This window comes from Streptomyces sp. NPDC028910 (genome assembly GCF_055564955.1).
On record NZ_JBVHVF010000004.1, the window covers coordinates 217,476 to 327,739 of the forward strand.

Consider the following 110,264-nt stretch of genomic DNA (forward strand, 5'->3'; position numbering starts at 1 on the left):
CCCAGCGTCCCCAGTTGTTGACGCGCTTGGCGATGTCGTGGAATTCGGCGGGCAGGGTCATGGGCGTCGACAGCTCCTTGCGTGGATACGGCAACGAGGGCTTGTGCAGGTCCATCCGACTACCCATAGAATCTAACGGTCCGTCAGAAAACGCGGGAAGGGGCCGGACGTGGGGAACTTCTTGGCAGGCAAGGTCGTCGCCGTCACCGGCGCCGGCCGGGGCATCGGGCGGGCCGTGGCACTCGCCGCGGCCGCCGAGGGTGCCAAGGTCGTCGTCAACGACTACGGCGTCGGGATCGAGGGCGGGGAGCCGACGAGCGAGATCGCCGAGGGCGTGGTGAAGGAGATCCTCGCCGCCGGCGGGGAGGCCGTCGCCGTCGCCGACGACATCTCCACCATGGCGGGCGGACAGCGCGTCGTCGACACCGCGCTCGCCCGGTACGGCCGCATCGACGGCGTCGTCTGCGTGGCCGGCATCCTGCGCGAACGGATGCTCTTCAACATGTCCGAGGAGGAGTGGGACCCGGTGGTCGCCACCCACCTCAAGGGGACCTTCACCGTCTTCCGCGCCGCCTCCGCCGTCATGCGCAGGCAGGGCTCCGGCACCCTGATCGGCTTCACCAGTGGCAACCACCAGGGGTCCGTCGCCCAGGCCAACTACAGCGCCGCCAAGGGCGGGATCATCTCGCTCGTACGGTCCGCCGCGCTCGGCCTCGCCAAGTACGGGGTGACGGCCAACGCCGTCGCACCCGTCGCCCGCACCCGCATGTCGGCGGGCGTCCCCATGGAGCTCAAGGAGATCGGCGAGCCCGAGGACGTGGCGGCGCTGGTCACCTACCTGCTCAGCGACAAGGCCGTGGCCGTCGCCGGCGAGCGGATCACCGGGCAGGTCTACACGATCGCCGGCCCGAAGATCGCCGTCTGGGCGCAGCCGCGGGAGCTGCGCGCCGGATACGCCGAGGGCTCCTGGACACCGGAGAAGATCGCCGACTTCCTGCCCGGGACGGTGGGCACCGACCCGATGCCGATGCTGGCGCAGCTGGAGGCCATGGCCAAGGCGGCGGCCGCCAAGGACCGCCCCAACGCCTAGGCGGCCCGGATGGACTTCAGCTTCGGGGCCGAGGACGAGGAGCTGCGCGGGCACGCCCGGGCGTGGCTGACGGAGCACCTCGTGGGCCCGTACGAGCAGGTCATCGGCCTCGGCGGGCCCGGCAGCGAACACGAGGGGATCGAGGCGCGGCGGGCATGGGAGCGCGAGCTGGGCCGCGGCGGCTGGATCGGGCAGGGCTGGGAGGCCCCGGCCGGGGAGTACGGGCAGCGGCGGCTCTCGCTGACCGGGCAGGTGGTGTGGGCCGAGGAGTACGCGGCGCTGCGCGCGCCCGGCCGGGTCGGCCACATCGGGGAGAACCTCCTCGCGCCCACGCTGCTCGCGTACGGCAGCCAGGACCAGCGGGACCGCTTCCTGCCCGGCATCGCGCGGGGCGAGGAGCTGTGGTGCCAGGGCTACAGCGAGCCGGGCGCCGGCTCCGACCTCGCGGGGATCCGTACGGCCGCGGTACGGGACCGTGCCGACGGGCTCTTCCGGGTCACCGGGCAGAAGATCTGGACCTCGCTGGCCCGGGACGCCGACTGGTGCTTCGTCCTGGGCCGCACCGAGCCCGGCTCGCGGCGCCACCGCGGGCTGTCGTTCCTGCTCGTACGGATGGACCAGCCGGGCCGCGTCGAGGTCCGCCCGATCCGGCAGATGACGGGGACCTCGGAGTTCAACGAGGTGTTCCTCGACGGGGCGGTGGCGGCCGAGGTCGTCGGCGGCGAGGGCGACGGCTGGACCGTGGCCATGGGCCTGCTCGCCCTGGAGCGGGGGGTCTCGACGCTGGTCCAGCAGATCGGGTTCGCGGCGGAACTGGAGCGCGTACTGGCCGCGTACGCGGCGCGGGCGGCTTCGGGCGCGCCGGATCCGGCCCTGAGGGAGCGCCTCGTACGCCAGTGGGCCGAGCTGCGCACGATGCGGTGGAACGCGCTGCGGACCCTCGGCGCCAGCGCCACGGACGATCCGGGCGCGCCGAGCGTGGCGAAGCTGCTGTGGGGCGGGTGGCACCGGCGGCTCGGCGAGCTGGCGGTGGAGGTCCGCGGTGCGGCGGCCACCGCCGGACCGGCGGCCTGGGCGCCCGGGGTCCCGTACGAACGCGGACTCGACGAGGAACAGCGCCTGTTCCTGTTCACCCGCGCCGACACGATCTACGGCGGCTCGGACGAGATCCAGCGCAACATCATCGCCGAGCGCGTGCTCGGCCTGCCTAAGGAGCCCAGGTGAGAGGCGTCGTGTTCGACGGCAAGCAGGCCCAGGTGGTCGACGACCTGGAGATCCGCGAACCCGGCCCGGGGGAGGTGCTCGTCGCGATAGGGGCCGCGGGACTCTGCCACAGCGACCTGTCGGTGATCGACGGGACGATTCCGTTCCCGCCGCCGGTGGTGCTGGGGCACGAGGGCGCGGGGGTGGTGGAAGCGGTGGGCCCGGGCGTCACCCACGTGGCGCCGGGCGATCACGTGTCGCTGTCCACCCTCGCCAACTGCGGAGCCTGCGCCGACTGCGACCGGGGCCGGCCGACGATGTGCCGCAAGGCCATCGGGATGCCCGGGCAGCCGTTCTCGCGGGGCGGGAAGCCACTGTTCCAGTTCGCCTCCAACTCCGCCTTCGCGGAGCGCACGCTCGTCAAGGCCGTGCAGGCCGTGAAGATCCCCGAGGACATCCCGTTGACGTCGGCCGCGCTCATCGGCTGCGGGGTGCTCACGGGAGTGGGGGCGGTGCTGAACCGGGCGAAGGTCGACCGCGGCGAGTCGGTGGTCGTGATCGGTACCGGGGGGATCGGGCTGAACGTGCTCCAGGGGGCCAGGATCGCGGGGGCCACGACGATCGTGGCGGTGGACGCGAACCCGGCGAAGGAGGCGGTGGCCCGGCAGTTCGGGGCCACGCACTTCGTCGACGCGTCGGCCGGGGCCGACTCTTCGGCGGCGGTGCGCGAGATCCTGCCGGCGGGCGCCGACCACGCCTTCGAGTGCGTGGGCAACGTCAAGCTGATCCGCCAGGCCGTCGACCTCCTGGACCGGCACGGTCAGGCCGTCCTGCTCGGCGTGCCCGGATTCACGGAGGAGGCGTCCTTCCTCGTCTCGTCCCTGTACCTGGACAAGACGATCATGGGCTGCCGGTACGGGTCCTCGCGCCCGCAGCGCGACATCGCGCTGTACGCGGAGCTCTACCGGCAGGGCAAGCTCCTGCTGGACGAGCTCGTGACGGAGGTCTACCCGGTCGAGGACTTCGCCAAGGCCGTCGACGACGCCCACCACGGGCGGGTGGCGCGCGGGGTGCTCACCTTCTGACCTCGGCCGCGCGGGCGCGCCCGGGCCGTGCGCACGCGCGCACGTCCGGGCGCCGCTTGCCGGGTTCCGCTGCCCGGTTCCACTGCCCGGTTCCGCTGCCCGGCTCCGATTCAGTCGCTGAAGCGGCCGAAGCGGCCCTTGTGGAAGAGGAGCGGTTCGCCCTCGCCGGCCGCGCCCATGGCCACCACCCGGCCCACGACGATGAGGTGGTCGCCGCCGGTGTGCACGGCGTGGATCCGGCAGTCGATCCAGGCGGGCACGGCGTCGAGCCGGGGTGACCCGGTGACGGGGGCGGGGGCGTGGGTCACGCCCGCGAACTTGTCCGCGCCGCTGACGGCGAAGGACCGGCACAGTTCGCCCTGTTGGGCGCCGAGGATGTTGACGCAGAACACCCCGGCGCGGGCGATCCGCGGCCAGGTGGTCGACGTACGGGCCACCATGAAGGTGACCAGGGGCGGGTCGAGGGACAGCGAGGCGAAGGACTGGCAGGCGAAGCCGGCCGGGCCGTCCTCGTCCTCGCCGGGCGGTGCGGTGATGACGGTGACCCCGCTGGCGAAGTTCCCGAGCACGGCACGGAACTCGGCGGGACCGACCGGCGCGCGCTCGTCCTCGCCGACGGCCCGCAGATCGGGGCGCGGCAGGGCGTCGACGGGCTCGGACCCCGGCTCCGCCGCGGCGGAGGTGGGGGAGCCGACTGACCTGAGGTATCGGACGACGGTGGCCGCCATCCCTGCATGTCCCATCACACCCACGATTGAAGCTGACGGTTCGTCAGATAGGAAGGGGTGGGTGAGGGCGGGCGAGGGTGCCCCTCGTTGAACGTGTTCAAGGGTCGGGTGTAGGGTCCGGTTCCGAGAGTGCTGAACGCGTTCAAACAAGGGCGGGTGGGCGTAATGGCGCAGGTGACGCAGGGGCCGGCGGTCCGGGAGCGGGGCTGGTGGGGGTCGGCGCCGGGAGCGGAGGTGGCCGCCACCGGGGAGCTGCTGATCGGGCTGTCCCTCTGGATGGTCACCGCGGCTCCGAGTGAGGACTACGGCCAAGGCTGGGGCATCGGAGCCGTCCTCTTCCTCCCGATCGCGTTCGTGATCACCCCGCTCCTGCTGCTGCCCTTCGGCTTCGCCCACGCCCTGGTCTTCACCCGGCCCGCGCTCGCGCTGGCCCGCCGGACCGGCCGCGAAGCGGCCGCGGTGGCCTGGCTGCTCGCCTCGTCGGCGGCCTGTGCGCTGCTCCTCTGCCCGTCGGGAAGTTCGTACCTCGCCGTCTGGGCCGTGATCGCGGGGAGCGGCGTCGTCCCGCTGCTGATCGCGCGTCACGCGATCCGCAGGAACAGCTCGGACACGGCGGTCGTCAGGACGACGGGCCTCGTCGCCGGCGCGCTCGCGCTGGTCACCCTGGTCGGAGGGTTCGCCGTGTTCGGCGAGGGCGTCTTCGGCGCGTACCAGCCGCCCCGCCTGGAGCGTGCGCAGTACGTCGGCGAGTGGCGCGGCATGGAAGGCGGGGTGGTCCGGCTCCACGAGGGCGGCGAGGTCTCGGTCGAGGCGATGCCGGTGTATCACTTCCGCGGCGCCGTGACGCACTGCACCGGGACCGGCACCTGGGCGGAGCGGCCGGCCGACCCCCGGTTCAACCAGCGGGCCGGGGTCGACCTGATGGTCGACGGCTGCGACGGCTGGAGCGAGGAGTGGGAGGTCGCCGGGACCGTGGCGCACCCGGAGCTGTTCCAGATCGTCGGCGACCCGGATCAAGGGGGGATGTGGATCCTGCGGCGAAAGCACGCGTGACGTACCGGCCTGAAGAGGACGCGCGAGCGGACACCGGCATGATCAACTCGCCTGTGACGCAGCAGACATGACGCCGCATCACACGCACCGCAGGGCGTGTGTAAGGTCGTGGCCAACGACAACGACGTCGGTGGCTGGAGTGGTCATGGGCAACGGCTTTCGCAACCGGGCCGAGCGGATCTCACTGTGCGCGGTGGCGGCGGCGGGCATCCTGGTCGTGCTCGCCGACCTCCTCGGATGGCTCGACAAGATGGCCCCCGGGGGCACGCTCCCGAAGATCACGCTGCTCATTCTGAGCACGGTCACGCTGTTCCTCCTGATGGAGGTCGACCGCCTGAAGGTGCTCGACACCATCAACACGCAGATCTCCGGCCTCACCCTCGACGGCCTGACGGGCGAGCTCCGGCGCCAGCACTACCGCGGCGTGACGAAGGTGCACCCGAGCTTCTCCGACGAGGAGTTCAAACGGCTCGTGGGAGACGCGCGGCGCGAGGTGGCCATCCTGCAGACCTGGATCCCCAACCTCGGCGCTCTTGACGAAGAGCTGGAGAAGGCCATCACGGAGCGGAACGTCGAGGTGCGCATCCTGCTGCTGCACCCGAAGTCCGCCGTGGCGGACCTGCGGGACCAGGCGTTGCGCGACACGAGCAGGAGGGTGGACGTGAACGCGAGCCTGGACATCCTCAGTACGGTCCATGACCGCCTTCCGCAGCGGCTCCGGAGCAAGCTCAAGGTGCAGATCTACAACTCCCTGCCGTCGATCGCCGTCTACAAGGCCGACGAGCGCTATCTGGTCAGCTCGTTCCTGCACGGGCAGCTCGCCATCCATTCCCCTCAGATCGAGATAGAGGGGTGCGACACCGTGATGGGCCGGCAGGTGCAGAAAGAGCTGGACACCTTATGGGGCATCGGTCGCGCGGTGGACCTGCGCGACCCGGCGCGGTCGATCGACTCCAGCTATTGATCCGGAAGAAGGGCTACGGCCGTGCGGGAACTGGACACGTTCGAGGACGAACTGATCGAGCAGTACAAGCAGCACCCGGTGCTCGCGAACATCACGCGGCTCCCGGAGGAGGAATTCGCCGAGATCCTGCTCCAGCGGCGCTTCGTGTCCCTCGCCTTCACCCCGGCCTACGACCTGGCGATCGACCTCCTGCAGGACGAGACGGGGCTGCGGATCGCCCGGGCCATCCTGCGCGAGGAGTACCCGGACGACCGCGGGCACAAGAAGTCGCACCGCGAGGACATGACGGACGACATGCTCCAGCTCGGGGTCTCCAGGGCGGCCCTCGTCCAGTCGAGGCCGACGGCGGCGACGAAGCGGGTCATCGAGGACACCTTCGGCCTGATCGCCGAAGCGGGCGGCCGTGACCGCCCCGACCTGCGACTGTTGACGATCCTGCGGTTCTGGGGCGAGATCCTGGTCTCCGTGGAGTACGGGCGGCTGTGGGAGCGCATGGAGCCCCTGCTGACGCGCGACGGCGAGAACCGCTCGCGCTTCTACTATCCGCACCACTGGCACGACGCCAAGAAGTACTCGCTGGAGAACGTGTCCCTGCTGGCCACCAACCACTCCGACCGGCTGGGCAACCGGCTGCGGGAGTTGTTCGACCGGGAGGGCGAAGGGGCCGCCGACTGCTTCAAGGAGGCGGAGCAGCGCTCGCTGGGGCTCAAGGTGAGCTTCTACGACCAGTTCCTGCCGGCGCTGGAACGCGTCGGAAGCTGAAGCGGGCGGGGGCGCCCCGCCGGGAGGGAGGGCCGCCGCCTTGCGGCCCCCGATACGCCCGCACGGGTGAAACGCCCCGCCTCCGTGCGTCCGTACGCCCGGGCGCGGGGGGGAGGCTCGGCATCGTGGCAGCGACCTCGTACCGTCGCCGTACCCCCGGGAGGACCCCCATGCTCGGCACCGACTTCCGTACCGGCTCACCCAACTGGCTCGACCTCGGCAGTCCCGACACGGGCGCGGCCGCCGCGTTCTACGGCGCCGTCCTCGGCTGGGACTTCGCCTCCGCCGGGCCCGAGGCGGGCGGGTACGGCTTCTTCCAGCGGAACGGGAAGACCGTCGCCGCGCTCGGGCCGCTCACCGAGGAAGGGGCGACGTCCGCCTGGACGGTGTACTTCAAGAGCCCCGACATCCAGGCCACGACCGAGGCCGTCAGGGCCGGTGGCGGGCGGGTCCGGACGGAGCCCATGGACGTCATGGGCGAGGGCTGGCTGGCGCAGTTCACCGACCCGCAGGGCGCCGACTTCGCGTGCTGGCAGCCCGGGAAGACCGCCGGCTTGCAGCTCGCCTCCGAGGAGAACTCGCTGGTGTGGGTGGAGCTCCACGTACCCCGTCCCGAGGCCGCCATCGCGTTCTACTCCGGGCTCTTCGAGTGGCGGTACGCCGAGATGGAAGCGCCCGGCATGACGTACCGGGTGCTGAGCACCGCCGAGGGCGACATGCAGGACACCTCCTTCGGCGGGGTCGCCGAACAGGGGGAGGGCGCGGGCGCCGGGTCGAGCATGGTGCCGCGCTGGGTGCCGTACTTCCACGTGACGGACGTGGACGCGACCGTCTCGACGATCGAGGGGAACGGCGGCGCGGTCCTGATGCCGGCGGAGGACGTGCCGGACGTCGGCCGGATCGCGTGGGCCTCGGACCCGGCCGGGGCCGTGTTCGCGCTGCTGAAGCCGAACCCGCAGACCTAGGGGGTGTCCGGCGTGTCGCTCAGCGGCCGAGGTACTTGGGCGTGCGGCGCTCCACGAAGCCGGCCACGCCCTCGTTCGCGTCGGCCGTGGTCATGTTGATCTCCTGAGCGGTGGCCTCGGCGGCCAGTGCGGCCGCCCGGTCACCGTCCAGGGAGGCGTTGACCAGCTGCTTCGTCAGGGCCAGGGCCCGGGTGGGGCCCTGGGCGAGCCGCTCGGCCCACGCGCGGGCGGCCGCCTCCAGCTCCTCGGCGGGGACCACCTTGTTGACCAGGCCGAGGCGCTCGGCGTCGGCCGCGGGGACGGCGTCACCGAAGAACATCAGCTCCTTGGCCTTCTGCGGGCCGACGAGGCGGGGGAGCAGGTACGCGCCGGCGCCGTCGGGGACCAGGCCGCGGCGGACGAACACCTCGATGAAACGTGCCGGTTCGGCGGCGATGACGAGGTCGCAGGCGAGGGCGAGGTGCGCGCCGAGGCCGGCGGCCGTGCCGTTGACGGCGGCGACGACCGGCTTCTCGCAGTCGAGCACGGCGGTGATCAGGCGCTGCGCGCCGAGGCGGATCATGCGGGCCACGTCGCCGGCGATCCGGTCGCCGGCCCCGCCGGGCGCTCCGCGCAGGTCGGCGCCCGCGCAGAAGCCCTTGCCGGTGGCGGTGATGACGACGGCGCGGACGGCGGGGTCGGCGGAGGCGTCGGCGAGCAGGGTGATGATCCGCTCGCGCTGGTCGTGGGTGAGGGCGTTCATGGCCTCCGGGCGGTTGAGGGTGATCCAGGAGACGTTGTTCTCGGTGCGGTGCAGGACGTGGTCCTCGGGGGCGCGGGTCATGGGTGCACTCCTGTTCCATCTCAGCCCCGCCAGGGGGTCCCCCCCGACGGAGTCTGGGGGAGTTTGAGGCGCGGGGTCCGGGGCGGAGCCCCGATCTTTCAGCCTCGCCGGGGGTCAGCGGCAGATGGCGAGGGCGTCCAACGCCACCGCCCCCTGGCCGCGGGGCAGGACCATCAGGGGGTTGATGTCCAGTTCGGAGAGTGCGTCGCCGAGTTCCAGTGCCATTCGCTGGATCCGGAGGATGACCTCCACCAGGGCGTCCACGTCGGCCGGGGGCGCTCCCCGTACGCCTTCCAGGAGCGCATGGCCGCGCAGTTCCGTGAGCATCGCGCGGGCCTGGTCCTCGCCGAACGGCGGGACGCGGACCGCCGCATCGTGCAGCACCTCCACCAGGACCCCGCCGAGGCCCACCGTCACCGTCGGGCCGAAGAGGTCGTCCTGGGTGACGCCGACGACCATCTCCACCCCCCGCTCCACCATCTGGCAGACCAGGATGCCGTCCAGGGGGACGTTCTCGTAGCGGGCTATGTCGGTGAGTTCGCGGTACGCGTCGCGGATCTGGCTGGCCGAGGTCAGGCCGATCTTCACGAGGCCGAGTTCGGTCTTGTGGCCGAGCTGCGGGCCCGAGGCCTTCATCACCACCGGGTAGCCGACCAGTCCGGCCGCGCGCACCGCCGCGGCCGCGCTGGTCACCAGCTGCTCGCGGGGGACCCGTATCCCGTAGGCCCGCAGGAGCTGCTTCGCCGCGTGCTCGCTGAGCTGCTGTCCCGGCCGCATGAGGGCCTGCGCCTTGCGGTACGAGGGCGAGGGCGTGCGCGGCGCGTCCTCGAAGGGCGAGCGGTATCCGGCGGTGAAGCGGTGGTGGCCGAGGTAGGCCCGTACGGCGGTGATGCAGTTGCCGAAGGTACGGAAGGTGGCCACGCGGGAGGAGCCGAGGAGGGTGGTGCGGTAGGCGTCCTCGGTGCCGACGGGGGAGCCCCAGATCACGCAGATCAGTTTGTCGCTCCGCTCCGCCGCGTCCACCAGGTCCTGCGCGAGCTTGTCGCTCATCGGGGGGAAGGGGCCGGTGATGGGGCAGATGAGGACGCCGACGGACGGGTCGGCGAGGATCGCGTCGATGATCTTCCGGCCGCGCCAGTCGCCGACCGGGTGGCCGCCGTTGTCGACGGGGTTGGCGACGTTCAGGTACTTCGGGATCCACTGGTGGAGCTCGTCCTGCTTGGCCCGGGAGAGGGTGGGCAGGCTCAGGCCCGCCTCGGTGGCCAGGTCGGAGAAGTGGGCGCCGGTGCCGCCGGAGATGGAGTAGACGACGACCCCGTCGGCCTTCGGCTTGCGGGCCCGGGCGAGCAGTGCGGCCGTGTCCTGGAGCTCGTCCAGCCCGTCGACGCGGATGACACCGAACTGGCGCATGGCGGCGTCCACGACGGTGTCGGCGCCGGTCAGCTTCCCGGTGTGGGAGGCGGCCATGCGGGCGCCGGTCTCGGTGCGGCCGACCTTGACGGCGACGACGGGGACCCCGTTGCGTGCGGCCCGGTCGGCGGCGAGCAGGAAGGACCGGCCGTCCTTGAGGCCTTCCACGTAGCAGGCGATGGCCCCGACCTCGGGCTGCTCGGCGAAGTAGGAGATGAAGTCGGAGGTCTCCAGGTCGGCCTCGTTGCCGGTCGGCGCCCAGTGGGAGAGCCGTATCCCCAGCTCCTGGAGGGTGTAGATGGGCCTGCCCTGGTGCCCGGACTGGGTGATCAGGGCGATCGCCGGGCCGTCGAGGTCGTCGCGGAACTCCTCGAAGGCGTTGAGGTTGGTGTTGGGGCCGAGGAGGCGCAGGCCGGAGCGCCGGACGGCGGCGCCGAGCCGGTCCTGGGCGGCGGCGCCCGCGTCGCCGGTCTCGGCGAAGCCGGAGGCGAAGGCGACGGCGAACCTCACCTTGGTCTCGGCCAGTTCCTCGATGACCGGAAGCGGGTCGGCGACGAGGAGGACGGCGAGGTCCACCTGTTCGGGCAGCTCGGCCACGGTGGGGTGGCAGGTCAGCCCGAAGACGGTGGGGCGGGTGGGGTGCACGGGGTGGATCCGGGCGCCGACGCGCTCCGCCCAGGCGATGAGCTGGCGGGTGATGCCGGTGTTCGGTCTGCCCTCGGCGTCGGAGGCGCCGATGACGGCCACGGACTCGGGCCGGAAGAACCGGTCCAGGTCGGGCACGTCGGCGTGCAGCGGCCGTCCGCTGACGTCGACGGCGACCGCGTCGTCGGCGGAGGGTGCGGCCGACGAGTGGACGGCCGTCCTGGGGGACTCCCCGCAGGCCTCGACACGTGCGCGGAAGTCGGTGGTGAGGGTGCCGTGAGTAGATCCAAGCATCGTTCCGCCCGCTCCTGCTCGATGAACCTCGATGGAACTCGATAACTGACGTGTAGTCAGATTACTGAACTGACGTGTCGTCAGGAACAGGGCTGCAGCAGGAAAGCTGGTGGAGGTGATGTGTCGAACGGTGGCAGATCCGCAGGGGCGGGTCCAGAGTGCCTTTCCGGCCGGGGGAGGCGGGCGGCGCGGCCCTCTTGCCCGGCCTGTCCCGGGCAGGCCTCCGGGCTCCGGGCTACGGGCCCTCTGCCCGGCCGTCCGCCGGGCGGGCTTCCGGGGCCGGGCCCTCTATCCGGCCGGCCGCCGGGCCAGGGCCTTGGCGATTCTCTCCGCGTCCAGGGCCATCTCCCGCAGCATCCCGCTGATCGGGTTGGTGAAGCCGGTGAAGTACAGGCCGCGGGCCTGCTCGGGGCTGCGGGCGCCGTGCGTACGGGGCCGGCCCCGCTCGTCCAGCACTCCGAGGTGGCCGACCAGCCCCTCCAGCGCGCGGCGGTACCCGGTGGCCGCGATCACCGCGTCCGGGGTGATCCGCGAGCCGTCCGCCAGCACCACCTCGCCGCCGTCGAAGGACTCGACGGCGGCCACCGGCTCCACCGTGCCGCTGCGCACCGCGTCGATCAGGCCGACGTCCTGCACCGGGATCGCCCCCTCCGTGACCCTGCTGTAGAGGCCGGTGGCGGGGCGCGGAAGCCCGTACGCCGACAGGTCCGGGACGGACGCCCTGGCGACGAGCGCGCCCAGCCGGTCCACGAGCCGCACCGGCAGCCGTCGTACGAGGATCCCGCTGCGCTGGGCCGGCCAGCCGGCGGTGGAGCGGCGCATGATGTGCGGGGGCGTGCGCACGGCGAGCCGCACCCGCGCCGCGCCGCCCTCGCCGAGGTCGACGGCTATCTCGGCGCCGGTGTTGCCGACGCCGACGACGAGGACGTCCTGGCCCGTGTACGGCTGCGGGGCGCGGTAGTCGGCCGCGTGCAGCAGCCGGCCGCCGTACGTGTCCAGGCCCGGCCAGTCGGGGAGCGCGGGCGTGTGGTTGTACCCGGTGGCGACGACGACGGCCGCGGCGGCCAGCACCCGCCCGCCGGTGGCGTGCAGGATCCAGCCGTCCTCACCCTCCGGGGCGGGCTCGATCCGGGTCACCTCGACGCCCGTGACGAGTTCCAGCTCGTGGAACTCGGCGTACTTCTCCAGGTAGCGCACGACGTCGTCGCGCGAGACCCAGCGCCCGAAGCGGCGCGGCATGGCCAGGCCGGGGAGGGCGGACAGCCGGCGCGTGGTGTGCAGGTGGAGCCGGTCGTAGTGGCGCCGCCAGGACGCGCCGACCGAGTCGGACTTTTCGACGACGACCGCGCGGACCCCGCGGGCGCGCAGGGCGGCGGCCGCGGCGAGGCCGCCGGGGCCGGCCCCGATGACGTACACGGGGCGGGGCTGGGTGGTCAGGTCGGGTGCTGAGGGGAGTCCGGACATGAGGTGTGATCGTATCGCCACGCTGGGTTGATGGGTCTCGGACAAGGAGGGAATCGATTGCGGATCGGTCACGGCGGGTTTGCGGCGCGGCTTGTCGCCGGAGCGCCCGCCCGCTGACAGGGTGGGCGGTCCGCGGGGGTCCGGGTCCACGGGGGGAGGAAAGGAGCTGGTACCGATGTGGCGACCCGACGGCTGGGACGTACGCGTCCGCCTGGGTGTCCTTACCCCGCACGCCGATGTCGGACCCGAGTCGGAACTGCGCGCCATGGCCCCGGCCGATGTGGGCCTGCACGCCGCCCGCGTGCCGTTCAGCGCGATGGGGCCGGGCGGCTCGATGGCCCCCACCGTTCCGCTCGCCCCGCTACGGGCCTTCGCCGAGCCGCCGGGCGTGGACGAGGCCGCCGAACTGCTGGCGGCCGCGCCGGTGGCGGCGATCGCCTTCGCCTTCACCAGCTCCGCGTACGTGATCGGGGTGCGCGGCGAGGCGCAGATGCTGGCCCGCCTCTCGGCCCGCGCCCACGGCCTGCCGGTGGTCGCCACCTGCGCCGCGACGGTCGAGGCGCTGCGCGGCCTGGGCGTCACGCGGCTCGGCCTCGTCGATCCGCCGTGGTTCGGCGCCGAGCTGAGCGAGCTGGGCCGGGACTACTACGGGGAGGCCGGATTCGAGGTCCCGTACGCCGCCCCGTGCGGCCTGCCCAGCGGTCAGCCGCTCATCCGGCCGCGTGCCCTGCACGACTGGGTGGCCTCGTACGTTCCGGACGAGGTCGAAGCGGTCGTCATCGGAGGCAACGGCTTCCGGGCGGTCGGCGTGATCGAGGCACTGGAGACCACCCTCGGCCGCCCGGTCCTCACCGCCAACCAGGTCCTCCTCTGGGCCGCTCTGCGCGCGGCCGGCGCCTCCGCCGAGGGCGTCAGCGGCTACGGCGGGCTCTTCGCGAACCCGTAGGGCCCGGCCGAGGTCTTGCGCGCTCGCCCCGCATCCGCTGAACTGACGTTCCGTCAGGTAAGAGGACCGAGGGGTGGGGCTGCCGATGCAGACCGTCTGGCTCAGTGGCGCCGAGTGGCTCGCCGTGCTCCGGATAGGCCTCGGCCTGTGGTGGCTGGAGAGCTGGCGGCACAAGGACAAGAAGGGCTGGTTCGAGCGCGGCACCGGCATCGCATGGGCCGCCGACGTCGCGAACAAGCACCGCTGGACCTTCGTCAAGGGCGGCTTCCAACGGGTCGTCGCGCCGCGGCCGAAGACGATGGCGTACGTCGTCGTCTACGCGGAACTCGCGCTCGGATTGGGTCTGGTGCTCGGCCTCCTGACCCCGATCGCACTGGTCGGCGGGCTGCTGCTGAACCTGCTGTACCTGGTGCTGATGATCCACGACTGGGCCGAGCAGGGCCAGAACGCGATGATGGCGCTCATCTCGCTCGTCGCGCTCCTTGCCATGTCCTGGCAGACATGGTCGCTCGACGCGGCGATCGGACTGTTCCTGTGAGCGGCACGGCGCGGTACGACCTCCCGGAGGCGGACGACTTCACCCGCCCCTACTGGGACGCGGCGGCGCAGGGCCGGCTCCTGCTGCGGCGCTGCGCGGACTGCGGGCGGGCGCACCACTACCCGCGCGAGTTCTGCCCGTTCTGCTGGGCCGGGGAGGACCGGGTGACGTGGGAGCCGGCGAGCGGCCGGGCGACCCTCTACACCTGGTCGGTGATCCACCGCAACGACCTCCCGCCGTTCGGCACGCGCGTCCCGTACACGGCGGCGGTGGTCGACCTGGCGGAGGGCCCGCGGATGATGACCGAGGTGGTGGCCTGCGAGCCGGCCGACCTCCGCATCGGCATGCCCCTGACGGTCACCTTCCGCGAACCGGCGGACGGGGTGCGGGTGGCGGTCTTCCGGCCGGCGCCGGACTGACCTCCGGCGGGCCGCGTACGGCGCCTCCTCCCGGTTCAGGGCCAGAGCAGCTCGCGGACCCAGGAGCCGTCGGCGGCGCGGCGGTAGCGCAGCCGGGTGTGGCGGCGGGCGGCGTCGCCCTGGAAGAACTCGACCTCGGCGGGGTCCAGTACGTACCGCGTCCAGGTCGGAGCCGGGGCGTCCGGCTCGGCTCCGGCCCGCTCCCAGGCGGCCGCCGAGGCCCGCGCCAGCTCCTCCGTGGAGCCGAGCACCTCGCTCTGCCGCCCCGTGAGCGCGGCGGCGAGCGCGCCCTGCGAGCGGACCGCCAGGTCCGCCCGGCTCTCCTCGGGCCCGCAGGCGGTGACCGGGCCCCGGAGCCGGACCTGCCGGGCCACGGTCGGCCAGTAGAACCCGAGCGCCGCCTGCGGCTGCGCGGCCAGCTGCATGCCCTTGGCACTGGTGGCGTGCGAGGCGAAGTGCCAGCCCCGCGCGTCGACGTCGTGCAGCATCAGGGTCCGCACATCGGGCCGCCCCGCGCCGTCCACCGTCGCCAGGCTCATCGTGTGCGGCTCCAACTGCCCGGCCCGCGCGGCATGCACGAACCACTCCCGAAACAACGCCACCGGCTCGCCGGGCGCCCCTGCGACGTCGAACCCGGGCAACGGACCGTCCCACACGCGCAGGGAATGCAGGGTGGAACGAAAGTCGTCGCCGCTGATCTCGCTACTGCTCTCGCTGGTCATACCGCCAGGCTAGGGCGCGGGTCCACGGACGCCCACGGAGGTGTGGCGCGATCGAGCGCCCGGTGCGGAGGGAATCCTTTCCTACTTCTTTGACACTCTGGGAAGGTGGCTGAGAACACGTATGGCATCGGCGAGGGGCCTGCGGCAAGAGTGAGTCTGTCGCTGCCCGAGGGGACGGCGGAGGCGATCCGCTCGCGTGTGGGCAAGCGTGAATTCTCCGCTTTCGTCACCGCAGCCGTCGAGCGTGAGTTGCGAGGTCAGGTCCTCGACGAATACCTGGGCGACTATGAGCAGAGGCGCGGCCCCCTGACCGCAGAGTCCCAGCAGGCAGCCCGGCGTGTCTTCGACGAGGTATTCGCGGAAGGCGAAGAGTGGCCCGCCGCACGTTGAGCCGAGAAGGCACCCTGCTCCTGGACAGTGAGGGCCTGTCCAACTCCTTCAGGCGTACGCGTGATCTCCGTGGGGGATGAGGAAGCGCGGGCTGCCTCGGCCCTCTTGATGGAGGCCGGCCTGCACGGCCACAAGTACGCAATTGACGCGGCTGTTGCGGAGGGCGCTTTGCGGCAGCGTCGCCCCGTCGTTCTGCTGACATCGGATGTCGACGACATGACGAAGCTGTGTGGCAGTCGCGTACACATCGTTGGCGTCTGAGACGGTGCCGCGAGGACACCCATCCCGCGCCCGCCCCCCTCACCCCCGTCCCAGGATCACCGTTCCCGATGAGCAGAACCAGCCGCCCGTGCCCGATGTCAGGGCGACCTCCGGGAGGTGGCCGCCGGGTTTGGTGACCTGGCCGGGGCCCGCCTCGCCGCGGAGTTGGCGGACCGCCTCGACCAGGAGGAACAGGCCGCGCATGCCCGGGTGGCAGGCCGAGAGGCCGCCGCCGTCGGTGTTGACCGGGAGTTCCCCCTCGCGCAGCAGGCGGCCCTTCTCCACGAAGGCGCCGCCCTCGCCCTTCGCGCAGAAGCCGAGGTCTTCCAGGGTCACCAGGGTCATGTACGTGAAGGCGTCGTAGATCTCCGCGAGGTCCACGTCCGCCGGGGTGAGGCCGGCCCGTTCGAAGGCGATGCGGCCCGAGACGGCCGCCGGGGACACCGTGAAGTCCTCCCACTCCGACATGGTGGTGTGGGAGACCGAGGTGCCCGAGCCGAGGATCCAGACCGGGGCCTTCGCCGTGTCGGGTACGTAGTCCTCCGCCGCCAGGAGCACCGCGCAGCCGCCGTCCGAGCGGATGCAGCAGTGCAGCTTCGTGAAGGGGTCCGCGATCATCTCGCCCGACAGGACGTCGTCCACCGTGATCGGCTCGCGGAACATCGCGTCGGGGTTGGTCCCCGCGTTCGCCCGGGCCTGTACGGCCACCGAGGCGAGCTGCTCCAGCGTCGTCCCGTACTCGTGCATGTGGCGGCGGGCGGCCATGGCGTACTTGGAGACCAGTGTGTGCCCGTACGGGACCTCGAACTGCAGCGGTCCCCGCGCCCCGAACGACAGGTTCGCGGTCCGCCGCCGGGCCTTGATGTCCGCGCGGGCCGTGGACCCGTAGACCAGCAGCACGGCATTGGCGTGTCCCGCGGCGATCGCGTCCGCCGCGTGCGCGGCCATGACCTCCCAGGTCGAGCCGCCGACCGAGGTGGAGTCGACCCAGGTGGGGCGCAGGCCGAGGTACTCGGCCACCTCGACCGGCGCGAGCGTGCCGAGGCCGGCCGAGGCGAAGCCGTCGATGACGGAGCGGTCCAGGCCGGAGTCGGCCAGCGCGCGGCGGGCGGCTTGCGCGTGCAGCGCGTACGGGGTGGGGCCGTCCACCCGGCCGCAGTCGGAGAGGGCGACGCCGACCACCGCGACCCTCCGGCGGGCGCGGGACACGGGTCCAGGTGTGAGTCCAGGCATGGAGGGACGGTACAGCTGACGGTACGTCAGGTGCTAGTACGCGCGGTACGGGCATCAAGGCGCGGCCCGGCATCAAGGCGGCACCGCACCGCCCCGGCGCCGCCCCCACGCCGTCCGCCCCGCCCCCTGTGCATCTGGTCCGTGCGGGCCTAACATGACGGCCCGTCAGATACGGGGAGGAGCCCGACGATGGATGCCGCCTTCACCGCGGAGCAGGACGAGATACGCCGTACCCTGCGCGAGATCCTGGGCAAACGCTGCGGCCCCGACGAGGTCAAGGCCGCCGTCCGCACCGCCGCCGGACACGACCGCGAGCTGTGGCAGCAGCTCGCCCAGCAGCTCGGGCTGCCCGGCATCGCCGTCGCCGAGGAATACGGCGGCGTCGGCTGCGCCCCCGCCGACCTGGCCCTGGCCTGCGAGGAGACCGGGCGGGCGCTGCTGCCCTCGCCGCTGCTGGCCACCGCCGCGCTCTGCGTGCCCCTGATCACCGCCCTCGGCACCGCCGGCCAGCGCTCGGCCCTGCTCCCGCCGCTGGCGGCCGGCGGGCTGACCGCCGCCCTCACGGTTCCCGGCCCGGCGCTGGCCACCGCCCTCGCGCTGACCGGCGAGGACGCCGCCGGGCAGTGGTCCGGCGGCGGCCGCGCCGGCGGGGTCCAGGCCCGCGCCGACGAGGCGGGCGGCGGCTGGCGGCTGTACGGGGAGGCCGCCCAGGTGCTCGACGGGCACAGCGCCTCGCTGCTGCTGGTCGCCGCGCACACCGGCGGCTTCGCGCGCAGCCGTACGCTGCTGTTCCTCGTACGGGAGGACGCGCCCGGGCTCGTCCGCACCCGGCAGGCCGTCCTCGACGAGACCCGCCCGCAGGCCAGGGTCCAACTACGGGACACGCCTGCCGAGTTGCTGGGCGAGGAAGGGGCGGCCGACGTCCCCGGCGCCCTCGCCGCCACCGGGCGCACCGCCTCCGCCGTGCTCGCCGCCGAGGCGGTGGGCGCGGCCGACCAGGCGCTCGCCCGCACCGTGGAGTACGTACGCCAGCGCGAGCAGTTCGGCCGGGCCATCGGCTCCTTCCAGGCGGTCAAGCACCGGCTCGCCGACCTGTACGTACGGGTGCAGGCGGCCCGCTCGGCGGCCTACTACGCCGCCTGGGACCCCGGCCAGGGCGCCCTCGCCCTCGCCCAGGCCCTGGAAACCCTGCGGATGACCGCGGGCGAGGCGATCCAGCTCCACGGCGGCATCGGCTTCACCTGGGAGCACGACGCGCACCTCTACTTCAAGCGGGCGGCGGCGGACGAGCTGCTGTTCGGCCCGGTCCACCGGCTGCGGGCGCACGCAGCGGACCGCGCGGGTCTCTTCACCTCCCCTGCGGAACCCGAGAAGGTGGCCGTCTGATGGCCGGCGTGACTCCCGACGGCGGCGCTGCCGGCGGCCCCGGACCCGGCCCCGGCCCCCGATCCCGCATCGGCGTCAAGCTGATGCAGAAGGTCTCCTCGACCCTGCTCTTCGCCAAGATCGCACCGCACTTCATCCCCGCCATGGACAAGGCGGTGCACAAACTCACCCGTGGCAAGGTCATGCTCAGTGCCCAGATGCTGCCCGGCGTGATCCTCACCGCGAAAGGCGCCAAGACCGGCGAACCGCGCACCACCCCGCTCGCCTGCATGCCGGAGGACGGCGGGGCGAGCTGGATCCTGATCGGCTCCAACTTCGGTCGGCCCGGGCACCCGGCATGGACCGGGAATCTGCTCAAGCACCCGGACGCCGAAGTGAGTTGGCAGGGCAAGGACATCGCCGTACGGGCCCGGCTGCTGGCGGGGGAGGAACGCGCGGCGGCGTGGCGGGCGGTGCTGAAGTTCTGGCCGCCGTACGCGACGTACCAGGCGCGCATCGAGCGCGAGATCCGGCTGTTCCGCCTGGAGCGACGCTGATCACAGGCGGGCCGCACGCGGAGACGTGCCGGCACGAGGCCGGCCGGGGCGGCGGACCCAGGAGAGGGTCCGCCGTTACTTGGTCGGCTTCTTGCCCGTGATGCCCAGGTGGACGAGCAGCGCCAGATTCGGCTTGAGCTCGGCCTGCTTGACGCCCCAGGTCTGGAAGCCCTTCTGGTGCGAGGCGACCGCGGCCAGCATCGCGACCAGCGAACCGGCCATCGCCGCGGGGCTGATGTCCTTGTCGACCTTGCCCTTGGCCTGGAGCTCCTTCATGGACTCCGTCAGGGAGTTGGTGACCGAGTTCAGGATCTTCATGCGGATCTTGTAGAAGCGCTTGTCGCCCTCGGCCGCGCCGAGGTCGACGACCCGCAGGATCGCGTCGTTGCGACGCCAGAAGTCCAGGAAGCCCTCGACGAGTTCCTCGGCGGCCGTCCACCCGGACTTGCCGACCCAGGTCCGGCCCTCGACGAGCGACGTCAACTGCGCGCCCTCGGTGGCCATTTCCTCGGCGATCTCCAGAACGGCGCCCTCGACGTCCGGGAAGTACTGGTAGAAGGTCGCGGGGGAGGTACCGGCCTTGCGGGCGACGTCGATCACTTTGACGTCGCGGTACGGCGAGGAGCTGAGCATCTCGCTGAGGCAGTCGAGCAGCTTCTGCCGCGTCGCCTGGCCGCGCCGGCCGGCGACACGCCCGTCGACGGTGCGTACTTGTCCTGTCATGCCGTCAGCTTACCGAGGGGTGATCGGCGCGCTATTCGGCCGCCTGCAAATGGGGTTACGGGGTCCCTGGCCTGGGCGGGAGGCGGCCCCGGGAGGCCGCGGGGGCGGATTCCGGCCGGGGCAGGGCGCCCGGTTCCGCGAGGTTTCCCCCGAATAGTCTTATCAACAGGCTGTGGACAAGTTTTCGGGCGGACCATGGCTGAGAGAGGTGAGAGGGTACACACCCCCGCACAACGGAAGGAACCGGGCCCATGGCCGCATTCGCGGAAGGCGCACCCTGCTGGGTGGACGCCTCGCTTCCGGACGTCGAGGCGGGCAAGCGCTTCTACGGCGAGCTCTTCGGGTGGACCTTCGCAGACAGCGCGGGCGCCGAGTACGGCCACTACACGCAGGCCTACAGCCGGGGCCGCAACGTCGCCGCCCTCGCCCCCAAACCCGACGGCCGGATGCCCACCGTCTGGGGGGTCTACCTCTACACGACCGACGCCTACGCCTGTGCGCAGCGCATCCGCGCCGCCGGCGGCCAGATGGTGATGGACCCGATGCCGGTCGGCCCGTACGGCACCGCCGCGCTGGCCGCCGACCCCGGCGGGGCCGTCTTCGGCCTGTGGCAGCCCGGCACCCACCACGGCTTCGAGGCGCAGAACGAGCCGTACACGTACTGCTGGAGCGAGGTCTACACGCGGGCCCGCGACGCCGTCGACGTCTTCTACGCCAAGGTCTTCGGCTACGTCCCGCAGGACCAGGACGACGCCGGCGTCGAGTACCGCATCTGGTCCCCGCCCGGCAGCGCCCCCGGCACGGACACGGCCGTCCTGGGCCGCAGCCTGATCACCGACGCCTTCCCGGAGATCATGCCGGCGCACTTCCTCGTCTACTTCGCCGTCCCGGACTGCGACCAGTCCGTCGCGACGGTGCAGCGGCTCGGCGGCCGGGTCACCGCCGAACCCTTCGACACCCCCTACGGGCGGATCGCGGTCGTCGCCGACAACCAGGGGGCGGTCTTCGGGCTGCTCTCGGAACTCCGGACGAAGCCGGAGGCGTAACCGGCGCAGCCGCCTACCGGACCCGGGGCCTGGCGGGCTCCGCCTCGGGCAGGCCGGCGGGCCCCGCCCCGGGCGGTCCGCGGGGCAGCGGGCAGCGCATCGGGCAGCGCATCGGGCAGCGCATCGGGCAGGTTCTCGGGCGGATCGACGGGCAGATCACACCCGGCTGCTCGACGTGCCGGGGCCGGACCCGGCCCGGGCCTGACAGAATCGGGGTGCGCGACCCGGGCGGCGCCCGGAGCGAGACGCGGCAGGGGGCAGGGCCCCCTGCTGGTGGAAGCGGGCCCGGCGAGGGTCCGTACGGGGAGGTGTGGAGGCGAGTGGTGGAGCAGCTGACGCAGCACGACCCGAGACGGATCGGCCCCTTCGAGGTGCTGGGACGGCTCGGCGCCGGCGGCATGGGGCTGGTCTATCTCGCGCGGTCCGCGTCCGGACGGCGGGTCGCGATCAAGACGGTGCGGACCGAGCTCGCCGAGGACCAGCTGTTCCGGGTGCGCTTCACCCGCGAGGTGGAGGCGGCGCGCGCCGTCTCCGGCTTCTACACCGCGGCCGTGGTCGACGCCGACCCGCGCGCCGCCGTGCCCTGGCTGGCCACCGCCTACGTACCGGCGCCCTCCCTGGAGGAGATCGTCAACGAGTGCGGACCCATGCCCGCCCAGGCTGTACGGTGGCTCGCCGCCGGCATCGCCGAGGCCCTGCAGTCCATCCACGGCGCCGGCCTCGTCCACCGCGACCTGAAGCCGTCCAACGTGCTCGTCGTCGAGGACGGCCCGCGCGTGATCGACTTCGGCATCGCGAGCGGCGTCTCCAACACCCGCCTGACCATGACGAACGTCGCCGTCGGCACCCCCGCCTACATGTCGCCCGAGCAGGCGAAGGACTCGCGCAGCGTCAAGGGCGCCAGCGACGTCTTCTCGCTCGGCTCCACGCTCGTCTTCGCCGCCACCGGACACCCGCCGTACCACGGGGCGAATCCGGTGGAGACGGTCTTCATGCTGCTGCGCGAGGGCCCCAATCTGGAGGGGCTCCCCGAGGAGCTGCGGCCGCTGATCGAGTCCTGCATGCAGATGGACGCCACGCTGCGGCCGACCCCGGCCGACCTGCAGGCGCAGCTCGCCCCGCACCTGTTCGACGGCGGCGACGACAGCGGCACCGCCTCCGCGTGGCTGCCCACGCGGGCCGTCGCGATGATCGAGGCCCGCCGCGCGGGGAACCGTACGCCCGCCGCCGCGGTGCCCGCGCCCGCCCCGGGCCCGGGCGCCGCCGCGGCCGGTTCGCGCGGGCCGGTCTCCGGGCCCGCCACGCACCGCCGCCAGCGCGGCGTCGACGCCTGGGTGGACCCGCGCACCGGCCAGGCCGTCCCGCAGCGCCCGCACCACCCGCCCATGTCCCCGGTGCCCTCGGGCGAGCCCGTGCGCCTCGGCGGCTCACCGGTGCCGATCGGACCCGGGCCGCGCGCGACCGCCGCGGCCCCGGCCGCGCACGCCTCCGCCGCGGACTCGGCGACCGGCTGGATCCGCCCGCCCGGCGGGGCGGCGGCCACCCCGTCCCCCTCCCCCTCCCCCGCCCCCTCCGCCCTGTCGGCCGTGCCGAGCCCCGCCCCGGCCCCGGACAGCGGCCGCTGGCGCCCGTGGCGCTTCCGCATGTCCAACGAGGTCTGGGGCACCCCGACCGTCGCGGGCAACCTGCTCTACGTCACCTCCTTCGAGGTCCACGCGCTGGACGTGGCGAGCGGCCGCCGCCAGTTCAAGACCCGCGACGTCGCCTGGTCCATGGCGGTCGCCGACGGCCGGATCCACGCCTCCGACGGCCCTTCCCTCTACGCGCTCGACGCGGCCGACGGCTCCGAGCGGTGGCGGCTGTCCACCGACGCCTGGGTGTACGCCCTGCGCGCGGACCGGGGCACGGTCGTCACCGCCACGCGCGGGGGCGGCGTACAGGGCTGGGAGGCGTCCAACGGCCACAAGCTGTGGGAGCTGACCGGCGCGCAGAGCGACTTCGAGACCCCGGAGGCGGCCCCCGTCCTCCATGACGGCACGGTCTACGTGTGGCAGGACGCGCGGCTGCGCGCGCTGGACGCCCGCAGCGGCCGCGAGTCCTGGTCGTACCCGATCGGCGACGCGGCCTCCTGCGGGAACGTCCCGGTACGGGTCACCCCGGGCCCCGACGGCAACGTCTACGTCGCGGCGGGCACCCGGGTGCTGTCCGTGGACCGGGCCTCGGGCCGGGTCCGCTGGCACTTCGAGGCTCCCGCGGTCTTCCTGGCTCCCCCGGCCTTCGCGCCGGGCGCGGCCGTCACGGGCGGCGGGGTCTACCTCGTCGACTACCTGGGCACCGTCTACGCCCTCGACGCGGCCAGCGGCCACGACCGCTGGCGGATCGCGACGGAGTCGCGGCAGTCCTCGGACCCGGTGCTCGTCGCCAACGGCAACGTCCACCTGGGCGCGGGCAGTGCGCTCTACACCCTCGACGCGGTCACCGGCACCCCGAAGTGGCGCTTCGCGGCCGGCGGCGAGATCACGGGCCTGCCGGCGGTCGCGGACGGCCGGGTGCACTTCGGTTCGGCCGACCACTGCCTCTACACCCTGGACGCGGCGGGCGGCCAGCTCCGCTGGAAGCTGGCCACGGGCGGCGAGATCACGGGCGCCCCGGTGGCCGACGCGGGCGTGGTCTACGCGTGCAGCAAGGACCGCTGCGTGTACGCCCTGGACGCGGCGAAGGGCACGGGCACCCGTACGGGCGGTTGACCGGCTCCCGGGCGGTGCTCCGGCCCCGCCTGGCGGCACACCGCACCCGGAGTGACAGGATGGACCCCATGAGCAACGTCTACTTCGACATCAACATCAACGGCGCGCCCGCCGGCCGTATCGTCTTCAACCTCTTCGACGAGGTCGTCCCGAAGACCGCGCGCAACTTCCGCGAGCTGTGCACCGGCCAGAACGGCTACGGCTACGCGGGCTCCGGCTTCCACCGCATCATCCCGCAGTTCATGCTGCAGGGCGGTGACTTCACCAACCACAACGGCACCGGTGGCAAGAGCATCTACGGCGAGAAGTTCGAGGACGAGAACTTCCAGCTGAAGCACGACCGCAAGTACCTGCTGTCGATGGCGAACGCCGGCCGCAACACCAACGGCTCGCAGTTCTTCATCACCACCGTCCTGACCCCGTGGCTCGACGGCAAGCACGTCGTCTTCGGCGAGGTCGTCTCGGGCCAGGAGCTCGTCGACCAGATCGAGGCCCTGGGCTCGCAGTCCGGCGCCCCCAAGGGCAAGGTCGAGATCGCGGCCTCGGGCGTCGTCGACGCCGCCTGATCACCACCCGCCAGCACGGCCGGTCGGCCCCGCCCCCTCTTCGGGGGCCGGGGCCGCCGCCGTTTCTGCTCTCTGACGAGCTAGTGCTGTGGCCCGGTGAACCTTTCCGGTCACAGCACTAGGTGTGGTCCTTCGGCGGTGGGGGCGGCGGCCCCTGCTCGTCCCGCGGGTAGGCCTGGGTGTCCGAGGTGCCCCGGCGCGGCTCCGAGGTGTTCGGGCGCGGCTCCGGGGCGGGCGTGGTGGTGGTCGGCGGGAGCGAGCGCACATGGCGGGTGGGACGGCCGCGCATCACGGCCGCGCCGAGGATGATCAGTGCGCCCGCGCCGAAGGCGTTGGCGACGCCGTCACCGAGACCCTGGCCGTCGGCGCCCACGGAGAGGCCCCCGGCGGCCTGGCCCTGGCGGATCATCCACAGGACGGTGAAGCCGAGGACGATGACCCCGGCCGCTGCCATGAGCAGCCGCGAGCGGAGCACGACCGCGACCAGCGTGAGCAGGGCCGCGAAGAGGAAGGGGAGCAGGAGCGAGCCGAACAGCGCTGCCTTGTGATCGGTGATCCCCGTGCCGGTGAAGAGGTCCTGGATGCGGTAGTCGCGTCCGTGACGGCCGCCGTACCAGGCACGGAAGGTGCTCCAGACGGCGGCGGCCGCTCCGATGACGCCCATCAGCGAGCCGAGTACGTTGCGGATCATGCCCGGCCCTTCGGGGGTAGGGGGACTTGATCTCGACGCTAACCCCGGGCCCCCGGCCCCGCATGCGGGCCGCAGCCGTACGGGTTCAGCCGGCCCGGGAGCTCCCGTACGGCGGCTGGTAGCGTGACCCGCCGTTGTCCAGGGGAGGGTTCGGGCCATGGTGGCTGGACGTCGTATCAGGTTGACCGCGGTGCTGGTGGCCGTCGTGTTCGCGCTGACCGGGTTCTCGTCGAGCGGCGGGAGCAGCGGCGGCAGCAAGAGCAGCGGCAGCAGCAGCGGTAAGAGCAAGAGCAAGAGCAGCAGCGGTGGTGGATGCTCCAGCTCCAAGAGCAAGAAGAAGAGCCACAGCGGGAGCGGGAGCAGCAGTGCGACGCCCTCGCCCAGCAGGACGTCCCCGCCCGTGCGCGCCACGGTCGTCACCTGTGCCGGCGGCGGGAAGGCGGAGACCACCCTCCGGGTCACCTCGGACGCCGACGCCGAGCGCACCGTGCGGATTCCGGTGACCTTCGAGGGCGCGAAGGGCGGCGCCCTCGACTCCGGCTCCATCAGGCTCACGCTCAAGGCGCGCGAGACCCGGACCGTGGTCGTCCCGATGACGCTGCCCGCCAAGGCCGCCGAGGTGAAGAACTGCCTGGTCGGCACGATCAACCGGGCGTAGCCCTCACGTCGCTCGCCCTCGGCTCACCGTACCCGCGGCTCCGGCGCCCGCCGCCGCTGCGTGAACAGCTCCGCCTGCCGCTGCGGCGCCAGGTTCCCCAGCTTGATCAACGCCGGGGCCTGCGCCAGGGCCTGCTGGAGCGCGACCTGCTTCGCCGACCACAGGGCCCGTACGGTGCCCTGCACGGCCTCCGTCGGGAAGCCGGCCAGGGTCTGCGCCGCCCGCAGGGCCGCCGGGAGCAGCTCCGCGGGCGCGGTCAGCTCCGAGACGAGTCCGATCTCGTGGGCCCGCCTCGCGGAGAGCCGTTCGGCCGTGCCCATCAGGGACATCCGGGCGGCCTCGCCGAAGGGCATGCGCTGCGCCATGTAGACGGCCTCGTAGGCGCTGACCATCCCGTACGTGGTGTGCGGGTCGAAGAAGCTCGCCGTCTCGGAGGCGATCAGGAACTCCGCCTCGCCCAGCAGGTAGAAGGCCCCGCCGCAGGCCATGCCGTTGACGGCGGCGACGACCGGCTTCCACAGGTCGCCCGCCTTGGGGCCGATGGCGACCAGCGGATCGTCGGTCGAGTACGGCGACCCGGGCTGCGGCACCTCGACGCCGCGGTCGATGCCGGTGCAGAAGGCGGCCGTACCGGCGCCCGTCAGCACCACCGCCCGCACGTCCTCCTCGTACCGGAACTCCCGCCATGTCGCGCTCAGTTCGGCGGCCGTCTCCAGGTCGATGGCGTTGTGCCGGTGCTCCCGGTCCAGGGTGACGACCGCGACCCCGGTCGCCTTGTCCCGCTCCACCCGCAGGGTCACGGCTTCTCCAGGAGCCAGCGCGGCACGGCCATCCCGCCCGTCTCGGTGAAGACCACCTGGACCCGGGCGCCGATGCGCAGCCGGGCCGGGTCCACCGAGTCGAGCGGGGCGTCGGCGGAGGTCACCAGGTTCCCGGCCAGCCGGATGTGCGGGGCGTCGGCGAGCTCCACGAGGATCACGTTGTACGGGGCCTGCGCGGCGTAGGCGGGCAGCAGCGGCGGATGCGGCCGGACGTACGACCAGATGCGGCCGCGGCCGCTCATCAGGCGCCATTCGCTGTCGAAGGACCGGCAGTGCGGGCAGCAGGGCCGGGGCGGGAAGCGCAGCCGGCCGCAGGCGGCGCAGGCCTGGACGCGCAGTTCGCCGCGGGCGGCGTACTCCCAGAAGGGGGCGCCGTCCTCGTCGGGGACCGGCAGGAGCAGTTCTTCGGCGCCGGCGGTCTCGGTCATCATCAGCTCCTCAGCAGGATCGCGGACGTCGGGACACCCTCGCCCGCCGTCACCAGGCAGGTCGCGGCGTTCGGCACCTGGGCGGTGGAGGTGCCGCGCAGCTGCTTGACGCCCTCGTTGATCAGGTTGAAGCCGTGCACGTACGCCTCGGACAGGCCGCCGCCCCCGGTGTTGATCGGGAGCCGGCCGCCCATCTCCAGGGCCCCGCCCTCGGTGAAGGCGGCGCCCTCGCCGCGCCCGCAGAAGCCGTAGCCCTCCAGCGAGAGCGGGATCAGCGGGGTGAAGGCGTCGTAGATCTGGGCCACGTCCACGTCCTGCGGCCCGAAGTCGGCCTGTTTCCACAGGTGGCGCGCGGCGGTCCAGGCGGGTCCCGACAGCGGGTCGTCGTTCCAGTAGTTGACCATGCCGTGGTGCTGGGCGGGCAGGCCCTGGGCGACGGAGTGCACGTAGACGGGCCGCCGGCGGCAGTCCCGGGCCCGCTCGGCGGAGACGATCACACAGGCCAGCGCCCCGTCGGTCTCCAGGCAGTTGTCGAAGAGGCAGAGCGGGTCGCTGATCATGCGGGAGGTCATGTACATCTCGCGGGTCAGCGGACGCTCGTACATCATCGCGGCCGGATTGGCGTTGGCCCGGTTGCGGCAGGCCATCGCCACGTTGAAGAGGTGGTCGCGGGTGGCGCCGTACTCGTGCATGTAGCGGCGGGCCAGCATGCCGATCTCGTCGGCGGGGCGCAGCAGGCCGAAGGGGCGGGTCCACTGGCCGGGGGTGGGCAGCTGGACGGCGGTGTTCTTCCAGGGGCGCGGGCCCGAGCCGCGCTTGCGGGAGCGCCAGGCCACGCCGACGGTGGCCTGGCCGGTGGCGACGGCGGCGGCGAGGTGGCCGACGGTGGCGCAGGAACCGCCCCCGCCGTAGCCGATCTTGGAGAAGAAGGTGACGTCGCCGGCGCCGATGGCCTTGGCCACCTCGACCTCGTCGGTCTCCTCCATGGTGTACGAGGAGAAGGCGTCGACCTCGGACGGTTCGATGCCGGCGTCGTCGAGGGCGGCGAGTATCGCCCGGCAGGCCAGTTCCTTCTCGGACTGGGGCAGTCGTCTGGCAAAGGCGGTCTGGCCGATGCCGACTATCGCCGTAGCGTCCTTGAGCGTTGCCGCCATCGCCACCTCCGGGGTGCGCCAGTACTGACAGCCGCGAAGGGTACAGCTAATCTGACGGATAGTCAGCTACTGGGTATCCGCGGGAGGGTGACACGCATGGGCGAGGACGGGCGCGACCACGGGCGGGACCATGCGCGCGAGGACGGACGCGACCACGGGCGCGAGGACGGACGCGAGGACGGACGCGGAGACCTGCGCTGGGGGACCATCGCGGGGCTCGTCCGGTCGGCAGCCGCACAGTACGCCGACCACGAGGCCGTCGTCGACGGCCGCGTCCGGATCAGTTACGCGCAGCTCGGTGAACGCGTGGAGCGCGCCGCCGCCGCCTGCATGGCCTCCGGGGTCGAGCCCGGCGACCGGGTCGCCGTCTGGGCCCCCAACACCCTGGACTGGATCGTCTGCGCGCTCGGGGCCGTCTCGGCGGGCGCGGTGCTGGTCCCGCTCAACACCCGTTTCAAGGGCGCGGAAGCGGCGTACGTCCTCCAGCGCAGCCGGGCCCGGCTGCTCTTCGTCACCGGCACCTTCCTCGGCACCTCCTACGTCGCCTCCCTGCGCCGCGCCGCGGGGCGAGTGAGCCGAAGGAGCCCGGCAACAGGCGCCCCGGAGGCGAACCGAGCCCCCCAAAGGGAAGTGCCCCTGCCAGGGCTGCCGCACCTGGAGCGGGTCGTCGTCCTCGCCGAGGACGCCCCCGAGTCCTTCAGCACGTGGAAGGACTTCCTGGCGGGCGGGGACGCGGTACCGGCCGAGGCCGTGCGCGAACGCGCCGCCTCCATCCCCTCCGACGCCCCCTCCGACATCATCTTCACCTCCGGCACCACCGGCAGCCCCAAGGGCGCCGTCATCACCCACGCCCAGTCCCTACGCTGCTACGACGTGTGGTGCGAGCTCGCCGGACTGCGCGAGGGCGACCGCTACCTGATCGTGAACCCCTTCTTCCACACCTTCGGCTACAAGGCCGGGATCATCGCCTGCCTGATGCGCGGGGCCACGATGGTCCCGCAGCCCGTGTTCAACGTGGACACCGTCCTCGCCAACGTCGCCGCCGAGCGGATCTCCGTACTCCCCGGGCCGCCCACCCTCCACCAGTCGCTCCTCGACCACCCCCAGCGCGACCACCACGACCTCTCCGCCCTGCGCCTGGTCGTCACCGGCGCGGCCGTGGTCCCGCTGCGGCTCGTCGAGCGGCTGCGCGGCGAACTGCGCATCGCCACCGTCCTGACCGCCTACGGACTCTCCGAGGCCAGCGGCATCGTCACCATGTGCCGGCAGGGCGACCCCGCGGAGATCATCGCCGCGACCTCGGGACGCGCCATCCCGCACACGGAGGTGATGATCGTGGACCCGGACGGGAACCCGCAGCCGGCCGGGCGGGCGGGCGAGATCGTGGTGCGCGGCTACCACGTGATGCGGGGGTACTTCGAGGACCCCGACGAGACCGCGAGAGCGATCACCCCGGACGGCTGGCTGCGCACCGGCGACGTGGGGTTCACGGACGAGCGCGGAAACCTGCGCATCACCGACCGGATCAAGGACATGTTCATCGTCGGCGGGTTCAACGCCTACCCCGCCGAGATAGAGCAACTCCTCGGCCTGCACCCGGACATCGCGGACGTCGCGGTCGTCGGCGTCCCGGACCCGCGCCTGGGCGAGGTCGGCAAGGCGTACGCGGTCCGCCGCCCCGGCTCCACGCTCACCGCCGACGACCTGATCGCCTGGTCCCGGCGGGAGATGGCCAACTACAAGGTCCCGCGCGCGGTCGAGTTCGTCACCGAGCTGCCCCGCAACGCGAGCGGCAAGGTCCTCAAACGCGAACTGCGGGCGCGCTGACTCAGGGAACGAGGCTGCCCAGGTCGATGGCTGCGGGGAAGGGGACCGACACCTTCAGCCACTCGCGGTGGATCCCGGTGGCGACGTACGACCGGGTGACCGTGTCCAGCTCGTAGACGTGGACGGCGGGCCCGCTCGGCTCGTCCTCGACCCGCCAGAAGTGGGCGATGCCCGCCTGGGCGTACTTGAACGGCTTGATGGAGCGGTCGCGGTCCGCCGACTCCTCGGACACCACTTCGATCACCAGGCAGACCTCGTCCGGGAGGTAGCGGGTGCGATCGGGGTCGTAGGCGACCGCCGCAGCCAGGATGTCCGGTTCGGGCCGGCTCCTCTTGTCGAGACGGACGGTCATCTCCCGTTCGACCTCAATGCCGTCGGGTGCGGCTTGCCGCAGGTTGAAGGTCAGGTTCTCCACGAGCCGGGCGTGCCAGGACCGCTGCGGGGACATCATGAAGATCAGCGCTCCGTCGATGAGTTCCGTGTGCCGGGGGGCCTCGGGCCAGTGGTCGAGGTCGTCCGCTTCCCAGCCACTCGGGCGGGGCGGGAGCATCCATTCGGGGAGTTCGGCTGCCATGGTGTCCTCCAGGGGTGCTGCGTCAGCCTACCCGGCCGAGCCGTTGCGCACGGACTCTCGGCGCGGTTGCCCGGCCTTGCGGGCCAGGATCAGCCGCCAGCGCGGGGTGCCGTCGGGCCGGCGGCCGAAGTGTTCCAGCGGCAGGGTCTCCACCGTGAACCCGGCCGCGCGGAGGTCACGGCGCACCCCGCCCAGGGGGAAGGTCCGGTAGTACATGACGAAGGGCGGCCGCCATACCGCGTTGCGCACCCGCATCACCGCGTCGAAGCCCGCCACCGCCCAGCACACCGGTGAGCTCGGCGGGATCGGGGCGCCGATCGGGAAGGCGAAGACCCCGCCCTCGCGCAGCGCGGAGCGGACCCCGGAGAAGAGCGCGGGCCGCTCCCGCGGGAGGAAGTGGCCGAAGGCCCCGAAGCTGACCGCCAGGTCGTAGGAGTCCCCCAGCGCGGGCGGCAGTGCCCGCGCGTCGGCCCGTACGAAGTCCACGGGCGGGGAGCCTTCGAGGGCCGGGTGCGCCCGCTCGGCCTCGGCGAGCATGCCGGCGCTGAGGTCCACCCCGGTCACGCGCTCCCGGCACAGCCGGCGCAGCATGCCGATCCCGGCTCCCGTGCCGCAGCAGACGTCCAGCCCGGCGCCGAAGGTGCCCAGCGCCTGGGCGAGGGTCTCCTCGACGGCATCGAGCATCCGGTCCGGGGTGCGGAAGGGCGTGTGGTCGAACTTCGGCGCGAGCAGGTCGTAGCCCCGCTCGATCGAGGAGAGGCCCTGCACGGCCAGTTCGCGGACGCTCGGTCCGTGGGAGGAGAACACACCCCCAGCGTATGCCGCGCCCGGCCGTCCGCCCGGATGCCCGGACGCACGCGTGCGGCGGTCGCGGTGGCTCCCCCTCCGGGCCACCGCGACCGCCGTTCCCCCGTTGAATCCCCCGTACGTTGATCCCCCGTGATCCCCCGTGATCCCCCGTACGTACTGCGTGGTGCGTACTGCGTGGTGCGTCTTACGGACGCGGAGTGGACGCGTGGTTGTCCAGCGTCTGGATCTCCTCGCCCGGTGCGGGCGGCGGGTCGAGCGGCTTGATCTCGATACCCGAAGCGTGGTTGTCCAGGGTCTCGATCTCGACGCCCGAGGCGTGGTTGTCGAGCGGCTTGATGGAACCGTCGTTCGGCAGGATGTTCTCGTTCGTCGTCATCGATTCTCCTGATGGATGGGTGGGCCCGTTCGGCGATTCCCCCGATGACCGCCGAACGGGTAGTCCTCCAACCGGCCCGGGTGCCCCCCGTCGCTCCGGGTCGATGTACCTATCGTGCCCGGAGGCGATAAACGAACGATGAACGCCTCGTTCATCGGGCGTCGTCGCAGGTCAGGCGGCGATCTCCGAGGCCAGCAGCGCCTGCACCTCGGCCAGTTCGGCCGACCCCAGCTGCCGGAACACGGCCTCCGCGTCCCGCCAGCACGCCCGCGCCCGGTCCGTCTGCCCCAGCCGTCGCAGCGCCTTGCCCAGCACCGTCAGCACCGTCGCCCGGCGCCACTCCCCGCCGATCCCGCGCAGCGCGATGGCCTGCTCGGCGTGCGAGGCCGCCAGGGTGGGCCGGCGCGCGGCCAGGTGGGCCTCGGCGAGCCGGAAGTGGGTCACGCCCTCCCACAGCGGCTGGCGGTTCTCGTGGAAGAGGGACAGGGCCTCGGTGAGCTGCGACAGGGCCTCGCCGAGCCGGCCCGCCTGGGTGAGGGCGATGCCCAGCGCGTAGCGGCCGTTGGCCAGGCGCAGGGTCAGGCCCATCCGGTCGTAGATGGCGATGCCCTGCTGGGCGAGGTCTATGGCGCTGGTGAGGCGGCCCAGTTCCACGTGGATGCGCGAGAGGTTGCACAGGGCGCTGGCCTCGCCGACGTTGTTGCCGTCGGCGCGGAAGCTCTCGATGGCCTCCAGCAGGTAGCGCTCGCCGTCCGCGTGCCGGCCCTGGTAGAGGGCGATGATCCCGCGGTCGTTGGGCGCCCAGCAGCTGGGCAGCGGGTCGCCGGCCTCGCGGGCGAGCGCGGTGGCCTGGCGGGCCTCGTCGTCGGCTTCGGCGAAGCGGCCCGCGACCAGGTGGACATTGGTGAGCGTGGTGCGGGCGCGGCCCTCCGCGTACGGGTCCTTGGCGGCCTGCGCGGCGTCGCGCAGGGCGACGGCGGCCGACTCGTACTGCTTGGAGTTGGCCCCGGACTCGGCCAGGTCCTTCGCCGCCCACAGCAGGTCCACGGCCCGGCGCAGGACCAGCGATTCGCCGCCCCGTACGGAGGCCTGCCGTACGCACGCCAGCAGCGGGTCGGCCTCGGCGTACAGCCAGTCCAGGGCGGCCCGCGGCTCGGCGAAGACCAGCCCGGGGTAGTGGGTGTCGGACAGGTGCGCGGGCAGCCGGTCGCCCGGGCGCTCCAGGGCGTAGACCCCGGAGGCGGTGGCCAGGTAGAAGTCCAGCAGCCGGTCCAGGGCCGCCTCGCGCCGGCTCGGCGGCTGCTCGTCGCGCTCGGCGCACGCACGCGCGTAGAGGCGTACGAGGTCGTGGAAGCGGTAGCGGCCGGGGGCGGCGGATTCGAGCAGGGAGCAGTCGACTAAGGCTTCGAGGAGGTCCTCGGTGTCGTACTCGGGCAGGTCGAGCACGGCGGCCGCCGCGGACAGCGAGATGTCGGGGCCGTCGGCGAGGCCGAGGAGGCGGAAGGCGCGCTGCTGGGCGGGCTCCAGCTGGCCGTAGCCCAGCTCGAAGGTGGCTTTGACGGCGAGGTCCCCCGCCTGGAGCTCGTCGAGGCGGCGGCGTTCGTCGGCCAGCTTGGCGGCCAGCACCGAGACGGTCCAGGTGCGGCGGGCGGCGAGCCGGGAGGCGGCGATGCGGATGGCGAGCGGCAGGAATCCGCAGGCGCCGACGACGTCGAGGGCGGCCTGGCGTTCGGCGCGCACGCGTTCCTCGCCGACGATCCGGGTGAACAGCTGGAGGGCCTCCTCGGGGCTCATCACGTCGAGGTCGACGAGATGGGCCCCGGCGAGACCCGCCATGCGGACCCGGCTGGTGACGAGGGCGGCGCAGCCGGCGGTGCCCGGCAGCAGCGGGCGGACCTGGGCGGCGTCGCGGGCGTTGTCGAGCAGGACCAGGACGCGGCGGCCGTCGAGGGCGGAGCGGTAGAGCGCCGCCCGGTCGGCGGGGGAGTCGGGGATGGCCGTGTCGGGAGTGCCGAGCGCGCGCAGGAAGGAGCCGAGGACGGCCTCCGGTTCGGCGGGGCGGGCCTCGGTGCCCTGGAGGTCGACGTAGAGCTGGCCGTCGGGGAAGTGCGGGCGGGCGGCGTGGGCGACGTGCACGGCGAGGGTGGTCTTGCCGACGCCGCCGATCCCGGCGAGCGCGGAGACGGCCATGACCTGGTCCGCCGCGCCGCCGGACAGGATCGTGCCGAGCTCGTCGACGAAGCCGGAGCGGCCCGTGAAGTCGGGGACGGTCGCGGGCAATTGGGCCGGCCTCACATGAACGCTCGCGGTGGCCGGGGCCGGGTCCTCCGCGCGCGCCAGGTCGGCGTCGGCGTTCAGGATGCGCTGCTGGAGCGCGGCGAGTTCGGGGCGCGGGTCGACGCCGAGCTCGTCCGCGAGGAGGCGGCGGGTGTCGGCGTAGACGGCGAGGGCCTCGGCCTGCCGGCCGCTGCGGTACAGGGCGAGCATGAGCAGCTCGCGCAGGCGTTCGCGCAGCGGGTGGGCGGCGGTGAGGGCGGTGAGCTCGGAGACGGCCTCGGCGTGGTGGCCGACCTCCAGGTCGAGGTCGAGGCGGGTCTCCAGCAGCTGGAGGCGCCATTCGGCGAGCCGGGTGCGCTCGGTCGAGGCCGCCGGGCCGGGGACTCCGGCGAGCGGCTCGCCCTCCCAGAGGTCGAGGGCCCGGGTCAGGAGCGTACGGGCGAGGGAGCGGTCACCGGCGGCACGGGCCGTTTCGGCGTCGGCGGCGAGGCTGCGGGCGACGCCGAGGTCGAGGGTGGCGGCGGAGCGCAGCCGGATGGCGTAGCCGCCGGACTCGGTGACGAGCAGCCCGGGGGCGACGACCTTGCGCAGGCGGGAGGCGTACGTCCGGATGGTGGCGAGTGCCTGCTGCGGCGGGTCCTCGCCCCAGATGGCGTCGATGAGTTCGGGCGCGGTGGCGGTGCGGCCGTCGCGCAGCAGGAGTACGGCGAGCAGGGCGCGCTGCTGCGGGGTGCCGGACGGCAGGACCTCGGCGCCGCGCCAGGCGCGGACGGGCCCGAGGACGGCGAAACGGGACTCGGCGTGGCCTGCGGCGCCCGGGCCGGTCTCGGGGCCGGTTCCGCCGGGGGTGCGCGCGGTGTGGCCGGCTGCGCCGGGGGTGCGCGCGGTGGGGCCGACTGCGCCGGGGGTGCGCGCGGTGGGGCCGGCCGCGCCGGCGCCGGGCGCGCACCGGGGCGTCTCCTCGGGCGCCGAACGTGGCGAGGGGGCGGAGCCTGCGGGGCGGTTGCGTTCGACGCCCTGCGGGGAGCACCCCGGCACACACCCGACCCCGTCGGACGGCGGGATCCCGGGCGCGCCCGAACCGGCAGGGGGATCAGTGGGTACGGCCTCGGGTGCGGCGGCAGCCGCAAGGGGCTTCCGCGGGTGCGGGATGGCCGGTACGCCGTCCATCTGTCGTCCCCCTGCCTTCCGTCGGTGTAAGGGTCAGTCTGCCCTGTCTTGCGCGTACACGTCAGCCCGTCCATGACCGATCACCGGCCAACTAGCTGACGGTTCGTCAGATCGACGCTACCGTGTGAGCCATGGAGACCTTCCCGAAGATCATCTCGGTGGACGACCACACGGTGGAGCCCCCCCATGTCTGGCGGGACCGGCTCCCGTCCAAGTACCAGGACCTCGGGCCCCGCGTCGTCCGCGCCCCCTTGAAGGAAATGACCTTCCTCGGCGGCAAGTTCGCCCCCGTCATGGGAGCCGCGGGTGACGACGGCCCGATCGGCGACTGGTGGGTGTACGAGGACCTGCACCGGCCGCTCACCCGCCTGGACACGGCCGTCGGGTACGACCGCGACGAGATCAAGCTGGAAGTCATCACCTACGAGCAGATGCGTCCGGGGTCCTTCTCGGTTCCCGACCGGCTCGCGGACATGGACGTCAACCACGTCCAGTCGGCCCTCTGCTTCCCGACCTTCCCCCGCTTCTGCGGCCAGACCTTCACCGAGGCCAAGGACCGTGAGCTGGGGCTCCTCGGCGTACGGGCCTACAACGACTGGATGGTGGAGGAGTGGTGCGGCCCGGACGCCCGCGGCCGGCTGATCCCCCTCACCCTGATCCCCCTCTGGGACGCCCGCCTGGCCGCCGCCGAGGTCCGCCGCAACGCGGCGCGCGGCGTGCGCGCGGTCGCCTTCTCGGAGATACCCCCGCACCTGGGCCTCCCCTCCATCCACACGGACGCGTGGGACCCCTTCCTGGAGGCGTGCAACGAGACCGGCACGGTCATCGCCATGCACATCGGCTCCTCGTCCCGCATGCCGTCCACCTCGGCGGACGCCCCGCCGGCGGTCGGTTCCACCATCACCTTCGCCAACTGCTGCTTCTCGATGGTCGACTGGCTGATGAGCGGCAAGTTCGAGCGCTTCCCCCACCTGAAGATCATGTACGCGGAGGGTCAGATCGGCTGGATCCCGTACATCCTGGAGCGCGCGAACGTGGTCTGGGAGGAGAACCGCGGCTGGGGCGGAGTCGCGGACAAGGTGCTGCGCCCGCCGTCGGAGCTCTTCGCGGAACACGTCTTCGGCTGCTTCTTCGACGACGCCTTCGGCCTGAAGAACCTCGACTCGATCGGCGTCGCCAACGTCCTCTACGAAACGGACTACCCCCACTCGGACTCGACCTGGCCGAAGTCCCGCGAGGTCGGCGAGGCGCAGATGGGCCACCTGGCGCCGGACGTGGTGGACCGCATCGTGCGCGGCAACGCGATCGACCTGCTGGGGCTCACGGCGGAGGGGCTGTGGGCGGGGCCGGGGGCGTGAACGCGTAGCACCGCTCGGCGGCCCCTGTCTGCGGAAACGATATCCCTCGGCGTCGATCTTGATATCGTTTAAGTGGACAGGGGCAGCCGGCCCCTCCACCCCGGAGGTGCGTCATGGCCAGAACCGTGATCGACGTGGACGATGCCCTGCTGGCCGAAGCCGCAGAAATCTTCGGAACGAAGACGAAGGTGGCGACGGTGAACGCGGCCCTGGCGGACGCGGTCAACCGGCGCAAGCGGGAGGCGTTCTTCGCCCGCCTGGCCGAGGGGCGGCTGCCCGACCTCACCGGCCCGGTCGAGCAGTCGTCGGCATCCGCCGCTCCGCCCGCTCCGCCCGCTCCGGATGTGCAGGACAAGGCGGCATGAGCACACGATTCCTCATCGACAAGTCCGCACTCGCCCGCTACCCCAAGCCTGCCGTGCGCCGGGTGCTCGACCCTCTGCACAGCGCGGGCCTGCTGGCGCTGTGCGGTGCGATCCAACTCGAGGTGCTGCATAGCGCCCGGGGCCTGGACGAGGCCCAGGAGATCCGCGAGGAGCTGCGCGGCTTCGACTGGCTCGCCACCTACGACGAGGCGTGGGACCGTGCCATCGAGGTGCAGGCCCTACTCGTCAAGGCGGGGACCTGGAAGGCGGTGTCCGTCCCCGACCTGATCATCGCGGCGACGGCCGAACTGCACGGCGCCACCGTCCTGCACTACGACGGCGACTACGACATGATTGCCAAGGTCACGGGCCAGCCGGTGCAGTGGGTCGTGCCGCGCGGCAAGGCGGACTGAGGGCATCAGGACAGGACATCAAGGCCTGGCACGGATCAGCAGCGTCGCCGTCGCCAGGCCCGCCACCGTGAGCGCCGGCAGCAGCACCCGTACGTCCACGAACGCCACCAGGCCGGCCCCCAGCGCCAGGGCGAGCGCGTTCGGTACGAAGATCAGGGTGTTGGCCGTGGCGGCGGCGCGGCCCAGGACGGCGCCCGGGACCTCGCGCTGCACCGCGGTCAGGGCGGCGATCAGCACGCACGGCAGCCCCGCCCCGATCACCGCGCTGCACACCAGGGCCACCGCGTCGTACGGCAGCGCCCGGCCGCCGGCCCCCAGCGCGAACAGGGCCACTCCGGCGGAGGTGAACACCTTCTCCGGCATCCGCCGCAGGAGCGGGCCCGCGACGAGCCCGCTCAGGACGGAACCGGCGCCCTGTACGGCGTACAGCACGCCCACGTAGGTGGGCGCGTGCCCGAGGACGTCATCGGCGACCGCGTAGATCACCGCACCGTTCAGCCCGGCCAGGAACATCACCGCGGCGCCGGCCAGCACCAAGGGCCGCAGCACGGGCGAGCTCCACAACTGCCGCGCACCCACCAGCACCTGCGCGAAGCCGCCGTCGCGCGACCCTCCCGACCGCCCCGGCGCGTCCTCGGGTACCCGCAGCAGGGCGAAGATCCCCGCCGCCATCGCGAACGTCAGCGCGTCGAGCAGCGCCACCGACGCCCCGCCGAACCGGGTGAACAGCCCCGCGCCCACCAGCGGCGCCAGCAGCTTCATGCCCTCGTTGGCCGTCAGCCGCAGCCCGTTGAAGTCCCCGAGGAGCCGGTGGTCGACGGCCCGCGGCACCAGGGCCGCCTCCGCCGCCTCGTGGACGGTGCCGCAGACCCCGTACACCAGCAGGACGGCGAACAGCAGCCACACCCGGTCCACCGAGTCGAGCAGGAGCAGTACGGGCAGCAGCGCGGCCATGACCAGCCCGACCGCGACCAGCACCGGCCGCCGGGGCAGCCGGTCGGCGAGCGCCCCCAGCACCGGCCCGGCCAGCACCGGCGCCCACATCGCGAACACCGTCAGCGCCGCGAGAGCGTCCGAGCCGGTCAGGGACTTCACCCAGATCCCGGCGACCAGCCACATCGCGGTCGTGCCGAATCCCGAGACCACCACCCCGGACAGGAAGAGCCCCGCGTTGCGGTCCCGCAGGACCCGTCCCGTTCCCCAACTGGTCATCGGGCCAGACTGCGTTCTGAGGAGGGGCCGGCGCATCGGTCAATCGCCCTACGGGGGGTGCCGGGGTGCCCTCACTTCCCCCACGTGGGGGAGAGGAGTTCGTGCTGCCGCGCGATCCGCAGCGGGTGCCCCGTCGGAGAGTCTTGATCCGGCTTAGCATCGAGGTGTGCCTCGACTTCAGTTGCTGCGCTTCGACCACGCCCCGGCACTGCTCGAGTTCGAGCAGGAGAACCGGGCCTACTTCGCCGCATCGGTTCCCGACCGGGGCGACGACTACTTCGCCTACTTCGACGAGCGGCACCAGGCGCTGATGGCCGAGCAGGCCGCAGGGCTGTGCTTCTTCCACGTGCTGGTGGACAGCAGTGGCGAGGTGGTGGGGCGGGTCAACCTCGTCGACGTGGAGGACGGTTCCGCCGAGCTCGGATACCGGATCGCCAAGAAGGCCACGGGGCAGGGCCTGGCCACGGCGGCCGTTCGGGAGGCCTGCCGCCTGGCGGTCACGGAGTACGGCCTGACCACGCTGCGGGCGGTCACGACGCTCGACAACGCCGGCTCGCGAACCGTCCTCGCCCGCACGGGATTCGTGCCCACCGGCGAACTCCAGGTGGACGGTCGCCCAGGCCTCAGCTTCGTACGCACCCTGCCGTAGGCAGCCACCCCCCGCCCTCGCCCCCGCCCTCGCCCCCGCCCTTGCACCCGCCCCCGTCCCCGAGGCATGCTTCGCCAGGGCAAAGCGGAAGGATCATCATGCCGGTGGACAAGCGGACCGTCGTGACGGCGGTGCTGTGTGCTGCGGCGGCTCTGGGGGCGTCCGCCGTGGTGGCCAAGCTCGCGCCGCCGCCCGAAGGGGTTCCGCCCGTGCGGGCGAAGGCCGCGCCGACCGGATTGCCCACGGCTCCATCGCGATCGCAAGCGGCGAAGCCTCAGCTCGACGCTCCGCCCGGGACCACGCTGCCGCCCGCCGTCACGCCCCCGCCCGGAGGGCCCGCGGCCTTCACCGGGGCCCTTTTCACGAACGGCCTGGACAGCGATCACTTCTGTACGGCCACCGTGGTGAGCAGCCCCGGCCGCAACCTGATCGTCACCGCCGGGCACTGTCTGCTGGACGGCCAACAGAGCGACGGTACCGCCGTCTTCGCACCTGCATATGCGAACGACTTTGCCCCGTACGGTACGTGGAAGATCGAAGAGGTCTTCGAGGACGAGCGCTGGGCCGAGGGTACGGACGACGACTACGACCTCGCCTTCGCGCGTCTCGCCCCCGACGACAAGGGGCGCACCATCGAGGACGTGACCGGGGCGGCCGTGCTCGACACCAGCGGCCGCGCCGGTGAGGAGGTCACCGTCACCGGTTACCCCGCCGACCGCAAGGTGCCCCGTACGTGCACGTCGGTCGCCGTCCGCGAGAGCGCGACCCAACAGCGTTTCGACTGCGCCGACTTCCCGGGCGGCACCAGCGGCAGCGCGTGGATCGCCCGCGACGGGAAGATCATCGGGATCCTCACGGGCGGGGACACCGACGAGGTGTCCACCAGCACGGTCCTCGGGGAGTACGCGGCCTCGCTGTACACGAAGGCCACGGCCGGGGCCACGGCCACGGCGTCAGCGTCAGCCAGGACACCGGCCCCTCACTGAGCTGCCTACGGTGCGGCGGCCGCAGCGGCGGAGGTCACTCCGTACCGTCGGGGTCGTCGTGCCAGCGCAGTTCGCCCGTGCCCAGAGTGATGGTGAGGCGGGGACGCATGGGCTCCTCGCCGTGGCGGGAGAGCAGCACGATCTCGTGGACCTCCGCCGACATGCCGCCCAGCCGGGCAGCGCATTCCGCGGCCAGCCGCCGCGGGTCGCGGGAGCGGCCGAGTGACAGGTGCGGCGTGAAGCGCGGGAATCGGCCGCCGCACAGGGGGAACGGCTCCGCCAGGGCGCTCTGGAGCGCCGTCCAGGGCGCCAGGCCCGCCGCGGCGGGGTCCAGCCACACGGTGGAGTACGCGCGGTGGCGGAAGCTGCGCACTCCGCTGAGGCGGACGGCGAAGGGCTCGCGCTCACCGGCCGCCGCGGCCAGCAGCGGGGCGGCCACCGGGAAGTCGGTCTCCGGGAGGAAGCCGAAGATCAGGTTCACATGGGGTGGCCAGCGGCGGATCTGGGGGTCGTGCTCGGCGCGGATGCGCTGGATGGGGGGCCACAGTTCGGCCGGAGGGAGCCACACGACGGCGGTCCGAGGTGTGGGTGCGACCTCAAGGACCCCGGGGCCCCCCGGGACCTCCGGGCCCTCCGCTCCGCCGTCCGCGCCCGGTGAGACGTTCGGTGAGACGTTCACACGCCCATGATGCTCCTGACCGTACGGCGGAGTCGCGGCCCGGGCTGAGGGCGGTCCCACACCTGCGGGACAGCCCTCAGGCCAGCAGCCCCAGGTGGACCGGGTCCGTCGGGGCGTTGGCCAGGAGGTCCGGCAGGCGGGGCGGCCACAGCGGTTCGCCGAGGGTGGCCAGGCGTTCCGCCGGGAGCCACTGCCAGTGGATGGCCGGGTCCTCCAGGACCGGTTCGCGGTGGGGCCCCCTGGCGAGGTAGACGTGCTCGTGCTGGCGGACCGGGATCCCCTGGTGCGTGAAGTCGTGCTCCCAGGTGCACAGCAGCCGCTCCGGCTCCAGGTCGGTCCACCCGGTCTCCTCGCGCAGCTCGCGCCGCACGCACTCCTCGGGACTCTCGCCGGGGTCGATCCCGCCGCCGGGCGGCAGCCAGTGGATGCCGACCTCCACGTTGTCCTCGCGGAAGAGGAACACCGATCCGGCCGGTGACAGGATGACAACCCGCGCTGCATGACGTTGAGTTCGCATCATCAACTCAGCGTACGCCGGTGATCGGACCCGGGGGATGGGCTTGCACCTGGTCTTTCTCCCCTTACGTCGCCGCCAGCGCCAGCGTCGGCGACAGGCGGGCCGCGCGCACCGCCGGGTAGAGGCCGGCCAGTGTGCCGATCGCCAGGGTGGACGCGAAGCCGCCGGTCACCGCCCAGAGGGGGACCACCCAGGGGAGGTCGCCGGCGCGGGCGTAGACCGCCGTGGCCGCGCCGCCGAGGACGATGCCCGCCAGGCCGCCGAGCCCGGACAGGAGCAGGGACTCCGTCACGAACTGGATCCGGATCTGGCCCTTCGTCCCGCCCAGGGAGCGGCGCAGACCGATCTCGTGCCGCCGTTCGAGCACCGAGATGATCATGGTGTTGGCGACGCCGACCCCGCCCACCAGCAGCGCGATCCCGCCCAGACCCAGCAGCAGGGTGCTGAAGGCGCCCTCCGTGGCCGCCTTCGCCTGGAGCGCCGCCGAGGGGTCGGTGACCAGGACCGCGCTCGGGGTCTGGGGGTTGGCCGTCTGGGCGATGAGCTTCCTGACCGCCGCCACCCGGTCGTCAGCCGACCGCTCGTACACCGCCGTCGGGTGGCCGCCGAATCCCAGCAACTGCTCGGCCGCGTCCCAGCCGATCAGCGCGGAGCGCTCGATCTCCGGGGCCAGCGGGATCGGTTCCAGGATGCCGATCACCGTGAAGTACCGGCCGCCGATGAAGACCTGCTGACCCGGTCCGGTGATGCCGAGCCGGCGCGCGGAGACGTCGCCGAGCACCACCGAGGGGTAGCGGCCGGTGGCCCCGTTGAGCCAGGTTCCGCTCGCCATCCGGGCGCGCAGGGTGCCCAGCAGATCGTCCTTGGCCGCCTTGAGCGCGACCCCGCCCGTCTCCTCCTTCGGGATGTTCTCCGACCGGCGTACGGACTCGGCCACGTCACCGGTGGTGCCGACCGACTCGACCCCCTCGATGCGGGAGATCATGCCGGGGGCGTCCTTGGGCAGCCTCGTGTCCTGGCCGGTGAACATCCCCTGGCCGGGCGTCGCCACCAGCATGTTGGTGCCGAGCTTGTCGAGTTCGCGCAGCAGCTTGGCCTGGCTGGAGGAGGAGATCCCCACCACCGCGATCATCGTCGCGATGCCGATGGCGATGCCGAGCGCGGACAGGAAGACCCGCATCGGGCGCGAGCGCAGGCCCGCCGATCCGACGTGCAGGACGTCCCGCGGGGACAGCCTCGGCGGAGTCAGCCGCCGGACGGGCCCACGGGCGCGCTTCCTCGTACGGCTCATCCCGCCACCCCCGCCACCCGCGCCATCCCCGCCGCGCTCCGTACGTCCGCCACGATCTCCCCGTCCCGGATCCGCACCTGCCGCGGCAGGCTCGCCGCGATCTCGTTGTCGTGGGTGATCACGGCGATGGTGGCCCCGTCCCGGTTCAACTCGCGCAGCAGCTCCATCACCGACTCCCCGGACGCCGTGTCGAGCGCGCCCGTCGGCTCGTCGGCCAGCAGCAGGTCCGGCGCGCCCGCAACCGCCCGGGCGATCGCCACGCGCTGTTTCTGCCCGCCGGACAGCTCGTGCGGCCGGTGCTCCATCCGGTCGCCGAGGCCGACGCGCTCCAGGGCCTGCGCGGCCCGGCGGCCCCGCTCGGCCCGCGAGAGTCCGGAGTACAGCAGCCCCTCGGCGACGTTCGCCCGGGCGCTGATGCCCGGCACCAGGTGGAAGGACTGGAAGACGAAGCCGACGTGCCGGGACCGCAGGGCCGACAGCGAACGGTCCGACAGGGCCGCGATGTCGTGACCGGCGATCCGTACGCGGCCCGCCGTCGGGCGGTCCAGGGTGCCGACGATGTGCAGCAGGGTGGACTTGCCGGAGCCCGACGGCCCGACGAGGGCGAGGAGTTCGCCGGCGGCGACGGTCAGGTCGACCCCGCGCAGGGCCGTGACCCCGCCCGGGTACTCCTTGGTGACCCCGGTCAGTTCCACGACCGTTTCCGGTTGCGTCATAGCTTCGGGATCCCCACCTGCATGCCCTCCTTGAGGGCGTCGCCGGTCACCTCGACCCGGCCGTTGCCGAACATGCCCAGCTCCACCCTGACCTCGCGCGTCCTGCCGTCCTCCACGACCTGGACGCCGAAGCCGCCGCCCGCGAGCGCGAGCAGTGCGTTGACCGGTACGGAGAGGACGCCCTTGCGGGTCTCGCCGGTCAGGCCGACGGTCACCGGGGACTGGTCGGGGGCGTTGATCTCGGCCGGCTTGTCGAAGGCGACGGCCACCTCGACCTTGGCCTTCTTGTCGCCGCCGCCGGGGCCGCCGGAGCCGCCGTTCTGGTCGTCGGGCCGGGCGGCCCCGCCCACCGAGTCGATCTTTCCGGTGGCCGTGGCGCCTCCTGGCAGCCGTACGGTCACGGGGTCCCCGGCCTTCGCCGTGCCCGCCTTCGCCGCGTCCAGCTGGAAGCGGACGATCCGCTCGGTGCCCGTCACCGTCAGCACCGGCTTGCCGGGGCCGGGCTCGTCACCGACCGCCGCGTCGTTCCTCCGCACCCGCTGCGGTCCCGACGCGAAGGCGATGTCCTCCTTGCCGACCTCGCCCGTCTGCGCGGCCTTGTGCGCCTTCTGCCACCGCTTGACCGCCGTCGCCGTACCCGCCGTGAAGGTGCCGTCCTCCGGGTCGAGTCCGGTCCCGTACCCCAGCGCCCCCAGGTTCCGCTTGAGCTGCTTGACGTCCTCGCCCTTGTCCCCGGTCTTCAGCGGCCGGTACATGGGCGTCGACCCGTACATGAGCCGCACCACCCGGCCGTTGACCTCGTAGAGCTTCCCGTCCCGTTCGACCGCCGAGCCCTCGCCCGCGACCCACGTCAGCACGCCCGGCCCGACCGCGCCCAGCTTGCGCTCCTGCGCGTAGCCGAGGGTGCCCTCCACCTGGAGGCCCGAGCTGAGGTCGCCGCGCTGCACCGGCGCCGTGGCCGGCGGCAGGCCGGCCGCCCGCTCCTGCCCGCCGCCGTCGCCGTCGCGCTGGGGCTGGGCCATGACGGCGTATCCGCCGCCCGAGACGGCCAGTACGGCGGCCAGCGAGCCCAGCAGCCACTTGGCCCGCTTCGCCCGCTTCCTCATCCGGCCGCCTCGCACTTCTTCTGGGCCTCCTCGAAGGCCTTCTCCTGCCCCTTGGGGATCTCGACGGCGCTCTTCATGCCCCCGTTGTACTCAGGGTCCTTGAGGGCGACCCCGTTCTCGCGCATGCACCGGATCCACTTGAGCTCCTTGTCCTTCTCCTCCTGCGTGGGCTCCTTGCCGGAGCCAGGGCCGCCCATCCCGCACGCCTTCATGGCCTCCTGCATCTTCTGCGGGTCGGCGTCCCCGCCCAGGGTCATCGCGCGCGGGTCCTGGCCGGGCGCCGGGTCGGGCACGTCTATGCCGTGCTCGCGCAGGCACTGGCGCATCTTCACGGCGTTGTCGGCCTCCGCGCCGGCGCCGGATCCGCCCCCACTGCCGCTACCGCTACCGCTACTGCTCCCGCTCCCGCCCCCGGAGGCGTCCTGCTTCCCGCCCGTCCCCGAGGAGTCGTTCGTGCAGGCGGTGGCGAACAGGGTCAGTCCGGTGACGACCGCGGCCGTGGTCATGATCAGGGATCGCTTCATGGGCCCGAGCATGGGGTGAAGGGGCATTTCGCTTCCCTCTCGCACCCTGCTTACAACGGCGAAATGCCGATCTCCGGTAAAGAGGACACCATGCGCGTACTGGTGGTGGAGGACGAGGAATTCCTCCGGGAGATGATCGCGGAGGGGCTGCGCCGCGACGCGCTCGCCGTCGACGAGGCGAGCGACGGCCTGGAGGCCCTGCGGCGGCTGCGGCTCGGCGAGTACGACGTCCTGGTCCTGGACCGCGACCTGCCCGGCCTGCACGGCGACGAGGTCTGCCGGCAGGTCGTGCGCGAGCGGCTGCTGACCCGCGTCCTGATGCTGACCGCCTCCGGCACCGTACGGGACCGCGTCGAGGGGCTCGGCCTCGGCGCGGACGACTACCTCACCAAGCCCTTCGCCTACGACGAGCTCCTCGCACGCGTCCTGGCGCTCGGCCGGCGCGCCCGCCCCGCCCTGCCGCCCGTACTGGAGCGCGCGGGCATCGCCGTCGACACCGCCCGGCGCAGCGCCACCCGCGACGGGCACCGGCTCGCGCTGTCCCGCAAGGAGTTCGCCGTGCTGGAGGCGCTGCTGCGCGCCGAGGGCGCCGTGGTCAGCAACGACGACCTGATCGAGCAGGTGTGGGAGCAGGACACCAGCTACTCCACCAACGCCGTCCGCGTCACCCTCAGCAAGCTCCGCGCCAAGCTGGGCGAGCCACCGCTGATCGAGACGGTGCCCGGCGCGGGCTACCGGATCGCCGCCCGGTGAGCACGGTGGCCCGGCGGACCGGCCTGACCGTCTTCCCGCGCACCGAGCGCGGCCGCCTCACCGCGCTCTACGGCTCGCTGCTGCTCCTCGCCGGCGGCGGCCTGGTGGCGCTGGTCTACGTACTCGTCGGCCAGGGCCTCCACGCGAGCGTCAGCGGGGTCGTCCGTACGGTCAGCCCGGCCTACGAGTTCCCCGTACCCGGCGAGACGACCGACGCGAGCCGGAGCCCCATGCCCGCCCAGACCATGGCCCCGGGGGAAGCACCCACCGCACCCACCGCACCGACCGCACCCACCGCCGAGCAGCTCAAGGGCTTCGCCTACACCCGGAACCTCTCGGACGCCGTCACCGAGGCCACCCAGCACCGGCTGTTGATGTACTCGCTCCTCGCGCTGGCCGTCTTCGCCGTGCTGTCGATCTGGCTCGCCTGGTGGATGGCCGGCCGGGTGCTGCGCCCCGTCGGCGTGATCACCGAGACCGCGCGCCGCCTGTCCGGGGAGAACCTGGACGAGCGGATCTCCCTCGACGCCCCGCCCGGCGAACTCAAGCAGCTGGCCGACACCTTCGACGCGATGCTGGGGCGGATGGAGCATCTGGTCTCCGCCCAGCGGCGGTTCGCGGCGAACGCCGCACACGAACTGCGCACGCCGCTGGCCGTGCAGCGGGCGGCGGCCGAGATCGGGCTGGCCGGGAACCCGTCGCCGGAGAAGGTCGCCCGGATCCGCGACAAGCTCATCGGGGTCGCGGACTCCAGCGAGCACCTCATCGAGTCGCTGCTGTTGCTCGCCGTCTCGGAACAGGGGCTGGAGTCCACCGAGCCGGTGGACCTGGCGGCGCTCGCGGCGGCCGAGCTGGCGGCCTGCCCGCAGCAGGGGCTGACCGTCGTACGGACCCTCGCGCCGCTGACGGTGACGGGGGACCGGGCGCTGCTCGGCCACCTCCTGCGGAACCTGTTGATCAATGCCGTACGTCACAACCGCGCCGGGGGCCGGATCGCCGTGGCCACCTCCTCCGACGGGGAACTGACGGTGTCGAACACCGGCCCGGTGATCGGTCAGGCGGACGTGCCGGGGCTCCTGGAGCCGTTCCGCAGGCGCGCCGAGCGGCAGCACACCGCAGGTGAGGGCGCCGGGTTGGGGCTTTCGATCGTGGCGTCGATCGCGCGGGCGCACGGGGCGGAGCTGGCGGCCGAGGCCAATCCCGCCCCGGAGGGCGGCCTTACGGTACGGGTCCGTTTCCCCGTGCAGGGGTAGGGGGCGCGCGGCGCAGGCGTACCGCCCCTGAAGACCGGCTGCTGTACGGTCGGTTTGATGAGCAAGCACGCCCGAGCCCGCTCCCGCACGCGCCGTACGACCCGCCGTGTGGTCTACGCCGCCACCCTCGGCCTGATGACCCTCACGGTCGGCTGGGTCTACGCCGCCCAGGACCTGGACGGGGCCGCGGGCGCGTCGCAGGCCCGCGCCGACTCCCGCCCGCCGACCGCGGACCGTGCCGCACGTGACGCCCACCGTCCCGCCCACCCTCCCGCCCAACGGGAGGCCCCGCAGGGCCTGACCGGCATCAGCGAGCAGACCCGGGCCAGGATCCCGGCCGAGTCCCGTCAGCTCATCCTGGTCACGGGCAAGGCCAAGGACTCCTCGGAGTCCACCGCCACGCTCTACACCCGCCCCGCGGCCGGCGCAGACTGGGTGCGGGCCGAGAGCTGGCCGGCGCGCAACGGGGCCAAGGGCTGGTCCACGGAGCGCACGTACGGCGACCTGACCTCCCCGCAGGGCGTCTTCACGCTCACCGACGCGGGCGGCCTGCTGCCCAAGCCGCCCGGCACCCGGCTCCCGTACGACAAGGACCGCGCCTTCGTCGCGACGGGCCGCGGGGTGAACGGGGAGTCCCTGGCGGGCTCCTTCGACTACGTCGTCGCCATCGACTTCAACCGCAGGCCGGGCAGGTCCCCGCTGGACCCGGTGAAGCCGGAGGGGGAGCGCAAGGGCGGCAACATCTGGCTCCACGTGGACCACGACGGCCCCTCGCAGGGCTGCGTCGGCATCCCGAAGGAGGCCATGAAGAAGGTCCTGGAGACCCTCGACCCGGCGGCGAAGCCGGTCATCGCGATGGGCCCGGAAGGCTTCTGACCGGCCTCGCCGTCACTCACTCCAGGGCGCCTCGGTCTCACCACGCAAGATGGCTCGCTTCGCCTCGACTGCTGTGGGTTCGGCCGGTCCGTTCACGGCCTCGGAGTCCTGGATCAGTTCGCGGAGACGCTCACGCTCGAGCTGTCTCTGATGCGGCCGGTCCTGCCGAACGGTCGTGGTCGCCTTCACACGCGTACCCACTGCACGGGCGACGGCCGCCCGACGGATGCCGCTGCGCAGAGCTTCGGTACGTGGGAGCCGTCCGAGGACGCCACCTTCGCCGGCCCGGTCGAGAGGGCTGCGGTGGCCACGACGAGTGCGTCCACCACGCACTCGTGCCCGTCGAGCCCGGCGGTCTCCAGCAGTTCGGCGGCCTTGTCGGCCACCTCCTCAGTTACGGGGACGACCGTGAGCCGGGATCTGACCCAGGCAAGGCGCTGGCCCGCCTGGCCGTGGCGGCGAACCTCCACGAGAGTGGCCGTGCTGATGGCCGGAGCGTAGCCGTCGCGGCGTGCGACTTCGATCAGCACGGTCGTGCGGGCGTCCTTCTCGGCAAGCAGAGACAATGCCTGGGCGTCAAGGACGAGCGCGGCGCTGACGCGCAGGTGCTCCGCCCTCGGTACTACTCGCCGTGCCATGCGCGACTGACCTCTTCCAGAAGATCCTCGGGCAGCGGCCCGTTTGTCCGCTCGTAGTCTTCGACGATCTCCTGCGCCTTGAGCAGGGCGAGCCAGTGCTCGGCGGCGGCGTCGATGAAGCTGGAGAACCCACCCGCACCCGCGCGCTCCTCGATCTGCTCGGCGATGGAGCGCCGTATGGTCACCGATTTCTTCACTGTGATCTCGGACATGCGGGCCTCCGTAGGTGCAAGCGCTGTGGTTGCCATGCCACTACGGTCCCACCATTAGTAGCACTCCGCAACACCCGATCGGGTGTAGTGCGCGCACCCCTTGCCTGACGGACCGTCAGCTACGACGATGGCCCGGCACCGGTAGGACGAATCGGCAGAGCCCTCGCCAGAGGACTCGGCAGACGAAGGCGAGGCGGGCCCCGCATGGCGCGCGTATTTCCGGAAGGTCGGCTGGTCTACGGGATGCAGCTCCCGGTCCAGTCGCAGAGCACCCTCTACGCCGAGCCCTGGGAGGCGTCGGCCACCGCCGCCGATCTCGCCGAGGTCGCGCGGGCCGCGGACCGGGCCGGCTTCGGGTACGTGGCCACCTGCGACCACGTGGCCATCCCGCGGCGGCTCGCCGGCCCCATGGGCACCGTCTGGTACGACCCGGTGGCGACCCTGTCCTTCCTCGCCGGTGTCACCGAGCACGTGCGGCTCCTGAGCCACGTCGCGATCCTCGGCCTGCGCCACCCGCTGATCAGCGCCAAGCAGTACGCCACCCTCGACCACCTCTCCGGCGGCCGGCTGATCCTCGGCGTCGGCGCCGGGCACGTCCAGGAGGAGTTCGAGGTCCTCGGCGTGGACTTCGCCCGCCGCGGGGCGGTCCTCGACGAGACCCTGGACGCACTGCGGGCGGCGCTCGGGCCCGAGGAGTACCCGGAGTTCGAGGGCGAGCTGTTCTCCTTCAAGGACCTGGGCCAGCTGCCCCGGCCCGCCCAGGAGCGGATCCCCGTCTGGGTCGGCGGCTCCTCGCCCGCCGCCGTCCGCCGGGCCGCGGTGCGCGGGGACGGCTGGCTCCCGCAGGGCGACCCGCGCGAGAAGCTCCCGGCGCAGATCGCCAGTATCCGGGAACTGCGCGCCGGGGCCGGGATCGGCGGCCCCATCGAGTTCGGCGCGATCACCGAGGCGCTGTACGTCGGCGAGCCCGGCTGGGACACCGGCCGCCGCACCCTCACCGGCAAGGCCGAGGTGCTCGCCGAGTCCCTGCGGGAGTACAAGGCGCTCGGCGTGGACCAGATCCAGGTCCGCTTCCGCTGCCGCGACCGCGCCGAACTCGTCGACCAGATCACCGCGTTCGGGGCCGAAGTGGCCCCGCACCTCAACGATTAGGGGATCACGCATGGGCAAGCTGGACGGGCGCGTCGTCATCATCACCGGCGCGGCACGCGGCCAGGGCGAGCAGGAGGCCCGCCTCTTCGCCGCCGAGGGCGCCAAGGTGCTCCTCGGCGACGTACTGGACGAGCAGGGCGCCGCGGTGGCCAAGGAAATAGGCGAGGACCGGGCCCGCTACGTACGCATGGACGTGAGCCGCGAGGAGGACTGGGCGGCCGCGATCGCCACCGCGAAGGAGACCTTCGGCCCGATCGACGGCCTGGTCAACAACGCGGGCATCCTGCGCTTCAACGAGCTGACCGCGACCCCGCTGGAGGAGTTCCAGCAGGTGGTCCAGGTCAACCAGGTGGGCGCCTTCCTCGGCATCAGGTCGGTGGCCCCCGAGATCGAGGCGGCGGGCGGCGGCACGATCGTCAACACCTCCTCGTACACCGGACTGACGGGGATGGCGTACGTCGGCGCCTACGCCGCCACCAAGGCGGCCATCCTCGGCCTCACCCGGGTGGCCGCGCTGGAGCTGGCGGGCAAGGGGATCCGGGTCAACGCGATGTGCCCGGGTGCCGTGGACACCCCGATGGCCAACCCGGGGCTGCTGGACCCGGCCGGGATGACCGACGAGGCGAGGGAGGCGATGGCTGAGCTCTACAAGCGGGTCGTACCGATGGGGCGGGTGGGGCAGCCGGAGGAGATCGCCAAGCTGGCGCTCTTCCTGACCGGCGAGGACTCCTCGTACATCACCGGGCAGCCGTTCGTCATCGACGGCGGCTGGATGGCGGGCGTCAGCATCATCTGATGGAGCGTCAGGTATTGACGCTCGCGGCGTGACGGTGGAACAGTCGGGACATCTGATCTGACGCAACGTCAGAAACCAAAGGACGGTGAACCCCCTTGGAATTCGGGCTCTTCGTGCAGGGATACGTGCCTGAGGCGCGCTCCAAGGTCGACCCCGAGGCAGAGCACAAGGCGCTGATCGAGGAGACCGAGTACGTCGTCCAGGCGGACAAGTCCGGCTTCAAGTACGCCTGGGCCTCCGAGCACCACTTCCTGGAGGAGTACTCGCACCTGTCGGCGAACGAGGTGTTCCTCGGGTACCTCGCCCACGCCACCGAGCGCATCCACCTCGGCTCCGGCATCTTCAATCCGCTCGCGCCGGTGAACCACCCGGTCAAGGTGGCCGAGAAGGTCACCATGCTCGACCACCTCTCCAAGGGCCGATTCGAATTCGGCACCGGCCGCGGCGCGGGCAGCCACGAGATCCTCGGCTTCCTGCCCGGCATCGAGGACATGAACGGCACCAAGGAGATCTGGGAGGAAACCATCGCGGAGTTCCCCAAGATGTTCCTCCAGGAGGAGTACGAGGGGTTCCAGGGCAAGCACTGGTCGCTGCCGCCGCGGAAGATCTTCCCCAAGCCGTACGGGAAGGCGCACCCGGCCATGTGGTACGCCGCCGGGTCCCCGTCCTCGTACGCCATGGCGGCGAAGAAGGGCCTCGGAGTCCTCGGCTTCAGCGTCCAGAAGGTCTCCGACATGGAGTGGGTCCTCGACCAGTACAAGACGGCCATCCAGGAGGCGAAGGCGATCGGCGCCTTCGTGAACGACAACGTGATGGTCACCTCGACCGCGATCTGCGCGGAGACGCACGACAAGGCGGTGGAGATCGCCGTCAACGCCAACATGAACCGCTTCCAGTCGCTGGTCTTCCGCTACCACGACACCTTCCCGAGGCCCGAGGCGATCCCGCAGTGGCCCGAGACCCTGCCGGAGTACAACGCGGAGATCATCGAGCTGCTGATCGCCGAGGAACTGCTGATCTGCGGCGACCCGTCGGAGGTCCGCGCGCAGTGCAAGCGCTGGGAGCAGGCGGGTGCGGACCAGCTCTCCTTCGGTCTGCCGACCGGCGTCTCGTACGAGGACACGATGACCACCATCAAGCTCATCGGCGAGCACGTGATCCCGGAGATCGACACGGACCCGATCCACCGCACGACCCGCTTCCGCGAGGCCGTCTGACCGTCTCAGCCCCGCCGGCGAGGCTGGAAGTGGGGCTGAAAAACCAGCCCCGCCGGCGTTTGAGGCGCGGGGTCTGGGGCGGAGCCCCAGCACACGGCCCGCAAGGCGAACACCGGCAGAAGGGACGTCATGCTCGACCACCTGATCAAGGGCGCGACCGTCGTGGACGGCACCGGCGCCCCCGCCCGCGTCGCCGACGTCGGGCTACGGGACGGCCGCATCGCGGTGATCGCCGCACCCGGCACCGTCACCGACGCGGCGGCCCGCACCAGCGAGGACGCCACCGGGCTGGTCCTCACCCCCGGCTTCATCGACCCCCACACGCACTACGACGCCCAGCTCTTCTGGGACCCCTACGCCACGCCCTCCATGAACCACGGCGTGACCACCATCGCCGGCGGAAACTGCGGCTTCACCCTGGCGCCGCTCAACCCGGCCCGCCCCGAAGACGCCGACTACACGCGCCGCATGATGAGCAAGGTCGAGGGCATGGCCCTCAAGGCCCTGGAGGAGGGCGTCGACTGGACCTGGTCCACCTTCGGCGAGTACCTCGACGCCCTGGAGGGCCGGATCGCCGTCAACGCCGGGTTCATGGTCGGCCACTGCGCCCTGCGCCGTCACGTGATGGGCGAGGACGCCGTCGGCGGCCAGCCCACCCCCGAGCAGATGCGGCAGATGCTCGACCTCTTCCACGACGCCATGAACGCCGGCGCCTGGGGCCTGTCCACCACCCAGTCCTCCACCCACTCCGACGGCGCCGGGCACCCCGTGGCCTCCCGGCACGCCAGGCCGGCGGAGCTCCTCGCCCTCTCTCAAGCGGTCGCCGAACACGAGGGGACCCAGCTCGAAGCGATCGTCGCCGGCTGCCTCGACCAGTTCTCGGACGACGAGATCGACCTCTTCGTCGAGATGAGCGCGGCCGCCGGAAGGCCCCTGAACTGGAACGTCCTCACCATCGACGCCTCCGTCCCCGAGCGGGTCCCGCGCCAGCTGATCCCGAGCGAGCGCGCCCGCAAGGCCGGCGGCCGGATCGTCGCGCTGACGATGCCGATCCTCACCCCCATGAACATGTCGCTGGGCACCTTCTGCGCGCTCAACCTCATCCCCGGCTGGGGCGAGATCCTCGGCCTGCCCGTCCCCGAGCGGATCGACAAGCTCCGCGACGCCGACGTACGGGCCGAGATGCTGCGCCGGGCCGACAGCAAGGAGGCCGGGGTCTTCCGGCGCCTCGCCCACTTCGGGCGGTACGTCATAGGGGACACGTACAGCAAGGAGAACGAGGGTCTCTCCGGCCGCGTCGTGAACGACATCGCGGCCGAACGCGGCCAGGACCCCTTCCACTGCCTGGTGGAGATCTGCGCCAACGACGACCTGCGCACGGTGCTCTGGCCGATGCCGACCGACAACGACCCGGCGAGCTGGGCCCTGCGCCAGGAGACCTGGCAGCACGAGGACGTCATGCTCGGCGGCTCCGACGCGGGGGCGCACCTGGACCGGATGTGCGGAGCCCCGTACACGACCCGCTTCATCGGCGACTGCCTGCGCGGCCGCAAGCTGGTGCCGCTGGAGCAGGCGGTACGGATGCTCACCGACGACCCGGCCCAGCTGTTCGGGCTGCGCGAGCGCGGCCGCCTCGCCGAGGGCTACCACGCGGACCTGGTCCTCTTCGACCCGGAGCGCATCGAGGCCGGCCCGGCGACGCTGGTCCACGACCTGCCCGGCAACAGCCCGCGGCTGGACGCACGGGCCATCGGCATCGTCTCGGTCCGCGTCAACGGCGTGGAGACCATCCGCGACGACCAGGTGACGGGGGCCGTTCCCGGCATCGTGCTCAGGTCGGGCCGGGACACGAGGACGGTGAGCACGCGATGACCGGTGAGCACCCGATGACCCACGACGCCCAGCGGCTCTTCGTCGGCGGCGAGTGGGTGGAGCCGGCGGGCGGCCATTACGAGGTGGTCAACCCGGCGGACGAGTCGGTGGTCGGGCTCGCGCCCGAGGCCTCGCCCGGGCAGGTCGCGGAGGCGGCCCGGGCCGCGGCCGAGGCCTTCGGCGCCTGGTCCCGTACGGCGCCCGAGGCGCGGGCGGCGATCCTCGACCGGGCCGCGGACATCATGCAGCGGGAGTTCGAGCCGTGGACGGCGCTGGCCCAGGCCGAGACGGGCGCACCGACCGGGATCGCCCGCGGCATGCAGGTCGGGGTCGGGGTCGCCCGCTTCCGGCGGTACGCGAAGGGGGCCCTGGAGCCGGTGGAGCGGGGCCTTCCGCCGCAGGTGACGGAGGCCGGCCCGATGGGGCGGGCGAGCGTCCTGGGCGCGCTGGAGGTACGCCAGCCGGTCGGCGTGGTCGCCTGCATCACCTCGTACAACAACCCGTGGGCGAATCCGGCGGGCAAGGTGGCCCCGGCCCTGGCCATGGGCAACACGGTGGTGGTCAAGCCGGCCCCGCAGGATCCGCTGTCGGTGTTCAAGATGGCCGAGGCGCTCGCGGAGGCCGGGGTGCCGGCGGGCGTGGTGAACGTCGTCGGCGGGCGGTCGGTGGAGGTCGGCGAGGCCGCGGTGGACTCCCCGTACGTGGACATGGTGTCCTTCACCGGCTCCACGGGCGTCGGCCAGCGCATCGCGGAGGTCTGCGGCCGGACGATGAAGCGGCAGCTGATGGAGCTGGGCGGCAAGGGCGCGGCGATCGTCTTCGAGGACGCCGACCTGGACGCTGCGGTCAGCGGGATCGGGACGACCTTCTCCTTCTACTCCGGGCAGATCTGCACGGCCCCGACCCGGGTGATCGCGCACCGGGCCGTCTACGACCAGCTGATCGAGAAGCTCACCGGCTACCTGGCCTTCATGAAGGTCGGCGACCCGGCGGTGCGGGGCACGGTGGTGGGCCCGGTGATCTCGGCGGCGCACCGGGACCGCGTGGAGTCGTACATCGAGCTGGGGAAGAAGGAGGGGGCGCGGATCGCGTACGGGGGCGAGCGCCCGGTGGTGGGGGCCGGCCGCGGCTTCTACGTGGCCCCGACCCTCCTGGTGGACTGCACGAACGACATGCGGGTGGTCCGCGAGGAGATCTTCGGCCCGGTGGTCGTGGTCGTCCCCTTCGACACGGAGGAGGAGGCCGTCGCCCTGGCCAACGACTCCGACTTCGGGCTGATCAGCTACGTCTGGTCGGGGGACGCGTCCCGGGCCTTCGGGGTGGCCCGCCGACTCCGGTCGGGCGGGGTCGGCGTGAACACCGTCGGGCGGAACATGGAGGCCCCGTTCGGCGGCTTCAAGCGCAGCGGGGTGGGCCGGGACGTGGGCTCGTACGCCCTGCACGCCTACAGCGAGATCCAGTCGATCGTCTGGACGGGCTGAGGACCGGCGCGGGGCGGGGGACGACCCGCCCCGTCCGGAAGCCTCAGTCCTTGTAGTAGTCGGTGAGGACGCAGCCCTTGATCAGGGCGGGCTCCTTGCGGAAGCCGCTCGGCGGCTTGAACTCCGGGTGGCAGTTCAGCATGAGCAGCCCGGCCTGCGGCTTCAGCAGGGCGGCCATGGCGGTCGAGCGGGTGGATCCGACGGTGAAGTCCTGGCCGATGACGACCCCGGAGTTGACGTTGCCCTTGTTCTCCGCCGCGTCCTTGGCGATCTCGGCCTTGAACGCGGTCTGGAAGACCTTCATGTCCTTGATCATGAAGATGCGGGTGCTGCCGGTGTCGCAGCTGCCGCGCTCGACGACGGAGTACGTCTTCTCGTCGTACTTGGCGTCCTCGTCCCAGTACTCGTAGCCGCTCTCCGTCGTGGTGATCTCGGCGCACTTGGTGTGGCCGTTGACGAACCGGGCGGCCGCCGCGATGGTCGCGGCCTTGGGCAGCTGCTGGAAGGCGGTGCCGTTCTTGGGGGCGTTCCCGTTGACCCCGCCGTTCTTCGTCGGGTTGTCCAGGGTGCCCTCGTTGGGGCCGCCGTCCCCGCCGTCCCCGCCGTCCCCGCCGTCTCCACCGACGCCGCCGATGCCGGCGGCGACGGAATCCCCGCCGATGCCGCCGAGCGCCGGCTTCTCGCCGCCGCCGCAGGCGGTGAGCGCGAGCAGCGCCGTGGCGGCCGTGACGGTGCTGATCAGTGGCTTGAAATGCATGTTCGTCGTGTCCCCCCGTAAATGACCTTGAACGGCGGCGACTCTAAAACGCTTGCCATGTCCGCGGCAAACCGGTGGCCGAAACTCGTATGGGAAACTTTAGAAACGCCCAAAACGGACACAGCTGCGGTTTCCGTATGCCGAAAGCCCCGCTCCAGAGCCTGCTGAAGCGTGGGCGGATCCCGAAATGAACCTTGCATTAAGCCCGTGCGAATCGTGTCGATCTCAAGATTCGAAGGCTTTGACGGCTCTCCCGTTCCGGACTTCGATCGTCCAGATGTGGAAAACGCACCCTCTAACGTCCTGACCCATGACTCAGGTGGAAGCTCGGCCTCAGGCCGGAGACACGGTAAGCGGCGTCGCCGAGGGCGTACGCGGCAAGGGACTCGGCGGCAATTCCGTCGGGCTCATAGGCAACGCCGTCATCGGCGTATCGACGGTCGCCCCCGTCTACTGTCTGACGGCCACGCTCGGCCCCACGGTCAGCGAGGTCGGCGTGCAGATGCCGGCCATCTTCCTGGCCGGATTCATACCCATGCTGCTGGTGGCCTTCGCCTACCGCGCCCTGAACAAGGCAGTCCCCGACTGCGGCACCTCCTTCACCTGGTCGGTCAAGGCCTTCGGCCCCCGCGTCGGCTGGATGTGCGGCTGGGGCCTGCTCGTCGCCACGGTCGTGGTGCTCTCCAACCTCGCCGGTGTCGCCACCAACTACTTCTACCTCCTCCTGGGTGAAGTGAGCGGCAGCGAGGATCTCGCCGCACTGGACGGCAACAAGGCCGTCCACATCCTCACCACGCTGGCGTTCATCGCGATCGCCACCGCCATCAGCTACCGCGGCATCACCGCCACCAAGTGGGTCCAGTACGTCCTGGTCGGCCTTCAGCTCGCGGTGCTGGCGATCTTCGCCTTCATGGCCATCACCAAGGCCGACGAGGTCGCGGGTTCGCTCGCCTTCTCCTGGTCCTGGATGAACCCCTTCGCCGTCGAGTCCCTCGCCGCCTTCACGGCCGGTCTCTCCCTGTCGATCTTCATCTACTGGGGCTGGGACGCCTGCCTGTCGGTCAACGAGGAGAGCGTCGGCAGCGCCAAGACCCCCGGCCGCGCCGCGATGCTCGCCATGGTCGTCATCGTCGCCTCGTACCTGGTCGTCGCCATCGCCTCCCAGATGTACGCCGGTGTCGGCGCCGAGGGCAACGGCCTCGGCAACGAGGAGACCGCGGACAACGTCTTCGCCACCCTCGCCGAGCCGATCATGGGCTCCGGCCTCGGGATCCTGCTCTTCGTCGCGGTCCTGGCCTCCGCCGCCGCGAGCCTGCAGACCACCTTCATCCCGGTGGCCCGCACGGTCCTTTCGATGAGCACCTACGAAGCCCTGCCGTCCTCCTTCGCCAAGGTCCACCCCCGCTTCAAGACCCCGGGCCGCGCCACCGTCGCGGCGGGCGTCGCCACCGGTGCCTTCTACGCGGTGATGACCGTGGTCAGCGAGAACGTGCTGATCGACACCATCTACGCCCTCGGCCTGATGATCTGCTTCTACTACTCGATCACCGCCTTCGCCTGCGTCTGGTACTTCCGCAGCGACCTGCGCGGCTCGGTGCGCGACCTGTTCGTCAAGGGCATCTTCCCCGGCGTCGGCGGCCTGATGCTCGCCGCCGTCTTCTGCCAGACGATGTACGACATGCTGGACCCGGCCTACGGCTCCGGCTCCTCGCTCTTCGGCGTGGGCAGCGTCTTCATCATCGGAGTGGGCCTGCTCCTCCTCGGCGTGGTCATCATGGTGATCACCGAGCGCCGCAGCCCGGCCTTCTTCCGCGGCGAGGTCCTGACGAAGTCCACCCCGGCCCTGGTGGTCGAGGACTGACCCTTCCCCGCCCCACCCGCTGAGTCACCCCCGCGGCCCCGGATCGATCCCCGATCCGGGGCCGCCGTGCGTCCCGGGTGACCCACACGGCCGTCCTCGGGCGGTGACCCCCGTGCGGCGGGGTCGTTGGGCCGGGCATGAATGCCATGAAGCGCACCCTCGCCGCCCTGGTCGTCTCCGGTGGAGCCGCCCTAGCACTCACCCCCGTCGCCGCGCACGCCGACGAACCGGCCGTCCAGGGGCCCCCGATCACCCAGCGCGTCGGCGAGATCGTCGACCACCCCGGCCAGGCCGTACAGGACACGAAGACGGCGGTCGGCGTCACCGCCTCGGCGGCCGGATCCGCCACCAAGGCCACGGACTCCTCCCTCAGGGGCGCCGGCACCGCCCTGACCGCCGGCCTCCCCCACGCCCCGAAGATCGAGTGAGCCCAGCCGGTACGGGTGACCGGGACCTGGTCCTGGTCCCAGGAGGCGGGTCCGGCCGGTCAGCCCCAGGTGCGGGAGCAGAGCACGAGGCGGTAGCCGTCGGGGTCGGCGACGGTGACCCCCCACTCGTCCCAGTACGGATTGTGTGCGGCGACCCGGGTCCCGCCGTGCTCGACGAGGCGCTGGACGAGGGCCTCGTCCGGCGTCTCGCCGAGGTAGAGCACGAAGAGGTCGTCGACGGTGGGCGCGGGCAGGATCGGGTTCGAGGCGTCACGGGTGAGCTCGAAGTGCCACCCGCCCCCGGCCGGCCCGACCATCAGCAGGTCGTGTTCCCCGGGCACGCTCCCGGCGCTCCGCCACTGCACGTCGAGCCCGAGCCCGTCGACGTAGAACCGTTCGGCCGCCTCCAGGTCGAGGGAGGGCCGGGCGACGCGGACATGCGTACGTGAATCGATCATGCGTGCAGCGTACGGGGCGGCCCTGAAACGGCGTTGCACGGCCTTGCACGGCCTTGCACGGCCCTGAAAAACGAATTGCCGGGGCGAGTGCGTCGCGCGCAGAATCCCGCCATGACCACGAATCTCGTCGCCTTCCTGCCGCTGACCTCCGCCGCCCGATCGGCGCGGGGCCAGCAGCAGACCGGCCCACGGCGGAGTCCGGCGCCCACGCACGCGTGAGCGCCGCGCTGCTCGCGGGGCTCCTCGCCGGCTACGGCATCGCCGTACCCGTGGGAGCCGTCGCGACCTATCTGGTGGCCCTGACCGCCCGGACCTCTCTGAAGACCGGCGTGTGCGCCGCCCTGGGTGTCGCCACCGCCGACGGTCTCTACGCGCTGATCGCCGCGATCGGTGGCTCCGCGCTCACCCCGGTGATCGAACCGGTCCTGCTCCCCCTGCGCTGGGCCTCGGCCCTGGTGCTCATCGCCCTGGCGGTCCGCAGCGGCGCCCAGGCCATCGCCCAGTACCGCGGGCGGCAGACGGCGACCCGGACGGACGAGGCCCCCATCGGCCCCGCGCGCGCCTACCTCGCGCTGCTGGGCATCACGATGATGAACCCCATGACCGTGATCTACTTCGCGGCGCTCGTCCTCGGCAGCCGGACCGCGAACGCTCCGGACCCCTTGGAGCAGACGGTGTTCGTCCTCGCCGCCTTCGCCGCGTCCGCCAGCTGGCAACTGCTCCTGGCCGGTGGCGGAGCACTGCTCGGCCGGGCGCTGACCGGCGGTCGCGGGAGGCTGGTGACCGCCATGGCGTCCTCCACCCTCATCACCGCACTGGCCCTTCAGCTGCTCATCTCGTCATGACCGACCCGCCCCGGAGCCGGTACACCACGCTCGGGCGCAGCGGCCCCTCCGGCACGGTCGGGTCGTCGAAGTCATCGGCCGGGTCACGGGTCATGCCGATGCGGCGCATCACCGCCTGCGACCGGAGATTGGTGACCGACGTGACCGCGAGGATCTCCGCCAGGCGGACGCTGTCGAAGCCGTAGGCCACCGCGGCCCGGGCCGCGGACGCCTCGGCTTGCTCCCGGGTGAGTACATCCGGGAAGTACGCACGGACCTCGGGATCGGCGTTCATGGCCGCCCAGGGCCCGAGGTCGGACTCCCGCCACCCGCGCAGCACAAGACGATCGGTTCGCAGCTCAGACATCACGCCAAGCTAGCGTGAGCACGATCAAGGAGCGATCGAAACACGGTCAGCGGCTCACCGTGACCCCGTTCAGAAAGGCGCTCCAGCTCGCGGGCGCCAGCAAGCAGTGGTCCGACCGGGCGATGATGGCGGGGCCTCCTAGGGGAGGCCCCGCTTTTCGCGGCGCCCGTGGTCGGCGCCCTGGCGCTGGGCTTCAGCGCCTGAACGCGCTCGCGCGGAACGCCGGAATACGCCGGGAGGTAGGGGAGTTGCACGCGAGGCACGCGCCGACCGAGACCGGAGTAGACATGACGACTGACATAGCCAGTGACGCGGACCGCTCGTTCCTCTTCGTCCTCGGCAGCTCCCGGCCCGACGGCAACACCGAGATCCTGACCCGCGCCGCCGCCGAGCAGCTGCCCGCCGGCACCCCCCAGCGCTGGGTGGATCTGGCGCAGCTGCCGCTGCCCGACTTCCAGGACGGCCGGCACGAGAGCGAATCCTGGCAGGCCGGGGCCCACGAGGAGGAGCTGCGGCGGGCCACGCTGGAGGCCACCGACATCGTCATCGCCTCGCCCCTGTACTGGTACTCCCTCTCCGCGCACACCAAGCGCTACCTCGACTACTGGTCGGGCTGGCTGGGCGTACCCGGCGTGGACTTCAAGAAGCGGATGGCGGGCCGGACCCTGTGGGGGGTCACGGTCATGGCCCATGAGGAGGAGGTCGTCGCCGACGGGCTGATCACCAGCCTCAACCACTCGGCCGCCTACATGGGGATGCGCTTCGGCGGGGTACTCCTCGGCAACGGCTCCCGCCCCGGCCAGGTGCGGAACGACGAGCGGGCGATGGCCCGCGCCAAGACCTTCTTCGAGCGCGAGACCCCGCTCGCCCGGTTCCCCTACGAGGCGTAGCTCAGCGGTCGGCCGTGACCCCGCCCAGGAAAGCACCCCAGACGGCGGGGGCGACGGCCAGCTCGGGACCGGCGGTCACCTTGGAGTCCCGGACGTGGACGGTGTCGGCGCAGGCGGCGACCTCGACGCAGTTGTCGCCGTCACCGCTGCTGTACGTGGACTTGTGCCAGGAGAGGGCGACCTCGACGCAGTCGTCGCCCTGACTACCGCTGTAGCTGCTCTTGAACCGCCGGAGCTGGGAGCTGTTCACAGGGATCCTCGCATTCGCATCAACAGGCCCCTGCTGTCCGCAGGATTGAGGGCCTGAATGCGAAGTTTGGCATACCGCTGGTGGAGGAGGCTGAGGTCTTTCGGGTCAGATAGCACCCGACCCAACTGCTGCCCCTCGCTGTAACCCACCCACTCGTGGTCCTCGGTTTCGAGGAGGCAGAAGGGGCCGCCGAGGCCTGCGTGTTCGGGGCTGATCAGCGGCATGATCTGGAGGTCGACGTTGGGCAGGCGGCTGCACTCCAGCAGGTGGTCGATCAGCTCGCGGGTCACCTCCGGGCCGCCGGTCTGCCGCGCGATCACCGCCTCGTCGATGATGAAGCTGAAGACCGTGTACGGGGTACGGAACAGGAGCCGCTGTCGGTCCAGCCGGGCCGTGATGCGTTCCTCCGCCTCCTCGGCGGTGGGTGGCGGCAGCACCGCGCCTACGAGAGCCCGCGCGTAGGCCTCCGTCTGTAACAGCCCCGGTATCGACCGGCACTCATACGTATTAAGGGTGATCGCGACCTCTTCCAGCTCGGCCCACCGCCGGAACCACTTCGCCAGCCCTCGTCGCCGCGCCAGCTTCTTTGCTGCGATGCGGATGACGCCGAAGCCGTCCAGCGCCTCCTCCGCCTTGTCCACGAACTTCGTGGACGGGTGGCGGCGGCCCTGTTCGACCGAGGCCACGTACTGGACCGAGTACCCGACCAGCGGCCGGAGCGCCTCCTGGGTCAGGCCGGCCCGTTTGCGGAACGCCTTGATCGTCTCGCCGAAGTTCCGCAGGTCGTCGTCCGGTTCGACCTCGGCGTCACCGCTCTCGTCGACACTCGTCACAGCGGTCACCTCCCCGAAGACAGGCTTACGCACGGTGACTGTTCCTGTCCAGAGAGTGGACTACTACAGTTGAAAAGTAGTAGTTGCCCTGCTGGGAACTTCCCTGGCCGCACGGGAAGTTCATTCCATGACCGCACCCTCCGGCCCCACCCAGGCCCTCGTACGCACGTTCACTCAGCGTTTCAGCTCCACCCGCCGCGGCGCCCGCCTCGCCCGCCAGCTGGCCCTCGTCGAACTGCACGACTGGGGCTTCTCTGAACTAGTCAGAATGGCCCCACCTGTTGGACGTCGTACCGCGCTTCATCAAGGGTGAGCTCTTCTTCTGTGCTCGAAGCGCCAAGTCCGATCACACGGGTTCGTTGTTTGGTCCTGCTGTGGTGACGGTGTCAGAGACGATACGGCTGAGGTCGGGCATGCCAAGGTGGATGGTGGGACGGCTGTCGAGCTGTGCGAGCTTGGCCTCTGCGCCGCTGAGGCTGACCTTGAGCCCTTCGACCTCTCCCCGCCAGCCTTCTCGCTCGGCTTCGGTGATCCGGGCGAGGAGATTGTCTCGGATCTCGATGAGGCGGGGACGTTGCGCCGGGTCGGGCCGGAGCATCGAACACCGGACGCAGGAGTGCTCGTGGATGCAAGGGCTGCCAAACGCCCGGCCACAGGTGCCGAGAGACACCTTCCGGAGTTCGAAGTGGCCGAGGAACTCTTCCCACTCCTCGTTGGTGGGTGTGCGGTATTCCTCGCTGGGGCGGATGGCGCGGCGGCGGGCGATGAAGGCTCGGTGCTGTTCGATGGCTTCCTGTGGATAGACCGCCTTGTAGTGCATCGTGGTGTTGATGTCGCGGTGCCCGCAGATCACCTGGGCGATGTGCGGCGGCAGTCCATTCGAGATCACGTCGGTTACGAACATTCTGCGGAAGTCGTGCGGCGTGAACCGCAGCGGCGTCCCATCGGGATGGCTCAACCCCTCGCTCTCAAGGAGCGTGAGGATGAACTTGCGGAGGTTGTAGCCGCCGACCGGCCTGTTCTCGGTGCCGTACTTGAACTGGAACAGCAACGGCAGAGGTGGGTTCCATATGCGCTCATGAGTGTCGTAGGCACTTACTAGGGGGATGGCGCCGTCGGCGGCACGGACTCGGCTGACGATTCTGCTCAGCACGTCCGCGAGCTCGGGGCTGATCAGCAGCAGTCGTTCGCTATCTGTTTTGGATGGGGCGATCTGGAGGAGAGGTACGAGCTCGCCAGTGTTCGGCAGCCGGTACTGGACGAAGTTGTGATGGCTGAGCTCGTTCAGTTCCTCGATCCGGATTCCGGTATGCCGGAGAACCTCGATGGTGGCCCAAGCCCAGAAGGTGAGGTGCTCCTCGTGAGTGAGGTTGCGCTGTTCTCCGGTGTCGGTATTGAGCACACGGAGGCTGCTGGCGTCCGCGCGGACCGTCGTCGGACGCTGGTAGGTGACCGAATCGAAGGTGAAAGTTGTGCCAGGTTCGGCCTGGCGGGCTGCAGCCATCAGCTCGGTCATGGCCGCGAGACGCCGCTCAGCAATGGCCACCACGGTCGGCAGCATGGGTAGTTGATGACGTGTGCGCTGGTGCATGCGCGCTCGCGCGCGTTCGATCTGTTTGGTCTGGCTGATCTCGTGGGAGCGGATCGGGCAAGGCGCGACGTGTGGCCCCCAGCGGGCTGGCTCCTCGGCAGCCCACTGGGCGATGTCGAGATAGAAGGCGCGCACGAGCGTTAGGGCGTGATTGATGTTGGTGCGGGGTTGCCGCACCTGGGTGACTGTGCCGTCGTTGGCTCGGATAGTGCAGACCTTGGTCGCGGCCCGCTGTTTCCACGCGCTGATCACGTCGGCCGGGAGCTGAAGCGAGGAGATACCCGGGTGGTGGTCTTCCAGATCCTTCCAGAACACCCGCCCCAGGATGTATGACAGCGTTTTGAGGGTCGTGTAGTCGAGCACAGCCTGGCGCTCTTTGAGGTACTCCACCAGTAGATCGCGGACTGGCCGGCACTGAAGGGCGTAGCGATCGATCAGTTCGGCACAGGTTAGTTGCCCCTTTGCCGAGCGGAAGGCGCGGGCGCTCAGGGGCGCGTCGGATGGGAAATAGCCGGAGACGTGTAGGAGCTGATAGAAGAGCATCTTGCCCTGCCCACCGCGGGCGTGCGTTGTGTCCTGGGTATCCAGGAGCTCAACGCAGTCTCCAACTGTGATCTCATCGACCTTCCCGCCCTTGACGGCCAGGATTGTCGCGATCCGCTTGAACGCGGTATCGGAGGCAAAGCGACGAGGAGCCGGTGTCATTTCCGCGATGCTTGAGCGCAGTCTGGCGAAGCCGTCCGGATCCCGGATGTCGGTCATGGATGCGACAAGCCCGGTGAATTGCTGCCTGAGCATGAAGTTTGCGCTGGGGCGGAGTGCGTCCGCACAGATCAGTCGGCGCAGGCCGGTGCTGAGGTCCTTGAATCCGTACTCCTTGTCCCAGCCCCTGGCCTCCAGCCAGGGCTCCACCAGTGCCTTCCAGTCGTTCGGGCGATCTTCCGCCCCACTGGCCAGCCACTTGTCCTGCCACGAGAGCCCGGGCTGTGTGCTCAGCCAGCCCAGCACCGCGGTGACACCACGCTGGACGCTGGGAAGCGTGTGCCTGTTCAGTCCTGCGGTGAGCAGATCGATCAGATCTTCCGCCGGTTGCTCGCTGCCAGGCCAGCAGGGTGGGTTAGTGCGAGCGGGGTACTGGGCTCGCAGGGCAGCCTGACTCTGCGAGCCGATCTCGGGTTCGACGCGTTGCTCGGGCAGGCTCAGCGTGGCGCGGCGTGAGACGGTTCCCCGGGGGCCGGCTTTGTTCACGGCGTCGCCACCCGCCCAAACAGCACGTCCAGGCTCTCCGGCCGGTAGCCCGGGGCCGGCGGCGGTGCTTGGCGGGCCGCGGCGTTGGCCTCCATCCGGGCATGGTGAGCCAGGACGTTCTCGATGACTTCGTCGCCGGTAGGCGTCGTGTAGATCTGAGTGGTGGTCAGGCTGGCATGGCCCAGGACCCATTGGACGTCGATGAGCGGGATCTTTGGGTCCCGGGACATCCGATATGCGGCAGTGTGTCGGAGGTCGTGCAGGGTCCAGTTGGAGCCGAGGCCGGTGTTCACGCGCTCGAACATGCGGTGGGCGGCGTGGTAGGTCAGTGGTCGAAGCGGTTGACGCAGCGTCCACCACAGGGGCCGTGAGCGCCCCTTGGGCAGCAGCCCATGCAGTTCAGACTGGTAGAGCCGTAGCCAGACAAAGGCGTCTGGCGAAGCGGGCAATGGCTGCGCAACTTTGGTGCCCTTGCGAATCACGCTGATCAGCTGCTGGCCTGGATCCGCGTCGCAAAACCGGGCGCCCAGTAGCTCAGAAGCGCGGGCGCCCGTGGAGACCCAGAACGCCACCAGGGCGCGGTCCCGGTTGGATCCAAGCGCAGCGAAAATCTCGTTGAATCGGTCGTCTGGGATCATTCGGGGGATCCGCTTGGGCACCTTGGGCCGGTAGCGGCCTTGGCGTTCGTTGCGGAACAAGCTCATCGGGTTGTGGTGGGCGTTTGCCCGCTCCGTCTGCCGGGCTCTGACCAGTGGGAACGGGTTGATCAGCGGCCCAGTGCCCATCTCCTGGTGGAACTCGTAGAACTTCCGAAGCACCGTCTCGGTGTGCGCGCGCGTCGACGGCTGGTACTTCCTGCCCGGTCGCGGCTTGCCCGTGACCGCGTTCACTGCGTCTTCGGCCCGCCGTGGAGAGCGGCCGACCCGTGGCTTGTCGGTGTGCTGGAGCCATCGCATGAAGTCGCGAGCCTCGACTCGCGTGGCCCGGTCCCAGCCGATGTCGAGTGCGGCCAGGAATCGCCACCACCGCAGCAACCCATTGCCGTACGTGTACACGGTCGACTCTGCTCGCTGACACCCCAGGAGGTCCCGGAAGTACTCCGCGACCGGCTCGACCACTGCCCCTGAGGCGTCCACGAGCCGGTAGGGCTCCCACTCGTCTCCCGTCTTCGTCAGCCGGCCGACCTGAGGGACGACCAATGTCGAAAGATCACGTACAGGTGCCAGAGATTCGCTCACGAACGACCTAACGCCCAGATCAGGAAAACGTCACCTGACCTGGGGAAAGAACGAGACTAGTTAAGTTAACGAGGAATCCCCGAACCCACCGCGCTCTCCGCCGACGCCGGACTACTGGTGGCCGAGCTGGCCGCCAACGCCATCACCCACGGCCGCGTTCCCGGCCGGGACTTCGAGCTCCGGATGACCCTCCTGGAGGGTGTGCTCCGCGTGGAGGTTTCCGACGCCCGCCGCGACCGCCGGCCCACCGTGCAGCCGCACGCCTACCAGGCGGAATCCGGCTACGGCCTCCGCATCGTCGACGCCCTCGCCACCGACTGGGGCGTCACGGACCGCCTGATCGGCAAGACGGTCTGGGCGGAACTGCGCCGTGAGGGCCGACCCCCTGCGTGACCCGTGTAACGGGCGGATAAGCTCCGCCTGCCCGCAATCCTGTGATGGTCACATGGCCCGGGCCTGCTTGGACTGGGGGGTTCATGAGCTTGCTGCCACCGGGCAGAAGAGTGTGGAAGAGCTACAGGCGAAGAAGCGGAGTGGTTTCCGGGGCTTTGCTGCTGGCCCTCCTGGCCTCGTTCACGGGCCAGTCGGGTACCGCGCTTGCGGCGCCCGAACCGCCGGCCACCGCTTCGCCGCAACCGGCGGCCGGCGCCCGTGCTCCGTCGGCCGCGCAGGCGGGCCCGGAAGCCCCGCCCAAGGCGGATCCGAAGGCCGAACGCGAGGCCGCGGTGCGCGCGCTGGAGCAGAGCGACGTGGCAGAGGTCTGCCCGGCCACTCTCGCGCCCCACACGGTCGTCAGCTGCGGAGTCGAACCGGGCAAGAGCGTCTCCTTCTCGCTCACCCTGCCGCAGCAGAGGGACCTGGTCCTCTTCCGGACCATCACGACCATGGCCTTCGTGAACACCAAGCTGCTCGCACCGGGCGGCACTGCCGTGACCTGTCAAGGCGTGGACTATGCCCCCACCAGCTGCCCCACGACCCAGGCGGGGACGTACTCCCTGGAGATCACGAACAGCAGCGAATTCCGCAGCGACATATCGGTGTCGTACTTCGCGTTGCTCTCCTCCACCTCCTGCAAGACGGTGGGCGCGGCCGACCGCATGCTCGGCGCCCCGACGGTGTTCCACGGGTCCCTGCCGCTCGGCACGGCAGGTGACTGTTACACGCTGGACCTGGCCGCGAACGACATGCTGCGCTCCAACATGGCCAGCGTCCATGTCGGCAGGGCGGTGTACGACGGCGCAGGCAACAGGATCTGCGGTGAACAGGGCAGCGACAACCTCGACTGCAGGCTCACGGGCGTAGCGCCCTACCGGGTCACGGTCTCGGCCTCCGGCGTGGAAGCCAGGCATGACATCACCTTTGCGCGGCTCTCCAAGCCGGAGGGCTGCGTAGTGGTGGAGCCGCAGGTGTTCGGCACGTCGCCCGACGTGACCTCCACGGTGCCCTGCTATGTCCTGCGTGCCACGGATTCGGCCCGGTACGCCTTCGGCCCGGTCGTGGACTCCGATCACTACGCGCCCCTGGGCCGGTTGTTCGCGTCCGACGGCACCCGGCAGCAACAGGGCGACTGCGGGCGCGGTTGCGATCTGGCGTCCGACGACTACACCTGGGCGACCGACTACCGTATCAGCGGTTTCTCGCAGTTCGGCATGGAGTTCTACTCCCTCAAGGAGACCCGGGGCTGCACCGCGACCCACGACAACGGGATGGCAGCCGGCCCGGTCACGGGCACCTTCGGCGGCCCCGGACAGAAGCTCTGTCTGACGCTTCCGACCGCCACCGGCCTGGGCGTCTATCTGCTCGACCGCATATCCACGAGCGTTCTCCGCGCCAGGGTCTACGACACGGCCGGCATCGAGCAGTGCGCGATGGACGGCGACTACGGGCCCATGTACGGCTCCTGCAAGCTGACCGGCACCGCTCCGTTCCGCGCGGTGCTCAGCGGCACCCCGTCCAAGGCCTACGCGCTGGTCATCCACCGGACGGGCGAGGCCGCTGGCTGCACCCCGTGGCGGCAGACCGGGTTCGACGGATCCTGGGGTGCACAGGTCGGTTCAGCTCTGCAGAACTGCCTGAGTCTGCCTGCCGATCAGCACTCCACCGCCGAGTCGATCGCCCTGGCCACGAACTCCGGAAGCGCGTACACCAAGATCCATCTGGTCGACCCGGCGGGCAACGAGGCATGCTCGGCCTTTCCTCCTACCACCTGTCGGCTCGCCCGTGGTGTTCCCTATACCGCAATGGTGGAGAACAGCGCCTACGCCGGGCACATCCTTGCCCGGCGCGACATCTCGCAGGCCGCGAACTGCGCGACCCCGGCCTCGACCAAGGTCGGCGGCCCGTCCACCCCGTTCGAGTTCACATCGCGGCTGGACGCCCGATGCATCCGGATCAGCGGCGCCACCACCGACAAGTTCTGGATCGGCATGAGGCCCGGCGCAGGCGCGATCGACGACCCCACGGTGCTGACGGTCGCCGATGCCGATGGCACGGCCCTGTGCAGCCACACTCGCAGCGGCTCGTGCAGGGTGACCGGCTCGACCTCGTACACGGTGGTCGTGTCGGGTTGGCGGGCCGGGGACGCGACCATCCGCCGCAGCCTGGACATCTGGAAGGTGGGCACGGCGGCCGGCTGGGCGCCTGAGTGCACCGCCAACCCGATCTCGGTCGACGGCTTTCCGCTGCGCAACGGAGTGCTCTCCGAGACCTCGACGGCCTACTGCGCCGTCGTCGACATGAAGCCCGGCGAGTCCTTCGACGTCAACGGTGTCACCAATATCGCCGCCGGCCGGGAGGTTCCTGCCCTGAGCCTGCACGGCAGCACCGAGTGGGACAGCGCGGACCCCACCTATGAATGCCAGCAGAGCTGGCGGGAGCTCAAGGCCGAGTGCGGCTCGGAGTACGAGTCGGAGGCCGGCCAGGCGGTGTTCGTGCTGAGCGCTGCCAACACTCCCCTGCCGGTCATCTACAGCATGCGGGCGGAGTGCGGCGTGTGTAGCAACTGGCCGATTCAATTGCCGGCGTCCATCAGTCCTGCTACCAGTCCCGCCGGTGCTCAGACCAAGGCCATCGTAAGCGGCAAGTGGCTCAACATGACCACTCAGCTGAAGTTGGTCAGGAGCGGTACGAGCACGCAGTCGAAGGTGATGAAGACGGTCTCCGTGAACGACGCCCGTACGTCATTGGAGGTCCTGGTCGACACGACCGGGCTGGAGCCGGGGACGTATGACGTGCTCGTCGACGGCATCGGGTACGCCGACGGAGTCGCGTCACCGGGCTACCTTCCCAAGGCGTACACGGTCTCCCCCGAGGACACCACGGGCAAGAGCCGGTTCGTGCCGATCACGCCCGCGCGGTTCCTGGACACGCGGGACGGCACCGGGGCGGCGAAGGCGAGGGTCGGTCCCGGCGGGATCGTCACGCTTCAGGTGGCGGGTGTGAAGGGGGTTCCGGCTACCGGGGTGACCGCGGTCGTGATGAACGTGACGGCCGTGTCGCCGACCCAGGCCGGGTTCGTGACCGTGTATCCGAACGGGCGGCCCGTGCCAGGGGTGTCGAACCTGAACTTCACGGCCGGGCAGATCGTGCCGAATCTGGTGACGGTCCCGGTCGTGAACGGGAAGGTGGACCTGCGCAACCACGCCGGCTCCGTCGACCTGATCGCGGACGTGACCGGGTACTTCACGGACCAGGCCGGTACCGGCTCGGCCTTCACGCCGATCACGCCCTCGCGGTTCCTGGACACGCGTGATGGTGTCGGAGCGGCGAAGGCGCGGGTCGGTCCCGGCGGGATCGTCACGCTGCAGGTGGCGGGTGTGAAGGGTGTGCCGGCGAGCGGGGTGACCGCGGTCGTGATGAACGTGACGGCCGTGTCGCCGACGCAGGCCGGGTTCGTGACCGTCTATCCGAACGGGCAGGCGGTGCCAGGCGTGTCGAACCTGAACTTCACGGCCGGGCAGATCGTCCCGAACCTGGTGACGGTCCCGGTCGTCAACGGGAAGGTGGACCTGCGCAACCACTCCGGCTCGGTGGACCTGATCGCCGACGTCACGGGCTACTACTCGGCGGGCGGGTCGACGTTTTCGGCCGGTTCGCCGGTACGGCTCCTGGACACCCGGGACGGCACCGGCGCCCGTGCCGGGGCCGTCGGCGCGGGCGGCATCGTGAGCCTTCAGGTGGCCGGTGTCGAGGGTGTTCCCGCGACCGGGGTGACCGCGGTGGTCCTGAACGTCACCGTCACCCAGCCCACGCAGGCCAGCTTCCTCACCGTGCACCCGCACGGAATCGCGCGCCCGGACGTGTCGAACCTGAACTTCACGGCCGGGCAGACCGTCCCCAACCTGGTGGTGGTGCCGGTGATCGACGGGCGGGTGACCTTCTACAACCACGCCGGTTCCGTCGACGTGATCGCCGACCTGAACGGCTACTTCACCTCCTGACCGAGCTGGCAGCGCATACGACGAGGGGCCCGTCCGATCACCCGATCGGACGGGTCCCTCGTCACGGGCGGCGGCTACCAGTAGTGCACGAGCGCTGCGCTGGGGTCAGAGGTACTGGGCGAAGTCGTCCAGGGTGCGCAGGATCTCCGGCTTCGGTGCCGAGGGGAGTTGGAGGACGACCTCCTCGATGCCGAGGTCGGCGTAGTGGCTCAGCTTGCCGGGCGTGGGCCTGACGGCGTACGGGACGACCTGGAGGGTCTTCGGGTCGCGCCCGGCGGTCTCCCAGATCTGGCGCAGCACCGGCAGGGACTCGGTGAGGCCGCCGCCACCGATCGGGAGCCAGCCGTCGGCGTGGTCGGCGACGGCGGCGAAGAGTTTCGGGCCGGCCGCGCCGCCGATCAGGGTGCGGGGGCCGTACAGGGGGGCGCCGGGGCCCAGTTCGCGCGGGGCCTGGACCGGCTTGGGGTGGGCGCTGCTCGCCTGGACGGAGGAGTACTGACCGACGTACGCCGTGGGCTCGGGGGCCCACAGGGCGCGCATCAGCGCCATCCGGTCGCGGACCAGTTCGCGGCGGGTGAGCCACTCGACGCCGTGGTCGGCGGCCTCCTCCACGTTCCAGCCGTAGCCGATGCCCAGGGTGAGGCGGCCGCCGGAGACGTGGTCCAGGGTGGCGACCTGCTTCGCGAGGACGATCGGGTCGTGCTGGGCGACCAGGGTGATGCCGGTGCCGAGGTGGAGCCGCTCGGTGACGGCGGCCGCCTGGGCGAGGGCCACGAAGGGGTCGAGGGTGCGCCCGTACATCTCGGGGAGTTCGCCGCCCATGGGCGCCTCGGTGTCGCGGGCGACCGGGATGTGGGTGTGCTCCGGGAGGTAGAGGCCGGAGAAGCCGCGCTCCTCCAGGCTGCGGGCGAGGCGAACGGGTGAGACGGTGCGGTCGGTGAGGAAGATGGTCGTGGCGATCCGCATGGTTGCTGGCACCTCCGAGACGTGGGACCCGCCACGGTACGGGCTGGATCCACGAATGTTGAGGGGGCGTCAGACGGCGTGCCCGGCGGGTCAGCCGCGCGGGTAGCGGGCCAGCCAGCCCGGGGACGAGTGCGCGGGGCCGTGGAGGGTCGGGCCCTGGGTCATCTCCAGGGCGAAGTCGTCGCAGAGCTCCAGCAGCGTGGCCCGGCCTTCGAGCTCGGCGAGCCATGGGCCCGGGAGGGCCGTCTCGCCGTGGAGGGCGCCGAGCAGCGCCCCGCACAGGGCGCCGGTGGCGGTGGAGTCGCCGCCGTGGTTGACGGCGAGGCGCAGGCCGTGCGGGATGTCCTCGGCTACCAGGGCGCAGTAGACGGCGACGGCGAGGGCGTCCGCCGCGTCGCGGCCCGGGCCGTGGGCGGAGGTGGGCCGATCGGTGGGGTTGGCGGTGGGGCCGTCGGTGGGGCCGTCGGTGGGGTCTGCGGTGGGGTCTGCGGTGCGGGAGAGGGCTTCGATGGACTCGGGGCCGGGTGAGCCCTGGGTGACCGCCGACAGGGCGCGCTGGAGGGCGTCCGTGACGGGCTGGTGCCCGGGGCGGGCGCCGAGCAGGCCCAGGGTGCGCTGGACGGCGGAGTCGAGGGAGTCGCCGCGGACCAGGCCGTGGACGATGACGGCGAGGGCGCCGGCCGAGAGGTAGGCGGTGGGGTGGCCGTGGCTCTGCGCGGCGCATTCGACGGCGAGCTGGAGGACCAGCGCGGGCTCCCAGCCGACCAGCAGCCCGAAGGGGGCCGAGCGGGAGGTGGCGGCCGCGTCGCGGGCGGCCGGGTTCTTCGGCTGGGCGAGGGTGCCGAGGATGTCGTCGGCGAAGCCGGTCAGGCTGGCGCGGTCAGGGGCGCGGCGGACGTAGAGCCATTCCTCCTGCGCGAGCCAGCCGTTGTCCTTGCGGCGCTCGTCGGGGCCCCAGTCGTGCTGGGTGGCGGCCCAGCGCAGGTACGCGCGGTGGACGTCGGTGGGCGGGTGCCAGGCGCCGGTGTCCCGGCGTACGTGGGCCCGTATCAGCCCGTCCACGGTGAAGAGGGTGAGCTGGGTGGCGGCGGTGACCGCGCCGCGGCGCCCGTGGGCGGGGGCGGGTCCGGTCAGGCCCTGCGGGCCGTGGGCTTCGCGGATGCCGTCGAGGGTGAGGCCAGCGACGGGCGCGCCGAGGGCGTCGCCGAGGGCGGAGCCGAGGAGGGTGCCGCGGACGCGGCTGCGGAACTCCTGCTGCTCGACGCGGCCCCAGAGGCCGGTGACGATGCCCCGGCCGAGGGTACGGGCGGGTGCGGGTGCGGGGGCGGGTGCGGGCGAGGGGTCGGTGTCCGTGGCGGGGCCGGGGGAGGTGGTGCCGGGGCCGGAACCGGGGCCGGGCGCCGTACGGGGGCCGGGCGCCGGGCCGGGCCCAGGGCCGCGGGCGGTGGTGCCGGGGCCGGCGCCGGGTGCCTGGCCGGGGCCCGGCGCCGTACCGGCAGGGGTCCCTGCCGTGCTTCCGGGTGTCGCGCCGGGAGCACGGCCCGTATCGACCGTCGCCGTGCCGTACGGGTCGGCCTGTCCCGGGCCCCCGCCTCGCGCATCAGAACCGCCCGAGCCGTCCCTCGTGCCGTTCATACCGATCACTTCGTCCACCCCCGGCACCGCGCCCCCCGCTGACCACTCCACCCGACGTCCGACGTCCGACGTCCGGCACTCGCCACCCGTCCCGTCCCGCCGCGCATGCGAACCCGCACTGTAGTGGACAGCTTCGATCAAACCCGGAAGCGGTTCGCCGAGAACCCAGGAAGTGAGCAGAGATCGGCCAGAATGCGAACCCTCCCCGCGGCTGGTTTCGGGCGTCAGTCCAGGACCGGCAGCAGCTCCGGCAGGTGCCCGTCCGAGGCGCGTGCCGCGTCCTGCCGCTCCTGCGGCACCTCCCCGTACAGCGTCGTACGGGCCTTCGCGGGCCGCCCGGCCGCCTCCGCGACGGCGATCAGGTCCTGGATCGACTTGTACGAGCCGTAACTCGACCCCGCCATGCGCGAGATGGTCTCCTCCATCAGGGTCCCGCCGAGATCGTTCGCCCCGGACCGGAGCATCTCGGCCGCGCCCTCCGCGCCCAGCTTCACCCAACTCGTCTGGATGTTGGGGATGTGCGGGTGGAGCAGGATCCGCGCCATCGCCGTCACCGCACGGTTGTCGCGGACCGTCGGACCCGGCCGCGCGATGCCCGCCAGGTACACGGGCGCGTTGGTGTGGATGAAGGGGAGCGTCACGAACTCCGTGAAACCGCCGGTCTGTTGCTGAATCCGGGCCAGCGTGCGGAAATGGCCGAGCCAGTGACGGGGCTGGTCCACGTGCCCGTACATCATCGTGGACGAGGAGCGGATCCCGAGCTCGTGCGCGGTGGTGATGACGTCGATCCAGTCCGCCGTCGGCAGCTTGCCCTTGGTCAGGACCCAGCGGACCTCGTCGTCCAGGATCTCCGCCGCCGTGCCCGGGATCGAGTCCAGGCCGGCTTCTTTGGCCGCCGTCAGCCAGTCCCGTACGGACATCCCCGTGCGGGTCGCGCCGTTGACGACCTCCATCGGCGAGAAGGCGTGCACGTGCATGCCGGGGACCCGCTGCTTCACCGCCCGCGCGATGTCGAAGTACGCCGTCCCGGGCAGGTCCGGGTGGATGCCGCCCTGCATGCATACCTCGACCGCGCCGACGTCCCAGGCCTGGGCGGCCCGGTCGGCGACCTGCTCCAGGGAGAGCGTGTAGGCGTCGGCGTCCGTGCGGCGCTGCGCGAAGGCGCAGAAGCGGCAGCCGGTGTAGCAGACGTTGGTGAAGTTGATGTTCCGCGTGACGATGTAGGTGACCTCGTCGCCCACGACCGACGTGCGCAGGTCGTCGGCGATCCGGCACAGGGCGTCCAGGGCCGGCCCGTCCGCGTGCAGCAGGGCGAGGGCCTGCGCGTCGGTGAGCTTCGTCGGGTCGTCTGCGGCCTGCGCGAGCGCGGCCCGTACGTCGGTGTCGATGCGCTCGGGCACCATCCCGGGGGCGGCGATCTCCTTCAACGCCTCCCAGTCGCCGTAGACGTGGTCGAAGTCGTCGCGGCGATCACCGGTGCGGCCCTCGGTGTCGATGGTGGCGTGCAGATCGGTGCGCCCGTACGCGGTGAAGCCCTCGTCCGGCTCCTGCCAGGGCCGCCCCACGACCTGCGCCGACTCGTCCGCGAGCCCGCTCTCCGCGTCCGCCAGCGCCCGTACGTGCGGCAGCAGCCGGGGGTCCAGCCAGGGCTCGCCGCGCCGCAGGAACTCCGGATAGATGGTGAGGCGTTCGCGCAGCTCGAAACCGGCGGCGGCGGTGCGCTCGGCCAGCTCCTCGATGTGCGGCCAGGGGCGCTCCGGGTTGACGTGGTCGGGGGTCAGCGGCGAGACCCCGCCCCAGTCGTCGATGCCCGCGCCGATGAGCAGGGCGTACTCGGCGTCCACCAGGTTCGGCGGGGCCTGGATACGGGCGTTCGGGCCCAGGATGTGGCGGGCCACGGCGATGGCGGCGGCCAGCTCCTCCAGTTCCGCGTCCGGCATGCCGCGCATGGCGGTGTCCGGCTTGGCGCGGAAGTTCTGGACGATGACCTCCTGGATGCCGTGGTAGCTGCGCTGGATGCGGCGGAGCTCGAAGAAGGCGTCCGCGCGCTCCTCGTAGGACTCCCCGATGCCGATCAGGACGCCCGTGGTGAAGGGGACGTTGGACCGGCCCGCGTCCTCCAGCACCCGCAGCCGTACGGCCGGTTCCTTGTCGGGGGAGCCGTGGTGGGGGCCGCCGGGCTCGGACCACAGGCGGGTGGCGGTGGTCTCCAGCATCATGCCCATGCTGGGCGCGACCGGCTTCAGGCGCTGCAGGTCGGACCACGACATGACCCCGGGATTGAGGTGCGGGAGCAGCCCGGTCTCCTCCAGGACGCGGATCGCCATGGCGCGGACGTAGGCGAGGGTGTCGTCGTAGCCGTGCGCGTCGAGCCACTCGCGGGCCTCGGGCCAGCGGTCCTCGGGGCGGTCGCCGAGGGTGAAGAGCGCCTCCTTGCAGCCCATCGCCGCGCCCTGGCGGGCGATGTCGAGGACCTCGTCGGGGGAGAGGTACATGCCGTGGCCGCTCTTGCGGAGCTTGCCCGGCACGGTCACGAAGGTGCAGTAGTGGCACTTGTCGCGGCACAGGCGGGTGAGGGGGATGAAGACCTTGCGCGAGTACGTGATGACTCCGGGCCGTCCGGCGGCGTCCAGTCCGGCGTCCCTGACGCGTGCGGCGGAGGCGGCGAGGTCCCGGAGGGCCTCGCCGCGCGCCTGGAGGAGCACGGCCGCCTCGGTCGCGTCGAGCGCGACGCCGTCTCGTGCCCGCCGGAGCGCGCGGCGCATCGCGTTTTCGGTCGGAGCCTCACTCGGAGTGGTCATACGGCGAGCATACGATCCGACGTTCGGGCGGTGGTGTGGCTCGTGCTCAGGCTCGGGCTCAGGCTCATGTTCAGGCTCATGTTCAGGCTCATGTTCAGGCTCATGGGCGGTTTCCGGCTGGGCCATCCTGGCTCATCTCATCAACTCACCGGCGTTGACCAGCAGGGACTGGCCGGTTATCGCCCGCGCCCGGTCCGAGACGAGGAAGGCGGCGGCGTCCGCCACGTCCCCGTCGGTGGCGAGGTCGGGCAGCGCCATCCGCCGCGTCAGCCGGCCGTGCACCTCGGCCTCGGGAACGCCCTCCGTATGGGCGGTGAAGGTGACGAAGGCCTGCACGGGCGGGCCCCACATCCAGCCGGGCAGCACGGTGTTGACGCGGATCCGGTGCGGGCCGAGCTCGCGGGCCATGGAGTACATGGCGGAGGTCAGGGCGCCCTTGGAGGCGGCGTAGGCGGCCTGCTGCACCTCGTTGGGCGCGGCGACGGCGGACTGCGTGCCGATGATGACGACGGACCCGCCGCGCTCCTTGAGCGCGGGCAGACAGGCCCGGGTCATCCTCAGCGTCCCCAGCAGATTGACATCGAGGATCTGCTGCCAGGTCCCGAAGTCGGCGTCCTCCAGCCCCCCGAAGTACGAGTCCCAGGCGGCGACGTGCACGACGGCGTCCACGCCCCCGAACCGCTCCCGCGCGAGCGCGACGAGCGCCTCGCACTGCTGCTCGTCGGTGATGTCGGTGGCCCGGTGGGCGGTACGGACCCCTGCGGGGTCGATCTCGGCGGCGGTCTTGGCCAGATTCGCCTCGGTCCGCGCCCCGAGCACGGCGTTCCCCCCATCCCGCACGACGGTGGCGGCCACCTGATGCCCGAGCCCGGCCCCGACCCCGGAGACGATGACGGTCTTCCCTCGCAGCAGCATGACGCGCCTCCAGCAGCACGGGCTTACCTGACGGCCCGTCAGGCTACGGCGACGCCGCGACGATGTGAAGGGGCGGGGATCGGGTGCGCGCCGGGGTTCCGTCCTGGCTCCCCGCACCGGCGACGTCCGCGTGCGCCGACCGAGGACCCAACGTGGCCGTCCGATCGGCCCCGTAGCGCCGTCTGGCTGGCCTGCGTTGCGATCGGGGCCGGTGATCGCGGTCTGTTCAGTGTGGTGGTGAAATGGCGCGGAATGCGTTCAGGGCGGCGATGTAGTCCCTTCTGACGCCATCGGAGTTCTCCAACTTCTCCATCTCGCGCTGTGCTGCGTCGCTCAGCCTCAGCTCGGGGCGCGGGCTGAGCCCGAGAGGTCGGACCATGTGTTGACGTTCCGTCACATTTTGATCACCCTGGTGTGGAGCGATTCGACGCGAGGGGACGCCAAGGGCAGGCCTTGACGAGTGCGGGTCGCGGGGTGGCGGCTGCCGTGCCGCGCTCGGGGCGTGCACGTGCGCCGCCGCCGCCGCCCGCAGGTTCATGTCCCCAGCCCGCTGCATCGGCGAGTTAGGGCTGAGGCCACCGAGCTCTCTCCCACATGGCTTCAAAATCATTTCGGGACACGATGAAGGCAGAAAAATCAGGCTGCGCTGAAACCTCTTCGATCGGGCCGACCGGAATTTCACCGAGTCCAATCTCTCTGGACTCATGCCATTCGTCGGACTTCAGAATCCGGCCGTCGCGGTACACGTGAACCTTTCGCACTTCGTACCCATCGCAGCCGATTTCGCTGTAGATTGCAACGGGGTCGGACTCGAAGTCGTGATGCCAATAAACTTTCCAATACTGCATGCCCTAGCTCTTCCCATGGCTGACGATTCGTCCACTCACGTCCAAAGGTCCGTCATTAAGTACAACGTACACGTCTGGTCGCTCAACCGAGCGCATGACCTCCAGGCCACGGACATCGACTTCTATGAAGTAGCCGAACTTGTTTCCAGCCCAAGGGACCCGCAGGAACGCTGCCGAAAGCTGGCCGAGTGTCTTTGTTCCTGGGATGATGTCGGAAAGGTATTGGCCATCCCCGAATCGTGCGTCTTTCGGGTTGTGCTCCTTGATCGACGCCCTGAGCTCACCGCTCTCTCTGATCCCGTTATATCCATCCTCGTTTGTGTAGTGGTACAGAGTGCTGAGTTCTTCTTCTGGAACTCGCTCCACTCGGTATTTGCATTCGTCCGGAGTCAGGCCGAGAGAGTCCGACCACGTGTGGGGGTTGTGGACGTACGTGGCCGGGTTGGGGGCGGGCGTGAGGCCCAGGGGGTCCGGGGTGAGGTAGCGGGCTGTTTCGGGGTCGTACGTGCGGAAGTAGTTGTGGTGGAGGCGCGACTCGGGGTCAAAGTACTGGCCCGGGAAGCGGAGGGGGGTGTAGGCGGTGGCGTTGCGGGTCCAGGTGGTGGAGCCCCAGAGGGTGGAGCGGGCGCGCCAGGCGATGGTGCCGGACTCGTCGATCAGTTCTCTGGGGGTGCCGATGAGGTCCGTGACGATAGCGAAGAAGCGGTCGTCCGTGGTGCCGAGGACGCGTTCCGCCTGGGTGAGGGGGTGCAGGCCGTGGTGGGTCCAGGTGAGGGTGACCGGGCCCGCGGTCTCCTCGCAGAGGGTGGTGCCGTCCCAGGTGAAGAGGACCTCTTCCGCGACGTCGCCGGTGGGCGTGAGGCGTTGTTTGGCCGTGCGGCGGGAGAGGGCGTCGTAGCGGTAGCGCCAGCGCGTGCGGTCGGGGGTGGTGACCCCGGTCATGCGGTCTTCCGCGTCCCACTCGTAGTGCCAGGTGTCCGGCTTGCGGGAGAGGCGGGTCTGCCGGCGTCGGACGACCCGGCCGAGAGCGTCGTACTCGTAGCGGATCGAGCCGGCTCGGGTGATGCGGGTGCCGGTGTACGCGCGGTCGCCCCGTGCCTCGGCGCCCGGATGGCTGGCCGGCCACGAGGCGGAGGTCTGGTTGCCGGCGTCGTCGTAGGCGTAGCGCTCCGACCAGTCGGCGGCGTCGACCGCGGTGACCCGGGCCGCCGCGTCCAGGGTGAAGGCGCGCGGCCCCGCGAGCGCGTCGTCGATGGCCGTGAGGGCGCCGTCGGCGCGGTAGCTGTAGCCGCGGCGCTGGAGGGTGCGGCCGTCCTGGCCGACGAGGTGCTGGTCGGTGAGGCGCCCGAGCGGGTCGTACGCCTGCACCAGGGCGAGGTCCGCGCCGATGGTGCGGTTCAGTTCCCGGCCTGCGGCGTCCCGTTCGAAGGTCAGGGTGCGGCCCGATGCATGGAGGGCGCTGCGGCGGCCGGCCGCGTCGTAAGTCCACTGGGACCGGGCCCCGGCTGGGGTGGTGCGGCCCGCCCTGCGGCCCGCGTCGTCGTAGGTGTGGGTGAGCGTGCGTCCGTCGACCGTCTCCGAGACGACGCGCCCGAACGGGTCCCGTAGCAGCGTCAGCGTGGTGCCGTCCGGCGAGACGGCCCGGGCGAGCTCGTCGAAGGTGTCGTACTCGTAGGACGTGATGCCGTCCGCCGTCTCCTTGCGGAGCAGCTGGGAGAGGGCGTCGTGCGTGTAGGTGGTGGTGGCGCCGAGTGCGTTCGTACGGGACACCAGGCGGCCCGCGGCGTCGTACCCGTAGGTCAGGGTGCGGCCGTCGAAGTCCGTCTCCGTGACCAGCCGGCCCGCCGCGTCGTAGGCGTAGTCCCACGTCAGGCCCTGGGGGTTGGTCACCCGCGTCAGCCGTAGTTCGGTGTCGTGGGTGAAGGTGTAGCGGACGCCGTCCGGGCCGGTGCGGGAGGTGAGGAGGTCGAAGTCCCCGTACTCGGAGAGCGTCACTCCGCCTTGCGGGTCGGTATGGGTGGTGCAGTTGCCCTCGCCGTCGTACGTCCAGGACTCCGTGTTGCCGTCGGGGGTGTCCCGGCGGAGCAGGCGGCCTTCCACGCTCCAGGTGAGGTGGGTGGTGTGGCCGAGGGGGTCGGTGATGGCGGTGGGGCGGCCGAAGGAGTCGCGGGTGTAGCGGGTCGTCGCTCCCAGGGGGTTGGTGACCTCGATGACGAGGCCTGCTGGGTCGCAGCGCACCGTGGTGACCGCGCCCAGCGGGTCCGTTACCGAGGCGAGGTGGCCGCGGGTGTCGTAGGTGAAGTGGTTCGTGGTTCCTGCCGGGGCAGTGGCGCAGGTGCGGTTGCCGTGGGCGTCGTACGTTGACTGCGTGACCCGGCCGTCCGGCTGGATCACCGTGACCGGCAGGCCCAGGGCGTCGTACTCCGCCCGTACTTCGCGACCGTCGGGGCGGACGACCGTGGTGAGCCGTCCCTGCTCGTCGTAGACGTAGCGGGTCGTGTGGCCCAGCGGGTCGGTGCGGGTCAGCAGGCGGTTGTACGCGTCGTGGTTGAGATGGGTGGTGGCGCCGGTCGGGTCGATCTCGGCGGTGATCTGAGCGCGGTCGTTGACCAGGTAGCGGGTTTCGTGCCCGTGGGAGTCGGTGTAGGTGGTGAAGCCGTCCCCGTAGGTGAAGCGGACGTTGAGGTGGCCGTTGGTGCCGGACTGGGCGGTGCAGCGGTGCTGATCGTCGTAGACGTAGTCGAAGTGGCGGCCGTTGGTATCGGTCCAGGAAGTGATCCGGCCGAGTGCGTCGTAGCCGAAGCGCAGGGGTCGGCCGGAGGAGTTGGTGACGTGGGTGAGGTGGCCGTCCGTGTACGCGTAGCGGAGCACCTCGGTGCCGTCGGCGAGGGCGAGGCCGGTTATTCGGCCGTCCGATGAAGTGAGGTGTACCTGATAGCCGCCGCTGTGGGACAGGGCGGTCGGCGTGCCGGACTCGTCGTATTCGAAGGAAATCCAGGCGCCGTTGCGGTCGTCGAGCTGGGTGATCAGGCCCTCGTCCGTGAAGTGGCGGACGTGGCCGGACTCGGGGTCGGTGACCGTGTATCCGTCGTCCGCGTCGCGGGTGAGGGGCCAGCGCTGGCCGTGGCCGGGGAGTACGCAGACGCCGCCCGGCTCGGGGTGCGGGTAGGCGAGCAGGCTGCCGTCCTCGCGTACGAGGATCACGCCTTCCTCGTCGATCTCCAGGCGCTGGTCGACGGTGGAAGACCAGGTCGGGCCGAACCAGCGGCCCGCGCGGTACGAGGACTCGAAGGTCCGGGTGAACACGAGCGGCAGCGAGCCCGGGAGGACCAGGTCGGTCTGCGGCAGGACCATCCGGCCCGTGGCCACGTCGACCGGGTCGCCCTTGCACTCCAGGTCCGCCTTGCGGCGGGCCGCTGCCTCGGCTTCGGCCTTCGTGGCCGCCCGCGCGGCCTCCTTGTTCGCCGCGCTGCCCGCCGCGTTGTCGGCGAATCGCATTCCGGCTCGGGCGGTGCCGAAGCCCTTGGTGCCGACGGCATCGGGGAGGAGGCGGCCCCAGAATTCGCTGGGGTCTTTCAGGAAGCTGTCGATCAGCGGGCCGGGGATGCGTTCGGGGTGGGAGGCGGTGGAGATGAGGCCGGCCAGTGTCATGTTGACGTTCTGCTGGAAGTCGGCCGGGTGTGTGAGGTTGTAGGGGTCGAACGGGTTCAGGCCGCGTGCGAAGTTCAGCGTTCCCGCTGTGCCCTTGGCGACGCCGCCCGCGAAGTGGTTGAGCTCGACCAGTTCCGAGCCCGCGTAGTCGGTGATCGAGGCGAGTAGTCGCTCTGTCGGCGGGGGTGTGGCGGGGGCGTGTTCCATGGCGGCTTTGAGGGTGCGCTCGGCCGTCGTGGCGGCCTCGTCGCGTTGCCTGCGGGCCTCGTCCAGGATCTCCTTGGCCCGTTTGCGGGCGGCTTCACCCGGGTCGGCGCCCTCCACCGGCTTCGGGCCCGGATCGCGGCCAGACTTCGAGGCCGCCTCGTAGGCATCCTCCCTTTCGAGGTGGGCGGCGTGGGCCTCCTTCGACGCCTTCACCGCCGCCTTGTAGAGCTCGATGGCCTCCTGGGCCTGCTTCTGTGCCCACTCCACCGTCTCCGCGTACCGGGTGAGAGCGCCGCCCGCCGACTCGCACGCGTCGGAGGCGTGCAGCCACTCGGTGGGGTGCATCGCGAACTTCTCGCGGAACGCGTCGGCGGCCTGGCCCTTCCACCGGCCGGAGTCGAGGGCTTTCATGCCCTGGCCGACCCGCTCGAAGGCCGCCTGGAAGTCCGTGAAGTGCTTGGCCGTCTCGCGGATCGCCGACGAACTGCCGTGGATCAGCTCGTTGGCCTGCTCACTTTGGCCGAGCTCCTGCTCCCGTACGCAGACACCGAGACGGGAGGCCAGTCCGTCGCCGAAGTCCTCGACCTTGTCCGCCCAGCCGTGCGCGCCGGCACGGTCGAGAACGCCACCGACCTCGTCGGTGACCCTGTCGACGCCGTGACCGATGACCTCCCTGGCGGAATCGACCTTCTCCTCGATCTTGTCGAGACCCCTGTCGACCAGGCCGCCCCAGTCCGTCATCAGCCCTCACCCCCACCCGGCTGTGCCTGCGTCTCGGCGACCGCCGCCTCGGGTGCCGGGCCGACCATGTCGACCACCACGGCGTCCATCTCGTCCCGCAGTCCTGCGGCGTCGACTACCTGATTGGGCAGGAAGATGTCGGAGGTGTTCACGTCGCGGACCGCGCTCTTCCAGGCCTCGTTGCCGTTCGCCGAGGCCCGCTCGAAGGACTCCGGGCTGTAGTCCGCATCCCTGATCTGGGTGATCGGATTGTCGGCGAAGACCTCGCCCCAGTTCTTGTCGATGACGTCCTGTTCGGAGGCATACGGATTGCCCAGCGCCGCGTTCGTCACGACCTTGAAGCTGCCCTGGATGTACTGGTCCTGCTCGTACATCACGCCCGCCGACAGGCCCACCTTCGCGGCGAACGCGTTCCCCTGCTGCACCAGCGACCGCACCCCCCAGCCCCAGCGCTCGCAGAACGTGCCCAGCGTGGACGTCAGACCCTCGTGCCCGGTCTCCATCCCCGTGAGCCCCAGATCGGTGAAGCCGCCGCCCATGCTCGCCGTGCCCACCGACCCGAGCTCCTTCAGCTCCGCCAGGCTGTCCGTGATGCCCTTCGCGATCTGCCCCAGCGCCTGCTTCGAGACATCGAGATCCGCCCCGTCCCCACTCACGCGGCCACCTCCCCGTCCAGGGCGACAGCGTCCGGCACGATCCCGCGCATCGGCGGGAACGTCATGCCGTCCGGCCCCGCCGCGTCGAGCGCGACCCCGCACGGAAAGTCCACCGCCGGTATCACCTCGTCCAGCAGCCGCGCACCGGTGATCCGCCGGTACGTCCACTCCCGGTCGCCCTCGTCCCGAGCTACGGCGAAGCGACTCAGCGCCTCCTCGTCGGAGAACGCGCAGATCCAGTCCAGACCGCCGAGTTGGGCCGTCCAGAGACCGCCCCGCTCGTCCATCGGCACGAGCACCACCCGGCTACGGAAGTCCGCCAGCCGTTCCAGTACCGTTTCCCGCGCCGCCACCACCGGATCGGCAGCCGCGCGCTCAACGGCATCGGCCCGCAGCCGGCCCCACTCCTCGTCGAACCCCACCCTGAACTCCCCCCGGCGCACCGCGACTCGGCCTCGACCGAACCGGCGCCCACCCCATGCGTCCTGATCGAACGAACTTTTGCACGCTGTGGCGGAGTTGACGAACTTTACTGTTCGGTAGCGCACATATCGAGCCAATCGAGCCGAGCGTTCGCTTCCGGCGGGGATGGAGATCAGGCCTCTGATGAGCGGGTTGCTCGCCGGGTGCCAGCCGATACCGCGCCGCGTGCAGCCATTGCAGAAGCAATAGCCGCCGACCCGTCAGCGACCCCCGTGCTCCGCCAGCGCAGCGCCCAGGCGGGTGACGCCCTCGGCGATTTCGGCCGGGGAGTGCGTCGTGAAGGACAGGCGGAGGGTGCGGGCGTCGGGGGCGGCCGCGTAGAAGGGGGCTCCCGGGACGAAGGCGACGTCGTGGGCCACGGCCGTCTTGAGGAGGGCCGTCGCGTCGTGGTCCTCGGGCAGGCGGGCCCAGACGAACATGCCGCCCGCGGGCAGGTTCCACTCGCAGTCCGCCGTGAGGGTCCGGCTCAGGGCCGTGTGCAGGGCGTCGCGGCGCTCGCGGTACGCCGCGCGGACCGTGGTTATGTGCGCGTCCAGGTCCACCGTCGCGAGGTAGTGCGCCGCGGCCAGCTGGTCCACCGTGGACGTGTGCAGGTCCGCCGCCTGCTTCGCGACCACCGCTGCCCGGCGCAGCGCCGCCGGTGCCCGGAGCCAGCCCAGCCGCAGCCCCGGCGCCATGACCTTCGAGAAGCTGCCGAGCAGGGCCGTACGGTCCTCCGCTCCCGCATGGGCCGCGAGCCACGGGACGTCGGACCCCTCGTAGCGGAGGTCCCCGTACGGATCGTCCTCCACCAGCCACAGCCCGAGGCGCGCCGCGATGCCCGCGACCGCCGCCCGGCGGGCGGCCGGCAGGGTGCGTCCCGTCGGGTTCTGGAAGGTGGGGACGGTGTAGAGCAGTTTCGGCCGCTCCCGCGCGACGATGTCCGCCAGCGCGTCCGGGACGATCCCCTCCTCGTCGCAGGGCACGGCCACCACCCGCGCCCCGGCCAGCCCGAAGCACTGGAGCGCCGCGAGGTAGGTGGGGTTCTCGACCAGCACCACGTCACCGGGTTCGATCAGGGTGGTGGTGATGAGGGTGAGGGCCTGCTGGGAGCCCGAGGTGATGAGGACGTCGTCCACGCCGGTCGGCAGGCCGCGCGCCGTGGCCCGGGCCGCGACGGCCGCGCGGAGTTCCGGCGCGCCCTCGGTCGTCGAGTACTGGAGCGCGCGCCGCGCCGACACCGCGAAGGCGGCCTCGTACGCCGCCCGCAGGCCCTCGGTGTCGAAGAGTTCGGGCGCGGGGAGGCCGCCGGCGAAGGAGATGATCCCGGGGCGTTCGGTGAGCGCGAGGATCTCGCGTACGGGGGAGCCCTCCACCGAGGTGGCGCGGGCGGCGAACGCGGGAGGCGGCGACGTAACGGCGGCGGTGGACGCGGCGGTGGACGCGGCGGTGGCGGGGGCGGCGGGCACGGAGGCAGCGGGCACGGGGGCTCCTCGGGGAGACGGGTCCGCGCATCGTAGTCAGGGAAAGTTGTAGACGGCATGTATATATCAGAGGGTGGACGGCTGGTTCCCGAACGCGCCCGCGCCCTCGCTATCTGACGCCACATCAGCTAGACCGTCCCCATGACGACAGGAGAGCAGCAGCGACAGCAGCAGGACCCGCAGCCGGACACCCGCGTCGACGACTACGCCGGGCTCGCGGCCGTCGGCCCCTACGGCGTCCGCCCGGGCCACGCGCTGATCACCATGGTGGAACCGCACCCGGGTCACGAGTACGCGTACAACCGCTGGTACGAGGACGACCACTACTACGCCGGCGCCATGGCCATGCCCTGGATGTACGCGGGCCGCCGCTGGGTGGCCACCCGCGAGCTCCAGGAGCTGCGCTATCCCGAGAAGTCGGCCGTCGCCCAGCCGGTCACCGCGGGCTGCTACATATCGACGTACTGGGTCACCGAGGGCCGCTACGACGAGCACATGAAGTGGACCGTCGGCATCAACAAGCGCCTGAACCGCGACGGCCGGGTCTACCAGGACCGCACCCACGTCTTCACGGCCTTCCAGGACCACGCGGCCACCGTCTACCGCGACGGCGCCGCCGGCCCGCGGGACTTCCACGCCCTCGACCATCCGTACGCCGGGCTCGTGGTCCAGGTCGTCGACGCCGACGGCCCCGAGCAGCGGGCGGAGTTGCTGGAGTGGCTGCGCTCACGCGCCCTGCCGAAGCGGCTGCACGGCTCCCCGGCCGCGATGGTGACGGTCTTCCGGCCCGCGCCGCTGCCCGGCGACCGGATGACGTACGTCAAGCAGGTGGAGGGGGTCGACACCCGGCTCACGCTGCTGTGGTTCCTGGAGGAGGATCCCCGGACCTGCTGGGACCGCTTCCAGGGGCTGGACGCGGAGGTCGCGGAGGCGGGGGTGGGGCGGGTGGAGTTGGTGGCGCCGTTCATCCCGACGGTGCCGGGGACCGACCGCTACGTCGACCAGCTTCGCTGACCGGCTCGGCTGACCAGGAGCGGGTACGGGGGCATGGCCGAGCCCCCTCGGCCAAGACGGCGGGCCGGTCGAGAGGGCTCCAGTCAGTGGTGCAGGTGGTGCTGGCTGTGCAGGTGATGCAGGTGATGCAGGTGATGCAGGTGATGCAGGTCGTACGAGGGGTGAGGGCCAGACGGTTGGGACGCGCCGTGATCTTCAGGCGAGGCGTCCCAGCCGGCCCTCGGTGACGTCGGCGACGAACGAGGTCCAGGAGCCGGGCGCGAAGGTGAGGGACGGACCGTCCTGCACCTTCGAGTCGCGGACGGCGATGGCCTCCATGACGGGGGACTTGACCTCGACGCAGGCGCCGTTGGCGGAGTAGGAGGACTTGATCCAGTTGTCCGTGGCGCCCTGGTGAATAGCCATGTTTCTCTCCGGTGAGCGAGTAGTTCCGGTGTCGTGTCGGCCATTGCTCCGGCTGACCTGATCGACGCTACCCGCAGCTCCTGACGGGTGAAGGAACCATTCACCCGACCGAGTGGCATATTCAATTCAGCCTTCTGTGGCCGGGGAGCGGCGGTGTACGGTACCGGCCCCTTCACCGCGCGCCCGGCGCGTCACGCCCCCGTTTGCGCCTATTGCAACTATTGCGCCCATCGCCTCCATTGCGTTTATTGCCCCGTTATTCACCCTTCTCCGCATACTCGTTGATGATCGCGGAGATGAACTGCTGGGTCTGGTCGACGTTGAGGGCCTGCGCGCGCAGGTGCTCGTACATCACGCTGTACTTCTGGACGTCGTTGGCCTTCTCCAGGTACAGGTCGCTCGTCACGCCCTCGATGTAGACGACGGTCGAGTCGGACGCGTCCGGGAACTCGAGGATCGCGTACTGGCCGTTGACACCCGGATGCGCGCCCAGCGAGAAGGGCATCACCTGCACCGTGACGTGCGGCTGTTCCGACTGCTCTATCAAGTATTCGAGCTGCCTGATCATCAACTGTGCGTCGCCCACCCGCCGGCGCAGTGCGGCCTCGTCGATGACCGCCCACAGGCGCAGCGGCCCGAGTTCCGGGTTGTTGTTGTCCGTCTCGGAGAGCCGCTTCTGGCGGTGCATCCGGACCTGGACGCGCTTGTCCACGTCGGCCGGAGCGGTCTCCGGCCACGCGCCGCGGACGAGGGACTGGGCGTACTCCGTGGTCTGGAGCAGCCCCGGGATCACGAGCGGCTCGTACGTGCGCAGGCTGGCGGCGTCCGTTTCCAGGCCGATGTAGACGCTGTACGGGATGTCGCCGAAGGCGTGCCACCAGCCCTGCTGGCGGGAGTCCTTCGCCATCTGCATGAGGGAGTCGATGAGCCGGCGGTCCTCGACTTCGTATACGTCGCACAGATCGCGGACGTCGCGCTGGCTGATGGAACGGCGGCCGTTCTCCAGTCGGCTGATCTTCGACTGGGAGACGAGGAGGCGCTCGGCGACCTGTTCGGCCGTCATGCCCTTGTCCTCGCGGAGCTTGCGCAACTCCATTCCCAGTCGGCGGCGTCGGACGGTGGGATTGACATTGGACGCCACGTGAACGGCACCTCCGCCTTCTTCTGTCGTGTTCTCTGTCGTGTTTCTCTGTCGTGCAGCAGCTGTCTCTCTGCGTGTCTGATGTTGAGCAGACTGCCACCGAAGCGGGCGGCGCCGCTGGGGAACGGCTGGGAAAACACAGACGCGCGGGGCGGCGGGGTCGGCGAACCGGCCCCGCCACCCCGCGCGCTGGCGGCTCCCGAACCGGGTCCTCGCGGACGTCGGTCACGGCGATGGCGTTGCGATGGAGCTGTGTGGACCCGGGGGTCCGAGCCTGTTACTGCGGGTGGATCAGTGCGCGGCCGCGCGGGCCATCGCACCGGTCCGGCGCGGCTGCAGCGGGACGCTGCTCGCCGTGGCCCGGGCCGGCGGTGCCGGTGCGCGGTCACGGCGTGGCTGGGCGGCCACACCGTTCTGGACGTCCATCACGGCATGCGCCACGAGTCCGCCCATCGGGTCGTGCCGGATCAGATCCCGCAGCCGGGACCTGGACGACCGCCCCTCGTTGCCGGGGTACAGGTGCTTGCCGAGTCCGACCGCGTGGGCCAGTGCGGCGAGCGCCGCGGTCCGCGGGTCCGGCGGTACGCCGGTACGGATCGCACTGTCGAGCCGGGCTCGGATCTCCCGGCTGATCTCCGTGTCCGTTGCCTGGTAGCGAGTTGTCGGCAACACCCCGCACATCTGTCCCGCGACGGCATGGACCATGCCGCAGCGCTCCAGATGAGCGAGGTAAATCTGACGGAGTCCCAGTCGGGGTCCGCCGATCCAGTGGACGGCCCGTACCGGGCTGCCGCGCCTGCGCAGCAGTTCCAGTGCGGAGTCCAGAGTCGGATCTCCTGTCGGCCGTGGCATCACCACGGCGATACGATCCCCATCAGGGGCTATCCGTCCTGCCAGAGCCAGCTCCACTAGCTGTGCCCCGGCCAGGCCGAGGTCGAGCGACTGCGGCTGCGCCGTGGTACCCGTGGCCGGGTCCAAGGCGAGCAGCAGAAGCTCCTCCGGAATTGTTCTGCGGCTCCTGCCCATCCATGCCTCCCCGCGTGGATGAGTGACAGGGTGACGCCTCTCACATTCATCTGTCGAGAGCGCGTGGCCGCTTTGTGGGGGAACCCGCAGCTATGTCGTTCTCGTCTAGCACGGGGGCGATGCCCCCGAGACGGGACACTGTTAGACATTCGGACAGCCGGACGTGGCGGCGATGGAGGAGGAACGGTGGCGGGCGAGTCCCCCGACAAGTCGGTAGATGAAGGAGCGCCGGGGGCGGCGGAGTCGTCCGCGGGGCGCGATCCGAGGCTGTCGGTGTTCCGGCCGAGGGATCCTGAGAGCGGTGTGGCTGGCGCGGGTGTCGCCGGCGCGGGTAGCGCTGGCGCTGGCGAAGCCGAAGCTGCGGTCGAAGCCGAAGCCGAAGCCGTGGTCGCCGTTGAGGCCGAGGCCGAGGTCGAGGTCGAAGCCGAGGTCGAAGCCGGCGAGCCGGATGCGCTGCGGGAGGCGGTGGCCGCCTGGGTCGCCGGGACCGAGGAGCCTGCGGATACCTCCGGACGGGTGGAATCGGACGCCGATGCCGAGGTCGCATCGGGCGAAGCCGTGGATTCCGCTGCCGCGAAGCCTGCCGACAGCGAGCGCACAGCGGTGTTCCGTGCGGTGAAGCCGGACGTCGTGCCGACGGCCGAGGCCGCCGCTTCTGTTGCTCCCGCCAGTGAGGCCGATTCTGATTCCGTTTCTGATGCGGCTCCGGCCGTTGAAGGCGAGCCGGTGGCTGAGGCCGAGGAGTCGGCGGACAGCGAGCGCACTGCGGTGTTCCGTGCGCTGAAGCCGGATTCCGCTTCTGCTTCTACGCCGGCTCCCGCGGCGGAGCAGTCGAAGCCTGCGGTCGAGGAGCCGGTCGACAGTGAGCGCACTGCGGTGTTCCGTGCGGTGAAGCCGGTTTCGGGCTCCGCTGCTGCCGCTGCTGCTGCCGCTGGTGCATCCGCGTCGGCTGCGGCTGTTGAGCAGGAGCCTGCGGCTCCCGCTGTGGAGCAGTCGAAGCGCCCGGTCGAGGAGCCCGTCGACAGTGAGCGCACGGCTGTGTTCCGTGCGGTGAAGCTGGATGCCGCTGCTGCTTCCGCTTCGGCTCCGGTCGGCGAGTCGCAGCCCGCGGTCGAGGAGCCGGTCGACAGTGAGCGCACGGCTGTCTTCCGGGCCCCCAAGCCGGATTCCGTTTCTGGGCAGTCGGGCGACAGCGAGCGCACCGCCGCCTTCCGTGCCGTGAAGCCGGACACCGCCAAGCCGGACACCGCCAAGCCTGCGGCGCCGGTCGAGCGGCCCAAGCCCAGTACGTTCGTGCCGCTGCGTACCGACGTCGGCGCGCCCAAGGCCCAAGCAGGACCGCCGTCACAGTCACAGTCACAGCCGAGGGCCTCGGCTGCCGCCCCCGCTGCCGCCGACGAGCGGGCGGAGCGGGCGGAGCGGGCGGAGCGTGCCGAGCGGACCACCCAGCAGCCGCTGCCGCCCAAGCCGCCGCTCGACATGCTGGCGGACCTCACGAACAACCCGCCCCCGCCGCCGAGCCCCCTGCGCACCGCGATCCGGCGGTTCAAGATCTACGCCCCGCTCGTCGCGCTCCTCGCGATCATCCTCGCCGTCGTCCAGCTGGTGCGCCCGCTGCCCGAGCCGAAGCTCGTGATGACCGCGAAGTCCTCGTACACCTTCGGCGGCTCCAAGCCGCAGCTGCCCTGGCCCGCCGAGGGCCAGGCCTACATGGCCGCCGCCGGCCTCGGCACGCTCGGCCAGTCCGGCGAGCAGAAGCCCGTGCCGATCGCGAGCGTCACCAAGTCGATGACGGCGTACATCATCCTGCGCGACCACCCCATCAAGAAGGGTGAGCAGGGCCAGATGATCGACGTCGACAAGACGGCCGAGACCGAGGGCAAGAAGAACGACTCGGTCAACAACGAGTCCACCCTCGACACGGTGAAGGAGGGCGACAAGATCTCGGAGTACGACGCGATCGCCGCCCTCATGATCCCGTCGGCCAACAACATCGCGCGGCTGCTCGCGCGCTGGGACTCCGGTTCCCAGGAGGCGTTCGTCAAGAAGATGAACGACACCGCCAAGGAACTCGGCATGACCAAGACCACGTACACCGACCCGTCGGGTCTGGACGCGACCACGGTCAGCACCGCCGAGGACCAGGTGAAGCTGGGCCTGAAGCTCGTCGAGATCGAGACCCTGCTGGAGATCACCAAGAAGCCCTACTGGGACGACCCGTCGGGCAAGCGCTGGCGGAACTGGAACGGCCTGGTCCCGTACAACGACTCGCTGGGCATCAAGACCGGTACGACGACCAAGGCGGGCGGAAACCTCCTCTTCGCCGCCCAGAAGAAGGTCGGCAACACCAACCAGCTGATCGTCGGTGCCGTACTCGGCCAGCACAAGTCGCCGATCATCGACAGCGTGCTCGCCGCGAGCAAGCAGCTGATGATCGCCACCCAGAAGGCCCTCGAAGGCGCACCCGTCGTGAAGAAGGGTGACGTCGTGGGGTACGTGGACGACGGACTCGGCGGCCGGACCCCGGTCGTGGCCACCGCCGACGTGCAGGCGGTCGGCTGGGCCTCGCTGACCGTCGACGTCAAGCTCGGGGACGGCGGCGGCAAGCTGCCGCAGACCGCGACGGCCGGCACCGAGGTCGGCCTGCTGACGGTCGGCGAGGGCGCCAGCCAGGTGAAGGTGCCGGTGGCCCTGAAGAGCGATCTCGCCGCGCCCGGCATCGGGAGCAAGCTGACGCGCGTCGGCTGACATCCGGTGAGAGCGTGGATCCGGCGCCCCGGGCAACCCCGGGGCGCCCGGGCGCGTCTTGGCACCCGGTACGTGCGTGCGTACGGGTGTGGACTCATGTGTGGGGAGGGCGGCAGTGACCACCGCTGAGCAGCAGGGCCGGCGACGCGAGGAAGCAGCCACCCCATCGGCCGATGGCGCTGTCGGTGCTGTCGGCACCGCCGACGTCAGTGCCGCCGACGCCGCCCCCGCCGCCAGCAGCTCCGCGGTGCCCGAGCCTCCCGCCCCCGCCCCCGCCGCCACACGGCCCCCCGGCTTCGCCCCGGCCGGTCTCGCCCGGGCCGGTCTTGACCGGGCCAGGCGCCACCCCGTGGCCGTGGCCACCTTCCTCGCCGCGGTGCTGCACGTCGTCTGGTTCTTCAGCTTCGCCAACAGCGGCGGCGACCTCGCCGCGCAGGACGCGTGGGCCGAGTTCGTGGGCCGCCATCCCGATTCGGCGTACAACCTCGCCTGGTACGGCGGCATGCACCCCGTCTCGTACAGCGTGGTCTCGCCGTACCTCATGCACATGCTCGGCGTGCGGACCACGATGATGATCGTGGGCACCGTCTCGGCCGGCCTGTTCGCGCTGATCATGACCCGCTGCCGCGGGGCCGTGCGCGAGCCCCTGTGGCCCGCCCTGGCCGGGGTGTACGGGCTGCTGTGCAACGCCCTCTCGGGCCGCGTCACCTTCGGCCTCGGCGTGATGTTCGCGCTCGGCGCGGTCGCCGCCGTCTTCTGCTGGCCCCGCAAATGGGCGGAGCGGCGCTGGGCCAAGGCCGCGGTGGCTGCCCCGCTGGCCGGCCTCGCGACCGCCGCCAGCCCGGTCGCCGGGCTCTTCCTCGGGGTGATCGCGGCCGCACTGTTCCTGAGCCGGCGGCGCCCGGGTGCGTACGCGCTCGGGCTGGCCCCGGTGGCCGTGGTCGGGCTCTCGGCCTGGCTGTTCCCCTTCTCCGGGACGCAGCCGATGAAGCTCGGCTCGGCCGGTCTGCCGTTCGTGTTCGCGCTGCTGATCCTGTTCCTCGTACCGAGGCGGTGGAAGACCGTCCGGATCGCCTCGGCCGTCTACGCCCTCGGGGTCTTCCTGACCTGGGTGATCGACTCCCAGGTCGGTTCGAACGTCACCCGGATGGTCATGCTGTTCGGCGGGGCCGTACTGATCGCCGCCCTCCCGTACGAGGTCCCGCGCGCGCGGCGCTGGTACGGCGTGCTGCTCGCCTTCATCGGGCTGAACGCCTGGATCACCGCCAACAGCATCACGGACATCGTCCGCACCACCCCCGTGGCCGCCTGGAACCGGGAGCTGGCCCCGCTGATCGACCAGTTGCAGAAGGCGGGCGCCGACCGCGGCCGGGTCGAGGTGGTCCCGGCCAGCAGCCACCGCGAGTCCTCCGCCTTCCCCTCGTACGTGAACCTCGCACGCGGCTGGAACCGGCAGGCCGACCTGGAGCGCAACCCGCTCTTCTACGACGACACCCTCACCGCCGACAGCTACCGGGCCTGGCTGGAGCGCTGGGCCGTGCACTACGTGGTGCTGCCCGCCGACAAGCCCGACTCGGGCGGGGAGGACGAGGCGAAGCTGGTGCGCGAGGGGGTCCCGTACCTCCAGCAGGTCTGGGGCGACGCGAACTGGCAGCTGTTCAAGGTGCACGAGCCGACGGACCTGGTGTCCGGACCGGCGACCGTGGTGCGGGCGAGCGCCGACCGGCTGGTCATCGACGTGAAGCAGGCCGGGCGCGTGCTGGTGCGGGTCCCGCACTCGCCGTGGCTGGGGCTGGTCGACGGGGCCGGGAAACCGGTGCCGCCGCCGCAGGAGACCTTCGCCTCGAAGGCGCGGGGTGACGGGAGCGGGACGGGGAGCGCGCTGCGGAAGGACTACGCGAACACGGCCGGGTGCCTGTTCAAGGCCGCTCCGGACGGGACCGGCGACGTGTGGACGGAACTGCTGGCGCCGGCGCCGGGGGAGTACCGGGTGGCGGCGAAGTACCAGCTGCCGCGGGGGACGCCCTGCCCGGAGGACCTGGTCCACCAGACGCTGGGGCAGCCGAAGCGGTCGGCTCCGCCGCGTCCGTGACAGGCGGGTCCGGGTGCGTTGGTCCGGGTGCGTTGGTCCGCATATGTGCATACGATCCCAGTAGTCCGATTGGGTGCTTCCCGAGGGAGTTGACGACGGGATGAACAAAGAGCAGAAGCGGGACGTCCGGGCGGCCATCGCGAAGGCGCAGGAGCAGGCGCAGGTGCCGCGTGCTCCCGGTCACGGCTTCGACGGTCCGGTACGGAGCAAGGTCAAGGGCGGACTGCACACGAAGGCCGCTCTCAAGCGGGCCGGCACTCCGCAGGGCGACCGTATCGGCGAACGCAGCAGTGGTCTGAGCTGAACCCTTCGCGAGCCCTTCCGGTCTCTCGGCCGGGAGGGCTTCGTGCGTCCGGAGCCGGCCGTGGCTCCTGGGGGCCGGGCCCTTTCTTCTTCTAGGCCGACCTCGTGGCGTGATCCGACGTGATCCGGCCCGATGTGGCGGATCCGGCGTGATCCCGCCGCCCGCCCGCCGAGGGGGGCGCATTACCGTGACCTGACGGGGGATGGTCACCAGGGCCCAGGGCCTGATCGCTCACCATCCGCGTCTCCACACGCAAGGACGGACGGGCCTCGAGGACCATGAACGACATCCGGCGCACTGCGCGGCTGCGGCTGCCCGCCTGGACCTCGACCCTGACCTGGAAGGCTACGGTCTTCATCACCCTCATGTGCTGCGGCCTCGCGGCGCTGCTCGGCGGCCTCGTGCACAGCGCCATGACCCAGCAGACCGTCGGCACGGCGCGCGAGAAGGCGCTGATGAAGCTGGAGCGGACGATCAAGGCCTACGAGACCGGCGCGCGCATGCCGCGCGGCGAGGGCATAGACCCCGCGGGCCTGCCCCCCGAGCTGCGCGCCCTCGCCGTTGGCGGCAAACGCGGCACGGCGGTCGGTGAGCACCGTGGCCGCGCCGCCATGTGGGCGGCGGGACCCGCCGACCACGGCACCGCGATAGCCGTGTCCGTGGACTTCCGCGGCAGCGAGCGGACGATCGCCGAGCTGGACCGGGCCATCCTCGGCTCCTCGGGGCTCGCCATCGCCGGCACCCTCCTCATCGGCGCGTTCGGCGTCACCCGGATCACCCGGCGGCTGCACCTGACCGCCCAGGTGGCCCGCCGGATCAGCGCCGGGGACCTGGACGCCCGGGTCGACGACAGCGCGCGGAACAAGGACGAGGTCGCGGCGGTCTCCCGGGCCCTGGACATCATGGCCTCGTCGTTGCAGCGCAAGCTCGAGGCGGAGCAGCGGTTCACGGCGGACGTGGCCCACGAGCTGCGCACCCCGCTGACCGGCCTGAACGCCGCCGCCGAGCTCCTGCCGCCGGGCCGCCCGGCCGAGCTCGTACGCGACCGGGTGCAGGCGATGCGTTCGCTGACCGAGGACCTGCTGGAGATCTCCCGGCTGGACAGGCGCAGCGAACGCCTGGAGCTGGACTGGTACGACCTGGCCGACCTGGCGGCGCGTACGATCCGCGCCTCCGGCACCGACACGGCCCTGGAGGTGGTCTCCTCCCCGCGGGTGGAGACGGACCGGCGCCGCCTGGAGCGGATCCTGGGCAACCTCGTGACCAACGCACACAGCCATGGCGCGGCCCCCGTCACGGTCACGGTGGACGGGCGGAGCCTGACGGTGACCGACTCGGGCCCCGGCTATCCGGAGTACCTCCTCGCCTCCGGCCCGCAGCGGTTCCGTACGGAGGGCACGAACAAGGGCCACGGGCTGGGCCTGACTATCGCCGCCGGCCAGGCGGGCGTGCTCGGCGCCACCCTGACCTTCCGCAACCGGGAGGCGGGCGGCGCCGAGGCCCGCGTCACGCTCCCAGAGCCCGCAGCACCGGGAGCAACTGTGCCTCCTCGGCGTCGAGATGAGCCTCCAGCTCCCGGCTCATCCGCTCCACCCGCTCGCTGAACCCGGCGGCACCGGGCGCGTCCAGCGCGTGCACCAGCTCCTCCTGGAGCGCCGCGATGGCCCGGTGTTCCTCACCGATCCGGCGGAAGAACTCCCGCATGTGCGGGTGCTGTTGCTCCAGGTACGGGAAGAGGCCGGCGTCCTCGCTCTTGTGGTGGAACTCCAGCGAGTGGCAGAACGCGAGGCAGTGCTGGCGCAGTTGCAGCCCGAGCTCCGCCGACCCGCCGCCGCGCGGCTCGTCCCGTACGAGCTCCCGTACGTGCTCGTGCGCGAGCTCCCGTACGAGGGCCAGCTGCGCCCGTAGCCATCCGTGCACGTCGAGCAGCTTCCCGGCGATCCCGCCCTCCCCGGCGGGGAGCTCGTGCGTGCGTTGGAGCGCCACGACCGGGATCACCCGCCCGGTCCGCGCCTGGTACTCCCCGTACCCAGGCTCCTCGCCCACGACGCGCGCGAACAGCTCGTCGCGCCGCGCCCCTTCGGCCGGCACCGCGACGGCCTCGTACTCCTCGGCCCCGGTCTCGACCCGTACGAGGGGACGCGCGAGCAGGTTGTGATACCAGGCGGGATGCCGCTCGGCCCCGGCCGCGGACCCGACGACGAGCAGGTGCCCGCCGTCGCCGCCCTCCCGTACGAACCCGAGCGGGACGGTGTGCGGCTTTCCGGACCTGGCGCCGGTGGTGGTGAGCAGGATCAGCTCGGAACCTTCGAAGGGCCCGCCGACGTGGCCGGCGTTCGCCCTGAACTCTTCGATGACGCTCTGGTTGAACGATGCTGTGGTGGATGACGACATGAAGTGGGGATTCCTCACGGTGTGTATGCGTGCGATGGCAGCGAAACAACCGAGGAAGATCACCCGTAGCCGGTGGCGTACATGCCCATGGGCCCGGTCCTTCAACAACAGGTGCCTGCCCAACCACCGCCCGGCCCACATCTCAGTAGGCGGCGTCACGCGACACGAACGCCATACAACCACAACGGAATGCGAAGAGGCCCCCCAGCCATAGACGGTGGGGCGACGTGGCTCGAACGAACCGCGTCCCTTGCCGACCTGGTGACGGGTGGGGCGCTGTCGTGCGTTCAGCGCAAGCTGTCAGGGCAGCGCGGCCATCGCGGCCATGACCAGCGCCCGGGCCTTTGCCCCGTAGACAGCCATACGGCGCAGCTGCTCGAACGCCTTGAGGTAGAGCCCGACTTCAGAGGGCTGCGTGATGTTCACCTCTGCCGAGAGTAGTTCCACGGACACGAACGTGTCGTCGTAGACGTGGAAGGTCTCCAGCGGCCACACCGTGCGCGGCTCCACCGTGCGCGGGATAACCCCCAGAGACACTGTTGGCAGAGCCCCGGCAGTCAGCAGGTGCCCGAGCTGGGCGGCCATCGCGTCCGGGTTGCCCATCCGGTAGTACAGGGCCGCCTCCTCGACCACGAGGACAGCCCGGCGGCCCGGGTCGTGAATACTCCGGGACCGCTCAACCCGTGCGCGTGCGGCCTCGTCGCCCGCCTCGGGGTAGCCCCGGAACCGGGCGATGGTCCCGAGCAGGCCGCCCGCATACCCCTCCGTCTGAAGCAGACCAGGGACGAGCGTGGACGAGTAGATTCGGAACAGCCGCGTCTCGGCGAAGATCCGGGGCCACGAGTTCTGGAGCTTCTTCAGCTCTTGCACCTGGTGTCGCCACTCGCTGTACATGGACTCGGCGTTCATGGACCGGACGATGAGATCCGGCGCCTCGTCGGGGTGGCCGCAGGCCCGGCACCAGTGGCGTATGTCCCGCGCCGAGGGTGCCGTGCGCGCGTTCTCGATGCGGGACGTCTTGGAGTGGTGCCATCCGCAGAGGCCGGCCAGCTCAGCGACGGTCAGCCCCGCGCCCTTGCGGAGGTCGCGCAGCCGTGTTGCCACGGCTTCGCGAGCGGCCTGCGCAGAGGACGACGGGGAGGCGGGCATCGAGCGTCAGACCGTCCTGTCAGATCTTGTACTCGGCGTGCGGCGTGGCCCGCGCCCAGACTGCCGCAAAGGCCTCTGCACACAGCTTTGCCGCGGCCCGATCATTGGTGATCTCTTCGCCGAGTGACGTTCCGTCACCCGCGAAGTAGTTCCAATGGACCCACTCGCCGTCGAACAGCCAGAAGTCGTTGCCCGGCAGTGCGATGTCCGAGGCCTGGCGGCGGCCCAGCCACCGCACAGCCTCACCCGCCGCGACGTTCGTGAACGTCCCGTCGTACAGGAAACGGGTGTACTCGCTGACCGGCTCCGAGACGATCCGGGCCCGTCGGATCTCAACACCTCGGCCTACTGAGTCCGCCACCAGGTCCAACCACGGGCGCCACCAGGCCGCCCGGTCGGCCGGATCGTGACGGTAACCCGCACGCCAGGCCGCGAACGGGCCGGTCTCATAGTCCACGGCGTAGGAGTCGCGCATCTCCAGGTGGAATGCCGTGGTGCAGCCCGCCATCAGCTCATCGAACGTGGGCGTCGAGGACATCACACGCCTCCCTGATCATGTGCAGCATGCGGACCGGGATGCGGATCACCGCTTCTCCTTCCGGGATTCCTACGGCGTGGCCCGGTACCTCGGTGGCCGCGCACTCGGCCTCCAGTTCAGGGCCTGGCTTCCATCCCTGGAGTACGAGTTCCTCATGTTCCAGGTCAGCCCAGACGGTTGGGCTCTGCTTGTCTCCGGTACTGGGGTCGATTCCTACGAACACTAGCGGCATGCCAGCCTCCCGTATCGGCCTGTGCACTTCTGTGCATCAGGTTCGGGTCGCCGTCCGGCCGGTCAAGGTGTCGATGTGGCCAAACCCGGTGGCCGGTAGGCCTGATGCACAGAAGTGCACATTGCTGGCGGCGCTGCACATCACCCCGTCACGCTCAGGTGCACACCCGCTGACGACGGTAGGGAGCCCGGCATGGCCACCCCGCACGACGCAAACGAGCACCTGCCTCACGCCCTGCTCAACAAACCGGTGCGTGACATCGCGTCCGGCACCGAGGGAATCCTGATGGCGGTCGTGAACGAGAACGTCGCCGAGGGCGGCGGATACCGCTGGGCGGAGATCGCCTACATCCGGCCCGTCTTCGGGGGCCGGGAGACCACCACAGCCGTCGCGAACATCGTGGCCGCACGATGACGGAGGAGCCGACCGCCTACCAGCTGGCGGACGCGCCGCCGCCGGCGCCGTGTGAATGCGGCGCTCGGCCGCTGCCGCTCGGCGGGCCCGAGGGCGGCGCCCTCGTTCACACGGAGGGCTGCCGCAAGGGCGGCCGCCACGGCATCACGTGATCTCTACCCAGAGCCCTCGCCGTCGTCGGCACTCGCTGATCCCGCACTCCGACTTGAAGGAGAAGCCATGTCGAGCCCGTACCCGCCCCCACCGCCGTGCAGCTCCGGCAAGGGCGACACCCCCACCCCCGCGGCAGCCGGTGGCGTGCTCACCTCGCCGCTCGGGCCACACGACGCCCGCGAACTCCTGCCCGCTGACGACTTCTTGACCGTCACCGCAACGCTCGCGCAGCGCCACCCGGACATGGGCTGGGCGGAGGCCGAGCGCGTCATCGTCGAGGCCCTCAAGCTCGTCGCCACGGCAGCCGAGGGTGCGGACGACCTCGTACCGTCCCCCCTCGTCGACGCGGGTTGGCACGCCCTCATCGAGAACACCGAGATCTACCAGGGCCTCGGTGACCGCCTCGGTCGTTTCGTCCACCACTACCCGGCCGTCGCTGGCACCGAGGCGCCCGCCCCCGGCAGGCAGGCCCGGACGACCGCCGCGATCGAGCAGGCCGGATTCACCGTCGACCCGGCGCTGTGGACGTGATCACCACCGAGTTCAAGGCGACCTCGACCGACGTCACCACCTGCGAGGCCTGCTGGGTCGAGCCGGTCGAGACCGCCCGCACCGCGCCGCACAGCCACGGACGGGACCTGCTGTGCATCCCCTGCGCCGAGGCCGGTTACCCGGCCCGCGTCGACCTGTTCCCCCCGCTCGGCATGTACAAGCTCAACGGAAGGATCCTGAACATGGGTAAGCACGGCACCCCTGGCGGCCCGCAGCTCCCGCCGGACCCCGGCCCACCGCTGCCGTCGCCCCCGCCGACCCCGACGCCGGGCCGCCCACCCGTCTAGGGCCAACTGGCGTGCTGCCCGCAAGCGGGCGCGAGCGAGGCCCCCCGTTCCGACGAACGGGGGGCCTCGCTGTGCTCTGACCTGCTCTTCAGACTGTGCCCTCGGCAGGATTCGAACCTGCGACACCGGCTTTAGGAGAGCCGTGCTCTATCCCCTGAGCTACGAAGGCGGGGATCTGTCGGAAAACGTGTCTGAAAGTCGGTCCAGGTGGACGCGATGATCCAGACGGGCTCACCGGCAGCATGCGGAGACCTGGCTGTGAGGCCTGGCCACCGCGGTCAGTGTAGCGGGTAGCGCTTGATCCGCATCTGCGATCTATGGCGCATGGTGTTTCCAGGACCCGGACCGGCCGGCTGTTTGGTGTCGTCCCCGGCCGCCGCGGGTTCCGCCCGGCAAGCCGGGGAGACCCGGAGATGTCACCGACCCACGAAGTCCGCCCCCGGGCCCTTGGGGCGGCCCGGGGCGGGAGCGGGCCCGCGTGGTCACGGCGGTTACTTCGGGTCGTTGTTGAACTTCGACGTGGACCAGTAGTAGCCGAGCGCGGAGAGAGCCAGGCACCAGGCGACGGCGAGCCAGCCGTTGTGGCCGATCTCGCTGCCGAGGAGCAGGCCGCGCAGGGTTTCGATGGCGGGGGTGAAGGGCTGGTACTCGGCGATCGGCTGGAACCAGCCGGGCATGGAGTCGACCGGGGTGAAGGCGCTGGAGAGGAGGGGGAGCAGGATCAGTGGCATCGCGTTGTTGCTGGCGGCCTCGGCGGTGGGGCTGACCAGGCCCATGCCGACGGCGATCCAGGTGAGCGCGAGGGTGAAGAGTACGAGCAGTCCGAAGGCCGCGAGCCATTCCAGGGCGGTCGCGTCGGTGGAGCGGAAGCCGATGGCGACGGCGACGGCTCCGACGAGGACCACGCTGATGATCGACTGCAGCACGCTGCCGACGACGTGGCCGACGAGTACCGAGGGGCGGTGGATCGCCATGGTGCGGAAGCGGGCGATGATGCCTTCGCTCATGTCGTTGGAGACGGACACCGCGGTGCCGATGACGGTGCTGCCGATGGTCATCAGGAGCAGGCCGGGGACGAGGTAGGCGATGTAAGCGGAGCGGTCCGGGGCGCCGCCGGTGATGCCCGCGCTCATCGTGTCGCCGAAGATGTAGACGAAGAGCAGCAGCAGCATGATCGGGGTGAGCAGGAGGTTCAAGGTGAGGGAGGGATAGCGGCGGGCGTGCAGGAGGTTGCGGCGCAGCATCGTGTTCGAGTCGCGCACGGCGAGGGAGAGGGAGCTCATCGGACGGTCTCCTTGGGCTGGCTGGTCTGGCGGGGCTGGCTGGGCTGGGCGGACGGGGCGGACTGGGCGGGCACCTTGGCGGTGCCGGTCAGGGCGAAGAACACGTCGTCCAGGTCGGGGGTGTGCACGGTGAGTTCGTCGGCCTCGATGCCGGCGGAGTCCAGCCAGTCGAGGATGGAGCGCAGCTCGCGCTGGGTGCCGCCGCTGGGGATCTGCAGTGCGAGGGATTCGTCGTCGCGGGTGGCCTCGTGCAGTGCGGAGGCGGCGGACTGGTAGGCGGCGGGGTCGGTGAAGCGGAGGCGGATGTGTCCGCCGGGGATGAGCCGCTTGAGTTCTTCCGCGGTGCCCTGGGCGGCGATCTTGCCGTCGTTGAGTACGGCGATGCGGTCGGCGAGTTCGTCGGCTTCCTCCAGGTACTGGGTGGTGAGGAAGACGGTGACGCCGCCGGCGACCAGTTCGCGGATGATCTGCCACATGTTGTGGCGCGAGCGGGGGTCGAGGCCGGTGGTGGGCTCGTCGAGGAAGATGATCCGCGGGTTGCCGACCAGGGTCATGGCGATGTCCAGGCGGCGCTTCATGCCGCCGGAGTAGGTGGAGGCGGGCTTCTTGGCGGCCGCGGTGAGGTCGAAGCGCTCCAGCAGCTCGGCGGCGACGCGGCGTCCCTCGCTCTTGGACAGGTGGTGCAGGTCCGCCATGAGGAGCATGTTCTCCTCGCCGGTGATCAGCCCGTCGACGGCGGAGAACTGCCCGGTGACACCGATCGCGGCACGCACCGCCTGGGGGTCGGCGGCCAGGTCGTGGCCGCCGATGTGGATGGTGCCGGTGCCGGCGTCGGGGGAGATGAGGGTGGAGAGGATCTTGACGGCGGTGGTCTTGCCGGCGCCGTTCGGCCCGAGCAGGGAGAAGATCGTTCCCTCGGGAACGGCCAGGTCGACGCCGTCGAGCACGACCTTGTCGCCGTAGGACTTGCGCAGCCCGTTCGCCGCGATGGCCAGGTTGGTCATGATGGATGCTCCTTTAGAGGCTGCGGGCGGTGATGTCGCCGTGGGCGGTGGTCGCGTGGATGGTCAGGCCGGCGTCGGCGCCGTCGGTGTTCTTGAGCGCGTTGTGGATGCGGCCGTAGGTGGTGCCGGCGTCCAGGGAGGCCGAGACGCCGCGGGCGACACCGACGGACAGGTCGCCGGATTCGGTGCGCAGGGTGACCGTGCCGCTCAGGGCCTCGGCGATCTGGATGTCGCCCTTCTGGGTGCTGATCTCGGCGGGCCCGCCCAGGCGGCCGACGGAGACGTCGCCGGCGAGGAGGGTGAGGCGGGCGCTCGCGGCCTCGTCGAGCTTGACCGTGCCGTGCGAGCCCTCGAAGGCGACGTCGCCGAGGCGTCCGACGCCCCGGAACTCGGCGCTGGCCGCCTTGGCCTCGATGCGGGAGCCGGCCGGCAGTTGGACGGTGACCTCGAGGGATCCGGAGCTGCCGAGGATCCGGTTCGTCTCCGGCGAGGCCTCGATCCGCAGGACACCGTCGCCGTACTCGACCGTGGTCTGCTCCGCCGCCTTCACGTCGCGGCTCTTGGAGGCGTCCGCGGGCAGGACCTCGACGGTGGTGACGGCCCGGTCGGCGGCGATGAACCGGATGCGTCCGGCGGGGATGTCCAGGACGGCGGAGACGGGGGCGGGGGTGTCGAACTTCTGCATCGTGCTCTCCTTGGCTCCTTGTTTCTGACAGTGGAAACGCTACGTTGCATTCAAAGAGTCTTCAACGAGTTCGTTGCGCATCATCTACATCTATGCAGGTCAGAGCTAGGAAATCATTGCAATGGTCTTTGGGATTAATGCAACGACACCCCTCTGTTCGTTGCAATGGACTGCGGGTAAACGCTATTCTGCAGGCGCCGGGGAGCTGCTCCGCGTCCCCATGACCGACGCGGGCGACGCGGGCGGCCTCACCGCGTCCGAAGTCGTCCAGCGCCTCCAGGTCAGCCCGGCGTCCCGTCTCCACAGCGATCACGTTCCTCGAGAGTCAGTTCAGCCTCGCCAGGCAGCATGAGCGCCTCCGCTTGTGGCCCGCTTAAGTCGGCGCGGTTAGCCGCAGTGAACGGAGTCGAAGCCGCACTGCCGGATCCGGTGACCGTCGCGGCGTGGGCGTAGGGGCCGACGCCGTCCCGACCGTTTCCGCCGCTCCGATGGCGAGGCCGGCGGGCGCCGGGCCGCCAGGGTCGTTCCGTTCCGGCCATTCTTCGGTGCGTCAAGAACGCGTTTCACGCCGTTTGGTATTGGCTTGAATAGGCGGGCTCTGCTGGCGAAAAACAGTCTGTGCGCGGGGGTTTGGGAATCGGAATCAAGCCCTCGGGATGGGCGGGAGATGTGCTTGATTCGTGTCGGCTGTTCGCCGTCCGGCGAACCGTTCTCCGCTTGAGCTCCGCACCTCAAGTGTTCCTCAGATACGAGTTGACCGGCTTGACTCGATCTAGGTCCCCAATGAAGATCTAGGGGTGCGGAGGGGGACTGCACGTTGCAGACGAGACGTTTGCACCCCCTGCGTGGCGATGCGATCTACCAGGGGGAATGCCGTGAAGTTCCAAGTGCTCGGACCGGTTGAGATCGAGACGGAGGACGGGGCGCAGGTATCGCCGAGAGCGCTCAAGCTCCGGTCGCTGCTGGCGTACCTCTGTGCGCACCACGGTGAAGCGGTGTCCTCCGGCCGGCTCATCGAGGCCCTCTGGTCAGGCACTCCTCCCCAGACCGCCTCCACCGCACTGCACGTCTACGTCTCCAAGCTGCGCAAGCACCTCCAGGCGTTGGACCTCGACGCCGCCTCGCTCATCACCACCCAGCCGCCCGGGTACCGGCTGCGGCTCGTCGGGTGCGACCTGGACGTCTACGAGTTCGACCGTTTGCTGGGCGATGCCCGCGAACACCGTCGGGCCGGGGACCGGGAAAAGGCTTCGAAAACCCTCGACCAGGCCATTTCGCTGTGGCGCGGACAGGCACTCGAAGACCTGCGCGCAATCCCCGCATTCGAATCCCTCGGCCGGCGGCTGGACGAGCGTCTCACCTTCGCCCATGAGCAGCGGTTCGAGCTCGAACTCGAACTCGGACACCACAAGGCTCTCGTCGGCGAGATCTACGCCCTGCTCGATGACCGCTCGACGTGGGAAAACCTGTACGCCTACCTGATGGTGGCGCTCTACCGCAGCGGACGGACCGCCGAGGCGCTGGCGACGTACAGCAGGGTCCGGCGCAACCTCGTCGAGGACCACGGGATCGAGCCCGCGCCGCGCCTCCAGCGGCTGCAGCACGCGATCCTGACCCATGCCCCGTCCCTGGACGACTGTGGCGCGGATCAGCTGGTCGGCGTCAACGCCGCGTGAGGGCCGTCGGCCGCGCCGCATAGGCTGACCGCTGGTCAACCGCTCGCCGGTGCTGCTCTTCGCGTTCGGCGGGGGCCCTGCCTCTCCTACGCCGGCCAGATCGGCAACTGTCCATGACGGGAACCTTCGAAGTGATGACGGTGAAGTCCTCCTCCGCCGCCCCCTGGTGGCCGCTGCTGCGGGTCCAGGGCGCGGATGTCGTGCCCCGGGTGCGCCTGCTGGTGTTCCCGCACTCCGGGTCCGGCCCCAACACCCTTTTCCCGCTCGTCGAATCACTGCCCGAGCACGTGGAGGTGCTGGGTCTGTCGCTGCCCGGGCGCGAGCGCCGCATCGGTGAGCCTCCCGGCTGCCGGCTCGACCAGGTCCTGGCCTCCGTACGCGACGAGGTGCTCGGCCGCGACCCGCTGCCCACGGTGGTCTTCGGGCACAGCCTCGGCGCGCTCCTCGCGACCCGCGCGGCGCGGCTGCTCGGCCCGGACTGCCGGGCGGCCGTCGTCAGCGGCCAGCTCCCCGGCGGGAAACCGCGCCGGGCCCATGCGGCCACGACCGACGAGGACGTCGTCCGGCTGCTGCGGGACGGTGGGGGCATGCCGGAGTGGGTCATGCGGGATCCGGCCGTGCTGGCGCACGTCACGCGCGTCATGCGGGCCGACCTCGCGCTCGGTCGGGAGGCTGCGTCGGGGTTCGAGGAGGTACGCCTCGACGTGCCGCTGCATGTGCTGGGGGGGAGGGCGGATCCCCTGGTTCCGCACGAGCCGTTGGAGGGGTGGGCGGATCACACGAGTGGTGTGTGCCGGGTGCGACGGTTCGACGGCGACCACTTCTTCCTGCTGGCGCAGGAGCATCGGGGTGAGGTTGTGGGCGTGCTGCGGCGGGCGCTCGGCGAGGGGTGACCGGCGTTTTCGCTGTGCGGTGCCGCGCCTCAAACGCCGGCGGGGCTGGAGGATCGGGGCTCCGCCCCGGACCCCGCGCCTCAAACGCCGGCGGGGCTGAAATGGGCCGGCGAGGCTGGAAGAGCGGGGCTCCGCCCCGGGCCCCGCGCCTTAAACGCCGGCGGGGCTGGGGGTGCGCCGGCGGGGCTGGAGTTCAGCGGCTCTTGACGGTTGCGGCGTAGATGTCCACGTATTCCTGGCCGGACAGGGCGGAGATCTCCTCGGTGATCCGGCTCGTCACCGCGCGTCGTGTCCGGCGGTCGGACTCGCCACCGGTGTGTTCGGGGAAGGTCATGGGCGCGCCGAAGCGCACGTCGAAGCGGGAGACGTAGAGCCGCTTGGCGCCGGCCGGGTGCACCCGCTCCGTGCCGACGAGCCCGCACGGGATCACCGGCGCGCCGCTGCGCAGCGCGATCCACGCCGTACCGGTGTTCCCCTTGTACAGGCGGCCGTCGGGCGACCGGGTGCCTTCGATGTGGACGCCGACTCCGTGTCCCTCGCGCAGGATGCGCAGGGAGGTCTCCAGGCCCGCCATGGTCGCGGAGCCGCTGGTGCTGTCGACGGAGATCATCCCGACGGCACGGAAGAAGAGGCCCTGGAGCCGGCCCTTGAGACCGGGCATGGTCAGCCACCCCTGCTTCCCGATGAAGTAAAGGTGCCGCGGGGTGAGGAGGGCGATGAATATGGAGTCGAAGAAGGACAAGTGATTGGCCGCGATGATGAAAGGGCCGGATTTCGGCAGGTTCTCGACACCGCTGACGCGGGGGCGCAGGACGAGCTTGAGCGGGATGAGGAGAAGCCGCCTCAGCAGCATCCGGAGCATGTGCAGTCTCCATCTCTGGGATAGGGGGATAGGGGATGGGGGGATAGAGGGATAGGGCTGATTTAGTGCTGCTGTCCGTCGGACGAAAGGCTCGCTTTAGCGGGGCATAGTCCGCCGGTTGTTAGGCTGCTTCGCGTTTCGGTTGCCAGGATTCAGAGACGAGGATGTTGTGTTCCAGCCCGCCGATCTTGCTTCTGTCCGTGCCTTCGTCGAGCGCGAACTCGTCGACTTCGGGGCGGAGCCCGACATGATCTCGGACGGGGTCAGGCTGGAGGAACTGGAGATCGACTCGCTGGGCGTCGTCGAGCTCACCGCTTCCATCAAGCGCCGGTTCGGCGTCGACGTCCCTCTCGAAACGCTGACCAAGGACGTCACGGTCGCCGGGGTCGTCGCCCTGATCCAGGCAGCGGCAGCGGCCTGACCGGGCGCCGCTGCCGAAGGAACCTGCCGCCACGAGCGGGCAGAGGGCCGGTCCCGGACCGTACGTCCGGGGTCGGCCCTTCCGCGTACCCGTCGGCCGACGCTCACCCCGCGGCCGGGGCCTGCGCCGCGTCCAGCGGGGCGTAGCGCCGCCGCTCCCACGGATAGGCGGGCAGGTCGAGGACCTGGCGCGGCAGGTCCCCGAAGCCGGGTGCCGTGCCCGCCGCGACGTCTTCGACCTCCGGCGGGGCCAGGCCCTCGGCGAGCGCGGTGAGCGCGGCCGCCGCCCGGTGCCGGTCGGACGCGTGGACGCGGACGCGGGTGGCGAGAGCCGAGCGGCCGTGCGTGACGGTGTAGGCGAAGGCGGCGTACTCCTCGTCCTTGATCCCGGCCAGCCGGCCGGCCAGGCGCGCCGCGTAGGCCCGTAGCGCGGCCGGGGTCCGCGCCGACACCTCGAAGCCGGACACCGCAGCCGCAGCCGCGACCGTCGGCTGATCGGGCGCGCCGAGCACGACGTGCGCGTTGGTGCCGCTCATGCCGAAGGAGCTGACTCCCGCGTAGGCGCCGGCGCCGGCCGGCCACGGCTCCAACGCGGTGGGGATACGGAATCCCGTGCCGGCGAGGTCGATGCGCGGGTTGAGCGTGGTGAAGTGCGGTACCGGCGGGACCGCCCGGTGCCGCAGGCTCAGCATGGCCTTGATCAGGCCCAGGACGCCCGCGGCCGACTCCGTGTGGCCCAGGTTCGCCTTGGCGGACCCGAGCAGGACGGGAGCCCCGGCGCTCGGCCGCCCCAGTGCCGCCGCCAGGGCCTCCACCTCGATCGGATCGCCCAGGGAGGTCCCGGTGCCGTGGGCCTCCACGTGGCCGATGTCGGCCGGGCGGAGACCGGCCTGCGCCAGCGCCCGCTCGACGAGCCGGGTCTGGGCCAGCACGTTGGGCGCGGTGAACCCCGAGGCGCGGCCGTCGTGGTTGACCGCGGAGCCGTGGATCACCGCGTGCACCCGGTCGCCGTCGCGCACGGCGTCCGCCAGCCGCTTGAGGACCACGATGCCGCACCCCTCGGAGCGGGTGAAGCCGTTGGCCCGCGCGTCGAAGGGCCGGCACACCCCGTCCGGGGACAGGGCGCCCGTACGCGCCGCGAGCGCGGTGCCGTGCGGTGACAGCACCAGGTTCACCCCGCCGGCCACGGCGATGTCGCACTCCCCGCTGCGCAGTGCCTGACGGGCCAGGTGGACCGTCACCAGCGAGGAGGAACACGCCGTGTCCACGGCCATGGCCGGACCGGTGAGACCCAGCGTGTGCGCGAGCCGGCCGGCCGAGAAGCAGTGCCCGTTGCCGGTCGCCCAGTACGAATCGGGGCCCTCGCGCATCCACTCCCGGTAGTCCTGGCCCGTGATGCCCACGTACAGCCCGGTGTCGGCGGCGGCCGCCCGGCCGGCCGGGATGCCGGCGTCGTCCAGGGCCTCCCACACCACTTCGAGCAGCATCCGGTGCTGCGGGTCGAGGGCGCGCCCCTCGCGGGGCGCGACGCCGAAGAAGGGGCCGTCGAACTCCAGGACCTCCTCCTCGTCCAGGAAGCCGCCCCGGTGCGGCACCTCGTCCCAGGCGTCCCCGAAGGGGTGGCGCCGGGACTCCGGGATCGGACGCACCACGTCCGCTCCCGAGGCCAGCGCCGACCAGTAGCCGTCGAGGTCGTGGATGCCGCCGGGGGCCCGCAGGCCGACGCCGACCACGGCGATCGGCTGGGCGCCGCGCAGGGCCGCCAGCTCCTCGCGCAGGGCGCGGATCGTCTCCATGGCCCGGCTGACCGGGGTGGCCTTGGCGGCGCCCGCCACGCCCGTCGCGCCCGCCGTCCCCGCCGCGCCCGCCGTCTTCTTGCCGTCCTGTTCCACCGTCAGGCCTCCTGTTCCGCGAGCCGCTCGACCAGGGCGCCGGCCAGCGGCCGCAGGGCGCCGTACGTCCACAGCAGCGTGGGTGACAGCCGCAGCCCGAAGTCGGCCTCCAGCCGGTTGCGCAGTTCCAGACTCATCAGCGAGTCCAGTCCGAGCGACTTGAGCGGGGTCTCCCGGTCGATGGAGTCCGCGGCGAGCCGCAGCACCCGCCCGGCGAGCTGCCGTACGCGCTCCTCGACCACCGCCGGCCGGTCCTGGACGTCGCAGCTGCCCAGCAGCTGGCGGAAGTCGCCGCCCGAGCCGGCTCCCGGGTCCTTCGTGGTGCGCAGCAGGCTCCAGCTGGGCCGGCCCGCCGCGGCCGGGTACGTCTCGAACCAGCGGCGCGGGTCCAGGGCGACGTACCCCACGACGCTCTCGCCGCCCGTCAGGAACGACTCCAGCGCCTGCCAGGCCTCGGCGGCCTCGAAACCGTCCATGCCGCGGTCGGCGAGCCGGTCGCCGCGTGCGGTGGACCGGGCCGCCAGGCCGATGCCGTCGAAGGTGCCCCACTGCACGCTGAGCGCGGGCCGCCCGGAACTGCGCCGGGCCGTGGCCAGCGCGTCCATGTACGTGTTGGCGGCCGCGTAGGCGGACTGCCCGACGTTGCCGACGAGACCGGCCGCCGAGGAGAACAGCACGAAGAGGTCCAGCGGATCGTTCGCCGTCAGCCGGTCCAGCTCGGCCGCCCCGTCGATCTTGGGCGCCAGTACCCGGGCCACGCCCGCCGCGTCGAGGTTGCGCACCACCGCGTCGGAGAGGACGCCCGCCGCGTGGAAGACACCGCGCAGCGCCGGGAGTTCGGCCCGGATCCGCGCGAGGGCCAGATCCAGGGACGTGCTGTCGGCGACGTCCGCGTGCACCACCGACACCCGGGCGCCGGCCTCGCGGAGCGCCGCGATGCGGTCCGCGGCCCGCGCACTCGGCTCCGAACGCCCCAGCAGGGCCAGGGCCGTCGCCCCGCGCCGCACGAGGTGTTCGGCGAGCGAGAGGCCGAGGTCGCCCAGACCGCCGGTGATGAGGAAGGTGCCGTCGGCGCGGAACCGGCCGTGCGGCAGCGGATCCGCCACCACCCGGTCCACGGTGTGCGGCCCGCACAGCACGAACTTGCCTATGTGGTCGCCGTGCGACATGGCGCGCAGCGCCTCGGCCGCGTCGTCGAAGGTGTACTGGGTGACGGGCAGCGCCGTGAGCCGGCCCGCCTCCACCTCGTCCCAGACCGCGCGGAAGAGCTTGGCGAACCGCTGGGGACGCCGCATCACGAGCCCCTCCAGGTCCACGGCCGCGAAGCTGACGCCCTTGCGGAACGGCGCGAGCCCCAGCGTGCGCTCCCCGTGGATGTCCTTCTTGCCGACCTCGATGAAGCGGCCGTCCTCGGCGAGCACCTCCAGTCCGCGCGCGATGGCGGCGCCGGTCAGCGAGTTGAGGACGACGTCGACCCCCCGGCCGCCGGTGTGGGCGCGCACGGCGTCCGCCCAGGACAGCTCGCGCGAGTCGAAGACGTGCTCGACGCCCAGCTCCCGCAGGTAGGCGCGCTTGGCCGCGCTGCCCGCCGTCGCGATGACCTCGGCGCCCAGCATCCGGGCCACCTGCACGGCGGCCAGGCCCAGTCCGCCGGCCGCGGAGTGGATCAGTACGGTCTCGCCGGGCTCCGTCCGGGCCAGGTCGTGCAGCGCGTACCAGGCGGTGGCCAGTACCAGCGGCAGTGCGGCGGCGTCCTCCTGCGTCATCGCCCCGGGCACCGGCCGCGCGTGGTCGGCGCGGACGGTCACGTGCGAGACGATCGCGCCGAAGACGCACGCCACCACCCGGTCGCCGACGCGGAATCCGGCCGTGCCGGGGCCGACCGAGACGACCCGGCCGGAGCAGTCCCCGCCGAGCAGCTCCTTGCCGCCGGCCTCGTCGGGATACGTGCCCACGGCCTTCATCACGTCGATGAAGTTGAGGGAGGCCGCGTCCACCTCGATCTCGATCTCGCCCGGCCCGGGCGCACGGCGCGCCAACGGCAGGTAGCGCAGCGACTCCCACAGGCCCGGCCGCGGGCCGGGATGCAGCCGGAAGGGCTGGCGGACCGTGTACGGCAGGGGAGCCCCGGCGTCGTCCGGCCGGTGCCCGCCGCGCTCCAGGCGGCCGGCCAGCCGTCGGCCGTCGCGCGTGAGGACCTGGTCCTCGCGCTCGGCGTCCAGCAGTTCGCGTACGACCCCGGCCGCCCACTCGTCGTCGCGCGCGGTGTCCACCAGCCGGGCCGCGAGGCCCGGGTGCTCGCCCTGCAGCACCCGCGTGAAGCCCCAGTACAGGGCCGCTCCCGGGTCGGGCGTCTCGGTGGCCGACGCCGCCTGCGCCCGCGTGGTCAGCACGGTCAGGCGGGGCGCCACCGGCCGGTCGGAGCAGGCTCCGGCGAGCGCGCCGAGCGCCAGCAGGCCCGCCCGCTGCTCGGCCTCGCCCGCCGCGCGGTCCGGGGCGACGAACACGACCTCACCGCCGTCGGCGGCCCGCAGCACCTCGGCCCAGGCCGCCGCCTCGCCGGCCGCGGCCCGCGGCAGCGTCACGGCGGTGGCGCCCAGCGCCTCGGCCAGCTCCCCGGCGGCGCCCGCCGCCGACTCCGGGCCGCACACCAGCCACGGGCCCTGGTCCTGGTCCTGGTCCTGGCCGGGCCCGGCGTA

At 71.4% G+C, this 110,264-nt stretch carries 103 protein-coding genes, 1 tRNA gene and 1 pseudogene (2 of these 105 cut by a window edge); 50 read left to right on the forward strand and 55 right to left on the reverse strand.

Annotated elements, in window-relative coordinates; translation table 11 throughout:
* Positions 1–61: the 5' portion of a cyclase family protein gene (locus ACZ4TV_RS07945; protein WP_468131874.1), read on the reverse strand. It extends 866 nt beyond the left edge of the window; 61 of the gene's 927 nt are visible here — the first part of the coding sequence; its start codon is at positions 59–61; its stop codon lies beyond the left edge, outside the window.
* A 108-nt stretch (positions 62–169) separates the two neighbouring features.
* Between ACZ4TV_RS07945 and ACZ4TV_RS07950 the strand changes: the two genes are divergently transcribed.
* From ACZ4TV_RS07950 to ACZ4TV_RS07960, 3 genes are read left to right on the forward strand one after another with little or no spacing between them, the layout of a single operon-like run.
* Positions 170–1,090 carry an SDR family oxidoreductase gene (locus ACZ4TV_RS07950; RefSeq protein WP_468131876.1) on the forward strand — a complete coding sequence of 307 codons (921 nt, stop codon included), beginning with the start codon at positions 170–172 and terminating at the stop codon, positions 1,088–1,090.
* Positions 1,091–1,099: 9 nt separating this feature from the next.
* Positions 1,100–2,314, forward strand: a complete 1,215-nt coding sequence (locus ACZ4TV_RS07955) for an acyl-CoA dehydrogenase family protein (RefSeq protein ID WP_468131878.1) — start codon at positions 1,100–1,102, stop codon at positions 2,312–2,314.
* Positions 2,311–3,378, forward strand: coding sequence for a Zn-dependent alcohol dehydrogenase (locus ACZ4TV_RS07960; protein ID WP_468131880.1), 1,068 nt, complete (start codon positions 2,311–2,313; stop codon positions 3,376–3,378). The genes ACZ4TV_RS07955 and ACZ4TV_RS07960 overlap by 4 nt, the downstream gene beginning before the upstream one ends.
* Positions 3,379–3,488: 110 nt before the next feature.
* Here ACZ4TV_RS07960 and ACZ4TV_RS07965 read toward each other — a convergent pair whose 3' ends face one another.
* The gene (locus tag ACZ4TV_RS07965) at positions 3,489–4,106 is read right to left on the reverse strand and encodes a flavin reductase family protein (protein ID WP_468132260.1); all 618 of its coding nucleotides are present in this window, start codon (positions 4,104–4,106) and stop codon (positions 3,489–3,491) included.
* 165 nt (positions 4,107–4,271) lie between these two features.
* Between ACZ4TV_RS07965 and ACZ4TV_RS07970 the strand changes: the two genes are divergently transcribed.
* The 4 genes from ACZ4TV_RS07970 (at position 4,272) to ACZ4TV_RS07985 (ending at position 7,850) form a co-directional block, all read left to right on the forward strand.
* Positions 4,272–5,159, forward strand: a complete 888-nt coding sequence (locus ACZ4TV_RS07970; RefSeq protein ID WP_468131882.1) for a hypothetical protein — start codon at positions 4,272–4,274, stop codon at positions 5,157–5,159.
* Positions 5,160–5,304: 145 nt separating this feature from the next.
* On the forward strand, positions 5,305–6,123 hold the full coding sequence (locus tag ACZ4TV_RS07975; protein WP_468131884.1) for a hypothetical protein: 819 nt from the start codon (positions 5,305–5,307) through the stop codon (positions 6,121–6,123).
* 21 nt (positions 6,124–6,144) lie between these two features.
* Positions 6,145–6,885 carry a hypothetical protein gene (locus ACZ4TV_RS07980; protein WP_468131886.1) on the forward strand — a complete coding sequence of 247 codons (741 nt, stop codon included), beginning with the start codon at positions 6,145–6,147 and terminating at the stop codon, positions 6,883–6,885.
* Between the two features lie 170 nt (positions 6,886–7,055).
* A complete protein-coding gene (locus ACZ4TV_RS07985; protein WP_468131888.1) occupies positions 7,056–7,850 on the forward strand; it encodes a VOC family protein in 795 nt (264 codons plus the stop codon).
* Between the two features lie 19 nt (positions 7,851–7,869).
* Here the strand turns inward: ACZ4TV_RS07985 and ACZ4TV_RS07990 are convergent, their stop codons facing one another.
* The 3 genes from ACZ4TV_RS07990 to ACZ4TV_RS08000 form a co-directional block, all read right to left on the reverse strand.
* Positions 7,870–8,673: an enoyl-CoA hydratase/isomerase family protein gene (locus ACZ4TV_RS07990; protein WP_468131890.1), complete on the reverse strand. Its 804-nt coding sequence runs from the start codon at positions 8,671–8,673 to the stop codon at positions 7,870–7,872.
* A 114-nt stretch (positions 8,674–8,787) separates the two neighbouring features.
* Positions 8,788–11,022, reverse strand: coding sequence for an acetate--CoA ligase family protein (locus ACZ4TV_RS07995; protein ID WP_468131892.1), 2,235 nt, complete (start codon positions 11,020–11,022; stop codon positions 8,788–8,790).
* A 288-nt stretch (positions 11,023–11,310) separates the two neighbouring features.
* The gene (locus ACZ4TV_RS08000; protein WP_468131894.1) at positions 11,311–12,486 is read right to left on the reverse strand and encodes a flavin-containing monooxygenase; all 1,176 of its coding nucleotides are present in this window, start codon (positions 12,484–12,486) and stop codon (positions 11,311–11,313) included.
* A 175-nt stretch (positions 12,487–12,661) separates the two neighbouring features.
* Here ACZ4TV_RS08000 and ACZ4TV_RS08005 point away from each other — a divergent pair, with 175 nt between their 5' ends.
* The 3 genes from ACZ4TV_RS08005 to ACZ4TV_RS08015 all read left to right on the forward strand — a co-directional run bounded on the left by ACZ4TV_RS08005 (position 12,662) and on the right by ACZ4TV_RS08015 (position 14,389).
* A complete protein-coding gene (locus tag ACZ4TV_RS08005; RefSeq protein WP_468131896.1) occupies positions 12,662–13,432 on the forward strand; it encodes a maleate cis-trans isomerase family protein in 771 nt (256 codons plus the stop codon).
* A gap of 85 nt (positions 13,433–13,517) precedes the next feature.
* Positions 13,518–13,970 (forward strand): DoxX family membrane protein, encoded by a 453-nt coding sequence (locus ACZ4TV_RS08010; RefSeq protein ID WP_468132262.1) that lies wholly within the window; start codon positions 13,518–13,520, stop codon positions 13,968–13,970.
* Positions 13,934–14,389: a Zn-ribbon domain-containing OB-fold protein gene (locus ACZ4TV_RS08015; protein WP_468131898.1), complete on the forward strand. Its 456-nt coding sequence runs from the start codon at positions 13,934–13,936 to the stop codon at positions 14,387–14,389. The genes ACZ4TV_RS08010 and ACZ4TV_RS08015 overlap by 37 nt, the downstream gene beginning before the upstream one ends.
* Before the next feature lie 35 nt (positions 14,390–14,424).
* Here the strand turns inward: ACZ4TV_RS08015 and ACZ4TV_RS08020 are convergent, their stop codons facing one another.
* Positions 14,425–15,111 carry a pyridoxine/pyridoxamine 5'-phosphate oxidase gene (locus ACZ4TV_RS08020; protein WP_468131900.1) on the reverse strand — a complete coding sequence of 229 codons (687 nt, stop codon included), beginning with the start codon at positions 15,109–15,111 and terminating at the stop codon, positions 14,425–14,427.
* A 105-nt stretch (positions 15,112–15,216) separates the two neighbouring features.
* Here ACZ4TV_RS08020 and ACZ4TV_RS08025 point away from each other — a divergent pair, with 105 nt between their 5' ends.
* Both ACZ4TV_RS08025 and ACZ4TV_RS08030 read left to right on the forward strand, forming a co-directional pair.
* A complete protein-coding gene (locus ACZ4TV_RS08025; RefSeq protein WP_468131902.1) occupies positions 15,217–15,501 on the forward strand; it encodes a hypothetical protein in 285 nt (94 codons plus the stop codon).
* 48 nt (positions 15,502–15,549) lie between these two features.
* Positions 15,550–15,762: pseudogene (locus tag ACZ4TV_RS08030) on the forward strand (DNA-binding protein); the annotation flags it as partial.
* Between the two features lie 39 nt (positions 15,763–15,801).
* Here the strand turns inward: ACZ4TV_RS08030 and ACZ4TV_RS08035 are convergent.
* Complete coding sequence (locus ACZ4TV_RS08035) at positions 15,802–16,995, reverse strand: thiolase C-terminal domain-containing protein (protein WP_468131904.1); 1,194 nt, start codon at positions 16,993–16,995, stop codon at positions 15,802–15,804.
* A 189-nt stretch (positions 16,996–17,184) separates the two neighbouring features.
* Here ACZ4TV_RS08035 and ACZ4TV_RS08040 point away from each other — a divergent pair, with 189 nt between their 5' ends.
* Positions 17,185–18,381, forward strand: a complete 1,197-nt coding sequence (locus tag ACZ4TV_RS08040) for an acyl-CoA dehydrogenase family protein (RefSeq protein ID WP_468131906.1) — start codon at positions 17,185–17,187, stop codon at positions 18,379–18,381.
* Positions 18,382–18,464: 83 nt separating this feature from the next.
* A complete protein-coding gene (locus ACZ4TV_RS08045; RefSeq protein ID WP_468132264.1) occupies positions 18,465–18,917 on the forward strand; it encodes a nitroreductase family deazaflavin-dependent oxidoreductase in 453 nt (150 codons plus the stop codon).
* Between the two features lie 75 nt (positions 18,918–18,992).
* Here ACZ4TV_RS08045 and ACZ4TV_RS08050 read toward each other — a convergent pair whose 3' ends face one another.
* Positions 18,993–19,640 (reverse strand): TetR family transcriptional regulator, encoded by a 648-nt coding sequence (locus ACZ4TV_RS08050; RefSeq protein ID WP_468131908.1) that lies wholly within the window; start codon positions 19,638–19,640, stop codon positions 18,993–18,995.
* Between the two features lie 251 nt (positions 19,641–19,891).
* Here ACZ4TV_RS08050 and ACZ4TV_RS08055 point away from each other — a divergent pair, with 251 nt between their 5' ends.
* The 3 genes from ACZ4TV_RS08055 to ACZ4TV_RS08065 all read left to right on the forward strand — a co-directional run bounded on the left by ACZ4TV_RS08055 (position 19,892) and on the right by ACZ4TV_RS08065 (position 23,999).
* Positions 19,892–20,686, forward strand: a complete 795-nt coding sequence (locus tag ACZ4TV_RS08055) for a VOC family protein (protein WP_468131910.1) — start codon at positions 19,892–19,894, stop codon at positions 20,684–20,686.
* 320 nt (positions 20,687–21,006) lie between these two features.
* A complete protein-coding gene (gene afsK, locus ACZ4TV_RS08060) occupies positions 21,007–23,433 on the forward strand; it encodes a protein serine/threonine kinase AfsK (RefSeq protein WP_468131912.1) in 2,427 nt (808 codons plus the stop codon).
* Positions 23,434–23,501: 68 nt separating this feature from the next.
* Complete coding sequence (locus ACZ4TV_RS08065) at positions 23,502–23,999, forward strand: peptidylprolyl isomerase (RefSeq protein ID WP_468131914.1); 498 nt, start codon at positions 23,502–23,504, stop codon at positions 23,997–23,999.
* A 118-nt stretch (positions 24,000–24,117) separates the two neighbouring features.
* Here the strand turns inward: ACZ4TV_RS08065 and ACZ4TV_RS08070 are convergent, their stop codons facing one another.
* Complete coding sequence (locus ACZ4TV_RS08070; RefSeq protein ID WP_468131916.1) at positions 24,118–24,690, reverse strand: hypothetical protein; 573 nt, start codon at positions 24,688–24,690, stop codon at positions 24,118–24,120.
* Positions 24,691–24,847: 157 nt separating this feature from the next.
* Between ACZ4TV_RS08070 and ACZ4TV_RS08075 the strand changes: the two genes are divergently transcribed.
* The gene (locus ACZ4TV_RS08075) at positions 24,848–25,348 is read left to right on the forward strand and encodes a hypothetical protein (protein WP_468131917.1); all 501 of its coding nucleotides are present in this window, start codon (positions 24,848–24,850) and stop codon (positions 25,346–25,348) included.
* Positions 25,349–25,371: 23 nt separating this feature from the next.
* Here the strand turns inward: ACZ4TV_RS08075 and ACZ4TV_RS08080 are convergent, their stop codons facing one another.
* Genes ACZ4TV_RS08080 through ACZ4TV_RS08090 form a run of 3 tightly spaced genes read right to left on the reverse strand, consistent with a single transcriptional unit; the run spans position 25,372 to position 27,751 of the window.
* The gene (locus ACZ4TV_RS08080) at positions 25,372–26,148 is read right to left on the reverse strand and encodes an enoyl-CoA hydratase/isomerase family protein (RefSeq protein ID WP_468131919.1); all 777 of its coding nucleotides are present in this window, start codon (positions 26,146–26,148) and stop codon (positions 25,372–25,374) included.
* Positions 26,145–26,597: a Zn-ribbon domain-containing OB-fold protein gene (locus tag ACZ4TV_RS08085; RefSeq protein WP_468131920.1), complete on the reverse strand. Its 453-nt coding sequence runs from the start codon at positions 26,595–26,597 to the stop codon at positions 26,145–26,147. The genes ACZ4TV_RS08080 and ACZ4TV_RS08085 overlap by 4 nt, the downstream gene beginning before the upstream one ends.
* A 2-nt stretch (positions 26,598–26,599) precedes the next feature.
* Positions 26,600–27,751: a lipid-transfer protein gene (locus ACZ4TV_RS08090; RefSeq protein WP_468131921.1), complete on the reverse strand. Its 1,152-nt coding sequence runs from the start codon at positions 27,749–27,751 to the stop codon at positions 26,600–26,602.
* Positions 27,752–27,847: 96 nt separating this feature from the next.
* Here ACZ4TV_RS08090 and ACZ4TV_RS08095 point away from each other — a divergent pair, with 96 nt between their 5' ends.
* A complete protein-coding gene (locus tag ACZ4TV_RS08095; RefSeq protein WP_468131923.1) occupies positions 27,848–29,578 on the forward strand; it encodes a fatty acid--CoA ligase family protein in 1,731 nt (576 codons plus the stop codon).
* A gap of 1 nt (position 29,579) precedes the next feature.
* On the opposite strand, the gene ACZ4TV_RS08100 is transcribed toward ACZ4TV_RS08095, so the two are convergent.
* The 4 genes from ACZ4TV_RS08100 to afsR form a co-directional block, all read right to left on the reverse strand.
* Entirely contained in the window at positions 29,580–30,152 is a 573-nt protein-coding gene (locus ACZ4TV_RS08100) for a Uma2 family endonuclease (RefSeq protein WP_468131925.1), read from the reverse strand.
* A gap of 27 nt (positions 30,153–30,179) precedes the next feature.
* Entirely contained in the window at positions 30,180–30,959 is a 780-nt protein-coding gene (locus ACZ4TV_RS08105; RefSeq protein ID WP_468131927.1) for a class I SAM-dependent methyltransferase, read from the reverse strand.
* Between the two features lie 187 nt (positions 30,960–31,146).
* Positions 31,147–31,338 carry a hypothetical protein gene (locus tag ACZ4TV_RS08110; protein ID WP_468131929.1) on the reverse strand — a complete coding sequence of 64 codons (192 nt, stop codon included), beginning with the start codon at positions 31,336–31,338 and terminating at the stop codon, positions 31,147–31,149.
* A gap of 171 nt (positions 31,339–31,509) precedes the next feature.
* A complete protein-coding gene (afsR, locus tag ACZ4TV_RS08115) occupies positions 31,510–34,785 on the reverse strand; it encodes an SARP-family global regulator AfsR (protein WP_468131931.1) in 3,276 nt (1,091 codons plus the stop codon).
* A gap of 131 nt (positions 34,786–34,916) precedes the next feature.
* Between afsR and ACZ4TV_RS08120 the strand changes: the two genes are divergently transcribed.
* The 3 genes from ACZ4TV_RS08120 to ACZ4TV_RS08130 all read left to right on the forward strand — a co-directional run bounded on the left by ACZ4TV_RS08120 (position 34,917) and on the right by ACZ4TV_RS08130 (position 36,921).
* Positions 34,917–36,143, forward strand: a complete 1,227-nt coding sequence (locus ACZ4TV_RS08120; RefSeq protein ID WP_468131933.1) for an amidohydrolase family protein — start codon at positions 34,917–34,919, stop codon at positions 36,141–36,143.
* 113 nt (positions 36,144–36,256) lie between these two features.
* Positions 36,257–36,508, forward strand: coding sequence for a type II toxin-antitoxin system VapB family antitoxin (locus ACZ4TV_RS08125; protein WP_468131935.1), 252 nt, complete (start codon positions 36,257–36,259; stop codon positions 36,506–36,508).
* Positions 36,505–36,921, forward strand: coding sequence for a PIN domain-containing protein (locus tag ACZ4TV_RS08130; protein ID WP_468131937.1), 417 nt, complete (start codon positions 36,505–36,507; stop codon positions 36,919–36,921). Before ACZ4TV_RS08125 ends, ACZ4TV_RS08130 begins: the two co-directional genes overlap by 4 nt.
* A gap of 18 nt (positions 36,922–36,939) precedes the next feature.
* On the opposite strand, the gene ACZ4TV_RS08135 is transcribed toward ACZ4TV_RS08130, so the two are convergent.
* Entirely contained in the window at positions 36,940–38,133 is a 1,194-nt protein-coding gene (locus ACZ4TV_RS08135) for an MFS transporter (protein WP_468131940.1), read from the reverse strand.
* A gap of 166 nt (positions 38,134–38,299) precedes the next feature.
* On the opposite strand from ACZ4TV_RS08135, the gene ACZ4TV_RS08140 reads away from it, so the two are divergent.
* Both ACZ4TV_RS08140 and ACZ4TV_RS08145 read left to right on the forward strand, forming a co-directional pair.
* On the forward strand, positions 38,300–38,782 hold the full coding sequence (locus ACZ4TV_RS08140; protein ID WP_468131942.1) for a GNAT family N-acetyltransferase: 483 nt from the start codon (positions 38,300–38,302) through the stop codon (positions 38,780–38,782).
* Between the two features lie 98 nt (positions 38,783–38,880).
* A complete protein-coding gene (locus ACZ4TV_RS08145) occupies positions 38,881–39,768 on the forward strand; it encodes a trypsin-like serine peptidase (protein WP_468131944.1) in 888 nt (295 codons plus the stop codon).
* A gap of 34 nt (positions 39,769–39,802) precedes the next feature.
* Here the strand turns inward: ACZ4TV_RS08145 and ACZ4TV_RS08150 are convergent, their stop codons facing one another.
* The 6 genes from ACZ4TV_RS08150 to ACZ4TV_RS08175 form a co-directional block, all read right to left on the reverse strand.
* Positions 39,803–40,447 (reverse strand): 2'-5' RNA ligase family protein, encoded by a 645-nt coding sequence (locus ACZ4TV_RS08150; RefSeq protein ID WP_468131946.1) that lies wholly within the window; start codon positions 40,445–40,447, stop codon positions 39,803–39,805.
* Between the two features lie 76 nt (positions 40,448–40,523).
* On the reverse strand, positions 40,524–40,967 hold the full coding sequence (locus ACZ4TV_RS08155; RefSeq protein ID WP_468131948.1) for an NUDIX hydrolase: 444 nt from the start codon (positions 40,965–40,967) through the stop codon (positions 40,524–40,526).
* A gap of 61 nt (positions 40,968–41,028) precedes the next feature.
* Positions 41,029–42,255: an ABC transporter permease gene (locus ACZ4TV_RS08160; protein ID WP_468131950.1), complete on the reverse strand. Its 1,227-nt coding sequence runs from the start codon at positions 42,253–42,255 to the stop codon at positions 41,029–41,031.
* A complete protein-coding gene (locus tag ACZ4TV_RS08165; protein WP_468131952.1) occupies positions 42,252–42,971 on the reverse strand; it encodes an ABC transporter ATP-binding protein in 720 nt (239 codons plus the stop codon). The genes ACZ4TV_RS08160 and ACZ4TV_RS08165 overlap by 4 nt, the downstream gene beginning before the upstream one ends.
* Positions 42,968–44,077, reverse strand: a complete 1,110-nt coding sequence (locus ACZ4TV_RS08170; protein WP_468131954.1) for a peptidoglycan-binding protein — start codon at positions 44,075–44,077, stop codon at positions 42,968–42,970. Before ACZ4TV_RS08170 ends, ACZ4TV_RS08165 begins: the two co-directional genes overlap by 4 nt.
* Entirely contained in the window at positions 44,074–44,601 is a 528-nt protein-coding gene (locus tag ACZ4TV_RS08175) for a hypothetical protein (RefSeq protein WP_468131956.1), read from the reverse strand. Before ACZ4TV_RS08175 ends, ACZ4TV_RS08170 begins: the two co-directional genes overlap by 4 nt.
* A 90-nt stretch (positions 44,602–44,691) precedes the next feature.
* Here ACZ4TV_RS08175 and ACZ4TV_RS08180 point away from each other — a divergent pair, with 90 nt between their 5' ends.
* The 3 genes from ACZ4TV_RS08180 to ACZ4TV_RS08190 are packed head-to-tail and all read left to right on the forward strand — an operon-like array spanning position 44,692 to position 47,483.
* Complete coding sequence (locus ACZ4TV_RS08180) at positions 44,692–45,354, forward strand: response regulator transcription factor (protein ID WP_468132266.1); 663 nt, start codon at positions 44,692–44,694, stop codon at positions 45,352–45,354.
* The gene (locus tag ACZ4TV_RS08185) at positions 45,351–46,607 is read left to right on the forward strand and encodes an ATP-binding protein (RefSeq protein ID WP_468131958.1); all 1,257 of its coding nucleotides are present in this window, start codon (positions 45,351–45,353) and stop codon (positions 46,605–46,607) included. Before ACZ4TV_RS08180 ends, ACZ4TV_RS08185 begins: the two co-directional genes overlap by 4 nt.
* Positions 46,608–46,664: 57 nt before the next feature.
* Positions 46,665–47,483, forward strand: coding sequence for a L,D-transpeptidase family protein (locus tag ACZ4TV_RS08190; RefSeq protein WP_468131960.1), 819 nt, complete (start codon positions 46,665–46,667; stop codon positions 47,481–47,483).
* 185 nt (positions 47,484–47,668) lie between these two features.
* Here the strand turns inward: ACZ4TV_RS08190 and ACZ4TV_RS08195 are convergent, their stop codons facing one another.
* Positions 47,669–48,121, reverse strand: a complete 453-nt coding sequence (locus ACZ4TV_RS08195) for a type II toxin-antitoxin system VapC family toxin (protein ID WP_468131962.1) — start codon at positions 48,119–48,121, stop codon at positions 47,669–47,671.
* Positions 48,106–48,333, reverse strand: coding sequence for a hypothetical protein (locus ACZ4TV_RS08200; protein ID WP_468131964.1), 228 nt, complete (start codon positions 48,331–48,333; stop codon positions 48,106–48,108). The genes ACZ4TV_RS08195 and ACZ4TV_RS08200 overlap by 16 nt, the downstream gene beginning before the upstream one ends.
* A 204-nt stretch (positions 48,334–48,537) precedes the next feature.
* On the opposite strand from ACZ4TV_RS08200, the gene ACZ4TV_RS08205 reads away from it, so the two are divergent.
* From ACZ4TV_RS08205 to ACZ4TV_RS08225, 5 genes are all read left to right on the forward strand, one after another.
* On the forward strand, positions 48,538–49,485 hold the full coding sequence (locus tag ACZ4TV_RS08205) for an LLM class F420-dependent oxidoreductase (protein ID WP_468131966.1): 948 nt from the start codon (positions 48,538–48,540) through the stop codon (positions 49,483–49,485).
* A 10-nt stretch (positions 49,486–49,495) separates the two neighbouring features.
* Positions 49,496–50,281, forward strand: a complete 786-nt coding sequence (locus ACZ4TV_RS08210; protein ID WP_468131968.1) for an SDR family NAD(P)-dependent oxidoreductase — start codon at positions 49,496–49,498, stop codon at positions 50,279–50,281.
* Positions 50,282–50,376: 95 nt separating this feature from the next.
* Positions 50,377–51,498: an LLM class flavin-dependent oxidoreductase gene (locus tag ACZ4TV_RS08215; protein WP_468131970.1), complete on the forward strand. Its 1,122-nt coding sequence runs from the start codon at positions 50,377–50,379 to the stop codon at positions 51,496–51,498.
* Positions 51,499–51,627: 129 nt separating this feature from the next.
* Positions 51,628–53,370: an N-acyl-D-amino-acid deacylase family protein gene (locus tag ACZ4TV_RS08220; protein WP_468131972.1), complete on the forward strand. Its 1,743-nt coding sequence runs from the start codon at positions 51,628–51,630 to the stop codon at positions 53,368–53,370.
* Positions 53,371–53,384: 14 nt separating this feature from the next.
* Positions 53,385–54,851, forward strand: a complete 1,467-nt coding sequence (locus tag ACZ4TV_RS08225) for an aldehyde dehydrogenase family protein (protein WP_468132268.1) — start codon at positions 53,385–53,387, stop codon at positions 54,849–54,851.
* A 43-nt stretch (positions 54,852–54,894) separates the two neighbouring features.
* Here the strand turns inward: ACZ4TV_RS08225 and ACZ4TV_RS08230 are convergent, their stop codons facing one another.
* Positions 54,895–55,608: a hypothetical protein gene (locus tag ACZ4TV_RS08230; RefSeq protein ID WP_468131974.1), complete on the reverse strand. Its 714-nt coding sequence runs from the start codon at positions 55,606–55,608 to the stop codon at positions 54,895–54,897.
* Positions 55,609–55,918: 310 nt separating this feature from the next.
* On the opposite strand from ACZ4TV_RS08230, the gene ACZ4TV_RS08235 reads away from it, so the two are divergent.
* Together ACZ4TV_RS08235 and ACZ4TV_RS08240 are read left to right on the forward strand one after the other, a co-directional pair.
* Positions 55,919–57,469: an APC family permease gene (locus ACZ4TV_RS08235; RefSeq protein WP_468131976.1), complete on the forward strand. Its 1,551-nt coding sequence runs from the start codon at positions 55,919–55,921 to the stop codon at positions 57,467–57,469.
* A gap of 137 nt (positions 57,470–57,606) precedes the next feature.
* Entirely contained in the window at positions 57,607–57,897 is a 291-nt protein-coding gene (locus ACZ4TV_RS08240) for a hypothetical protein (RefSeq protein ID WP_468131978.1), read from the forward strand.
* Between the two features lie 59 nt (positions 57,898–57,956).
* Here the strand turns inward: ACZ4TV_RS08240 and ACZ4TV_RS08245 are convergent, their stop codons facing one another.
* Positions 57,957–58,355: a VOC family protein gene (locus tag ACZ4TV_RS08245; protein ID WP_468131980.1), complete on the reverse strand. Its 399-nt coding sequence runs from the start codon at positions 58,353–58,355 to the stop codon at positions 57,957–57,959.
* A 215-nt stretch (positions 58,356–58,570) separates the two neighbouring features.
* Here ACZ4TV_RS08245 and ACZ4TV_RS08250 point away from each other — a divergent pair, with 215 nt between their 5' ends.
* Entirely contained in the window at positions 58,571–59,200 is a 630-nt protein-coding gene (locus tag ACZ4TV_RS08250; protein WP_468131982.1) for a LysE family transporter, read from the forward strand.
* Here ACZ4TV_RS08250 and ACZ4TV_RS08255 read toward each other — a convergent pair.
* Complete coding sequence (locus ACZ4TV_RS08255) at positions 59,187–59,546, reverse strand: GNAT family N-acetyltransferase (protein ID WP_468131984.1); 360 nt, start codon at positions 59,544–59,546, stop codon at positions 59,187–59,189. The genes ACZ4TV_RS08250 and ACZ4TV_RS08255 overlap by 14 nt on opposite strands.
* A 287-nt stretch (positions 59,547–59,833) precedes the next feature.
* Between ACZ4TV_RS08255 and ACZ4TV_RS08260 the strand changes: the two genes are divergently transcribed.
* Positions 59,834–60,436 carry a flavodoxin family protein gene (locus ACZ4TV_RS08260; protein WP_468131986.1) on the forward strand — a complete coding sequence of 201 codons (603 nt, stop codon included), beginning with the start codon at positions 59,834–59,836 and terminating at the stop codon, positions 60,434–60,436.
* A gap of 1 nt (position 60,437) precedes the next feature.
* Here the strand turns inward: ACZ4TV_RS08260 and ACZ4TV_RS08265 are convergent, their stop codons facing one another.
* The 4 genes from ACZ4TV_RS08265 to ACZ4TV_RS08280 all read right to left on the reverse strand — a co-directional run bounded on the left by ACZ4TV_RS08265 (position 60,438) and on the right by ACZ4TV_RS08280 (position 65,596).
* The gene (locus ACZ4TV_RS08265) at positions 60,438–60,686 is read right to left on the reverse strand and encodes a DUF397 domain-containing protein (RefSeq protein WP_468131988.1); all 249 of its coding nucleotides are present in this window, start codon (positions 60,684–60,686) and stop codon (positions 60,438–60,440) included.
* The gene (locus ACZ4TV_RS08270) at positions 60,683–61,519 is read right to left on the reverse strand and encodes a helix-turn-helix domain-containing protein (protein WP_468131990.1); all 837 of its coding nucleotides are present in this window, start codon (positions 61,517–61,519) and stop codon (positions 60,683–60,685) included. Before ACZ4TV_RS08270 ends, ACZ4TV_RS08265 begins: the two co-directional genes overlap by 4 nt.
* A gap of 346 nt (positions 61,520–61,865) precedes the next feature.
* Positions 61,866–64,358 carry a tyrosine-type recombinase/integrase gene (locus ACZ4TV_RS08275; protein ID WP_468131992.1) on the reverse strand — a complete coding sequence of 831 codons (2,493 nt, stop codon included), beginning with the start codon at positions 64,356–64,358 and terminating at the stop codon, positions 61,866–61,868.
* Complete coding sequence (locus ACZ4TV_RS08280; protein ID WP_468131994.1) at positions 64,355–65,596, reverse strand: tyrosine-type recombinase/integrase; 1,242 nt, start codon at positions 65,594–65,596, stop codon at positions 64,355–64,357. The genes ACZ4TV_RS08275 and ACZ4TV_RS08280 overlap by 4 nt, the downstream gene beginning before the upstream one ends.
* A gap of 75 nt (positions 65,597–65,671) precedes the next feature.
* On the opposite strand from ACZ4TV_RS08280, the gene ACZ4TV_RS08285 reads away from it, so the two are divergent.
* Together ACZ4TV_RS08285 and ACZ4TV_RS08290 are read left to right on the forward strand one after the other, a co-directional pair.
* Positions 65,672–65,989: an ATP-binding protein gene (locus ACZ4TV_RS08285; protein ID WP_468132270.1), complete on the forward strand. Its 318-nt coding sequence runs from the start codon at positions 65,672–65,674 to the stop codon at positions 65,987–65,989.
* 140 nt (positions 65,990–66,129) lie between these two features.
* On the forward strand, positions 66,130–70,035 hold the full coding sequence (locus ACZ4TV_RS08290; protein ID WP_468131996.1) for a hypothetical protein: 3,906 nt from the start codon (positions 66,130–66,132) through the stop codon (positions 70,033–70,035).
* 105 nt (positions 70,036–70,140) lie between these two features.
* On the opposite strand, the gene ACZ4TV_RS08295 is transcribed toward ACZ4TV_RS08290, so the two are convergent.
* From ACZ4TV_RS08295 to ACZ4TV_RS08335, 9 genes are all read right to left on the reverse strand, one after another.
* Positions 70,141–71,001: a TIGR03619 family F420-dependent LLM class oxidoreductase gene (locus ACZ4TV_RS08295; protein WP_468131997.1), complete on the reverse strand. Its 861-nt coding sequence runs from the start codon at positions 70,999–71,001 to the stop codon at positions 70,141–70,143.
* A gap of 90 nt (positions 71,002–71,091) precedes the next feature.
* Entirely contained in the window at positions 71,092–72,288 is a 1,197-nt protein-coding gene (locus ACZ4TV_RS08300) for an ADP-ribosylglycohydrolase family protein (protein WP_468132272.1), read from the reverse strand.
* A gap of 572 nt (positions 72,289–72,860) precedes the next feature.
* Entirely contained in the window at positions 72,861–75,437 is a 2,577-nt protein-coding gene (locus tag ACZ4TV_RS08305; RefSeq protein ID WP_468131999.1) for a bifunctional FO biosynthesis protein CofGH, read from the reverse strand.
* Positions 75,438–75,569: 132 nt separating this feature from the next.
* A complete protein-coding gene (locus ACZ4TV_RS08310) occupies positions 75,570–76,352 on the reverse strand; it encodes an SDR family oxidoreductase (protein ID WP_468132001.1) in 783 nt (260 codons plus the stop codon).
* Between the two features lie 563 nt (positions 76,353–76,915).
* Positions 76,916–77,200 carry a DUF6881 domain-containing protein gene (locus ACZ4TV_RS08315; protein ID WP_468132003.1) on the reverse strand — a complete coding sequence of 95 codons (285 nt, stop codon included), beginning with the start codon at positions 77,198–77,200 and terminating at the stop codon, positions 76,916–76,918.
* A gap of 3 nt (positions 77,201–77,203) precedes the next feature.
* Positions 77,204–81,799 (reverse strand): putative T7SS-secreted protein, encoded by a 4,596-nt coding sequence (locus ACZ4TV_RS08320; RefSeq protein ID WP_468132005.1) that lies wholly within the window; start codon positions 81,797–81,799, stop codon positions 77,204–77,206.
* Positions 81,799–82,455 carry a hypothetical protein gene (locus tag ACZ4TV_RS08325; protein ID WP_468132007.1) on the reverse strand — a complete coding sequence of 219 codons (657 nt, stop codon included), beginning with the start codon at positions 82,453–82,455 and terminating at the stop codon, positions 81,799–81,801. Before ACZ4TV_RS08325 ends, ACZ4TV_RS08320 begins: the two co-directional genes overlap by 1 nt.
* On the reverse strand, positions 82,452–82,877 hold the full coding sequence (locus ACZ4TV_RS08330) for an SseB family protein (protein WP_468132009.1): 426 nt from the start codon (positions 82,875–82,877) through the stop codon (positions 82,452–82,454). The genes ACZ4TV_RS08325 and ACZ4TV_RS08330 overlap by 4 nt, the downstream gene beginning before the upstream one ends.
* A 261-nt stretch (positions 82,878–83,138) precedes the next feature.
* On the reverse strand, positions 83,139–84,401 hold the full coding sequence (locus tag ACZ4TV_RS08335) for an aminotransferase-like domain-containing protein (RefSeq protein ID WP_468132011.1): 1,263 nt from the start codon (positions 84,399–84,401) through the stop codon (positions 83,139–83,141).
* A 141-nt stretch (positions 84,402–84,542) separates the two neighbouring features.
* On the opposite strand from ACZ4TV_RS08335, the gene ACZ4TV_RS08340 reads away from it, so the two are divergent.
* Complete coding sequence (locus ACZ4TV_RS08340; protein ID WP_468132013.1) at positions 84,543–85,415, forward strand: hypothetical protein; 873 nt, start codon at positions 84,543–84,545, stop codon at positions 85,413–85,415.
* Between the two features lie 195 nt (positions 85,416–85,610).
* On the opposite strand, the gene ACZ4TV_RS08345 is transcribed toward ACZ4TV_RS08340, so the two are convergent.
* The 3 genes from ACZ4TV_RS08345 to ACZ4TV_RS08355 form a co-directional block, all read right to left on the reverse strand.
* Positions 85,611–85,820: a DUF397 domain-containing protein gene (locus ACZ4TV_RS08345; RefSeq protein ID WP_468132015.1), complete on the reverse strand. Its 210-nt coding sequence runs from the start codon at positions 85,818–85,820 to the stop codon at positions 85,611–85,613.
* 256 nt (positions 85,821–86,076) lie between these two features.
* Positions 86,077–86,961, reverse strand: a complete 885-nt coding sequence (locus ACZ4TV_RS08350; RefSeq protein WP_468132017.1) for a helix-turn-helix domain-containing protein — start codon at positions 86,959–86,961, stop codon at positions 86,077–86,079.
* A 291-nt stretch (positions 86,962–87,252) separates the two neighbouring features.
* Entirely contained in the window at positions 87,253–87,987 is a 735-nt protein-coding gene (locus ACZ4TV_RS08355) for a GOLPH3/VPS74 family protein (RefSeq protein ID WP_030390041.1), read from the reverse strand.
* A gap of 384 nt (positions 87,988–88,371) precedes the next feature.
* Between ACZ4TV_RS08355 and ACZ4TV_RS08360 the strand changes: the two genes are divergently transcribed.
* The 4 genes from ACZ4TV_RS08360 to ACZ4TV_RS08375 all read left to right on the forward strand — a co-directional run bounded on the left by ACZ4TV_RS08360 (position 88,372) and on the right by ACZ4TV_RS08375 (position 94,735).
* Positions 88,372–90,735, forward strand: coding sequence for a D-alanyl-D-alanine carboxypeptidase family protein (locus ACZ4TV_RS08360; RefSeq protein WP_468132019.1), 2,364 nt, complete (start codon positions 88,372–88,374; stop codon positions 90,733–90,735).
* A gap of 115 nt (positions 90,736–90,850) precedes the next feature.
* Positions 90,851–92,827 (forward strand): MFS transporter, encoded by a 1,977-nt coding sequence (locus ACZ4TV_RS08365; RefSeq protein WP_468132021.1) that lies wholly within the window; start codon positions 90,851–90,853, stop codon positions 92,825–92,827.
* A 100-nt stretch (positions 92,828–92,927) separates the two neighbouring features.
* Entirely contained in the window at positions 92,928–93,131 is a 204-nt protein-coding gene (locus ACZ4TV_RS08370; RefSeq protein ID WP_468132023.1) for a hypothetical protein, read from the forward strand.
* A 278-nt stretch (positions 93,132–93,409) separates the two neighbouring features.
* Positions 93,410–94,735, forward strand: a complete 1,326-nt coding sequence (locus tag ACZ4TV_RS08375) for an ATP-binding protein (protein ID WP_468132025.1) — start codon at positions 93,410–93,412, stop codon at positions 94,733–94,735.
* On the opposite strand, the gene ACZ4TV_RS08380 is transcribed toward ACZ4TV_RS08375, so the two are convergent.
* From ACZ4TV_RS08380 to ACZ4TV_RS08395, 4 genes are all read right to left on the reverse strand, one after another.
* Positions 94,638–95,525 (reverse strand): nitroreductase/quinone reductase family protein, encoded by an 888-nt coding sequence (locus ACZ4TV_RS08380; protein ID WP_468132027.1) that lies wholly within the window; start codon positions 95,523–95,525, stop codon positions 94,638–94,640. The genes ACZ4TV_RS08375 and ACZ4TV_RS08380 overlap by 98 nt on opposite strands.
* A 300-nt stretch (positions 95,526–95,825) precedes the next feature.
* Positions 95,826–96,674, reverse strand: a complete 849-nt coding sequence (locus ACZ4TV_RS08385; protein WP_468132029.1) for a helix-turn-helix domain-containing protein — start codon at positions 96,672–96,674, stop codon at positions 95,826–95,828.
* A 19-nt stretch (positions 96,675–96,693) separates the two neighbouring features.
* Positions 96,694–97,212 (reverse strand): DUF6879 family protein, encoded by a 519-nt coding sequence (locus ACZ4TV_RS08390; RefSeq protein WP_468132031.1) that lies wholly within the window; start codon positions 97,210–97,212, stop codon positions 96,694–96,696.
* Positions 97,187–97,444, reverse strand: a complete 258-nt coding sequence (locus ACZ4TV_RS08395) for a hypothetical protein (RefSeq protein WP_468132033.1) — start codon at positions 97,442–97,444, stop codon at positions 97,187–97,189. Before ACZ4TV_RS08395 ends, ACZ4TV_RS08390 begins: the two co-directional genes overlap by 26 nt.
* A gap of 192 nt (positions 97,445–97,636) precedes the next feature.
* Between ACZ4TV_RS08395 and ACZ4TV_RS08400 the strand changes: the two genes are divergently transcribed.
* From ACZ4TV_RS08400 to ACZ4TV_RS08415, 4 genes are all read left to right on the forward strand, one after another.
* Positions 97,637–97,858, forward strand: coding sequence for a hypothetical protein (locus ACZ4TV_RS08400; RefSeq protein WP_468132035.1), 222 nt, complete (start codon positions 97,637–97,639; stop codon positions 97,856–97,858).
* Positions 97,855–98,010, forward strand: a complete 156-nt coding sequence (locus ACZ4TV_RS08405; RefSeq protein WP_468132037.1) for a hypothetical protein — start codon at positions 97,855–97,857, stop codon at positions 98,008–98,010. The genes ACZ4TV_RS08400 and ACZ4TV_RS08405 overlap by 4 nt, the downstream gene beginning before the upstream one ends.
* 67 nt (positions 98,011–98,077) lie before the next feature.
* Positions 98,078–98,542 carry a glycine-rich domain-containing protein gene (locus ACZ4TV_RS08410; RefSeq protein ID WP_468132039.1) on the forward strand — a complete coding sequence of 155 codons (465 nt, stop codon included), beginning with the start codon at positions 98,078–98,080 and terminating at the stop codon, positions 98,540–98,542.
* Positions 98,539–98,850: a hypothetical protein gene (locus tag ACZ4TV_RS08415; protein WP_468132041.1), complete on the forward strand. Its 312-nt coding sequence runs from the start codon at positions 98,539–98,541 to the stop codon at positions 98,848–98,850. Before ACZ4TV_RS08410 ends, ACZ4TV_RS08415 begins: the two co-directional genes overlap by 4 nt.
* A gap of 96 nt (positions 98,851–98,946) precedes the next feature.
* On the opposite strand, the gene ACZ4TV_RS08420 is transcribed toward ACZ4TV_RS08415, so the two are convergent.
* The 4 genes from ACZ4TV_RS08420 to ACZ4TV_RS08435 all read right to left on the reverse strand — a co-directional run bounded on the left by ACZ4TV_RS08420 (position 98,947) and on the right by ACZ4TV_RS08435 (position 101,822).
* A tRNA-Arg gene (locus tag ACZ4TV_RS08420) sits at positions 98,947–99,019 on the reverse strand.
* A 322-nt stretch (positions 99,020–99,341) separates the two neighbouring features.
* On the reverse strand, positions 99,342–100,133 hold the full coding sequence (locus ACZ4TV_RS08425; protein WP_468132043.1) for an ABC transporter permease: 792 nt from the start codon (positions 100,131–100,133) through the stop codon (positions 99,342–99,344).
* Positions 100,130–101,137, reverse strand: a complete 1,008-nt coding sequence (locus ACZ4TV_RS08430) for an ATP-binding cassette domain-containing protein (RefSeq protein WP_468132045.1) — start codon at positions 101,135–101,137, stop codon at positions 100,130–100,132. The genes ACZ4TV_RS08425 and ACZ4TV_RS08430 overlap by 4 nt, the downstream gene beginning before the upstream one ends.
* 13 nt (positions 101,138–101,150) lie before the next feature.
* The gene (locus tag ACZ4TV_RS08435; protein ID WP_468132047.1) at positions 101,151–101,822 is read right to left on the reverse strand and encodes a DUF4097 family beta strand repeat-containing protein; all 672 of its coding nucleotides are present in this window, start codon (positions 101,820–101,822) and stop codon (positions 101,151–101,153) included.
* An 875-nt stretch (positions 101,823–102,697) separates the two neighbouring features.
* Here ACZ4TV_RS08435 and ACZ4TV_RS08440 point away from each other — a divergent pair.
* Together ACZ4TV_RS08440 and ACZ4TV_RS08445 are read left to right on the forward strand one after the other, a co-directional pair.
* On the forward strand, positions 102,698–103,498 hold the full coding sequence (locus ACZ4TV_RS08440; RefSeq protein ID WP_468132049.1) for an AfsR/SARP family transcriptional regulator: 801 nt from the start codon (positions 102,698–102,700) through the stop codon (positions 103,496–103,498).
* A gap of 113 nt (positions 103,499–103,611) precedes the next feature.
* The gene (locus ACZ4TV_RS08445) at positions 103,612–104,391 is read left to right on the forward strand and encodes a thioesterase II family protein (protein ID WP_468132051.1); all 780 of its coding nucleotides are present in this window, start codon (positions 103,612–103,614) and stop codon (positions 104,389–104,391) included.
* 193 nt (positions 104,392–104,584) lie between these two features.
* On the opposite strand, the gene ACZ4TV_RS08450 is transcribed toward ACZ4TV_RS08445, so the two are convergent.
* Positions 104,585–105,253 (reverse strand): lysophospholipid acyltransferase family protein, encoded by a 669-nt coding sequence (locus tag ACZ4TV_RS08450; protein ID WP_468132053.1) that lies wholly within the window; start codon positions 105,251–105,253, stop codon positions 104,585–104,587.
* A 169-nt stretch (positions 105,254–105,422) separates the two neighbouring features.
* On the opposite strand from ACZ4TV_RS08450, the gene ACZ4TV_RS08455 reads away from it, so the two are divergent.
* Entirely contained in the window at positions 105,423–105,674 is a 252-nt protein-coding gene (locus ACZ4TV_RS08455) for an acyl carrier protein (RefSeq protein WP_468132055.1), read from the forward strand.
* 103 nt (positions 105,675–105,777) lie between these two features.
* On the opposite strand, the gene ACZ4TV_RS08460 is transcribed toward ACZ4TV_RS08455, so the two are convergent.
* Both ACZ4TV_RS08460 and ACZ4TV_RS08465 read right to left on the reverse strand, forming a co-directional pair.
* A complete protein-coding gene (locus ACZ4TV_RS08460; protein ID WP_468132057.1) occupies positions 105,778–107,565 on the reverse strand; it encodes a beta-ketoacyl [acyl carrier protein] synthase domain-containing protein in 1,788 nt (595 codons plus the stop codon).
* A 2-nt stretch (positions 107,566–107,567) separates the two neighbouring features.
* Positions 107,568–110,264 carry the 3' portion of a type I polyketide synthase gene (locus ACZ4TV_RS08465; RefSeq protein ID WP_468132059.1) on the reverse strand. It continues 3,603 nt past the right edge of the window, so only the last 2,697 of its 6,300 coding nucleotides appear in the window; the start codon falls outside the window, past its right edge — the gene reads right to left on this strand; it ends in the stop codon at positions 107,568–107,570.

Excerpts from the sequence above, each read along its gene's own strand:
- ACZ4TV_RS07955 (WP_468131878.1), top strand. The coding sequence starts at position 1,100 with ATGGACTTCAGCTTCGGGGCCGAGGACGAGGAGCTGCGCGGGCACGCC.
- ACZ4TV_RS07965 (WP_468132260.1), bottom strand. The coding sequence starts at position 4,106 with ATGGCGGCCACCGTCGTCCGATACCTCAGGTCAGTCGGCTCCCCCACC.
- ACZ4TV_RS07970 (WP_468131882.1), top strand. The coding sequence starts at position 4,272 with ATGGCGCAGGTGACGCAGGGGCCGGCGGTCCGGGAGCGGGGCTGGTGG.
- ACZ4TV_RS07975 (WP_468131884.1), top strand. The coding sequence starts at position 5,305 with ATGGGCAACGGCTTTCGCAACCGGGCCGAGCGGATCTCACTGTGCGCG.
- ACZ4TV_RS07985 (WP_468131888.1), top strand. The coding sequence starts at position 7,056 with ATGCTCGGCACCGACTTCCGTACCGGCTCACCCAACTGGCTCGACCTC.
- ACZ4TV_RS07990 (WP_468131890.1), bottom strand. The coding sequence starts at position 8,673 with ATGACCCGCGCCCCCGAGGACCACGTCCTGCACCGCACCGAGAACAAC.
- ACZ4TV_RS07995 (WP_468131892.1), bottom strand. The coding sequence starts at position 11,022 with ATGCTTGGATCTACTCACGGCACCCTCACCACCGACTTCCGCGCACGT.
- ACZ4TV_RS08000 (WP_468131894.1), bottom strand. The coding sequence starts at position 12,486 with ATGTCCGGACTCCCCTCAGCACCCGACCTGACCACCCAGCCCCGCCCC.
- ACZ4TV_RS08005 (WP_468131896.1), top strand. The coding sequence starts at position 12,662 with ATGTGGCGACCCGACGGCTGGGACGTACGCGTCCGCCTGGGTGTCCTT.
- ACZ4TV_RS08010 (WP_468132262.1), top strand. The coding sequence starts at position 13,518 with ATGCAGACCGTCTGGCTCAGTGGCGCCGAGTGGCTCGCCGTGCTCCGG.
- ACZ4TV_RS08015 (WP_468131898.1), top strand. The coding sequence starts at position 13,934 with ATGGTCGCTCGACGCGGCGATCGGACTGTTCCTGTGAGCGGCACGGCG.
- ACZ4TV_RS08020 (WP_468131900.1), bottom strand. The coding sequence starts at position 15,111 with ATGACCAGCGAGAGCAGTAGCGAGATCAGCGGCGACGACTTTCGTTCC.
- ACZ4TV_RS08035 (WP_468131904.1), bottom strand. The coding sequence starts at position 16,995 with ATGCCTGGACTCACACCTGGACCCGTGTCCCGCGCCCGCCGGAGGGTC.
- ACZ4TV_RS08040 (WP_468131906.1), top strand. The coding sequence starts at position 17,185 with ATGGATGCCGCCTTCACCGCGGAGCAGGACGAGATACGCCGTACCCTG.
- ACZ4TV_RS08045 (WP_468132264.1), top strand. The coding sequence starts at position 18,465 with ATGCAGAAGGTCTCCTCGACCCTGCTCTTCGCCAAGATCGCACCGCAC.
- ACZ4TV_RS08050 (WP_468131908.1), bottom strand. The coding sequence starts at position 19,640 with ATGACAGGACAAGTACGCACCGTCGACGGGCGTGTCGCCGGCCGGCGC.
- ACZ4TV_RS08055 (WP_468131910.1), top strand. The coding sequence starts at position 19,892 with ATGGCCGCATTCGCGGAAGGCGCACCCTGCTGGGTGGACGCCTCGCTT.
- ACZ4TV_RS08065 (WP_468131914.1), top strand. The coding sequence starts at position 23,502 with ATGAGCAACGTCTACTTCGACATCAACATCAACGGCGCGCCCGCCGGC.
- ACZ4TV_RS08070 (WP_468131916.1), bottom strand. The coding sequence starts at position 24,690 with ATGATCCGCAACGTACTCGGCTCGCTGATGGGCGTCATCGGAGCGGCC.
- ACZ4TV_RS08075 (WP_468131917.1), top strand. The coding sequence starts at position 24,848 with ATGGTGGCTGGACGTCGTATCAGGTTGACCGCGGTGCTGGTGGCCGTC.
- ACZ4TV_RS08085 (WP_468131920.1), bottom strand. The coding sequence starts at position 26,597 with ATGACCGAGACCGCCGGCGCCGAAGAACTGCTCCTGCCGGTCCCCGAC.
- ACZ4TV_RS08090 (WP_468131921.1), bottom strand. The coding sequence starts at position 27,751 with ATGGCGGCAACGCTCAAGGACGCTACGGCGATAGTCGGCATCGGCCAG.
- ACZ4TV_RS08095 (WP_468131923.1), top strand. The coding sequence starts at position 27,848 with ATGGGCGAGGACGGGCGCGACCACGGGCGGGACCATGCGCGCGAGGAC.
- ACZ4TV_RS08100 (WP_468131925.1), bottom strand. The coding sequence starts at position 30,152 with ATGGCAGCCGAACTCCCCGAATGGATGCTCCCGCCCCGCCCGAGTGGC.
- ACZ4TV_RS08110 (WP_468131929.1), bottom strand. The coding sequence starts at position 31,338 with ATGACGACGAACGAGAACATCCTGCCGAACGACGGTTCCATCAAGCCG.
- afsR (WP_468131931.1), bottom strand. The coding sequence starts at position 34,785 with ATGGACGGCGTACCGGCCATCCCGCACCCGCGGAAGCCCCTTGCGGCT.
- ACZ4TV_RS08120 (WP_468131933.1), top strand. The coding sequence starts at position 34,917 with ATGGAGACCTTCCCGAAGATCATCTCGGTGGACGACCACACGGTGGAG.
- ACZ4TV_RS08125 (WP_468131935.1), top strand. The coding sequence starts at position 36,257 with ATGGCCAGAACCGTGATCGACGTGGACGATGCCCTGCTGGCCGAAGCC.
- ACZ4TV_RS08130 (WP_468131937.1), top strand. The coding sequence starts at position 36,505 with ATGAGCACACGATTCCTCATCGACAAGTCCGCACTCGCCCGCTACCCC.
- ACZ4TV_RS08135 (WP_468131940.1), bottom strand. The coding sequence starts at position 38,133 with ATGACCAGTTGGGGAACGGGACGGGTCCTGCGGGACCGCAACGCGGGG.
- ACZ4TV_RS08145 (WP_468131944.1), top strand. The coding sequence starts at position 38,881 with ATGCCGGTGGACAAGCGGACCGTCGTGACGGCGGTGCTGTGTGCTGCG.
- ACZ4TV_RS08155 (WP_468131948.1), bottom strand. The coding sequence starts at position 40,967 with ATGATGCGAACTCAACGTCATGCAGCGCGGGTTGTCATCCTGTCACCG.
- ACZ4TV_RS08160 (WP_468131950.1), bottom strand. The coding sequence starts at position 42,255 with ATGAGCCGTACGAGGAAGCGCGCCCGTGGGCCCGTCCGGCGGCTGACT.
- ACZ4TV_RS08165 (WP_468131952.1), bottom strand. The coding sequence starts at position 42,971 with ATGACGCAACCGGAAACGGTCGTGGAACTGACCGGGGTCACCAAGGAG.
- ACZ4TV_RS08170 (WP_468131954.1), bottom strand. The coding sequence starts at position 44,077 with ATGAGGAAGCGGGCGAAGCGGGCCAAGTGGCTGCTGGGCTCGCTGGCC.
- ACZ4TV_RS08175 (WP_468131956.1), bottom strand. The coding sequence starts at position 44,601 with ATGAAGCGATCCCTGATCATGACCACGGCCGCGGTCGTCACCGGACTG.
- ACZ4TV_RS08180 (WP_468132266.1), top strand. The coding sequence starts at position 44,692 with ATGCGCGTACTGGTGGTGGAGGACGAGGAATTCCTCCGGGAGATGATC.
- ACZ4TV_RS08190 (WP_468131960.1), top strand. The coding sequence starts at position 46,665 with ATGAGCAAGCACGCCCGAGCCCGCTCCCGCACGCGCCGTACGACCCGC.
- ACZ4TV_RS08195 (WP_468131962.1), bottom strand. The coding sequence starts at position 48,121 with ATGGCACGGCGAGTAGTACCGAGGGCGGAGCACCTGCGCGTCAGCGCC.
- ACZ4TV_RS08200 (WP_468131964.1), bottom strand. The coding sequence starts at position 48,333 with ATGTCCGAGATCACAGTGAAGAAATCGGTGACCATACGGCGCTCCATC.
- ACZ4TV_RS08205 (WP_468131966.1), top strand. The coding sequence starts at position 48,538 with ATGGCGCGCGTATTTCCGGAAGGTCGGCTGGTCTACGGGATGCAGCTC.
- ACZ4TV_RS08210 (WP_468131968.1), top strand. The coding sequence starts at position 49,496 with ATGGGCAAGCTGGACGGGCGCGTCGTCATCATCACCGGCGCGGCACGC.
- ACZ4TV_RS08220 (WP_468131972.1), top strand. The coding sequence starts at position 51,628 with ATGCTCGACCACCTGATCAAGGGCGCGACCGTCGTGGACGGCACCGGC.
- ACZ4TV_RS08225 (WP_468132268.1), top strand. The coding sequence starts at position 53,385 with ATGACCCACGACGCCCAGCGGCTCTTCGTCGGCGGCGAGTGGGTGGAG.
- ACZ4TV_RS08230 (WP_468131974.1), bottom strand. The coding sequence starts at position 55,608 with ATGCATTTCAAGCCACTGATCAGCACCGTCACGGCCGCCACGGCGCTG.
- ACZ4TV_RS08235 (WP_468131976.1), top strand. The coding sequence starts at position 55,919 with ATGACTCAGGTGGAAGCTCGGCCTCAGGCCGGAGACACGGTAAGCGGC.
- ACZ4TV_RS08240 (WP_468131978.1), top strand. The coding sequence starts at position 57,607 with ATGAATGCCATGAAGCGCACCCTCGCCGCCCTGGTCGTCTCCGGTGGA.
- ACZ4TV_RS08245 (WP_468131980.1), bottom strand. The coding sequence starts at position 58,355 with ATGATCGATTCACGTACGCATGTCCGCGTCGCCCGGCCCTCCCTCGAC.
- ACZ4TV_RS08255 (WP_468131984.1), bottom strand. The coding sequence starts at position 59,546 with ATGTCTGAGCTGCGAACCGATCGTCTTGTGCTGCGCGGGTGGCGGGAG.
- ACZ4TV_RS08260 (WP_468131986.1), top strand. The coding sequence starts at position 59,834 with ATGACGACTGACATAGCCAGTGACGCGGACCGCTCGTTCCTCTTCGTC.
- ACZ4TV_RS08295 (WP_468131997.1), bottom strand. The coding sequence starts at position 71,001 with ATGCGGATCGCCACGACCATCTTCCTCACCGACCGCACCGTCTCACCC.
- ACZ4TV_RS08305 (WP_468131999.1), bottom strand. The coding sequence starts at position 75,437 with ATGACCACTCCGAGTGAGGCTCCGACCGAAAACGCGATGCGCCGCGCG.
- ACZ4TV_RS08310 (WP_468132001.1), bottom strand. The coding sequence starts at position 76,352 with ATGCTGCTGCGAGGGAAGACCGTCATCGTCTCCGGGGTCGGGGCCGGG.
- ACZ4TV_RS08315 (WP_468132003.1), bottom strand. The coding sequence starts at position 77,200 with ATGCAGTATTGGAAAGTTTATTGGCATCACGACTTCGAGTCCGACCCC.
- ACZ4TV_RS08320 (WP_468132005.1), bottom strand. The coding sequence starts at position 81,799 with ATGACGGACTGGGGCGGCCTGGTCGACAGGGGTCTCGACAAGATCGAG.
- ACZ4TV_RS08340 (WP_468132013.1), top strand. The coding sequence starts at position 84,543 with ATGACGACAGGAGAGCAGCAGCGACAGCAGCAGGACCCGCAGCCGGAC.
- ACZ4TV_RS08345 (WP_468132015.1), bottom strand. The coding sequence starts at position 85,820 with ATGGCTATTCACCAGGGCGCCACGGACAACTGGATCAAGTCCTCCTAC.
- ACZ4TV_RS08355 (WP_030390041.1), bottom strand. The coding sequence starts at position 87,987 with ATGGGCAGGAGCCGCAGAACAATTCCGGAGGAGCTTCTGCTGCTCGCC.
- ACZ4TV_RS08370 (WP_468132023.1), top strand. The coding sequence starts at position 92,928 with ATGAACAAAGAGCAGAAGCGGGACGTCCGGGCGGCCATCGCGAAGGCG.
- ACZ4TV_RS08375 (WP_468132025.1), top strand. The coding sequence starts at position 93,410 with ATGAACGACATCCGGCGCACTGCGCGGCTGCGGCTGCCCGCCTGGACC.
- ACZ4TV_RS08380 (WP_468132027.1), bottom strand. The coding sequence starts at position 95,525 with ATGTCGTCATCCACCACAGCATCGTTCAACCAGAGCGTCATCGAAGAG.
- ACZ4TV_RS08385 (WP_468132029.1), bottom strand. The coding sequence starts at position 96,674 with ATGCCCGCCTCCCCGTCGTCCTCTGCGCAGGCCGCTCGCGAAGCCGTG.
- ACZ4TV_RS08390 (WP_468132031.1), bottom strand. The coding sequence starts at position 97,212 with ATGTCCTCGACGCCCACGTTCGATGAGCTGATGGCGGGCTGCACCACG.
- ACZ4TV_RS08395 (WP_468132033.1), bottom strand. The coding sequence starts at position 97,444 with ATGCCGCTAGTGTTCGTAGGAATCGACCCCAGTACCGGAGACAAGCAG.
- ACZ4TV_RS08400 (WP_468132035.1), top strand. The coding sequence starts at position 97,637 with ATGGCCACCCCGCACGACGCAAACGAGCACCTGCCTCACGCCCTGCTC.
- ACZ4TV_RS08405 (WP_468132037.1), top strand. The coding sequence starts at position 97,855 with ATGACGGAGGAGCCGACCGCCTACCAGCTGGCGGACGCGCCGCCGCCG.
- ACZ4TV_RS08410 (WP_468132039.1), top strand. The coding sequence starts at position 98,078 with ATGTCGAGCCCGTACCCGCCCCCACCGCCGTGCAGCTCCGGCAAGGGC.
- ACZ4TV_RS08425 (WP_468132043.1), bottom strand. The coding sequence starts at position 100,133 with ATGAGCTCCCTCTCCCTCGCCGTGCGCGACTCGAACACGATGCTGCGC.
- ACZ4TV_RS08430 (WP_468132045.1), bottom strand. The coding sequence starts at position 101,137 with ATGACCAACCTGGCCATCGCGGCGAACGGGCTGCGCAAGTCCTACGGC.
- ACZ4TV_RS08435 (WP_468132047.1), bottom strand. The coding sequence starts at position 101,822 with ATGCAGAAGTTCGACACCCCCGCCCCCGTCTCCGCCGTCCTGGACATC.
- ACZ4TV_RS08445 (WP_468132051.1), top strand. The coding sequence starts at position 103,612 with ATGACGGGAACCTTCGAAGTGATGACGGTGAAGTCCTCCTCCGCCGCC.
- ACZ4TV_RS08450 (WP_468132053.1), bottom strand. The coding sequence starts at position 105,253 with ATGCTCCGGATGCTGCTGAGGCGGCTTCTCCTCATCCCGCTCAAGCTC.